Origin of the sequence: Burkholderia anthina, assembly GCF_902498995.1 — a bacterium.
Taxonomy (GTDB): Bacteria; Pseudomonadota; Gammaproteobacteria; order Burkholderiales; family Burkholderiaceae; genus Burkholderia; species Burkholderia anthina.
Map to the genome: position 1 here is coordinate 112587 of NZ_CABVLY010000006.1, position 113899 is coordinate 226485.

A 113899-nucleotide genomic window follows, 5' to 3' on the forward strand; every position below is an offset into this window, starting at 1 on the left:
ACCAGCAGCAGCGCCGGCGCCAGCGCGCCGATCTGCGCATAGGTCGGCAGCACCGCGATCACGAGCGAACCGCCGCACATCATCAGCACCGAGATCATCATCGCCGCGCGGCGCCCGTGCCGGTCGGCGATGCGGCCGAACAGCCAGCCGCCGATCGGACGCATCAGGAAGCCCGCCGCGAACACGCCGGCCGTGTTCAGCAGCTGCGTCGTCGTATTGCCGCTCGGGAAGAATGCCGGTGCGAAATACAGCGCGCAGAACGAGTAGATATAGAAGTCGAACCACTCGACGAGGTTGCCCGATGAGGCGCCGACGATGGCGAACACGCGCCGCCGGGTGTCGTGCGCGGACAGCGCAGCTTGGTCGGTCTGGACGTCCATGGATGGGTCTGTTCCTTTTAGTGCTTTCTGGGCGAGACGGCTGGGGGCCGCCGCGTGCGGTCACACGTGGCACCGGTTCCGGCGCACGGCGCTACGGGATTTTAGCGAAATGTAAAGTAACAGGCTCTCCGGGTTCGTCCGGATGTAGAAAATTTTTCTCTTGTCGCGCGCTCGTCATATGAAAACGCCAGCCCTCAGGCTGGCGTTTCATGCAAACAATCCGTATCGATGCTCAGACGTGCACCTCCGGCGGCACGTAGCGGCACTCGTAGCGCTTGCGCACGGTACCGGCCTCGTCGACGCTTTCCAGGAACACGTCGAACTGCCAGAGCCGCGCCATGTGCTTGAGCACTTCGTCGCTGTCGTTCGACAGATGGCGGTTGTCGGTCATGAAGTGACGCAGCGTGAGACTGCGGTCGCCGCGTGTGTTCACCGCCCACACCTGGATGTTCGGTTCGCGATGATGGATGTCGTACTGCCGCGACAGTGCCTGCCGCACATACTGATAGCCGGATTCGTCGTGGATCGCCGACACCTCGAGCGAATCGCGCATGTCGTCGTCGAGCACCGAGAAGAGCCGCATCTCGCGAATCAGGTTCGGCGACAGATACTGCGCGATGAAGCTCTCGTCCTTGAAGTTGCGCATCGCGTAGTGCATCGCCGGCAGCCACGGCGTGCCCGCGATCTCCGGAAACCACTTGTAGTCCTCTTCCGTCGGCGACTCGCAGATCCGCCGGATGTCGCTCATCATCGAGAAACCGAGCGCATACGGATTGATCCCGCTGTAGTACGGCTTCGTGACGGGCGGCTGGTAGACCACGTTGCTGTGCGAATGGAGGAACTCCATCATGAAGCCGTCTTCCAGCTTGCCCTGGTTGTAGAGCGTGTTCAGCAGCGTGTAGTGCCAGAACGTCGCCCAGCCTTCGTTCATCACCTGCGTCTGCCGCTGCGGATAGAAGTACTGGCCGATCTTGCGCACGATGCGGATCACTTCCCGCTCCCACGGCTCGAGCAGCGGCGCGTTCTTCTCCGCGAAATACAGCAGGTTCTCCTGCGGCTCCGGCGGGTAGCGCTCTTCCTGCTCCTCCATCTGCTCGGGCTTCTTGCCCGGCAGCGTGCGCCACAGCTCGTTGACCTGCGACTGCAGATACGCCTCGCGTTCGCGCCGCAGCGCGGCTTCCTTCGACAGCGACGGTTTCTGCGGCCGCTTGTAGCGGTCGACGCCATAGTTCATCAGCGCATGGCACGAATCGAGCAGTTCCTCGACGCGATCGAGCCCGTAGCGCTCCTCGCATTCGGCGACGTAGTTCTTCGCGTACACGAGATAGTCGATGATCGCGTGCGCGTCGGTCCACAGCCGGAACAGGTAGTTGCCCTTGAAGAACGAGTTGTGTCCGTACGCCGCGTGCGCGATGACGAGCGCCTGCATCGTCATCGTGTTTTCTTCCATCAGATACGCGATGCACGGATTCGAATTGATGACGATTTCGTACGCGAGGCCCATCTGGCCGCGGCGATAGCTCTTCTCGGTCGCGAGGAAGTGCTTGCCGAACGACCAGTGCCGGTAGTTGACCGGCATCCCGACCGACGCATAGGCATCCATCATCTGCTCGGCGCTGATCAGTTCGAGCTGGATCGGATAGATGTCGAGCTCGTATTGCTCGGCGACCTGCGCGATGTGCGTGTCGTATTCCTCGAGCAGTTCGAACGTCCAGTCGGACGGGCACGGCAGCGGCTTGCGTTCGGCAACGTTCATACGCGCTTCCTTTTGCCCGGCTCCGGGCAAGTCGGCGGCCGGCGCCGACGCGTCGGTCCGGCCGCTTTGCTGCGATGCGGCAGGGCCGGCCGTGTCGTCGCCGGAAGGGCGCGGCGCATAGCCGCGCGACTCGTTGTGCAGGTGGCGGGTCGTCATGACATTTCCACCTGTTTTTCGAACAATTCGCGAAACACCGGGTAAATGTCGGCAGCCGATTCGACCTTTTTCATCGCGAGATGCGGTTGCGACAGCGCCAGTTGCGCGTACTCCAGCCACAGGTTCTGCTCTTCCGGTGCGACCTGGATATACGCGAAGTAGCGCGTCTTGGTGAGGATATCCTCTTCCAGCATTTTGCGACACTTCGGCGAATCGTCGGTCCAGTTGTCGCCGTCCGACGCCTGCGCACCGTAGATGTTCCACTCCGTCGGCGAGTAGCGCTCGTTCATCACCTTGCGCATCAGCTCGAGCGCGCTCGACACCACCGTGCCGCCGCTTTCGGTCGAATGGAAGAAGGTGTCCTCGTCGACTTCCTCGGCACGCGTATGGTGGCGGATGAACACGACCTCGATGCGCTCGTAGTTGCGCTTCAGGAACAGGTACAGCAGGATGAAGAAGCGCTTCGCGAGATCCTTGCGCTGCTCGTCCATCGAACCCGACACATCCATCAGGCAGAACATCACGGCCTGGCTCGACGGCTGCGGCTGCTTCACGCGATTGATGTAGCGCAGGTCGAACGGATCGATGAACGGAATTCGCCAGATGCGCCCTTTCAGGTGATGGATCTCGGCTTCGAGCGCGGCGATTTCCGTGCGACGGTCCTCGGTGTCGTTCTTCAGCGCCTCGAGCTGCGCCTCGAGTTCGCGCAGCTCGTTGACGAGCGGCGAGCCGAGCGCGATGCGCCGGCCGAGCGCGCTCCTGAGCGAACGCACGACGTCGATGTTGTTCGGCGTGCCTTCCGCCGACCAGCCCGCGCGCACGTTCTTCCAGCTCGGCACCGTCAACAGGTGCGTCTTCACGAGGCGCGGCAGTTCGAGATCGTCGAAGAAATACTGCATGAATTCGTCGCGGGACAGCTCGAACACGAAGTCGTCCTGACCTTCGCCCTCGTTGCTCGCCTGACTGCCGCCGCCGCCCGAGCCGCCTTGCGGGCGCGGAATCTTGTCGCCGCGGATGTAGTCCTCGTTGCCCGGGTGCACGTACTCGCGGCGCCCGCCCGGCCCGTGCCGGAAATTCGGCTCGGCGATGTCCTTGCGCGGGATCGTGATGCTCTGCGTGCTCTGGATATCCTTGATGCTACGGTCGCGCACCGCGTCGGACACGGCACGACGAATGTAGTTCTTGACGCGACGCAGAAAGCGTTCGCGATTGGCGATGCTCTTGTTCTTGCCGGCCAGCCTGCGGTCGATGATTTGATGAAGCACTCCCGGTCTCCCGCTCGAAAGTCGATCTGCCGGGGCACTCGCCGCGCATGCCGTCTGCCGTCATGCGGGCGGCGCCTCTGAAGGCGCCCGCGCGGACGAACCGCACGGGCGCGGTACCGCGCGCGTCATGACGACTTGCGCACGCGCAGGTACCAGTCGCAAAGCAGCCTCACCTGCTTCGGCGTATAGCCCTTCGCGACCATCCGGTTCACAAAGTCCTCATGCTTGCGCTGCTCCTCCGCCGACCCCTTCGCGTTGAACGAAATGACCGGCAACAGTTCCTCGGTATTCGAGAACATCTTCTTCTCGATCACGACACGCAACTTCTCGTAGCTCGTCCATACGGGGTTCTTGCCGGCGTTGGCCGCCCGTGCGCGCAACACGAAGTTCACGATCTCGTTGCGGTAATCCTTCGGATTGCTGATCCCGGCCGGCTTCTCGATCTTCTCCAGCTCCGCGTTCAGCGCGGCGCGGTCGAAGCTCTCGCCCGTGTCGTGATCGCGGAATTCCTGGTCCTGAATCCAGAAGTCCGCATACGTGACGTAGCGATCGAAGATGTTCTGCCCGTACTCCGAATACGATTCGAGGTAAGCCGTCTGGATCTCCTTGCCGATGAACTCCGCATAGCGCGACGCGAGCACGTCCTTCACGAACGACAGGTATTTCTGCTCCGTTTCCGGCGGGAACTGCTCGCGTTCGATCTGCTGTTCGAGCACGTACATCAGGTGCACCGGGTTGGCCGCGACCTCGCTCGAATCGAAGTTGAACACGCGCGACAGGATCTTGAACGCGAAGCGTGTCGACACGCCCGTCATCCCTTCGTCCACGCCCGCGTAGTCGCGGTACTCCTGGTACGACTTCGCTTTCGGATCGGTGTCCTTCAGGTTTTCGCCGTCGTACACCTGCATCTTCGAGAACAGGCTCGAATTCTCCGGTTCGTGCAGGCGCGACAGCACCGAGAACTGCGACATCATCTTCAGCGTGCCCGGCGCGCACACGGCCTCGGCCAGCGACGAATTGCGGATCAGCTTCTCGTAGATCTTCGTCTCTTCCGACACGCGCAGGCAGTACGGCACCTTCACGACGAAGATCCGGTCGAGCAGTGCCTCGTTGTTGCGGTTGTTGCGGAAGGCCTTCCATTCCGACTCGTTCGAGTGCGCGAGAATCACGCCGTCGAACGGAATCGCGCCGAAACCTTCGGTACCCTTGAAGTTGCCTTCCTGCGTGGCGGTCAGCAGCGGGTGCAGCACCTTGATCGGCGCCTTGAACATTTCGACGAATTCGAGCAAGCCCTGGTTCGCCAGGCACAGGCCGCCGGAGTAGCTGTATGCGTCGGCATCGTCCTGTGCGTACTGTTCGAGCTTGCGGATGTCGACCTTGCCGACGAGCGACGAGATGTCCTGATTGTTCTCGTCACCAGGCTCAGTCTTCGCGATGCCGACCTGCCGCAGGATCGACGGATAGCGGCGCACCACGCGGAACTGGCGGATGTCGCCGTTGTATTCATGCAGGCGCTTGACGGCCCACGGACTCAGGATGCTCTTCAGGTAGCGGCGCGGAATGCCGTATTGCTCTTCGAGGATCGGGCCGTCCTCGTCGTAGTCGAACAGCCCGAGCGGCGATTCGTTGACGGGCGAACCCTTCAGCGAATAGAACGGCACGCGCTCCATCAGTTGCTTCAGGCGCTCGGCGATCGACGACTTGCCGCCGCCCACCGGGCCGAGCAGGTAGAGGATCTGCTTCTTCTCTTCGAGCCCTTGCGCGGCGTGCCGGAAGTAAGCGACGACCTGCTCGATCACTTCCTCCATTCCGTAGAACTCACGGAACGCGGGATAGACCTTGATAACCTTGTTCGCAAAGATCCGCGACAGGCGCGGGTCGTTGCGGGTATCGATTTGTTCTGGTTCCCCGATTGCAGCCAGCATGCGTTCGCCGGCCGTGGCGTACGCTGACGGATCGTTCTTGCAGAGCGCGAGATACTCCTCCAGCGAGAGCTCTTCCTCTCGCGTTTTTTCGAAGCGGTTCGCGAAGCTGCTGTAAATATCCATGCTACCTCCCTCGCCTGAGTCTGAAGACGTGCTTGCCTTCGTATGACTGCGCAGAAGCAAGCGCGTTCGAATTCATCCTAAACCCTTTCTGTTTTTTTTTCACGAACTCTTCGTATGAAGTTCGTCATTCTCGACAACACCGGTTGGACAATGCATTTCCACGCTTTACAATCGATCTCCCGAGCCGCAGAAACTGCATCCGCGATGTCTCGTCGAGCATCGGAACGTCTCGTGCGTTGGACGCTTCGGTCGTCGTCGCTGCTCCTCCACTTCTTCGTTCACACACCCCTTCATCCCTATACGTTCGAGCGATCGTGCGCGACGACACGCCACGTGCGCCGTTACAAATTTTTTTCGCATTCTTCGGAGATACCCGTACGTAGCACGGATGCCAAAACACGACGCGCGACGATGCACGATCGTTCATGTGCGCTGTCACATTCTGTCGATCGCCGAAACGACGACGCCCGCATGCCGCGGGCGTCGTGCGCTACCAAATGGGGATAGATGCGCGATGCACGCGAATCAGAACGTCTCCCAGTCGTCGCCGCCGGCAGTGGCTGCAACCGGCGCGGGCACCGTGGACGCGGCCACGGGTTGGCGAGCCGACGTAGCAATTGCCGTGCGCTTCGCCGGTGCATCGTGACCATCGCGTGCCGTCGCCGGTGCGGGCGTCGCAGCCGACACGGCTGCCGGCGCGGCAGGCATCGCGCGCGGCGCTTGACGCGCGGCAGCGACAACCGCTGCCGGCCGTGCCGCTTCGTCGTCGATCCGGAACACCGAAACCGTCTGGCGCAGACGCGCGGCCTGTTCGTCGAGCGATTGCGCCGCCGCAGCGGCCTCCTCGACGAGCGCCGCGTTCTGTTGCGTCACCTCGTCCATCTGCGCGACCGCGCGCGCGACCTGGTCGATGCCGCCGCTCTGCTCCTCGGATGCTGCCGCGATCTCGCCCATGATGTCCGTCACACGCTGCACCGCACCGATCACGTCGCTCATCGTGCGCCCCGCTTCGTCGACCAGCGTCGAACCGGTGCGGATGCGGTCCACCGATGCATCGATCAGCGCCTTGATCTCCCTGGCCGCGCTCGACGACCGCTGCGCGAGGCTGCGCACTTCGCCGGCGACCACCGCGAAACCGCGCCCTTCCTCGCCGGCGCGGGCGGCTTCGACGGCCGCGTTCAGCGCGAGAATGTTGGTCTGGAACGCGATCCCCTCGATGATCGCGATGATGTCCGCGATCTTCGCCGAGCTGTCGTTGATCTCGACCATCGTGCCGACCACCTGGCCGACGACGGTATTACCCTTGTTTGCAATTTCGGATGCGTTGGCGGCCAGCGAGCTTGCCTGCCGTGCATTGTCCGCGTTCTGCTTCACGGTGCCGGTCAGCTGCTCCATGCTCGATGCGGTTTCCTGCAACGCCGCGGCCTGCTCTTCCGTGCGCGACGACAGGTCGATGTTGCCGGCGGCGATCTGCCGCGCCGCGGTCGCGATCGACTCGCTGCCGCCGCGTACGGTGCGCACCGTATCGACGAGCGCGTGCTGCATCTTCGCGAGGCCGTCGAGCAGCTGGCCCATTTCGTCGCGGCGGCGCACGACGATCGCGCGTCGCAGGTCGCCCGCGGCGATCGCGTCGAACTGCGCGAGCGCGTCCGCGAGCGGACGGCCGATCGCGCGGCTGAGCGTCAGCCACGACAACACCGCGGCGCCGAAACCGGCGACGAGCACGACGATCGACAGCACGCGCAGCAGCTCGTACACCGATTCCGCGTGATTGAAGCTCGCCTGCGCGTCGCGGAACTGGAAGCCGCGCAGCGCTTCGCTCGCGACCGCGAGTTCGTTGTAGCGCACCTGCAACTGTTTCGCGCCGTCGCCGATCCGGTCGTGCCGGTCCGAGCCGACGATGCCCGCGAACGCGTCGCACGCGCTCTGCAGCGCCTGTCGCTTGGCGGCAACGTCCTGCGCAAGCCCGTCCTCTTCCGGCCCGCGCGGCAGCGCGAGATATTTCCGCCACCATGCGTCGGACTGCGTACGCATGCTGCGGCTGCGCTCGACCGCCGCCGCCGCGTCGGGCGTGCCGGCCAGCATCACCGCGCGGTCGAGCGCCAGCCGCTCGCGCGCCGCGTACATTTCCGCGACGGCAACATCCACCGCGCTCGGCATCTGGTTCGTGAAAATTTCGCGCGTCGAGTCGTTCGAGCGCGCCATCCCGTACAGGCCGAGCACGCCGACCACCCCCAGCAGCACGGCGAGAAACGCCATCGTCAAACCGATGCGCGCACGAATCGTCAGGTTTGTGAACACCATCATCCTTCCTGTTTTGCGTCGTCATGGACGGGCCGTGCCCGTTTTCGAAACAGTGTTTCGCCCGATGCATTTACGACCGCGCGCCGCCCAACTTGATGGTATTGACCGCTCTTTTTCACCAATCAGTTCATTAATTACAGATTGATGAATAATGGGGGTGAACCACTGCCGGTTCGCGAAAGCAGGAAGGCGATGGCAACGCGGCTTGCGCGACGACGCCAGAAAAGAAACGGCCGGCCGCCTGCTGCTGCAGGCGCCGGCCGCGATGGGGGCAATCCGGTTCTATTCGCCCAGTTCGGCGAGGGTAGGAATCGATGGCTGCGCACCCGCGCGGGTCACCGACAGCGCCGCCGCGCGCTGCGCGAAGCGAATCGCGGTATCGACGTCCTCGCCGGCCGCGAGCCGCGCGGCGAAACCGCCGATGAAGGTATCGCCGGCCGCGGTCGTGTCGACCGCTTGCACGACCGGCGCCGGGTAATGCCGCGCCGCGCCGTCGGCTGTCAACGCCAGCACGCCGCGCGCGCCGAGCGTGATCAGCACGTTACGCGCACCGGCCGCCTGCAGCGCGCGCGCCGCGGCTTGCGCGTCGTCCGGATCGCGCACCGGCAATCCGGTCAAGGCGGCGGCCTCGACTTCGTTCGGGATCAGGTAGTCGACGAGCGGCAGCCAGCCGGCCGGCAGCGGCGCGACGGCCGGGGCCGGATTGAGCACCACCGTGCGGCCGAGCCGCCGCCCGGCCGACAGCGCCGCGAATACGGCGTCCGGCGGCGTCTCGAGCTGGCAGATCAGCACGTCGGTCGCAGCCAGTGCGGCTTCGTGCCGTGCGACCGTGTCGGGCGTGACTTCGCCGTTGCCGCCCGCGACGATCACGATCGTATTCTGGCTCGCGTCGTCGACGACGATCAGCGCGACGCCGGTCGACGCCGTCGCACTGGTCGCGAGCCGCGTGCAGTCGATGCCCTCCGCTTCGAGGCCGGCCCGCAACGCCGTGCCGTGCGCATCCGCGCCGACGCAGCCGATCATCGCGACCGTTGCGCCGAGCCGCGCGGCCGCGACGGCCTGGTTGCCGCCCTTACCGCCCGCCGCCTGCGCATACGCATGACCGGCCAGCGTTTCGCCCGGCAGCGGCAGCCGCGGCGCGCGCACGACGAGATCCATGTTCAGGCTGCCGACCACCGTCACGCGGCCGGCCGCCGCCGCGCGCGCCGTCATGCGGGAGTGCCGGGCACGACCGGCTCGCGGTAGACCGACGTGGATTCGCGCAGCACGAGGCGCGGCGACACGACGCGACGACGGCTCGGCGCGGACGTCGAGCCGCCGCCGATCCGCTCGATCAGCGTCTGCGCGGCCATTTCGCCGAGCGCGCGCACCGACTGGCCGACCGTCGACAGCGCCGGATACGTGTAACGCGAGAATTCGATGTCGTCGAAGCCGATGATCGAGCAATCGTCCGGCACGCGCATGCCGCGCTCGGCCGCCGCACGCAGCGCGCCGACGCCCATCAGGTCGTTGCCCGCGAAAATCGCGCTCGGATGCACCGACTCGAACAGCCGCGACGCCGCGTGATAGCCGCCGAGACACGAGAAATCGCTTTCCGCGATCGCGCCCGGCACGATGTCGATCCCGCGCTCGGCCATCGCGCGGATGAAGCCGTGCACGCGCATTGCGCTGACGGCCGTGTCCGTCGGCCCCGTGATGCAGCCGATCTTCGCGTGCCCGAGTTCGAGCAGGTGGCGGGTCGCCAGGTACGCGCCGCGTTCGTGGTCGATCTGCACGAGATCGGCCGCGAGCCCCTCGATGTTGCGGTCGACGACGACGAGCGGCGCATGCGCGTCCGCGAGCGTCTGCGCCAGCACCGCGTCCTCGCCCGCCGACGCGACGATCAGCCCGTCGATGCGCTTTTCCTGCAGCACGCGCAGATAGTTGCGCTGCTTGACGGGATCGTCGTCCGAATTGCAGAAGAACACGCAATAGCCGTTGGCCGCGCACTGATCCTCGATGCCGCGCGCAAGCTCCGCAAAATACGGATTCGTGCTGTTCGGCACGACGAGGCCGATGGTCGCCGTCGAGCGCGCCTTCAGCGAGCGCGCCACCGCCGATGGCACGTAGTTCAGCTCGCGGATTGCGCCCTCGACCTTCGCACGCACATCCGCGGACACCGGCCGCGAATTGTTCACCACGTGCGAGACGGTCGTAAACGACACGCCCGCCATGGCCGCCACATCCTTGATCGTCGCCATTTCCCGTTTCTCTCTGGTCTGCCTTCTGTGTAGTTCTACCGCGCGCGCGTGCGCCGGCTGCGATACGTATCGAGCACGACCGCCACCACGATCACCGCCCCGGTGATGATGCGTTTGGTCGGCTCGTTCGCGCCGATCTGCGCCAGCCCGGCGGCCAGCACGGAGATGATCAACACGCCGAAAAACGTGCTGATCACCGAGCCGCGCCCGCCCATCAGGCTCGTGCCGCCGATCACGACGGCCGCGATCACCTGCAGCTCGAGGCCGACGCCCGCATTCGGGTCGGCGGCCTCGAGCCGCGAAATCTGGAACAGCGACGCGAGTCCCGCGAGCGCGCCCATCAATGCGAATACGAGGATTTTATACGGCCGCGGGTTAACCCCGGCAAGTCTTACCGCTTCCTCGTTCGTGCCGATCCCGACCAGGTAACGCCCGAACACCGTACGTGCAAGCACGAACTGTGCCGCGATCATCACCGCGACGGCGATCAGGAACGCCGGCGAGATGCCGAGCGCGATCGGATTCGACAGGAAATCGAACGCGTCGCCGATGTACGCGGTGCGCGAATTCGTCAGCTGGTATGCGACGCCACGCGCTGCCTCCAGCACGCCGAGCGACACGATGAACGACGGAATCCGCCAGCCGACCGTGATCGCGCCCGTCAGCGCGCCGGTGACGGTCGCGATCGCGATCCCGGCCAGCGCCGCCGGCAGCGGCCCCCATTGCCACTTCAATGCCGCCACGCTGACCATCGACGCGGCCAGCGCGAGCACCGAGCCGACCGACAGGTCGATCCCGGCGATGATCAGCACGAAGGTCATCCCGACCGACATCACGACAAGATCGGGAATCTGGTTCGCGATCGTACTGAACGTATCGTAGGTCAGGAAATGCGAGCTCAGCGTCGAGAACAGCACGATCATCGCGGCGAGCGCGCCGGCGAGCCCGAGATAGTTCGACAAACCGAGCCGCGTGCCGGACAGCGCGCGGGCACGACGCCCCGTCACGGTCTGCCGGGCGCCTGCGTCGGTCGGGGATACGGGAGGCTGGGTCATTGATGTCGTCCTGTCGTCGAAGTGCCGCTCGGTGTGCCGGAAGCCGCGCGCGGCGCGGCCTGCGCATCCGGCTGCCGCGCGCCGTCCGGCAGCGCTTCGCGGCCGAAGCCGGCGAACGCCGCGGCCAGCAGCGCATCCTGGGTCCAGTTGCCGCGCTCGAACACGGCGGTCATGCGGCCGGCCGACATCACGCCGATCCGGTCGCAGATCAGCATCAGCTCGCGCAGGTCGCTCGAGACGACCACCAGCGCGCGGCCCTCGCGCGCGAGCGCGCCCATCAGCGTATAGATCTCGAATTTGGCGCCGACGTCGATGCCGCGCGTGGGTTCGTCGAACAGCAGCACGCCCATGTCGCGCGCGAGCCAGCGGCCGATCACGACTTTCTGCTGGTTGCCGCCCGACAGCTCGCCGACCGCCTGCGCGGCGCCGTGCGTGCGGATCCGCAGTGCGTCGATCTGCTGCTCGGCGAGCGCCGTCTCGCGCGCCGTATCGACGATGCCGCCGCGCGCGAGCCGGTCGAGCTGCCCCAGCGACACGTTCGACGTGACCGACTGCGACAGCAGCAATCCTTCGCCCTTGCGGTCCTCGGTGATCAGCGCGATGCCGTGCTTCACCGCGTCGACCGGCGAGCCGATGCGCGCGGGCTTCAGCGGATCGCCGACCGCGATCATCCCGGCGTCCGGCGTATCCGCGCCGTAGATCAGCCGCAGCAATTCGGTGCGCCCCGCGCCGATCAGCCCGGAGATCCCGAAGATTTCGCCCGAACGCACCTCGAGCGATACGTCCTGCACGGCCGTGCCGCGCGTCATGCCCGACACGACGAGTCGCGGCGCGCCGATATGGCGTGCGCCGAGATCGATGTGTTCGCCGATCTCGCGCCCGACCATCAGCGTGACGAGCCCGTCGGATGTCGTCGCGGCCATGTCGCCGACGTGCACGAGCCGACCGTCGCGCAACACCGCGACGCGCTCGGCCACGCGCGCGAGCTCCTCGAGGCGGTGCGAGATGTAGACGATCGCCACGCCGCGCGCCTTGAGCCGGTCGATCTGCTCGAACAGCAGTTCGACCTCGCGCGCGGTCAGCATCGCGGTCGGCTCGTCGAGGATCAGCACGCGACAGTCGCCGATCAGGTTGCGCGCGATCTCGACCATCTGCTGGTGGCCGATGCCGAGCGCGCCCACCGGCGTATCGGGGTCGACCGCGTCGAGACCGACCTGCGCCATCGCGGCGCGCGCGTCCTCGCGCAGCCGCGCGCGGTCGATGATGCCGAAGCGGCACGGCAAACGGTTCAGGAACAGGTTTTCGGCGACCGTCAGCGTCGGCAGCAGGTTCAGCTCCTGCATCACCATGCGCACGCCGAGCGCCTCGGCCTGCGTGCGGCTCGCCGGCGCATAGGCCTGGCCGCCGAGCTGCATCGTGCCGCCCGTCGGATCGACGAGGCCGCCGATGATCTTCGACAGCGTGCTCTTGCCGGCGCCGTTCTCGCCCGTCAGCGCGAGCGCTTCGCCCGACGCGAGCGTCAGCGTGACGTCGGCGAGCACGGGTTCGGCGTAGGTTTTGCCCACACCGGAGACGGACAGCACGGGAACGGCTGAACGGGAGGGTTGGAAGGTCGGTTCCATCGCGATCCTGGTTGCGGCCGCGCGCACGCGGCGCGCGGGTATGACGCTCACAAGTGCATGTGCATGCAGTGGCCGTGATCGCGCTCACTCCGGATAACGGCCGCCGGCCCGGATTCTTGAGGGCGGCGGCCGCGACCGGCAGCGGCGTTACTTCGTCACGAGATCCACCGGCGTCTCGACCACGCCGGACAAGTCGGCCTGCTTGCGATGCTCGGCGATCGCCTTGAGCGCCGTATCGATGCCGAACACCGCCTGCTTCGCCGCATACTGGTCGGCGGTCGCGAGCACGCGGCCGTCCTTCAGCATCGGCTTGATCGCGTTGATGTTGTCGTAGCCGACCACGAACACCTTGCCCTGCTTGCCTGCCGCGCGCACGGCCGACACGGCGCCGATCGCCATGTTGTCGTTGCCGCACAGCAGCGCGCGCAGGTTCGGGTATTCGTTGAGCATCGCGGACGCAACCGCGTTGCCCTTGTCGATTTCCCATTCGCCCGACTGCACCGACACGACCTTCATCCCGCCCGCCTTCATCGCGTCCTGGAAGCCGGCCGTGCGCTGCTGCGCGTTGGTCGTCGTCGACACGCCCTCGACGATGCCGACCTGGTCGCCCGCCTTCAGCCGCTTCGCGAGGTAGTCGCCGATCTTGCGCGCGCCCTTGCGGTTGTCCGGGCCGACGAACGGCACGTTCAGGTTCTTCGACTTCAGCACGTCCGGATCGAGCCGGTTGTCGATGTTCACGACGATGATGCCCGCGTCGACCGCCTTCTTCACGACCGGCACGAGCGCCTTCGAATCGGCCGGCGCGAGCACGATCGCGTCGACCTTCGACACGATCATCTGCTCGACGATGCGGATCTGGTTCGCGGTGTCGGTCTCGTCCTTGATGCCGTTCGTGATCAGGTCGAACTGGCTGGCGTTGTGCTTCTGGTATTCCTTCGCGCCGTTTTCCATCGTGAGGAAGAACTCGTTGGCGAGCGACTTCATCACGAGCGCGACCTTCGGCTTGGCCGCAGACTGCGCGTGAACGGCCGGTGCGGCAGCGACCGCGACGGCGGCAAGCGCGGCGGTCAGGAAGCGACGGCGAAAGAGGACATTCATACACATCTCCTGGCGACTGGCCCGACGGGCCGGATGGTTGTTTGGCTGTTGTTTTAATGTGAGCAAACGTTTGCGCCACACTTCCCGGACATTGGCCATCGATGCTGCTTGTCGGTACCACGGAATGGAAGCAAGGCAGACGGCCGACTGCCTGACGCGTGCTGTCATTGACGCGCCACCGCCGGCGGGACGCCGGCGGAGTGAGGGCTATGCTGTACCGTTTCGGTTCGGCGCGCAACCCGTCTGATCAATATTTAAGGGTTTATTCTGAGCGCCCCACGGGGTATGTCGCGGGGCGGCGGCAACGCATACGCCGGTTGCCGTGCGCCACGCCGCACCCTGCACGACAGGCGCAACCGATGGTTCGGCGCGCCCGTGCAATGCATCCGGCGAGCGCATGCCGCGCCGCCGAACGATCGCCCGCGCGATCAGACCGCTTCGCGCAGCAGCCCCGCGATTTCCGCTTCGTTCAGATGCGGCGCGAACATCTCGATCAGCCGGTACGCATACGCACGCAGGAACGCACCCTTGCGCAACCCGACGCGCGTCGTGCTCGCCTCGAACAGATGCTGCGTGTCGAGCGCGACGAGGCCCGTGTCGCGCTGCGGATCGAACGCCATGGCCGCGACGACGCCGATCCCCATCCCGAGCTCGACGTAGGTCTTGATCACGTCCGCGTCGATCGCGGTCAGCACCACATCCGGCACCGCGCCGGCCTGCGTGAACGCCTGGTCGATGTGCGAGCGGCCCGTGAAATCCTGGTCGTACGTGATGATCGGATACTCGGCGATTTCCTCGAGCGTCAGGTTCTCGCGGCCGACGAGCGGATGCCCCTTCGGCACGACGACCGTGTGATGCCACGAATAGCACGGGAACGTGACGATGTCCGGATAGCGGTCGAGCGCCTCGGTCGAGATGCCGAGATCGGCCTCGCCGTTCAGGATCATCTGCGCGATCTGCTGCGGGCTGCCCTGGCGCAGCGCGAGATGCACCTTCGGGAATACGTCGGTGAACTGCCGGATCACCTTCGGCAATGCGTAGCGTGCCTGCGTGTGCGTCGTCGCGACGACGAGGTGGCCGCTGTCCTGATCCGCGAACTGACGCGCGACGCGGCGCAGGTTCTCGGCGTCGAGCAGCATCCGCTCGATCAGCTGGTGCACGGCCTTGCCGGGCTCCGTGAGCCCGGTGAGGCGCTTGCCGCGCCGAATGAAGATGTCGACGCCCAGTTCGTCCTCGAGATCCTTGATCTGCTTCGACACGCCCGACTGCGACGTATACAGCACGTTCGCGACTTCCGTCAGGTTCATGTTCTGACGCACGGCTTCGCGCACGAAACGCAATTGCTGAAAATTCATGGGTATGCCTCTTAGGCTGTCGTTGTTCGAATGTCGATTCGGAGCGGTGTCCGCTCTCTTCTCTTTACCGGGTTCGGGCGTCAGTGTGCGGGAAATACGCGCACCGCGCGCGGTACCGCCGTCGCGCCGTCGCCGACCTGCAACGCGAGCGCACGCCACGCGTCGCGATCGAGTTCGGCTTCGAGCGCGCCCCCCGCGCGCGCCTCGAGTTCGATCCGCACCGAGCCGCCGAGCGGGATCACGCGGCGCACGTCCACCGCGATGCCGTCGCGATGCCCGTCGCCGGCCGGCCAGAGCTGCAGGTCGTGCGGCCGCACGTAGGCGTTCGCGGGGCCCGCGAAATCCGCGTCGACCGCGATCGGCGCCGCCGCGCCTTCGGCGACGAAGCCGCTCCCGGCGACCGTGCCCGGCAGCCGGTTCGCCGCGCCGAGGAACTCGTAGACGAACGCGCTTTGCGGATGATCGTAGACGTCCTGCGGGCTGCCGACCTGCTCCACGTGACCGCGGTTCAGCACGACGATCCGGTCGGCCACTTCGAGCGCTTCCTCCTGGTCGTGCGTGACGAAGATCGTCGAGATGTGCAGGTCGTCGTGCAGGCGCCGCAGCCAGCTGCGCAATTCCTTGCGCACCTTCGCGTCGAGCGCGCCGAACGGCTCGTCGAGCAGCAGCACCTTCGGCTCGACCGCGAGCGCGCGCGCCAGCGCGATCCGCTGGCGCTGGCCGCCCGACAGTTCGGACGGATAGCGCTGCGCGAGCCAGTCGAGCTGCACGAGCTTCAGCAGTTCATGCACCTTGTCGCGGATCACGGCTTCCGACGGCCGCTCGCGACGCGGCTTCACGCGCAGCCCGAATGCGACGTTCTCGAATACCGTCATGTGGCGGAACAGCGCGTAGTGCTGGAACACGAAGCCGACCTGGCGATCGCGCGCGCCGACCGACGCGACGTCAAGCCCCTGCAGCACCACCTGGCCGGCGTCCGCATGCTCGAGGCCCGCGATCACGCGCAGCAGCGTGGTCTTGCCGCAGCCGGACGGCCCGAGCAGGGCGACGAGCTCGCCCGGCGGAAAGTCGAGCGACACGTTGTCGAGTGCGGTGAAATCGCCGAAGCGCTTTTGAAGGTGACGGACGGTGATACCCATTCTGGTTGCCTCTTTACGATTTCGACGAAATGGCGGCGACGGGGCCGGCATGAGCGGGAACGTCATCGCGTGCGCTGGCCAGTTCGGCGGCGAGGTGACGTTCGGCGAGCAGCTTCAGCGCGAGCGTGACGAGCGCGAGCAGCGCCAGCACCGACGCCACCGCGAACGCCGCCGCGAAGTTGTATTCGTTGTACAGGATCTCGACGTGCAGCGGCATCGTGTCGGTCACGCCGCGGATGTGGCCGGACACGACCGACACCGCGCCGAACTCGCCCATGGCGCGCGCGTTGCACAGGATCACGCCGTACAGCAGGCCCCACTTCACGTTCGGCAGCGTCACGCGGCGAAAGATCTGCCAGCCCGACGCACCGAGCACGCGCGCGGCCTCTTCCTCGTCGGTGCCCTGCGCCTGCATCAGCGGAATCAGCTCGCGCGCGACGAACGGGAACGTGACGAAGATCGTCGCGAGCACGATGCCCGGCACCGCGAAGATGATCTGTACGTCGTGATCCTGCAGCCACGGGCCGAGCCAGCCCTGCGCGCCGAACAGCAGCACGTACACGAGGCCCGAGATCACCGGCGACACCGAGAACGGCAGGTCGATCAGCGTGGTGAGCAGCGCCTTGCCGCGGAATTCGAATTTCGCGATCGCCCACGATGCGCATACGCCGAACACGAGGTTCAGCGGCACCGCGATCACGGCGACGGTCAGCGTCAGCTTGATCGCCGACCACGCATCCGGATCGGCGAGCGATTCGAAATAGAAGCCGACGCCCTTGCGCAGCGCCTCGAAGAACACCGCGGCGAGCGGCACGACGAGGAAGAACGCGAGGAACGCCAGCGCGACGCCGATCAGCAGCCAGCGCACGGCGCGCGACTCGCCGACGGGATCGAGCTGTTTCGCGGCGCGCGCGCGCGCGGTGGACGGATTGTTCAGCACGGCGGTGGACTCCTGGCTCATTGCTGGCCTCCTGCTGCGGCAACGGCGACGGTCGCCGGTGCGGGGCCGCTCGCCCCCTTGCTCGTCCTGCGCTGCAGATACCACTGCAGCGTGTTGATCAACAACAGCATCAGGAACGACACGACCAGCATCACGACCGCCAGCGCGGTGGCGCCCGCGTAGTCGTACTGCTCGAGCTTCGTGATGATGAGCAGCGACGTGATCTCGGATTTCATCGGCACGTTGCCGGCGATGAAGATCACCGATCCGTATTCGCCGAGCGCGCGCGCGAACGCGAGCGCGAAGCCGGTGAGCAGCGCGGGCAGCACGGCCGGCAGCACGACGCGACGGAACGTGAGCCAGCGCGATGCGCCGAGGCATGCGGCGGCCTCTTCCTGCTCACGCTCGAAATCCTCGAGCACCGGCTGCACGGTGCGCACGACGAACGGCAGCCCGATGAAGGTCAGCGCGACCAGCACGCCGACCGGCGTGAACGCGATCTTGATGCCGAACGGCGCGAGATACTGGCCGACCCAGCCGTTGGTCGCATAGACGGCCGCGAGCGAGATGCCGGCGACCGACGTCGGCAGCGCGAACGGCAGGTCGACGATCGCGTCGACGAGGCGCTTGAACGGGAACGTGTAGCGCACCAGCACCCACGCGACGAGAAACCCGAACACGGCGTTGATCACGGCGCCACCCAGGGCGGAGGTGAACGTCAGCCGGTACGACGCGAGCACGCGCGGCGACGTGACGGCGGTGACGAACTGGTCCCACGACAGCGTCGCGGTCTTCAGGAACGTGGCGGCGAGCGGGATCAGCACCACGAGGCTCAAATAGGCCACCGTGATGCCGAGCGTCACGCCGAAACCGGGCAGCGCGCTCGGCTTGCGAAAGGTGTACGTCGTCATCGGATGCTCTTGCTGGGTCGATGCTGCTCACGGGCCCGACGGCCTGCCGGCGCGGGGAGTCGCGCCGGCAGGCCGTCGGAGATGCGGCGCGCTGTCGTGGCGCGCCGCTGTCGTTATGGTTCGCTACGTGGCGTTACTGCGGCTTGTAGATCGAATCGAACACGCCGCCATCCGCGAAATGCGTCTTCTGCGCATTCGTCCAGCCGCCGAACGTGTCGTCGACCGTGTACAGCTTCAGCTTCGGGAACTGCTTGGTCAGCTCCGCCGGCACGCTCTTCGAGCGCGGACGGTAGTAGTTGCGTGCCGCGATCTCCTGGCCCTGCGGGCTGTACAGGAAGTTCAGGTAGGCCTCGGCCAGCTTGCGCGTACCCTTCTTGTCGACCACCTTGTCCACCACCGCGACGGGCGGCTCGGCCAGGATGCTCACCGACGGCACGACGATCTCGAACTTGTCGGTGCCGAATTCCTTGATCGACAGGAACGCCTCGTTCTCCCACGCGATCAGCACGTCGCCGATCCCGCGCTGCACGAAGCTCGTCGTCGCGCCCCGCGCGCCCGAATCGAGCACGCCGGCGTTCTTGTACAGCTTCGTCACGAATTCCTTCGCCGTCTGCTCGTTGCCGCCCGGCTTGTGCACGGCATACGCCCACGCGGCGAGGTAGTTCCAGCGTGCGCCGCCCGACGTCTTCGGGTTCGGCGTGACGATCGAGATGCCCGGCTTGGTCAGGTCGTCCCAGTCCTTGATCCCCTTCGGATTGCCCTTGCGCACCAGGAACACGATCGTCGACGTGTACGGCGACGCGTTGTCCGGCAGGCGCTTTTGCCAGTCCTTGTTGATGAGCCCCTTGTTCGCGAGCGCGTCGATGTCGTACGCGAGCGCCAGCGTGACGACGTCGGCCTGCAGGCCGTCGAGCACCGAGCGCGCCTGCGCGCCCGAGCCGCCGTGCGACTGCTTGAAGTTGACCGTCTCGCCCGTCTTCGCCTTCCACTCCTTGCCGAACGCCTGGTTGAAGTCCTGATACAGCTCGCGCGTCGGGTCGTACGACACGTTCAGGAACGTCGTATCGGCCTGGGCATGCGTCGCGACGCCCAGCGCCGCCGCCGCGCCCAGCGCGAGTGTTGCGATCAGGCGGCCCACTCCGCCCACCAGCCCCGTATTGCGCTTCGCCATCCTTGGTTCTCCAGTGTTGTCGGTATTGCGATGTCGAGCCAGTCTAGCGAACGGGTTACATGATTAAAAATAATCGTTCTTCATTTTTTAATACTCAAAAGTGCTAACGCATACTGGACGGACGGTTGCGGCAGACGAACCGGCGTCTGGACGTCGCGACATCGCGCCGGAATCGGCGTGATCGCGTCGAACCTCAAGTAACACTTGAAATTCGCGAAGTACTGTATAAAAATACAGCTCACTGTCTATCCATACAGTTCAGCCATGACCAAACTCACTGCCCGTCAGCAGCAAGTGTTCGACTTGATCCGCCGCGCGATCGAGCGCTCCGGATTCCCGCCCACGCGCGCCGAGATCGCGGCCGAGCTGGGTTTCAGCTCGCCGAATGCGGCCGAGGAACACCTGCGTGCGCTGGCGCGCAAGGGCGTGATCGAGCTGGCCGCCGGCGCCTCGCGCGGCATCCGCCTGCTCGGCCTCGACGATTCCCCGCACCAGTTCACGCTGCCGCATGCCGGCCTGATGCAACTGTCGCTGCCGCTCGTCGGCCGCGTCGCGGCCGGTAGCCCGATCCTCGCGCAGGAACATATCTCGCAGCATTACGCGTGCGATCCCGCGCTGTTCACCAGCAAGCCGGACTACCTGCTGAAGGTGCGCGGCCTGTCGATGCGCGACGCCGGCATTCTCGACGGCGATTTGCTCGCGGTGCAGAAGCGCACCGAGGCGAAGGACGGCCAGATCATCGTTGCGCGTCTGGGCGACGACGTCACGGTCAAGCGTCTGATGCGCCGGCCCGGCGGCCTCGAGCTGATCGCGGAGAACCCGGATTACGAAAACATCTTCGTCAAGGCCGGCAGCGCGGAGTTTGCGCTGGAAGGCATCGCCGTCGGGCTGATCCGCTCGGGCGAACTCTGACAATCGGTCTCGCTGAGGAGAACATCATGGAACGCCTTGCCCGTCTGCTGCCTTTCCGTCAATTCGGTCGCCTGCGTCACCTGCGCGGCCGCACGCCTTGTGCGCCGCTGTCCGCTGCAGCGCCCGTGGCGAGCCAAGAAGTCGCAGTTGAACGGCAGGCGTCGCTGCTGCCGTCAGCGCTGCCCGCGTTCGCGCGGGTATCGCTGAACGCCGGCCTGAATCACGCCGAGCCGGCGCGCCGCGCACCCGTGCGCGTGTATCACGGCCGGTCGCGGCTGATCATGGTCGGCACGATCGACGCCGTGTGCCGGATGATCGATCGCTGCATCGCAGAGGAACGATCGGCCCAGCAAGGCGGTCTCTGATTGCGGAACCTGTCCGCACCGGAGGCATCGTGACTGAATCGTCGGGCCACACGTCGCGGCTCAAACCCCTGCTGATCGTCGCGCTGGCCGTTGTCGTCATTGCGGCGATCGGCTACGCGTACGCATCGCCGTACGTCGCGCTCGGTCGCCTGAAATCGGCGATCGACGCGCGCGATGCGCAGGCGGTCAGTGAGTATGTCGATTTCCCGTCGCTGCGCATCAGCCTGAAGCAGCAGGTCACGGAAGAGTTGATGCGCCGGATCGACTCGGTCAAGAAGAACAATCCGTTCGCGGTGATCGGCGCATTGATCGGGTCCGCATTGATCGGCCCGCTGGTCGATGCGTATGCGACACCTGAAGGCGTGGCGGCGTTGATGAGCGGCATACCCCCGCGCGGCAATCCGGGCGAACGCCCGCCTGAATGGTCTGGTCCGCCTCCGGGCACGACTGCAGGTAATGAACCCGCCGCGCCGGCGAGCGCGCCCGCATCCGGCAGCAACGCCGCTCCCCCCGCTGCACCAGCACCAGCACCGGCGCCGTCGCCCGCACCGGCCAGCGCGAGCGATGCAGGCCATCCGCAGCAAACGCGCGCCGGCTACCGGAATATCGATGAATTTGTCGTGACCTATCAGCGCAGCGGCGATGGCACGCGCTATGCGGCGATCTTTCACCGCTTCGGTCTGTTCTCGTGGAAGCTGTCCGCGATCGACCTGCACGCGTAATCGATCGCAATCGATGTGCATGCCGACGATACGGCACAGCGCGTGACCGACGTGAATCGCAGGGCGAGTCAGCCGGTCACGCCGTCATTGCGTCACTTGCCGTTCGTGGTCGCCGCTTCGCGCTCGCGCGCAATCTCGGCCTTTTGCTCTTCGGCCGACGAACACGCCACCAGAATGCTGCAGTTCACGCGATCGAGCAGTTGCGTGTTGCCCGACCCCATCCACCATCTCGACAACCCGCTGCGGCACCGGTGGCCGACAACGACGAGGTCCGCCTGCAATTCCGTTGCGAGATTCGCGATTTCGTCGATCGGATAACCGAACGCGAAATGGCCTTCGGCCTGAACGCCGCGCTCGCGCAGCCAGTTCACGCCTTCCTGCAGAATCTCGCGTGCCGTTTCCTCGAAACGGCCGCATGCGACGTCGGTCAGCAGACCCGCGCTCTGGGCGATGCTCGAGCGCATGTCGACGACCGACAGCAAATGCGTTTCCGCCTTCAGGTCCAGCGCGAGATTGGCGCCGCATCGCAATGCCTTGCGCCCTTCGAGCGTGCCGTCGTAGCACAGCAGAATCTTGTTGTAGCAAGCCATGAAGCCCCCCTATCGCGAATACGTACCGATGCATTCATCATGGTGCGCCGCAATTCCGGACGCAAGGGATGGAAAACGCTGATTCGCCCCGCATGGCGGGTCGGCGATGATGCAGCGCAAGATCCGTGCGTGCAATCGCCGTGCCGCGCGCGGCATGCCCTGAAGAGACGCAGCCGATGCACTAGAATGGCCCGTTCGTGCCGCCGGCACGCGTTCGCTTCGGTCATGCTCGTGTGACACGCATTCGCCCGGTCCGTTCGCCGGCCGGCACGCGCACCGGCCGGCAGCGACACGCACCGCAGCCGCTTACAACGACAAAATTGCCCATGTCCGTTGCACCGATCGATTTCCGGAACGTCGAAAAACGCTATGGCGACAAGCTCGTCGTCAACGACCTGTCCTTTCACGTCGAGGCTGGCGAGTGCTACGGCCTGCTCGGGCCGAACGGCGCCGGCAAGACCACGACGCTGAAGATGCTGCTCGGCCTCGCCTATCCCGATGCAGGCACCATTTCGCTGTGCGGCGAACCGGTTCCGTCGCGGGCGCGGCATGCGCGCCACCGCGTCGGAGTCGTCCCGCAGTTCGACAATCTCGACCCCGACTTCACGGTTCGCGAAAACCTGCTCGTGTTCAGCCGCTATTTCGGGATGTCGGCACAGGCCGCGCGCGCGCTCGTACAGCCGCTGCTCGAATTCGCGAAGCTGGAAAACAAGGCCGATGCAAAGGTCGGCGAACTGTCGGGCGGGATGAAACGCCGCCTGACGCTCGCCCGCGCGCTCGTCAACGATCCCGACGTGCTGGTGCTCGACGAGCCGACCACCGGCCTCGATCCGCAGGCGCGGCACCTGATGTGGGAGCGGCTGCGCTCGCTGCTTGCGCGCGGCAAGACGATCCTGATCACCACGCACTTCATGGAAGAAGCCGAGCGCCTGTGCGACCGGCTGTGCGTGATCGAGGAAGGCCGCAAGATCGCCGAAGGCGCGCCGCACGCGCTGATCGAATCGGAAATCGGCTGCGACGTGATCGAGATCTACGGGCCGGATCCGGTCGCGCTGCGCGACGAGCTGGCGCCGTTCGCGAAGCACACCGAGATCAGCGGCGAGACGCTGTTCTGCTACGTGACCGACCCGGAACCGCTCAGCGCGCGACTCAAGGGTCGCCCGGGGTTGCGCTATCTGCATCGTCCGGCCAATCTGGAAGACGTGTTCCTGCGGCTCACGGGCCGCGAAATGCAGGACTGATCGATCATGGACGTACGCAACTATTCCGCCGCCGCGCCGTCCGCACCACCGCGCGAGTCGCGCTTCGCGATCGCGCTGCCCGCGAACGCGACCAACTGGATCGCCGTGTGGCGGCGCAACTATCTCGTGTGGCGCAAGCTGGCGCTGGCGTCGATGTTCGGCAATCTCGCCGATCCGATGATCTACCTGTTCGGGCTGGGGTTCGGGCTCGGCCTGATGCTCGGCCATGTCGACGGCGTGTCGTATATCGCGTTCCTCGCGGCCGGCACGGTCGGGTCGAGCGTGATGATGTCGGCGAGCTTCGAGTCGATGTATTCGGGCTTCTCGCGGATGCACGTGCAGCGCACATGGGAAGCGATCATGCACACGCCGCTCGCGCTGGGCGACATCGTGCTCGGCGAAATCGTCTGGGGCGCGAGCAAGGCGATGCTGTCGGGCGTCGCGATCATGATCGTCGCGGGGCTGCTCGGTTATGCGCAGTTTCCGTCGATGCTCGCGGCGCTGCCCGTGATCGTGCTCGCCGGCCTCGCTTTCGCGAGCACCGCGATGATCGTCACGGCGCTCGCGCCGTCCTACGATTTCTTCATGTTCTATCAGACGCTCGTACTGACGCCGATGCTGCTGCTGTCGGGCGTGTTCTTCCCGATCACGCAGTTGCCGCCGGTCGCGCAGCACGCGGCGCATGCGCTGCCGCTCGCAAACGCGGTCGAGCTGATCCGGCCCGCGATGCTCGGCCGGCCGGCGACCGACATCGGCCTGCACGTCGCGGTGCTCGCCGGCTACGCGGTGGGCGGATTCGTGGTCTCCGCGTGGCTGTTCCGGCGGCGGATGATGCGCTGACGGCCGGCGCGCATGACGCCGGCTCGGTACGACGTGGCGACGACCTTACTCGTCGTCGTCGCTCCACGGAATTTCGACGTCGGTCAGGAATGCGACGGTCGCGAGCGGGCCGCCTTCCTGGCGACCGAGCTTGCCGTCCGCGCGATGCCATTCGACGCGAAACTGCGTGCCCGGATCGTCGGCAACCAGATAGACCGCACGCAGCTCTTCCGCGTCGGCTTCGTCGACCGGACCGTCGAACGACACCAGCATCTTCTGCGGCCACAGGCCGTTGGCCGGATCGTAAATGCGGTCGCCCTGCGGAATGTCGATGCTCGCCTCGACGCCGATCGTGGCAGAGGCTTCGATGATCATCGTGCCGAGCGCGTTCAGCACGGCAGTCGCCCGCGCGGAATTGGCCTGGCGGATCGCGAGATCGCCGCGCGTCAGCGCCTTTTCGAGTCGAGGATGAATCTTCGGTTGGGTCATGCGTTTTCCTGTTTGCTTCTTGTAAAGGGCGCCGCACGCATGAAGCGGCGGCGCCGGATGAATACGACCGGTGCGTGACGGGCGCGGCCTGCGCGTCCGGCGGTGCGCAATCACACGCGCCCTTCGGTGCCGGCAGCCGGGCATCTCGCCCGCAGCCGCCTACGCAAGCCGGCTGGCCGGGGTGACGCGCCGGATGACCGGCCCGTCCGCGCGCCCGTCAGAACCCGAACGCGATCGCGAGCAGCCCGCTCGCGATCCCGAACACGATGACGAGGCCCGTGACGATCGCCAGCATGTAAGGCTTGAACGAACGCGCGAGCATCGCGAGCGACGGCACGCTGATCGGCGGGAGCGTCATCAGCAGCGCGGCGGCCGGGCCGACGCCCATACCGAGCGACAGCATCGCCTGGATGATCGGCACCTCGCCAGCCGTCGGAATCACGAACAACGTGCCCGCCACCGCGAACGCGACGATCCAGCCGAGATGGTTGCCGATGTCCGGGCCGATATGCGGGAACAGCCACGCGCGCGCCGCGCCGAGCAGCAGCACGAGCACGATGTATTCGGGGATGAGCCGCACGGCCATGCGTGCGAGCAGCTTCATCCAGCGCACGAACGGATTGCCCGCCGCGGCCTGCTCGGCCACCAGTGCGGCCAGTTGCGCGTCGTCGATGCTGCGGTCTTCCGGACGTGCGATCCGGTTCAGCAGGTAGCCGATCCCGAACACCATCGCGACACCGAGCACCAGCCGCAGCGCGCTCCAGTGCCAGCCGAGCACGAAACCCATGAACACCAGCGCAGCCGGATTCAGCACCGTGTTGCCGAGCCAGAACGCGACCGCGCCGCCCGGCGACGCGTGCCGCGCGCGCAGGCCCGCGACGACCGGCGCCGCGCAGCACGTGCACATCATGCCGGGCAGCGACAGCAGGCCACCCGCGGCAACGCTGCCGAAGCCGGTGCGGCCGAGCACGCGCGCGACCCAGTGCGCGGGCAGCAGCGCCTGCACGGCCGAACCGAGCAGCAGGCCGAGCACCATCGCCTGCCAGATCGCCTTGCCGTACGCCCATGCATAGTCGAGCGCCGCCTTCAGCGACGGCTCGGGCGCCGTTGCCGACGTGCCCATCAGGATCGACTGGCCGATCGAATGATGCTCGGCGGCGACGAACGCCTTGTTGTAGTACGGAAACCATTTCACGTAGAACAGCCCCGCGATCGCGATCAGCAGGAAGGTCATCCAGCCGAGCGCCGGACTGGGTTGGGTGCGTGTGGTCGTCATCGTGTGGTAATCGATTGGTCTTGATCGGTTGTGGATGCCACGCCTGCCGCCAACGCGGCCGACGCAGGCAGACCCGCTTGCGCGAGCCGGCCCAGCAGCGCGCGCGCCTGGTCGCGCACGTCGGCCGCGTTCGGCTGGAACGTGAACGTCAGCGCCCGGTTTGGCTTGTTGTACGTTGCACGGTAGGTGCGCGCATAGGCGGGATCGTAATGCTTGTCGATCAGTTCGGTGAACAGGTCGGCACGCGCGTCGGCATCGATCAGCGCATTCCAGTGCGCCACCTGGTCACGGCTGTGCAGGCCGATCAGCCGATCGAGCTGCGCCTTGAACGCGGCCGGTGCGTCGAACAGATGGGCGTAATCCTCAAGCAGGAACGCGATGCGCTCGTCGTGTGCCGCGTCGACCTGCACCCACGGCCCGGCGTGAAACGCGTCGATCAGCGCGATCGGCAGATGCACGAGCCCGATCCGGCGGCTTTCCGACTCGACGAACACCGGCCATTCGGGGTCGAAATGCCCGAGCGCCTCGACGAGCCCCGAATCGAACCCCTTCTGCGACGGCTGCGGTTTGCCCGGCAGCGCGCCGAGCAGCGAGCCGCGATGACATGCGAGCGCTTCGAGATCGAGCGTCTGCGCGCCCGCATCGCGCAGCGCGTTCAGCAGCCGGGTCTTGCCACAGCCCGTATGGCCGACGAGCGTGATGTAGCGAAATCGCGTCGGCAGCGTGTCGAGCGTCGCGCACACCGAGTGGCGGTACGTCTTGTAGCCGCCGTCGAGCTGGCGCGCCTGCCAGCCGATCAGGTTGAACCAGGCCGTCATCGAGCCCGAGCGCTTGCCGCCGCGCCAGCAGTAGATCAGCGGCCGCCAGTTGCGCGGCCGGTCGGCGAACGTGGTGTCGAGGTGACGCGCGATGTTGCGTGCGACCATCGCCGCGCCGACACGCGTCGCCTCGTACGGCGATACCTGCCGGTACATCGTACCGACGATCACGCGCTCATCGTTGCTGAGCACGGGCGCGTTCAGCGCGCCGGGAATATGGTCCTCGGCGAACTCGAGCGGCGTACGCACGTCGATGATCTCGTCGAACTCGCCGGCGCGATCGAGGGTGACAATCAGGTTCTTCAATTTGGCGTCGAACAGGGGCGATGCGGCTCGGCGAGCCGCACGGGCACGGAAGGCGGATTCGCGATTATCTCACGCCCGGGCGTCCCGGGCCGCGCGCGGCAACCGGCGGCGCCGATGCGGCGCTCATCACGTCGACCAGATGGTCGCGAAACGCGCGCACGGATGCGGGCAGATCGCGCCCCGCCATGGTCTGCACCTGGATGCTGCGCTCGCGCAGCTGCGGGTTCGAAACAGGCACGATAACGAAGCCGTCCGCGTCGAAACGGTCCCGCACCGACAGCAGGCCCGTGAACATCACGGCCCCGGTGCGCTGCACGTAGCGATACATCACCGCGGTGTTGTTGCTGGTCAGTTCGGGCTCGAGCATCAACCCGTCGAGCACGCACGCGATGTCGATCAGCTGGCGCACCGTCGTGCCGGCCTCGGGCAGCACGTGCGGGTGCCGCGCGACATCGGCGAGCGACACCGACTCGCGCGCCGCGAGCGGATGGTCGTGCCGCACGAGCGCGAAGACCGGCGCACGTTCGGTATGTTCGACGCGCACGCCCTGCTCCGGCGCGAGACTGAACGTCAGCCCGATATCGGCGTCACCGTCGCGCACGCGCCGCGTCGCGTCCGCCGGCGACACGACCCACACCGAGAAATCGACTCCCGGATGGCGCGCCTTGAAGCTCGCGAGCGCGCCCGGCAGGAAATCGATCGCGAACCCTTCCGAACAGGCGATCTTCAGCAGGCTGCCGTGCAGCGCCTCGAGTCCGCCGATTTCCTTCATCACGTGCTCGGCTTCCAGCAGGCTGCGCTGCGCGAAGCCGAGCAGCCGCTCGCCCGCCTCCGACAGCGCCATCCCGCGCGGCCGGCGCTCGAACAGCGGCGCACCGAGCTCGCTCTCGAGCTTCGCGATCTGGCGGCTGATCGCCGACACGGCGACGTGCAGTCGCGCGGACGCGTCGCTGATCGACCCGGTGCGCGCCACTTCGACGAAGTACCTCAATGCAAGACCATGCAGGAAAGCCGTCATCGTTCTGTCCCCGTGCCGCTGCGGGCCGCCGAGCTTTGCCTTTTCGGCAAAGAAATGTTCGAAATTCGATCATTGTGACAAAAAAAACGGCTTTCTAGAATCGATCGCACTCCCGGTTGCGCGCACCGTGCGCGCGCCGGCAATACGACAGAGGAGACACGTCTTGAGCCGTACCGCCGCCATCCAGCACGCGCTGAACCAGTTCGAATCGGGCGCTTTCTTCACGACCCTCGGCCGCCGCGTCGGCCTGCGCACCGAAAGCCAGGAAAGCGGCACGGGCGCCGCCCTGCGCGCCTACCTGACCGACGAGATCGCGCCCGAAACCGCCCGCCTCGGCTTCACATCGCGGATCGTCGACAACCCCGTCGACGGCGGCGGCCCGTTCCTGCTGGCATCGCGCCACGAAGACGACGCCCTGCCGACCGTGCTGATCTACGGTCACGGCGATGTCGTGCGCGGCTACGACGCGCAATGGCGCGCGCCGCTGTCGCCATGGACGCTGACCGCCGAAGGCGATCGCTGGTACGGCCGCGGCAGCGCCGACAACAAGGGGCAGCACACGATCAATCTCGCCGCGCTGGCGAGCGTGCTCGACGCGCGCGGCGGCCGGCTCGGCTTCAACGCGAAGTTGCTGATCGAGATGGGCGAGGAAACCGGTTCGCCGGGCCTCGACGCGCTGTGCCGCCGCGAGCGCGACGCGCTCGCGGCCGACGTGCTGATCGCATCCGACGGGCCGCGCATCGCCGCCGAACGTCCGACCGTCTTCCTCGGCTCGCGTGGCGCGGTCAATTTCAGGCTGAGCCTGCGCGCGCGCGATGGCGGCCATCACTCCGGCAACTGGGGCGGGCTGCTGCGCAATCCGGCGACCGTGCTCGCCAACGCCCTCGCATGCCTCGTCGACGCGCGCGGCGCGATCCGCGTCGCGGGGCTGCGCCCGCCGCCGATTCCGGCGGCCGTGCGCACGGCGCTCGCCGACCTGTCGGTGGGCGGCGGTCCCGGCGATCCGGCGCTCGATGCCGACTGGGGCGAGCCCGGCCTGTCCGCCGCGGAGCGCGTGTTCGGCTGGAACACGTTCGAGATCCTCGCGTTCAAGGCCGGCAATCCCGACCATCCGGTCAATGCGATTCCGCCCGTCGCGTATGCGCACTGCCAGCTGCGTTTCGTGGTCGGCACCGACTGGGAAGCGTTGCACACGCATCTGCGCGCGCATCTCGATGCGCACGGCTTCGCCGACATCGGGATCGACGTCGAGCGCGGCGCACCGGCAACGCGCCTGTCGCCGGACGACCCGTGGGTACGCTGGGCCGTCGCGTCGCTCGCGCACACGACCGGCAAGAAGCCCGCGATCCTGCCCAATCTCGGCGGCACGCTGCCGAACGAAGTGTTCGCCGACACGCTCGGGTTGCCGACGCTATGGGTTCCGCATTCGTACCCGGCATGTTCCCAGCATGCGCCCGACGAGCATCTGCTCGCGAGCGTCGTGCGCGAGGGGCTGCAGATGATGGCCGGCCTCTTCTGGGATCTCGGCGATGCCGCGCCGCCCGTTCGCCGCGCGGCGCCCGCCGCAGCCGGCGCCGCCCTGTAACGCGCTTCGCCCTTTTTCGGGACATGCTCACACGATGAATACGACCACCCTGACCTCGCAGGACGCCGCCAGCCCCAGCGCCGCGAAGATCCGGCGCATCATCTTCGCCGCGTCGATCGGCAACGCGCTCGAATGGTTCGACCTGATCGTCTACGGCTTTTTCGCGGTGACGATCGCCAAGCTGTTCTTTCCCGCGACAAGCGAGGCGACGTCGCTGCTGCTCACGCTCGGCACGTTCGGGCTGTCGTACCTGATCCGGCCGATCGGCGGTTTCGTGCTCGGCGCCTATGCGGACCGCGCGGGCCGCAAGGCGTCGCTGCTGCTGTCGATCGGGATGATGATGGTCGGCACGCTGCTGATCGCGCTGATGCCGACCTACGCGTCGATCGGCATCCTCGCGCCGCTCGGGATCATGCTGTCGCGGCTGATGCAGGGCTTTTCCGCCGGCGGCGAATTTGCAAGCTCGACCGCCTTCCTCGTCGAACATGCCCCGCAGCGGCGCGGTTTCATGTCGAGCTGGCAGTTCGCGAGCCAGGGCCTCGCGACGCTGCTCGCGTCCGGGTTCGGTGCATTGCTGACGTCGACGCTCACGACCGCCCAGCTCGAAAGCTGGGGCTGGCGCGTACCGTTCCTGTTCGGCCTCGCGATCGGCCCGATCGGGCTCTACATTCGCCGCTACGTCGACGAAGGCGTCGAGTTCAAGACGCAAGCACGCTCCGAAGCGCCGGTGCGCGAGCTGTTCGCGGACCAGAAGATGCGCGTGCTGCTGTCGATCGGCGTGCTCGTGATCTCTACCGCGATCAACTACATGGTGCTGTACATGCCGACGTATGCGATCAAGCAGCTCGGGCTGCCGGCGTCGACCGGCTTCGCGGCGACGCTCGCGACCGGTTTCGTGCTGACGCTCGTCACGCCGCTCGTCGGTCACCTGTCCGATCGCACCGGGCGCATTCGCGTGATGGCGGCCGCGGCCGTGCTGATGCTCGTCACCGTGTGGCCGACGTTCGTGTGGCTCACGCATCATGCGTCGTTCGCGACGATGCTCGCCGCGCTGATCTGGATCGGCCTGCTGAAAGCAACCTACTGCGGCGCGCTGCCGGCGCTGATGGCCGAGCTGTTCCCGTCGCAGACCCGTGCGACCGGCCTCGCGGTCAGCTACAACACGGGCGTCACGCTGTTCGGCGGCTTCGCGCCGTTCATGATCACATGGCTGATCAGCGCGACCGGCAACCGGTTGTCGCCGGCGCTGTATCTGATGGGTTGCGCGGTGTTGAGTCTCGTCGCGCTGCTGGTCGCGCGCACCCGGCTCGGGATGCGCTGACGACGCAAACGACCGCATCCGCGTGTCCAACGCGGCCCGTCGCGGCATCGCTGCCGCGCGGGCCGCGCGCCGTTTACGGCGCCGGGTTCGGCTGCCGTTCGTGCAGCGCGTCGATCTCGGCAAGGATCTCGTCGGACAGCGTCACGTCGATGCTGCCGATGTTCTCCTTCAGTTGCTCGAGCGACGTCGCGCCGACCAGGTTGCTGCGCACGAACGGCCGGCTGTTGACGAACGCCAGCGCGAGCTGCGCGGGCGACAGCCCGTGGCGTTTCGCGAGTTCGACGTAGCGCGACGTCGCCTCGACCGCCTGCGGCTTGCTGTAGCGCTGGAAGCGCTCGAACAGCGTGATGCGCGCACCGGCCGGGCGTGCGCCGTTCTCGTACTTGCCGGACAGCCAGCCGAACGCGAGCGGCGAATAGGCGAGCAAGCCGACCCCGTCGCGATGCGTGAATTCCGACAGGCCGTTCTCGAATGTGCGGTTCAGCAGGCTGTACGGGTTCTGGATGCTCGCGATACGCGGCAGCCCGAGCTTCTCGGCCGCACGCAGGAATTGCGCGACGCCCCACGGCGTTTCGTTCGACACGCCGATCGCGCGGACCTTGCCGGCCTTCACGAATTCCGCGAGCACGCCCAGCGTTTCCTCGATCGGCACCGTGTACGCATCGTCGACCCACGGATACGCGGGGCGGCCGAACGTCGTCGTGCTGCGATCGGGCCAGTGCAGCTGGTACAGGTCGACGTAGTCGGTCTGCAAGCGTTTCAGGCTGCCGTCCAGCGCTTCGGTCAGGTTCTTGCGGTCGAACTGGTTGCCTTCACCGCGAATATGACGCGGATTGTGCGGCTGCCGCGCCGGGCCCGCGATCTTCGTGGCGAGCACGATCCGGTCGCGCTGCGCGCGATGCTGCGCGAGCCAGGTGCCGATGTATTGCTCCGTGCGGCCCTGGGTATCGGGCTTCGGCGGCACCGGGTACATTTCCGCGGCGTCGATCAGCGTGACGCCCTGCGCGAGCGCGTAATCGATCTGCTCGTGTGCGTCGCGCTCCGAATTCTGCTCGCCCCACGTCATCGTGCCGAGACCGATCAGGCTGACCTCGATGCCTGAATCGCCGAGTGTGCGGTATTCCATGCTGTTCCTTCGCGGGGGGTGGAAAGCAGGAACGCTATCACATTGAAGCGAACGCTTCAGATGGCGGACGCGGACGCTTACAGGCTGCCTTCGACCGGCGCGCGCCCGGCATGCGGCTGGCACGCGCCGGCCCGCGCGTGCCGCGCTCGCATTGCGTCGAACGGCGAAGCCGGCCCGCCGCCCGCCGGCCTCGTCATTTCGGCCGCTGGATGAAGCACGTCGCCGATGCGTGCGCAACGATCTTGTCGTCCGGCGTCTTCAGCGTGCCTTCCGCGACGCCGAGCGAACGCGACAGGTGAATCACGCGCCCTTCCGCGATCAGGTCGACGTCGCGCGGCACCGGACGCAGCATCTTCACGTGCAGGTCGACCGTGCCGTAGCCGACGCCCGCGTCGAGCATCGAATGGACCGCGCAGCCGGTGACCGAATCGAGGACCGTCGCGGCGAACCCGCCGTGCACGCCGCCAAGCGGATTCAGGTGCCGGCCGTCCGCGCGCGCGGACATCTTCACGTAGCCGAGCTCGACGCCCAGCGGTCGCATCGGAATCGTCTCGGAAATCGACGCAAGCGGCACGTCGCCGGACACGGCCGCACGCAGCAGTTCGATACCGGACAGGGAAAGCGGATTCATCGGGTGGTCTCCTGATTGAAAGCGCGTCGCCGCGCGAGTAAGTTCCAAATTGGAACTCATTATTGACAACCGCGCCGGGCTTGTCAACGCAACAGGTGCCCGCCGCAATCGAAGGCGGGTTCTATAATCGGTCCCGCTCCTTTGCTGAACCGCCGCACGAGACTCGATCATGAAATGGGATGACATCGGTACGTTGAACTGTTCGGTCGCGCGCACGCTCGCCGTGCTCGGCGACCGCTGGACCATGCTGATCCTGCGCAACGCCTTTCTGGGCTGCCGCCGCTTCGACGCATTCCAGACACAGCTGGGCCTCACGCGCCACGTGCTGGCCGAACGGCTCGCGCGCCTCGTCGACGAAGGCGTGCTGGTCAAGCACGCGTATCAGGAGCGCCCACCGCGGTTCGAATACCGGTTGACGGAAAAGGGCCTCGACCTCTACCCGGCCCTGCTCGCGCTGATGACGTGGGGCGATCGCTGGAAGGACGACGGCCAGGGGCCGCCGATGCAGTTGCGCCATCGGACCTGTGGCCAGCTGATGCATGCGGTCGCGGTGTGTTCGGCGTGCGGCGAACCGCTCGATGCACACGACGTACAGCCGGAACCCGGGCCCGGGTGGATCCCGCGCGAAGACGCCGGGCCACTCGATGCGTGACGCCTGGCGCATGGCGCCTGCTGCGCGCATATCGCAAGGGATCCGTCGCGTATAGCGTCTATGTCGGCAGCGTAGCGTCTCGCCTGACCGGCATTCGCGTTGCGGCACCCTGCTGCTCCATTCGCCCATCGCGCTGAAGCTGCCGATCGCATTCGCGCCTATCCGCATTGCGTCACGCGTGGAGCGTACGCAATCCACGTGCATGTGCACGCGTACCACATCGCCATCAATCGATCGGCGCGATCATCGATCCCGCGCAGATACCGCTCGACGTCCGAACATCGTCGCATCGACGCATGACGCGGCACGCCGCAGCGCAACGCGACTATTCGCATTCCGGCGTGGCCGCGCCGCCACGTCTGCGTTACACTCACGGCCCGCTGTCTCGAAATTATTCGCTGTCCAAGATGTTGTCGCGCAATCGCCTCGCCGCCACCTGCCTCGCCGCCTCCCTGCTCGCCACACCGTTCGCCGCCTTCGGCAAGACGCATAGCGAATCGCTGTTGCAGCAGGCGATCGACTACATCGCGCAACTGCTGCCGGCCCCCACCCATGAAGCACCGGCCACGCAAGTCGTCGAATCGGCGTTCTCGCCCGATGGCGGCGCCGAAGCGCTCGTGCTGAAGGCGATCGGTGCCGCACGCAGCTCGATTCGCGTGGCCGCCTACTCGTTCACGTCGCCGCCCGTCACGCGCGCACTGCTCGCGGCCAAGCGACGCGGCGTGAATGTCGCGGTCGTCGTGGACGACAAGGGCAATCGCGCGAAGAGCAGCAAGCAGGCGCTGAACCTGCTCGTCAACGCGGGCATTCCGACGCGCACGATCGATGTCTATGCAATCCACCACGACAAGTACCTCGTGATCGATGCCGAACACGTCGAGACCGGTTCGTTCAACTACAGCGCGTCGGCGGCAAGCCGAAACTCCGAGAACGTCATCGTCGTCTGGAACAATCCGCAGCTCGCATCGCGCTACCTCACGCATTGGCAAAGCCGCTTCGACCAGGGCACGCCGTACCGCTCCTCCTACTGACGCATCCCGCGCACGCGCCACCGCAAACGCGGCTCGCGTACAGCGCGCCGACGCGCCGTCGTCATTCAACATTCATTCGCGATGTCGTCAATGATCGGCGTCCATCGCGCACCAATCAACCTGGCCGAATGGCCGGTACACCCATGCTCGGGTCGCGACGATCCGCGAAGTCAATGGATGCCGGGCGATCGCGCCACAAGTTGCGTATCCGCGGCACACCGGCTGCCCTGCGTCGACGCACCGCTTGCCGTACGCTGCGGCATGTCGCGATCGCCGCCCGGCAGCGCGCTCAGCATGCAATCCATGCTGAAGTTCAACGTGTTGTGGATCATCGGGTAAAGCAGGTACAGCGCAAATGCGAGATACCCCGCGTACAGAATTCGAGCCATGGTTCGACAGGATGAGTCATTGATCTCGCCCTGTTTACGGCATCGCCCCGCATGGCTTGAGGTGCGGCCCCCTCCGATCGCACCACCCGATGCAGCGCGCGACGCATGAAGGCCGACGACGAACGTGCCGACATTCGCCGCCACGCCCGCTCGCCGTTCAGCACGATTTATCCGGCTCGATCAGCCCGCGCACGGCGGTGCGCTCGCCATCGCGTCCGAGATCTGTTCGGGCGTCAGGTCGCGCTGGTGCGTGGCGATCGACCAGCGGTGGCCGAACGGATCCTCGATCTGCCCATAGCGATCGCCCCAGAACATGTCGGCCGCCGGCATCGTGACTGTCGCGCCGGCCGCGACAGCCTGCGCGATCGCCGCGTCGGCGTCCGGCACGAACAGGTGCAGGCACACCGGTGTGCCTTTCAGCGTCTTCGGTCCGAGTGCGCCGTGCTCGGGCATTTCATCCACCAGCATCAGCGTCGAATCGCCGATCGCGAGGCAGGCGTGCGCGAGCCGGCCATCGGGCGTCGGCAGGCGGAACCGCTCGCTCGCGTCGAACGCACGTTTGTAGAAGTCGATTGCTGCTGCGGCGCCGGCACAGATCAGGTGCGGCGTCAGCGTACGCATCCCTTCGGGGATCGGGTTGACGGACGTGGCCATGGGTGTCGCTCCTTCAGTCGGTTTGTCGTGTCGGAAAGCGGGACGGACGCACGATGCGTACGCCTCCGATCCTACGACGGACGAGCCCGACGGAAATCGACATGCCCGCCGACATTTTTTGTTCCATTTTTTATTCCAATCGCAGACGGGCCGACCGGGTTGCGTGCGCGCCCCGGAATCAGTCCACTCGACCGGCGCGATCTTCCGGCATCCCGAACTGCCGGCGGCACGCCTCCAGCAACGCGGCAACCGAGTCGAGCGGAAGATCGGCAAACCGGTTGATCGGCAGCATCACGCCGCCCGGTACCCTGGTGCGCGGCGAATGCGCGGAGAACTGGTAGCCGATGTAACGGTTTCCCGCGACGCTGACGATTCCGAATTCGGTGACGTCGCGCCACGGCGTGGCCGGCTTGTCGCGCATCGAGCCCACCAGCCTGAAGCCGGTTTCGTCGATATGCAGTGCCATCTTGCGGCGCGATATCAGGAAGAAGCCGCCGCTCAGAAGCGCCAGCAGTACGGCCAGCGCCGCCACCGGCCACAGCGCCACGTTGGCCGCGTACCCGCACGCGCTCAATACGGCGAGCACCGCACAGACGAGCGCCTTTCGCCTGAAACTGCGGCTGTCGACCGGCAGCACCACCGGCAACGCGCCCGTCACCGTTCCCGCGACCGGGTCGACATGCCAGACGGCATCGTTCGTTTCGCTTGCGTCGCTCATCGTGCCGGTCGCTCGATCAATTGCACACCTTGACGGCGCCGTCGGACGTGCACTCGTGGACGGCCCAGTGGCTCTGGCCGGCAAGATGCGGCGCCTGGCCCATGCCATGAATCGGCGTGGCCGGCGACGATACCGGAACCGCTGTCGATGCGGTCTCGGGCGACGGCGATACGGTTTCGGTCTGACAGGCCGCGAGCACCAGGCAGGATGCGACGGCCAACGCGGCGATGGAGTGTCTGGGCATGGTCTCGTGCGCGGTTGCGTTATTCGCTCGTTATCGGCACGACGGAACGCGCGTCGGCCTTCCCGTCGACCCGCTCGGCACGGCCGGCAACGATGCGGGACGGTTGCGGGATACGACTCCTCGCGCTCGGCGTGCGGCGAATGCGCAAGTGTTTGCGTGCGTCGGCATCGCCCGCGCCCGCGTCTGCCACGATCCGGTGCTCGCCGTTCAGATTTGCGGAAGATCCCGCAACGTACGCGACTCGTTCGTCACATCGACGTCGAGCTCGATGCCTTCGGACGCGTCTCGATACAGCACGCGCTTCAGTTTCGGTCCGACCGCCGTTCCGTCGACTTCGTCGAACACCGCGTGAACGTCGTTGCCGGACGCAAGCGCGTGCGCCACCTCCGCCACCGCTGCTTCGCTCGGCGTCGCGGCCCACGACCGGTCGGCCGGATTGACGGCTGCCCAGCGCACGTGCGTCACCCGCGCGCTGCGCGGATCGATTCGGACACCATTCACAGCAAACGTCGACATCGCAGTCTCCTTCCAAATTGTTCTTGCGCAATGTGCGCGCGTGCCGAACCACGGAACGCGCTCGCCGTGCGCCAGTGCCCGAATTCGATCGGCCTCGGGATGCCCCGGCTCACCATCAAGCGCGCATCTTCGGCCAATGCGATTTTCGATGATACATTGGGACGCTTTGCAACCGTCAACAGACAATCGTGCACGGGAGAAACACATGACCGACGCCTGGGGAACCTTCCCTGCCAGAATGGGCGACCATCAGGCCTTCATCAGCTTCAATAACAGCTATGCGGAAATCGCCGAAAGCGATCCGCGCACGGCGCTGCTCAGCGTGCGCGTCACGCTTGCACATCCGACGCCCGACGGCCTGCCGAGCAGCGACGAGTTTGCCGATCTCACCAGGATCGAGGATCTGCTCGATGCCGCCGTGATCGCGAAAGACGGGGTGCAGGTTGGCCGCATCACCGTCGACGGCAATCAGGATTTCATGTTCTACGTACCGTTCGACGAAGCAGCCGCGACAGAGATCGTCGACTCGCTGGCCGAACAGACGACCTACGCGCTTCAGTACGCGTACCAGGACGATCCGGACAAGGAGACGTACTGGCGCACGCTCTACCCGACCGACGACGACTGGCAGTTGATGCGCGACATGCGCGTGCTCGAAGCGCTGCGGCAGCAAGGCGACGCGAGCGACGTGAACCGGCGCGTGATGCACTGGGCGTACTTCCCGGAGCCGAGCGACGCGCACCAGTTCGCCGACTGGGCCGAAGCGAAAGGCTATCCGGTCGAATCGGTCGCGCCGACCGAGGACGGCAAATCGGCCGTGCGGTTTGCGCACGAAGGCGCGACGACGCTGGCCGACATCACGCGCCATACGCTCGCGATCAATCGCGAAGTGCGCTCGCTCGGCGGCAAATACGACGGGTGGGAAACCAGCGTCGAGCAGGCCGGCTGAGCGGGCAGCAACACGCGATGCGTTGCACGTAACCGGGTCTCGACAGGCTCGGGGCAAAAAACATCCCGGCGGCGCGGTGACACGCCGCCGGGATCAAGGCATCACCGGCCCAGACCGGCAATGGGCCCAAGCGATCGCTTGAGCACGAGGAAAGCGATTCATGCGGAGCAGGCGAACGGATGCCGGGGCGCGAAACGCAGCCAGCCGAACGCCTGTCCGGTTGCTCCGACGCGGCCTGCATGCGTCGGACGGCCAAAAAGCCCCGCTCCTGCGCGAGCGAGCGGGGAAACGGTTGACCGGGCCGGGGTAGATCGGTCAACCGGTCAGATTGTGAATCTCCGCCCGTGCAATCGTCTGTGCGGCAACTCACCCTTTCAACCGGAAAGCCCGTGTGCTGTGCGAATCGCGTGGCGCGCCCGAAGCAATAGCGGTGGCCGGTGCGAACACTGCCGCCGAGATGCGCGGGCAGGTAGACGATGTCGTGCATTTCTGGCGTTCCAGCTGACGCGCGGCCCATCGATGGTCTTGTCGTATCTGCCGCCTTCGAACCGCATCGCGACATGTTTCGAGTCCGGCTTTTTTGATCGCGTGCCAGGCTCGGCCAAGTCGCGCGCATGATCGCGACGACGCTATCTCAATGTCGTTGTTCCGGATTCTCGTGAACCGATGTTTGCGACTTCCGGAATCGCCTTCAGGATTTACGGACCCGTCGCTACGCTGGGCCGTCTGTCAACCGGCCGGCAATCATATCGATCCAGTCCAGATTGCTCTCGATTTCGACGACGACCTCGCTGACGAGCGCTCAGCGGCCGGCTCATCGCCGGGGACAGCACCGGCCGTAGCGGCATTCGCCGCGGTGATTTCGACGCGCGGTACGGGATGCGGGCCGACCTGTTGCTCCAGCCCGTCGACAATATTTGCGCGCGCGGCCTCTTCGTCGGCAAAATCGTTCCGTGTGAGGAAACGGTCGCACATGATCCACTCGACCGTCTTGCCTCGCGAAATCAAATCCAGTTGCCAGTCGGTCACATCGACACGGCCGGTTTCCCGGGTGTCGAGCATCGCGGTGAAGCGGCAATCGAGATACTCAATCTCAAGTGCCGGCGACATGATTTTCTCCGGCCACGCCGCCCGTTGGTGCGGGTGATGCCCCATGCCTGTCCGGTTTCACGCGCTGTGTGAATCTTGTGTGACTTTCATCGCGCGTGTCATTCGAACCGGGGTATCGCGATATTCTCGTAAGATGTCGATGTCGGCTGAAAACGCATGACCGGGTCGCGCCAACAACTGCTCCGTGACCGGTTCCTTGCGCCGTTCGGTCATACATGATTCGCCGTTCGTATTCCGGGCATCCGCCTGCTACGCGGCCGTGGCCGTGATCGCGCTGCTACACCCCCACAAAAAATCGCATGCGCCATCAGAGGCAATAATGACACTCGCTCGGGCACAACAAGACGGCGTGGAGGTCTGGATCATCCAGCTTCCCGGACACGCCGCCTATACCTATACGCATCTGAAGCGGGTATTCGCCTCCGACGACTCGCGACATCGTGTCGTGACGGTCGACCTGAGGAAACTGCTGGCCTGCGCCGACCGCGACACGACCGATTATGTGCTGCCGTCGGTGCAGTACTGGGCGCCGGGCAAGGCTGCCGGCATTCGCGAATTCCTCGACCCGGACGCGGCGAGGATTCCGGACATGCCGTTCATCACGTTTCGCGAGACGAGAACGCGGACGCTGCTCGGCATCCCGGGCCTGTCGAAAATCGGTGTCGCGTCGTTCCGCAACGGTCAGCATCGTGCGCGCTATCTCGCGTATGCGGGCGCGACGAGCCTGCCCGTCGAAGTACATGAAACAGAGGCGGATTTGCTCGTACGTTATTGCGGCGAGTAACAGCCTACATCCGGCGGTTGTCCGCGACGGACATCTCGCGAGCAGCCGTTCTGTTCACTGCCTGCCACTCTCCGCCTTTACGCCTCGATTACGTAGACCCGGTCAGTCACTTCCGTTAGGCCGATATGGCTCGTTTCGACAGTGAGCAATTGCCAGCCATTGTGTTCGTAGAAACCGATCGCGCGAACATTGTCGTCGAGCACGGACAAATGAACCTTGCCCGAGCCGATATTTCTGGCCCACGCGCGAACGGCTTCGATCATGCGCTTTCCCGTACCGCTTCCGTGATGGTCGGGATGTACGTGAAGACAATCGAGCAGAACGCCACGCGCCGAATCGACCGGCTTTTCAGCGCTCACGAAACCAACCGGAACGCCATCCGATTCCGCAATCAGCACGAGCCCCCACTCGGCTTCGTTGCGATCGAAATAATTTCGCCAGCGGGTTGCGTGTTCCGTCGGCACCTCATCGGACAGATAGGCCGCCGGAAGGATATGGCTATACGCGCTCTGCCAGCTCAGTGTGTGCAAGCGAGCGATGCGTTCGGCATCGTGTGGTGTCGCGCTGCGCAGAATGACGGTTCGGTTTTCCGGCATGCGTGGTGACTCCCGTTGAGTGATCGTGGCCGGGAAAGTGTAGCAATCGCGATATTTCAACGGCGCGTTGAATCGCGAATCGCGCGAAATGGCGTAGCCCAAAAAAATGTCCCGACGCCTTCCGGGGCGTCGGGACCGAACGGCCCTGCAAAGCTGCGGGCACGAGGAATTTGATAGATTACACGAATGCAAGACTGTGAAGTGTTGGCGGTTTGCGCCACATCACGGTTCTATTCCGCCAATTTGCATGTCGATGATCGTTTTAAGACCGCCGCTTTACGTCGCGGATTCATAAGCGAATTCATCGAGCAGCCTTTCGTACTGTGCTCGATATCCAGGTAATCGCAGTCGACCATCGGGCGTGAAAGACTTCAGCTTAGTGGCGCTTCCGGGCCATGCATCCCCACCCGTCATAATGCAGCCCGTAGCGCAAGCTGACGCACGCCATGAAACCGGAGACGAACAAGATGTTGTGCTGTTTTATGCGTGGCCGAATGAGCTGCGCCCATCAGCACGCAGTCGCTGCCGGGTCTCGACTGCCATATCCCGATCGAATGAACTGGGCAAGAATGATCGTCGCGCCATTGACTCTGTCCAGCACGGCTCGTATATCAGTTTCTCGATGCACGCCACAGCTGGATGCCGTCATCGAAAGAACGAGCGAAGTGCGACAGCGCAAGGTCGACAGCCTGCTTTCCCCCTCACCGCGACGGACAAACGTATTCGAAGAGTGAAACGTGCGCGCGGCAAGACGTCTTGTACAGCCAGATCGATCGTACGGCGCCGCGAACACGACGCGGTCCATGAATCGAGATGCCAATGCCTACGACTTCGCGGCACTCGCGAATCCGGACAATAAACATCGGCACGACGATCGACGGAAGGGTAAAACCACAGGCGCGACGACGTGAATTCCGAAATGACGTTTTCCGTTCCGAATTCACACCGCGGAAAGCAAAACAGGCGCCGAAGCGCCTGTTTTGTTTGAGAATTTTGGGGTGGCTGATGGGACTCGAACCCACGACGACAGGAATCACAATCCTGGACTCTACCAACTGAGCTACAGCCACCACTGATACTGCCTTGTTTCTTCGCTGTTTCGTTTCGTGTTCAGCAGCGAAGAACAAGATTATACGAAGACTTTTCCGTCTTGCAAAGCATTTTTTTCAAAATTTTCGATGGCGTCGTTCAGATGCGTGCGTGCCTCGTCGAACACGGCCAGATCGCCACGCGCGAGCTTCTTGTTGTCGGACAGCACGCGACGCCAGCCACGCGCCCCCGCGACGCCACGATAGAGCCCGAGCGCATGCCGGACGATCGCGCCGAGATACGTGCCGCGCTTCAGCTCCGCCGCGCAGTATTCGATCAACTGCGCCTCGGCCTCTTCACGCGTCGGCACCGCAGCGGTCGATCCGTAGAAGCGCGCATCGACTTCCGCGAGCACATACGGATTGTGATACGCCTCGCGTCCGAGCATCACGCCGTCGACGTGCTCGAGATGCAGCGCGACTTCGTCGAGCGTCTTGATCCCGCCGTTGATCACGATCTCCAGCGACGGGAAATCGCGCTTCAGCTGATACGCATAATCGTACTTGAGCGGCGGGATCTCGCGGTTCTCCTTCGGCGACAGCCCCTTCAGGATCGCATTGCGCGCGTGCACGACGAACGTCTCGCAACCCGCTTCCGCAACCGTGCCCACGAAGTCGCGCACGAACGCGTAATCCTCGACCGCGTCGACGCCGATCCGGTGCTTGACCGTCACCGGTACCGACACCGCATCGCGCATCGCCTTCACGCAGTCGGCCACCAGTTGCGGCTCGTTCATCAGGCACGCGCCGAACGCACCACGCTGCACGCGCTCGGACGGGCATCCGCAATTCAGGTTGATCTCGTCATAACCCCACTGCTCGCCGAGCTTCGCCGCGCGTGCGAGGTCGTCCCGCTCGCTGCCGCCAAGTTGCAGCGCGACCGGCGATTCGTTCGGCGTGAATGCGAGGTGCCGCTGGGCATCGCCGAACAGCAGCGCGCCCGTCGTGATCATTTCCGTATACAGCCACGTGTCGCGCGTCAGCGTGCGATGGAACGACCGGCAATGACGGTCGGTCCAGTCGAGCATGGGCGCCACGGATACGCGGCGGGGAGGAAGCGAGGACGGTGCGGACATGGAATTCGGGGCAGCAAGCGGCGCGGGAGACAACCCGATATTTTACCGCAACGCGGCCGAGCCGACCCGCCAGCCGGAATCGACTAGGCCTGGCCGCCCTCGCCCAGTTCGGTATCGACGGCTCGCCGCGCCTCGTCGAGCACGCGTTCGATCACGCGCCGTTCGGTCAGCAGCACGCCGTCGACCTTCACGAGCCGCCAGTCGATCCGCACGGCGCCGCCTTGCAGCACGCGGTAGTGGGCATGCTCGCCGTCCCAGACCTGCTCGGTCTTCACCTCGATCTCGAAGCCGCGGTACGGCTCGCTGAAATCGCCGAGATCGCTGCCTCTCGGTTCCATCGCTCGCTCCGTGGCGACGCAGCGCCGAACCGCGCCCTGCGGCCGGCGCCGTGCGCTCAATCGTATTCGTTAGACAAAACGGATTTACCGTCGTCGGTGAGGTCGACACGGTTGGCGGCCGCCTGATAGATCAGCCCTTCGTTCAGCAACGCATAGACGACGTCGTCGAACGCGGCGGGAACCGGCCGGCTGTCGCCGAACTGATCGATCCACTTCAGCGCCTCGATGGCTTCGGGAGAAAGGATGGGGGTCATGCGTTGGCCTCCGGCATCAGTGTCGTTCCATCCTAGCACTTCATATCGACATCGAATACCGCGACAAACGCGCGACGGAACAACCACCCGCCGTGGCCGAGCGGCCAGGCGCGCGGACGAGCGGTCGGCCCGTCCGCGCCGCACGGCGGCGGCACGCACTCAGAGGCGTGCGATCGAGACTTCGGTCGACTTCACGAGCGCGACGACTTCCGCGCCGACCTTCAGTTCGAGTTCGTCGACCGAACGGGTCGTGATCACCGACGTGACAATGCCGAACGGCGTCTCGACGTCGACCTCGGACACCACGGGCCCGCGAATGATCTCCTTCACCTTGCCTTTGAACTGGTTACGCACGTTGATTGCAGTGATGCTCATCGGGTTGATCGCTCCGAAGAAAAAGTCTGAGAACGGGCGGCGGGTGCCGCCCGGATTTAAACGGCCCAGCGGATCTGCCCGACCGGTCGTACGTTATCGACGTCAAGCGCCGCGCGCTGATCGGCTGCCCCGGACCCGCCGGCCAGCACGCGTTGCAGCACGTGATCTTCCAGCGCCGCGAACGCGGCCGATGCACGAGCGCGCGGCCGTTCGAGCGGCACGGGCTGATCGAGGGCGACGCGGCCCTGCTCAATGAGCAGGATCCGGTCGCCGAGCGCGACGGCTTCCTGCACGTCGTGCGTGACGAGCAGCGCGGTAAACCGGTGCTCGCGCCACAACCGCTCGATCAGCGCATGCATCTCGATGCGGGTCAGCGCGTCGAGCGCGCCGAGCGGCTCGTCGAGCAACAGCAACTGCGGCCGGTGCACGAGCGCACGCGCGAGCGCGACACGCTGCCGCTGGCCGCCCGACAACTGCGCAGGCCAGTCGTTCGCGCGCTCGAGCAAGCCGACTTCGTCGAGCACCGCGCGCGCCTGATCGCGCGCGCCGCGCCCGAGGCCCAGCATCACGTTCTGCAGCACGGTTTTCCACGGCAAGAGCCGCGCGTCCTGGTACATGATCCGCGTATCGAGCGCGCCGCCGCCCTCGCCACGCGTCACGAGCGCGCCGCTGCTCGGCTGCTCGAGCCCCGCGACGAGACGCAGCAGCGTGGACTTGCCGCAGCCGCTGCGCCCGACGATCGCGACGAAACTGCCGCGCGCGATGCCGAGTTCGACGTTGTCGAGCACCGTGCGCTCGCCGAAGCGCTTGCTCACGCCGGACAGCGTCACCGCATCGTCCGGTGCCGGGCTGCCCGTGCGCCGCCGCGCGAGCGGCACGACGGATGCGCTGCCGTCCCGGTCGACGATCGCCGCGTCTCGCGCGTCGTCGTCGGTCACGCGCGCCTGCGCCAGTTCGGCCTCGAGATCTGCGCCGGCAAGCGGGCCGTAGACGGCCGCCGAAGTCGTCGCATTCATGCCTTTGCTCCTGATTGATAAGCGGGGTGCCAGCGCAGCGTCACGCGCTCGATCCATTTCGCCAGCACGTCGGCCAGCTTGCCGAGCACCGCATACAGCAGGATCCCGACCACCACCACGTCGGTTTGCAGGAATTCACGCGCGTTCATCGTCATGTAGCCGATGCCCGACTGCGCGGAAATCGTTTCCGCGACGATCAGCATCACCCACATCAGCCCGAGCGCGAAACGCACGCCGACGAGAATCGACGGCAACGCACCGGGCAGAATCACGTCGCGGTACAGCGCAAAGCCGCGCACGCCGTAGCTCTTCGCCATCTCGATCAGGTTCGCGTCGACCGAGCGGATCCCGTGATACGTGTTGATGTACACCGGGAAGAACACGCCGAGCGCGACGAGGAACAGCTTCGCCTTCTCGTCGATACCGAACCACAGGATCACGAGCGGGATCATCGCGAGCGCCGGGATGTTGCGAATCATCTGGATCGTCGAATCGAGCGCGACCTCCGCCGCTTTCGACAGACCGGTTGCGAGCCCCAGCGCCAGGCCGACGCCGCCGCCGATCGCAAAGCCGAACAGCGCACGCCACGTGCTGACCTTCACGTTCGCCCACATCTCGCCCGACGTCACGAGCGACCATGCCGCGCGCACGACCGCGACGGGTTCGGGCAGCACGCGGGTCGACAGCCAGCCGACGCGCGCGCCGACTTCCCATGCGGCCAGCAACGCGAGCGGCACGAGCCACGGCGCGATGGCGCGCCATGCACGGGCGGCCAGCACGGCGCCCGTCGTCGACGTTTTCGTTGTCATCGCAGGCCTCCTTCGTTCAGCTCTGGCCGGCCTTCGGCAGGTAGTTGTTGCCGACGATCTCGCCGAACGGGCCCGACAGCGGGCCGGTCGCCTTTTCCGCGCCCTTGCCCTTGATCAGCGGAAACACGAGTTCGGCGAAACGGTACGACTCCTCGAGATGCGGATAGCCGGACAGGATGAACGTCTCGATGCCGAGATCCGCGTATTCGCGCATGCGCGCCGCAACCTGCTCGGGGTTGCCGACGAGCGCGGTGCCCGCGCCGCCGCGCACGAGACCGACGCCGGCCCACAGGTTCGGATACACCTCGAGCGCTTCGCGGCCCCCGCGCTTGCCGCCGTGCAGCGCGGCCATGCGGCGCTGGCCTTCCGAATCCATGTTCGCGAACGCCGTCTGCGCGCGGGCGATCGTGTCGTCGTCGAGACGGCTGATCAGGCGCTCGGCATCGCGCCATGCTTCGTCCTCGGTTTCGCGCACGATCACGTGCATGCGAATGCCGAACTTGATCTTGCGGCCGCGTGCTTCCGCACGTGCGCGAATATCCGCGATCTTCTTCGCGACGGCCTCGGGCGGCTCGCCCCAGGTCAGATAAGTGTCGATGTGATCCGCGGCGATCGTGTGCGCGGCCGGCGACGACCCGCCGAACCACAGCGGCGGATGCGGGTGCTGCACGGGCGGATAAAGCGCCTTGCCGCCTTTCGACTGAAGATGCTTGCCGATGTAGTCGAAGCCGCCGTTCTCGTGCGACGCGGACAGCAGCCCGCGCCAGATGTGCAGGAAATCGTCGGTGATCTCGTAGCGCGTATCGTGATCGGCGAACAGGCCGTCGCCTTCGAGTTCGGCCGAATCGCCGCCCGTCACGACGTTGATCAGCAGGCGGCCGCCCGACAGACGGTCGAACGTCGCGGCCATCCGCGCCGCCAGCCCGGGCGAGGCGATACCCGGACGCACGGCGACCAGGAACTTCAGGCGCTGCGTTGCCGGAATCAGGCTCGACGCGACGACCCACGCATCCTCGCAGGAACGACCGGTCGGCAGCAGCACGCCGTCGTAACCGAGCGTGTCGGCCGCAACGGCGACCTGCTTGAAATAATCGTAATCCGCGGCGCGCGCGCCTTCGGCGGTGCCGAGGTAACGGCTGTCGCCGTGCGTGGGGATAAACCAGAAAACATTCATCTGCTGCTCCTGCTTGACTGTCCTTGCCGGAATCGGGATAAAGCGAGGCCCTGCTCGCGTCGCGGATGAGCGGCGCATGCATGGTGTGCGTTCGAGTCGGGATGGCTCGCCGGTCAGGCCGTGCAGCGGGCGAGTACGCGATTGCACGGCTGTTTCTGGGAAATCAGTCTAGGGATCGGTGCAGGGCTTTGGAACGATTTTTTTGAGCTTAGGTTTTCCGCTTTCGTGATTAGCACGACGCTCCAGCGAATATCGCGGCAGCCGGGCCCTATAATGTCGCACCTATCCGAATAACTCCGCGCGGACGGCCCCGGCCAGCCGCGCCTGCAATGCACTCATCGATGCAGAAAGTCATCCTGCCGTTCCTGTCCGGCTTCCTGGCCGCCCTCTTCTTTCGCGAAGCCACGCTCGCGCTGCTGCACACGGCCGATCTGATTGCCGCAGCCGGGTTCTCCACACAACCGTTCGCGCCGCTCGGCATTCCTGAATTTGTCGCGAACGCGTTGATCAGCGCGTGCTGCGCGGTTCCGATGGCGTGGCTGTTGCGCGTGTCGCCGGAGCGCGAAGCACCGTGGATCGGCGCGCTGGTGTTCGGCGGCATCGTGCTGACGGCCGCGCGCGTGTTCGCGATCGATCCGCTGCGCGGAATCTGGCCGTCGGGCAACATGATGCCGGTGCTCGCGGCCGGTTTCGCGGCGAACGCGGTCTGGGGCTTCGGTGCGCTCGTGTTCATGCGCGCCTTCATGTCGGACGACGCCGGCGACGAGTAAGACGTACGGCTTCGGTTCGGCCCCTGCGCCCCTGCCCGTCGCAGCCGAATCGAATCGGCATCCGCAAATGAAAAGGCCGCCTGCATGTGTGCAGGCGGCCTTTTTGCTTCGTCGCAGGATACCGCGCCGCGTCAGTCCTTCAGGCTGCGCAGCGGATGCGTGCCGGACGTCCACGGGCTGTCGAACATCGCGAGCACATCGGCCCGGTCGACATCGGCCGTCGTCTTGAAACGCCAGGCCGGCTGGTGATCCTTGTCGACGATCAGCGCGCGCACGCCTTCGATCACGTCGCCCCGCGCAAAAGTCGAACGCGTGAGGTCGAGATCGCGCCGCAGGCAATCGGCCATCGTCGCACCACGGGCCCGCTCGACGACTTCGAGCGACACGGCCATCGACAGCGGCGACAACTGGCCGCGCATCGCGTGCGTCGCCTTCTCGACCCACCCGTCCACCGCCGCACAATCCTGCTCGGCATCGAGCGACGCGAGGATCGCACCGATCTCGGGTTGCGCGAAATGCCGATCGATCCCCGCGCGCGCGTCGGCCAGCGCCGACGTGTCGGGCGTCGGCACGACCTTGTGCGCGACGGCCGCCTCGGCCACGCACGCGACGGCCTGCGCACCGCTGTCGATGCGCGCGCTGCGCAACGTGTCGAGCAGCGCCGGCAGCGCGGCGTCCGGGAGATAAACGTCGGCGAGCTGCGCATACAGCGCACCGGCCGCGTCGAGCGTCGCGCCGGTCACCGCGAGATAGCGGCCGAGCGCGCCCGGCGTGCGCGCGAGAAACCAGCTCATCCCGACGTCCGGAAACAGGCCGATGCGCGTTTCGGGCATCGCCATCTTCGTCGAATCGGTGACGACGCGCAGGCCGCCCGTATGCCGCGCCGCCTGCGAAATGCCCATGCCGCCCCCCATCACGACGCCGTGCATCAGCGCGATGTACGGCTTCGGATAGGCGAAGATCGTATGGTTGAGCGTGTATTCCTCGATGAAGAACGTGTCGACCGCGTCGCGATCGCCGCGCTGCCACGCGTCGTGGAAGAAGCGCACGTCGCCGCCCGCGCAGAACGCGCGCGGATGCGGGCTGTGCACGACGACGGCGACCACCTCGGGATCGTCGCGCCATGCGTCGAGCGCCTGCTGCATCAGGCGGATCATGCCGACCGACAGCGCATTCAGCGCCTTCGGCCGGTTCAGTTCGAGAAACCCGATACGGTTCGCGACATGCGTGCGCACGTCGGGCTGCGCGGATTCAGCGGAAGTGGAATCGGTCATGTGAGCCATCCGGCGTATCGCGGACGCACGCTCAGTGCGCCTGCATCTTCGAGAACAGGTTCAGCACCACGACACCTGCGACGATCAGTCCGAGGCCGATCACCGCCGGCACGTCCGGCACCTGACGATAGAGGAGCATCGCGACGAGCGTGATCAGCACGATGCCGGCGCCCGACCACACCGCATAGATGATGCCGACCGGCATCGTGCGCAGCGTGAGCGACAGACAGTAGAACGCGACGCCGTAACCGGCCACGACGAGCGCCGAAGGCCAGAAGCGCGTGAAGCCGTCGGCCGCGCGCAGCGCGGACGTGCCGATCACTTCCGCGACGATCGCGATCGCGAGCCATGCGTAACCTGGCAGTTGCATCGTTCAGCTCCTTGCGAGCGCCAGCACGGCGTAGTCCTGCCCGAGCTCGGCGCAGAGCACTTCGACGACGAACTCGTGATCCGCGCGCTGCGGCAGCCCCGATGCGGTGATCGAGCCGATCACGCCCGCCCCCGCCACGGTCAGCGGAAACGAGCCGCCGTGCGGCGAGTATTCGGAGAGCGGCAGCCCGTGCTTGTCCGCGAGCGTGGCGCCGGCCTGCTGCATGCGCAGGCCGATCGCATACGAGCTGCGGCGGAAATGCGCGACGACGTTGCGCTTGCGGCGCACCCAGTCGGCGTTGTCGGGCGTCGCACCCGCGAGCGCCGCATAGAACAGCGGCTGCCCGAACGTGACGATGTCGATCGCGACCGCGTGGCCGCGCGACGTCGCGAGCGCATGCATGCGGTTGCCGAGCGCCCACGCGCGTGCCGGGTCGAAATGGGGAAACACGAGCGCCTGTTCCTGCGCGCCGATCGATTGCAGATCGTGAGCGATGTCCATGAATCCGTCGATGCAGTAGAGAGGGTTGCAACGGCGCCGATGCAATCGCGCACGGCACCGCTACAGGAATGACGACACAAGCAAACCGCTCGATTCTAGCGCACGCGCCTGCCGTACCGGCCCCACAAGTGATGTACAAGGGATTGCAACGTGATTGTCAGAAAGTGCTTGCATGCACTAGGGTTAGCCCATATAATTCAATTCTTCGACGGACGCGGGGTGGAGCAGTCTGGCAGCTCGTCGGGCTCATAACCCGAAGGTCGTAGGTTCAAATCCTACCCCCGCAACCAACGTCCCGATTCGATACGAAAAGCCCGGCCCAGCGCCGGGCTTTTCGTTTTCCGCGCACGATCCTGCGCACTGCCCGCTGCGCTTCGCACAGCATGCGGCACACATGCGCGGCCGTTCGAGAATGCCCCGCCCCGGTGATACACTCGCATCACCTCGTCCCTTCCACTCGACATGAAATTCTGCTCCGTCTGCGGTCACGAAGTCATCGCGCGCATTCCTCCGGGCGACAACCGCGAGCGCTTCGTTTGCGATCACTGCGGCACGATCCATTACCAGAATCCCCGTAACGTGGTCGGCACGGTGCCGGTCTGGGGCGATCAGGTTCTGCTGTGCCGCCGCGCGATCGAACCGCGCTACGGATTCTGGACGCTGCCGGCAGGCTTCATGGAAATGGGCGAGACGACGGCCGAAGCCGCCGCGCGCGAAACGCTCGAGGAAGCCGGCGCGCGCGTCGAGGTGCAGAACCTGTTCACGCTGCTCAACGTACCGCACGTGCACCAGGTCCATCTGTTCTACCTGGCGCGGCTCGTCGATCCGGCCTACGAGGCCGGCGAGGAAAGCCTCGAAGTCAAACTGTTCGACGAAGCCGACATCCCGTGGGACGAGATCGCGTTCCCGACCGTCAGCCAGACCCTGCGCTTCTTCTTCGCCGATCGTGCCACCGGCGACTACGGCGTGCATACCGGCGATATCTTCCGCTCGCTGCGCAACGGCTGAGCCCGCGACCCATGGTCCCCTGGCTCGGTCCGGACGACCCGTTCCCGCCCATCGAGCGCGCGCTCGGCCCCGAAACCGGCGCGCCGGGGCTGCTCGCCGCGAGCGCCGACCTGCTGCCTTCGCGCCTCATCGACGCGTACCAGCGCGGCATCTTCCCGTGGTATTCGGACGGCCAGCCGGTGCTGTGGTGGAGCCCCGACCCGCGGATGATCCTCGCGCCGGATGAATTCAAGGTGGCGCCGTCGCTGCGCAAGACGCTCAGGCGCGTGCTGCGCGAGCCGGCGTGGGAAGTGCGCGTCGATTACGACTTTCCGGGCGTGATGCGCGCGTGCGCGCAGGCGCCGAGGCGCGGACAGCGCGGCACGTGGATCACGGCCGAAATCATCGACGCCTATACGTCGCTCTATCGCTCCGGCAACGCGCACAGCATCGAGACATGGCATGACGGACGCCGTGTCGGCGGCCTGTACGGCGTCTCGTTCGGGCGGATGTTTTTCGGCGAATCGATGTATGCGGACGCCACCGACGCGTCGAAGATCGCGCTGGCCGCGCTCGTCGCCCACCTTCGCGACCAGGGGCTGGAGATGATAGACTGCCAGCAGAATACGTCGCATCTAGCGTCGCTCGGTGGCCGCGAGATCGCACGCAAGGCCTTTGTCGCTCACGTGCGCCGCGCGGTAGCCGAACCGCCGATTCCGTGGCAGTTCGACAAGCGCGTGCTCGCCGCGCTGACGGGCCCCGCCGAACCGGCGGCGCCCTCCGGGATCGAGCGCTAGCGCGGCACTCCTTCCCTGCATCGAGAGCTGCCCATGACTCACCCGACTGAGCTGCCGCTTTCACCGCTTTCGGCGTTGCAATTCTATGCAACGGCGCCCTATCCGTGCAGCTATCTGGACGGCCGCATCGCGCGCTCGCAAGTCGCGACGCCGAGCCATCTGATCAACTCCGACATCTATACCGAGCTCGTGAAGGCCGGCTTCCGTCGCTCAGGCGTGTTCACCTATCGCCCGTACTGCGACGGCTGCCGCGCATGCGTCCCCGTGCGCGTGCCCGTCGGCGCGTTCACGCCATCGCGCACGCAGCGCCGGATGTGGAAGCGGCACCGCTCGCTCGTCGCGACGGTCTCGCCGCTGCACTACGACGAGGAACACTACGCGCTCTACATGCGCTACCAGTCGGCACGTCATGCGGGCGGTGGAATGGATCGCGACAGTCGCGACCAGTACGAGCAGTTCCTGCTGCAAAGCCGGATCAATTCGCGCCTCGTCGAATTCCGCGACCTCGACGCACCGGGCGGCGAGCCCGGCAAGCTGCGCATGGTCAGCATGATCGACATCCTCGGCGACGGGCTGTCGTCGGTCTATACGTTCTTCGAGCCCGACGACCAGCACACGAGCTACGGCACCTACAACATCCTGTGGCAGATCGAGCAGGCGAAGAGCCTCGGCCTGCCGTACGTGTATCTCGGCTACTGGATCCGCGAAAGCCCGAAGATGGCCTACAAGGCGAACTTCCATCCGCTCGAAGGATTGCTCGACGGCCGCTGGAAGATACTCGATCCGGATCGCGTCGATCTGCCGCCGGTGGACGCCGCGCTCGCCCGCGCGCCGCTGCCCGGCGGGCATTCCGGGTCGAACTGACGCGCGCGCCGGCGACGCGGCACGGCTCCGGCAACGGGCACCGTTTGGGCTCGATGCGAGGGCTGCCGCGCCGCGCGAGAGGCACGCCACAGGCGCCAGCGAACCGAACCCCGCCCTTGCCGCGCAACTCCCGGTAAAATAGCGGGTTGTCATTCATTCCGGCCGTCCGCCCAATTCCCGTGTTCAGTTCCCTCTATCCGCTGGCCCGCGCATCCCTGTTCAAGATGGATGCGGAAGACGCTCACCACCTCACGCTGCGCGCGCTCGGCGCCGCCGGCCGCACGGGCCTCGCCTGCGCGCTGTCGGCCCGCGTGCCCGACGCGCCGCGCACCGTGATGGGGCTCACGTTCCGCAACCCGGTCGGCCTCGCCGCCGGCCTCGACAAGGACGGCGCGGCCATCGACGGCCTCGCGTCGCTCGGTTTCGGCTTCATCGAAGTCGGCACGGTCACGCCGCGCCCGCAGCCGGGCAACCCGCGCCCGCGGATGTTCCGCCTGCCGCAGGCCGAGGCGCTGATCAACCGGATGGGCTTCAACAACCACGGCGTCGACCAGTTCGTGAAGAACGTCCAGGCGGCCCGCTATCGCGGCATCCTCGGCCTGAACATCGGCAAGAACGCCGACACGCCGATCGAGCGCGCGGCGGAGGATTATCTCTACTGCCTCGAGCGCGTCTACCCGTTCGCGAGCTACGTGACGATCAACATCTCGTCGCCGAACACGAAGAACCTGCGCCAGTTGCAGGGCGCGGGCGAACTCGACGCGCTGCTCGCCGCGCTGAAGGACAAGCAGCGGCGCCTCGCCGACCTGCACGGCAAGCTCGTGCCGCTCGCGCTGAAGATCGCCCCCGATCTCGACGACGAACAGGTCAAGGAAATCGGCGACACGCTGCTGCGCCACAAGATCGAAGCGGTCATCGCCACCAACACCACGCTGTCGCGTGCAGCCGTGCAGGGCCTGCCGCACGCGGACGAAGCCGGCGGCCTGTCGGGCCGCCCGGTGTTCGACGCGTCGAACGAAGTGATCCGCAAGCTGCATGCGCAAGTCGGCAGCGACGTGCCGATCATTGGCGTCGGCGGCATTTTCTCCGGCGACGACGCGCGCGCGAAACTCGCGGCCGGCGCATCGCTCGTCCAGCTGTACACGGGCTTCATCTATCGCGGCCCGGCGCTGGTCGCCGAGTGCGTGAAGGCCATCGCGCGCGAACGCACCGCGTAATATAGCCATAAACAAACGATATTTAGTGGTCGATTGCATTTTTGCTATCATCAACCGCACAGTCAGGATCATGAGCCCCACTGGGGCAAGGAAGCTCACACGATGAAAATTTCGCTGCTGAAGAAGCTGCTGGTTGCCGGCCTGGTCGGCACGTCGTTCGCCGCGGCCACCGCGCACGCGGCCGACCTCCTCGATCAGGTGAAGCAGCGCGGCACGCTGCGTGTCGGCCTCGAAGGCACGTTCCCGCCGTTCAACTCGAAGAACCCGCAAGGCGAACTCGTCGGCTTCGACGTCGACATCGCGAAGGCGGTGGCCGCGAAGCTCGGCGTGAAGACCGAATTCGTCACGACCGAATGGAGTGGCATCATCGCGGGCCTGCAGGCCGGCAAGTTCGACGTGATCGCCAACCAGGTCGGCATTACCGACCCGCGTAAGGAAACGCTCGACTTCTCGCCCGCGTACACGTATTCGTCCGCGCAACTGATCCAGCGCAAGGACGATCCGCGCCAGTTCAAGTCGCTGGAAGACCTGAAGGGCAAGAAGCTCGGCGTTGCGCTCGGCACCAACTACATGGACATGGCGAAGTCGGTGCCCGGCATCGACGTGAAGACGTATCCGGGCGCGCCCGAGTACCTGCGCGACCTCGCGGCCGGCCGTCTCGACGCGGCACTGAACGATCGCCTGATGCTCGCGTATCTGACGAAGAATTCGCAACTGCCGCTGCGCCCGGGCGCCAACGTCGGTTCGGCGAATCCGTCGGGCATCCCGTTCAAGAAGGGCAACCCGAAATTCCAGAAGGCGATCGACGACGCGATGGCGCAGCTCGAAGCCGACGGCACGTTCACGAAGATCTCGGACAAGTGGTTCGGCATCGACGTAACGAAACCGATCAAGTAAGCACGCCTTTGTTTCCCGCCCGACGGCGGGCCGGAAAGGGCGGCATCCGCAACGATGCCGCCCTTTGTTTTATTGGTCCGGTTTATGATTGCGCTTTCGCGCACGCATTCGATTCGTATTCCATGTCGACAACGTCCCTGCTCGTCCAATCGCTGCCCGTGCTCGCACAAGGTGCCGTCCTGACCGTCAAGTTCGCCGTGCTGTCGATGGTGTTCGGCCTGCTCGGCGCCGTCGTGCTCGCGATGATGGGCATCCGGCAAAGCGAACCGCTCGAAGGCTTCGAGCGCATCTGGGTGAACGCGCTCGCGTGGCTCGCGCGCGGCTACGTGAGCCTGATGCGCGGCACGCCGCTGCTCGTGCAGATCTTCGTGATCTATTACGGGCTGCCGAGCCTCGGCATCTCGCTCGATCCGACGCCGGCCGGCGTCATCGCCCTGTCCGCGAACGTCGCCGCTTACATGTCCGAAAGCATGCGCGGCGCGATCAACGGGATCGCGCGCGGCCAATGGCTCGCCGCATACAGCCTCGGGCTGTCGTGGAGCCAGACGCTGCGTTACGTGATCGGCCCGCAAGCGCTGCGCATCGCGGTGCCGAGCCTGTCGAACAGCCTGATCAGCCTGATCAAGGACACGTCGCTCGTGTCGGTGATCACCGTGACCGAACTGCTGCGCAGCGCACAGGAAGTGATCGCGGCGACCTATCAGCCGCTGCCGCTGTACCTGGCCGCCGCGGCCGTGTACTGGGTGCTGTGCCAGATCCTCGAATGGGTCCAGCGCTGGTACGAAAAGCGTCTGTCGCTGCCCGCGCGACACTGAACGCACGTCACGTCATCGTGCCGGGTCGCGCTTGCGCGCCCCGGCATCTGCTTTCCCCGCCCTGCTTCCCGCCCGCGGTGCTTCCCGCTTACTCGCCCGAATAACGCACGCCGAGCGCCGCACGCGCCGCGTCGGTCATCGCGATCATCTGTCGCGAATGGTCGTGCGTCATGATCGGGCTCTCGAGTTTGCCCGCACGCAGCAGGTCGCAGAAATGTTCGGTCTCGTAGTTCAGACCGCCGCCGTCGACCGGCGCGTCGAGCTCGACGGTGCGGCCGTCGGCATAGCGGATCGTCGCGCGCGCGGGGTTCCACCATTTCTCGTGAATCGTCACGTGCCCGCCCGCTGCGGCGATCAGCGCGTCGCCGCGTCCCGTCACGTCGAGCCCGCAAAAGAGCTGAGCGATCCCGCCGTTCGCGTGCTGGCTGTTCAGGCTCGCGAACACGTCGACGCCCGTCGCGCCGATACGACCGAGCGTCTGCACGTCGCGCGCCGCACCGAGCCAGTCGACCGCCAGAAATGCTTCGTAGATCCCGATGTCGAGCAGCGCGCCGCCGGCGCGATCGAGACGATAGACGGAATGATCGTCCGGCATCGACGACGATGCGCAGCCTGCCCGTACAAGCCGGATCTCGCCGATCGGGTCGTCCTGCAGGTGCGCACGCAACTGCCGGTACAGCGGAAAGAACGGCGGCTTCATCGCTTCCATGAAGAGCTGCCGGGCGTCGCGCGCCGCATCGAGCACGGTGTCGAGCTGCGCGGCGTTCAGCGTCGCGGGCTTTTCGCACAGCACGGCCTTGCCGGCCGCGAGCGCGGCCAGCGCGTACTGTGCATGACTGTCGTGGAGCGTGGCGATGTAGATTGCATCGACGTCGCTCGCGAGGAGCGCATCCAGGCTGGCGGCAGGCGTTGCGCCGCTACCGTCGCAAAAGGCGATTGCCGCGTCGGGCCGGCGTGCCCACACGCCGGAGAGCACGGCACCCGGCACGTAAGCGAGGCTTTGTACGAAACGGCGTGCGATGCTGCCTGCGCCGATGATACCGAAGCGCACCGGGCGCTTGTCGAGGTCGTTCATCCGGATCTTCCGTGTCGGTCGTATAACGGCGGCCGGCAGGTTGCCGGCCGGCCGTCATGATAAACGGCTCGACGACTCACGGATGAAACACGGATGACGATGCGCGCCGATATCAAGCGCGCACGGGCACGTCGACGGAGAAATCGCGCGAGATCTCGTCGGCGCTGAAATCGATCAATGCGAGCGACGCCGCTTCGGCTTCGCGCGGATCGCGCCGTTCGATCGCGTCGACGACGCGCGCATGCGCCTTCACCGCGATGTCGTGCGCACCGTCCTTCTGCACGACGCGCGGATTCACGAGACGCACTGCACCGCGCACGATCGCCGCCATCTGCTGGAAGAACTGGTTGCCGCTCGCCTGGACGATCCGCGTGTGCAGCAGCTCGTCCGCCGTGTCGTAACCGGGGTCGCCCGGCTGCAACACCTTGAATGCTTCGAACGCTTCCCGAATGCCCGCGATATCGACGGCCGTCGCACGTACCGCCGCCTGCGCAGTCGCGCGCGGTTCGATCAGCATCCGGAATTCGATGACGTCGCGCATGAACTGGGGATCGGGTTTCGCGCGAAACCGCCAGCTCACCACATCCTCATCGATCATGCGCCAGTCGCGCATCGGTCGAACGCGCGTACCGACTTTCGGACGCACGTCCAGCATGTCGCGCGCAAGCAACATCGACAATGCTTCCCGCATCACCGTACGGCTCACATCGAACTCTTTCGACAGCACGTCCTGCGGCGGCAGAATGCCGCCGTACTTGTCTTCGACGATACCCGCGACAAGCCCATCCATCACTTTGGCGACCAGTGACCGGTCTTTGCCCTGCTCCATGACACCTCCCCGTGCGTCGATTTGCGAACACCTGCTCCGCAGTTCCGCCGGCCCTGGTTACGACTGTTCTTATGATCTATAAGTTGGCGAGTTCGAGGATATTTCGCTATCTGGTAAACACCTGACAGGGTTATCCCTCTTCATGAAGCGGTGATTTATAAGGCCACAAAAAAAGCCCGGGAAGCGCTCTGCGCTTGCCGGGCCGAGATTTCGACACGATTTGAACATGCAAGCCGTTACGGACGATTACGTCCCGCCATGGCGTGCCATTCAACCTGCCAATTTCATTTCAATTCTTTCAATTAGCCGAATAAACAATCGTTTCAACACCGGCTTCCGTACCGAGCAGGCATAGATTCGCGCCGCGCTGGGCGAACAGGCCGACCGTCACCACGCCCGGCCATGCGTTTACCTGCGCTTCGAAACCGCGCGGGTCGGCGATCTGCAGGCCCTTCACGTCGATGATTTCGTTGCCGTTGTCGGTGATGTACGGCGCGCCGTCCTTCGTCACGCGCAGTACCGGCACGCCGCCGAGCGCGGTCACGCGCCGGCCGATCGCCGTGCGCGCCATCGGCACGACCTCGATCGGCAACGGGAACGCGCCGAGCACCGGCACGCGCTTGCTGGCATCCGCGATGCACACGAACGTATCGGCCACCGACGCGACGATCTTCTCGCGCGTCAGCGCACCGCCGCCGCCCTTGATCATCGCGCCGCTCGCGTCGATCTCGTCGGCGCCGTCTACATACACCTGCAGCGACTCGATCTCGTTCAGGTCGAACACCTTGATGCCGTGCGACTTCAGACGCTCGGTGGTCGCGATGGAGCTCGACACGGCGCCGCGATAGCGCGACTTGACGACGGCGAGCGCGTCGATGAAGCAGTTGGCGGTCGAGCCGGTGCCGACGCCGATCACCGCGCCTTCCGGCACGTTGTTGATCACATAATCGGCGGCCGCCTGGCCGACCAGGCGTTTGAGTTCGTCTTGAGTCATGGGAAGGAAATGCTGCGGGATTGCGGAAAACCGCCAGTTTACCGGACTCGGCTGACGGGCCGCGCTTTTTCGGCGGCTGCGGCTGCGTCGTCGGCCGGCGCCGCGCCGGGGAAATACTTGTCGAGCAATGCCTGCGCGATTGCGTCGGTTTCGGCATCCGGATTGCCCGCATAGTCGGACGGCCGAAAATGCATCTGGAATGCCGCGAATACGCGCCGCGTGCGCGCATCGAGCACCCCGTCGGCCGGCACGTCGTAGCCGTAGCGCGCGAGCTTGAGCTGCAACTCGCGCACGTCGACGAGCGCGTGCGGATCCCGACCCGCGAGCCGTGCGGCGACGGTCGCGTCGTCCGGCCACGCGCCGACGCCGGCCTGCGCGAGCGCATGCCACGGGAACAGCGGGCCCGGATCGATCTTGCGTTGCGGCGCGATGTCGCTGTGCCCGACCACGCGCGTCGGCGGAATCGCGTAGCGCGTGACGATGTCCTTCGACAGCCGGATCAGCGCATCGACCTGGGCAGGCGGATACGGCTGCCACGTGCGATTCTCCGGATCGAGCGGGCCGCGGTTCACGTTCTCGATGCCGATCGACGCCGCGTTCAGTTCGGTCGTGCCCTGCCACTCGCTGACGCCGGCATGCCACGCGCGCTTCGCTTCCGGAACGAGCTGGTAGACGACCGGCATCCCGTGTTCGATGCGCGGCTGCGGCGGGATGACGTAATGCACGCTGACCGAATCGCCCGTCAGCGTGCGCAGCGATTTCGCTTCGTCGCTTTCGGTGTAATGCATCACGAGAAAGCGGATGCGCGAATCGGCGCCGCGCGCGTGCAGGCTCGTGTCGGCGTAGTAGGTGCCGCGCTCGACCAGCGACGGCGACGTGCAGGCGGCCAGCAGGCCGAGAACGGCGCACGATGCGCCGAGACGGAACAGGGTCATGGTTCGCGTGTTCGGGAGAGCCGTGTGCCGCGCGCGATCGCAGCACACGTCGTTCGGGTCATGGCGGCCCGCGCATCGCGCCGGGCCGCGTGCATCAGCCCTTCACGCGTCGCTGCCGCACCGCTTCGTACAGGCACACGCCGCTGGCAACCGACACGTTCAGGCTTTCCACGCTGCCGGCCATCGGGATGCTCATCACTTCGTCGCAGGTGTCGCGCGTGAGCCGGCGCATGCCTTCGCCTTCCGCACCCATCACGAGCGCGACCGGGCCGTCGAGCTTCGTTTCGTACAGCGTCGCCGACGCTTCGTCCGACGTGCCGATGATCCACACGCCCGCTTCCTTCAACTCGCGCAGCGCGCGGGCGAGGTTCGTCACCGTGATGTACGGCACCGTGTCGGCCGCGCCGCTCGCGACCTTCGCAGCCGTCGCGTTCAGGCCGACCGCGCGATCGCGCGGCGCGATCACCGCGTGCGCGCCGGCCGAATCGGCGACCCGCAGGCATGCGCCCAGGTTGTGCGGATCGGTGACACCGTCGAGCACCAGCAGCAGCGCCGGGCCCTGGATGCCGTCGAGCAGCTCGGACAGGTTCTGCGCGAGCGGAACGTCCTCGACGCGCGCGACGACGCCCTGATGGCGCTCGGTATGCGCGAGACCCCACAGGCGCGTTTCGTCGGCCGCGATCAGCCGCACGCCCGCTTCCTTCGCGGCGTGCAGGAAGTCCTGCATGCGGCGGTCGCGGCGCGTCTGGTCGTACAGCACCTCCGCAACCGTCGATGCATCGTGCCGCAAGCGTGCGGTCACCGCATGAAAACCGTAAAGAACCTTCAGACGTGACATGACTGGAACAACCTTCGATCAAACGTGCGGCCGCGCAACGCGCGCAGCCGCGGTTCATGGAAAAGGAAAGCGCCGCGTTGCCGGCCGGTGACCGGTAGAACGCGGCGTCTCTCGATACTGCAAGGGCGTACCTGCAAGGGCGCGCGCTTCGCGCCGCCCCGAACGCTCAATACTTCTTGCGCGCGTGCGGCTTCTTCGCGGCCGTCTTCGCCACCGTGCCGCCCTTCTTCTTCACTGCACGCGCGGCACGCGCTTCCTTCACCGCGACGGTCGGCGCGCTTGCCGCCTTCTTGCGACGCGGCGCGGCGTCCTCCGCCGGCGGCAACGCGCGCACGCGCGGACCGCCACGATCGTTGCCGGCGACAGCCGGCGCCGGTGTCGGGCGCGGCGCCTTCACCGGCGTGTCGCGCACGAGGCGGAAGTCGATCTTGCGCGCGTCGAGGTCGACGCGGCTCACCTGCACGCGCACGCGATCCGACAGGCGATAACGGATGCCCGTACGCTCGCCGCGCAGCTCGTTCTTGATCTCGTCGTACTGGAAGTAGTCCGAGCCGAGTTCCGTGACGTGCACGAGGCCTTCGATGAAGAGCGTGTCGAGCTGCACGAAGATGCCGAACGACGTGACGCCGTTCACCATCCCGCCGTACTCCTCGCCGAGCTTGTCGCGCATGAAGTAGCACTTGAGCCACGCTTCGACGTCGCGCGACGCCTCATCGGCACGCCGCTCGTTCGCCGAGCAATGCAGCCCGAGCTCTTCCCAGATCGCCGTGTTCGAGCGCGACCGGCCGCGCGATTCGTCGTCGGCCTGCTGCATCGCGCGGGCGCGCGGCGACAGCGCGGTGTTCAGCTCGAAGCCGTCCGGCGCCTTCGGCGTGTATTTCCTGCCCGACAGGATCGCGTAGATCGCGCGGTGCGTGAGCAGGTCGGGATAACGGCGGATCGGGCTCGTGAAGTGCGCGTACGCCTCGTAGGCGAGACCGAAGTGGCCGATGTTGTCCGGGCTGTAGACGGCCTGCTGCATCGAGCGCAGCAGCATCGGCTGCAGCATCTGTGCATCGGGCCGGTCGCGAATCTGCGCCATCAGCGCCGCGTAGTCGCTCGCATGCGGCTTGTCGCCGCCGCCGAGCGACAGACCCATGCCGCGCAGGAACGCGCGCAGGTTCTCGAGCTTCTCCGGCGTCGGCCCCGCGTGCACGCGGTACAGGCCCGGATGCTTGTTGCGCTTGAGGAAGTCGGCCGCGCAGACGTTCGCGGCCAGCATGCACTCCTCGATCAGCTTGTGTGCGTCGTTGCGCTGACGCGGGACGATCTGCTCGATCTTGCCCTGCGAGTTGCAGACGATGTACGTCTCGGTCGTGTCGAAGTCGATCGCGCCGCGCTTCTGCCGCGCGGCGAACAGTGCCTTGTAGACGCCGTACAGGTCCTGCAGCTGCGGCAGCAGGTCCGCGCGACGCGCGGCCTCCGGCCCCTTCGTGTTCGACAGCACGGCCGCGACTTCGGTGTACGTCAGACGCGCGGCCGAGTGGATCACCGCCGGATAGAACTGGTAAGCCTTGATCTCGCCGCGCGCCGTAATCACCATGTCGCACGCGAGCACGCAACGGTCGACCTGCGGATTCAGCGAACAGAGGCCGTTCGACAGTTTCTCCGGCAGCATCGGGATCACGCGGCGCGGGAAGTAGACCGACGTGCTGCGTTCGAGCGCGTCGGCGTCGAGGCCGCTGCCCGGTTGCACGTAGTGCGAAACGTCGGCGATCGCGACGATCAGGCGGAAACCGTCGCCACGACCGACCTTGACGGGCTCGCAGTAGACGGCGTCGTCGAAGTCGCGCGCGTCCTCGCCGTCGATCGTCACGAGCGGCACGTCGCGCAGGTCGACGCGGAAACGCAGATCGGCCGGGCGTACCTTGTCCGGCAGCGCGGCGGCTTCGTCGAGCGCCGGCTGGCTGAATTCGTGCGGCACGCCGTACTTGCGCACCGCGATCTCGATTTCCATGCCCGGATCATCGATGTCGCCCAGCACCTCGACGACGCGGCCGAGCGGCTGCGAATGGCGGCTCGGGAAATCGGTCAGCTCGACGACGACGACCTGCCCGACCTTCGCCTTCTTCACGTTCTGCGTGATCAGGATGTCGTGGCCGATGCGCTTGTCTTCGGGGGCGACGATCAGCGCGCCGTTTTCATTGAGCAGGCGACCGATCACGCGCTTGTTCGCGCGTTCGGTGACTTCGACGACGTGCCCTTCGGGACGGCCGCGGCGATCGTAGCCGACGATCCGCGCGAGCACGCGATCGCCATGCATGACCTTCTGCATTTCGCCATTCGGCAAAAACAGATCGTCCTGGCCGTCGTCGCGGATCACGAACCCGTAGCCGTCGCGGTGCCCCTGCACGCGACCGGCAACGAAGTTCGACGGATGGGTGAGCTGGTAGTGACCACGCTTGTCGAGGCGAATCTGGCCGTCGCGTTCCATCGCGGCGACACGCCGGAAGAACCCCTCGCGCTCCTGACGCTTGATCGACAGCGCTTCGGCGATATCGTTGGCGGCCAGCGGCGCGTCGCTCGTACGCAGCACGCCGAGAATTTCTTCACGGCTCGGAATGGGGTACGGATATTTGCTCAAGGGTTTGTCGATGATTGTTCTCGTTGCGTTGACTGATGGTGCACGGCATCAACATAGAAGTGTCCGTCAGACAGTTCTATAGTGACGGCGGCGGATCATTCTATCACCCGCCTGTGTTGCCAAATGACGCGAATGCCGCGTGCAGGCGCCTCGGCGGCCCGTTTGCGGTCCATCGCAAAAAAGTGTTGACACGCATAATTGGGGCGCTATAATTTCGCTTCTTTGCAGCAAGCAGCTACTGCAAAACGTGCCCAGGTGGCGGAATTGGTAGACGCACTAGGTTCAGGTCCTAGCGGTGGCAACATCGTGGAGGTTCGAGTCCTCTCCTGGGCACCATCTGTTTTTAAAAAGGCCGGCTTTCAGCCGGCCTTTTTCATTTCGAGTCGCACATCGCGTGCACCGGCTTCCCTTATGCCGGCCATTCCGATCGATAGCAGAATTAATCGTTTATCGATCGCCCTCCCCGTTGGTACGTTAGCCGCCTTGTTTGCAACGAACCCAACGAGGAGCACCATCCATGACGTCGATGAACCGCCGTGCATTCGCGCGCGCGATATTGGCCGCAGGCCTGAGCGCCGCAGGCATCCGGGCGCACGCCGAGAGCACGCCTTCCGCGCTGCGCATCGGATACCAGAAATCGTCGACGCTCATCACGCTGCTCAAGACGCGCGGCACGCTCGAGCAATCGCTGGCGCCGCTCGGGCTGCGCGTGTCATGGCATGAATTCGCGAGCGGCTTGCCGCTGACCGAAGCACTCAACGTCGGCGCCGTCGATTTCAGCGCCGACGTGGCCGACACGGTACCCGTATTCGCCCAGGCCGCGCATGCACGTTTCGTGTACGTGGCTCAGGAAGCGCCGTCGCCGAAGGCACAGGCCATCATCGTCAAGAAAGACAGCACGCTGCAGACGCTCGCCGATCTGAAGGGCAAGCGCATCGCCGTCACGAAGGCCGCCGGCAGCCACTACCTGCTGCTCGCCGCACTCGCACGCACGAAGCTCGCCCCCGCCGACACGGCGATCCACTACCTGACGCCGGCCGATGGCCGTGCGGCGTTCGAGCGCGGCAGCGTCGATGCGTGGATCACGTGGGATCCCTATGTCGCGTCGGTCGACTCGAATCCGGACGTGCGGATTCTGGCCGACGGCAGCGGGCTCGCTTCATACCAGCGCTATTACCTCGCATCGAGCAGCTTTGCAGCCGCCCGCCCCGACGTCATTCAGATCGCGTTCGACCAGTTGTCGCAGGCCGGCGCATGGCTGCGCGCGCACCCGCAGGAAGCGGCCAATACGCTCGCGCCGATCTGGGGGCTCGACGCAACGACGATCGAGCGTGCCAACGCACGACGCAGCTATCTCGTCCGCGCCGTGGTCGCACAAAACTTCGGGGAGCAGCAGAAGATCGCCGATACGTTCCTCGCAGCCGGCCTCCTGCCTGTCCGCGTCGATACGCGCGAAGCGCTGCGCTGGAATTTCACGTCGAAGCGCGCGGATCCGATCGGCGCCTGAGGCCGGGAACACGCAATGCGCGATATTTTTATCGCCATCGAAGAAATTGTGTTGACAGCCTCTTCAGACACGCTAGAATAGCGGTCTTCGCATCGCAGCAAGCGAAACGTGCCCAGGTGGCGGAATTGGTAGACGCACTAGGTTCAGGTCCTAGCGGTGGCAACATCGTGGAGGTTCGAGTCCTCTCCTGGGCACCATAAAGCTGTTTAGAGCAGTACAACGCAGTCCAGCAAAACCCCGCAAAGCCTTGTCTCCGCGGGGTTTTTTGCTTTTTGCGTCCCATCGTCATCCAGCTGAAGCGCGTGTCAAAGGCAGTACACCGGGCAGCACGTCGAAAGTTCGAGCCGACGGGATGTACTCCATGTTTCCGGCTGCCCGACAGGTTCAACTGGCCAAGCCGGCCAGCCGTGCCTACACGCTCAAAGACGGCAGCGGCCCGTTCCTCTTTGCGCCGCCGACGGCCCCACAGCCTGGCATTTCCGGTACAGCTTCGCCGGGAAACAGCGGCGGATCTCGTTCGATACCTGGCCCCGCGCTTTCCCTTCAGGATGCCCGCGAGCTGACGTCTACGGCGCGGACCCGACTGCCCCACGGCCCGGACCCCGGTCACCATCGGCGCACCGCCAAAAAGCGCTCGAAGGAAACTGGGGAGAAGCTCTTTCGTTCAGCCGCCGAGCGATACAAGCGGAAGCAAGTCGCCGGCGCTCCAGGCCCACGGACATCCATACGGTGCCCGGCGTTCGTTGCCCCGATGCTGGCCAGACAGCACGCGATCAACAAGATGCTGCCCATCCAGCAAGTCACCGTGGCTATCCATGTCCTTCCGGCCCGCAAACCGACATGTCCCCGCTGGCACGACTCGTGCGTTTCACCTTGATGGAAAAGATCGCAGGCCGATCGGATTTCCCCACTTCCATCACTGAAGGGTAAGCGCATGACATCACAGACCCCGCCCGAACACCTGTCGCTCTCCCACGGGACCGACTATGAACGCCTGGCCGCGAAATTCCGGCCCATCTTCGATCGCATCGCGGAAGGTGCGGTAGAGCGCGAACGCAACCGGGCACTCCCCTACGAGCAGATCTCATGGCTGAAGGAAGCGGGATTCGGCGCGGTCCGCGTACCTGTCGAGCACGGAGGCGCCGGCGCCTCGCTCCCACAGTTGGTCCGGCTGCTGATTGAACTGGCGGAAGCCGACTCCAGCCTGCCCCAGGCATTGCGCGGTCACTTCGCTTTCGTCGAGGACAGGATCAACGCAGTACCGGACGCCGCGCGCGACAAGTGGCTGAAGCGATTCGTGGCAGGCGAGATCGTCGGAAACGCATGGACCGAAATCGGCGCCGTCAAGCTCGGCGAAGTCATCACGCGCGTGTCGCGCCAGAACGATGCGTGGGTCCTGAACGGCACGAAGTACTACAGCACCGGCAGCATCTTTGCCGACTGGATCGACGTCTACGCGCAGCGCGACGACGACGGCGCCGACGTCATCGCGGCGGTCAGCACTCGCCAGCCCGGCGTCAGGCAGAGCGACGACTGGGACGGTTTCGGCCAGCGCACCACGGGCAGCGGCACATCGATATTCGAAAACGCGCGCCTGGACGAAGAAAACATCATCGACTTTTCGACGCGCTTCAAATATCAGACCGCGTTCTATCAGCTCGTCCTGATCGCCGTCATCGCGGGAACCGGACGCGCCGCGCTGCGCGACATCTCGCATGAGGTACGCCGACGAACGCGGGTATACAGCCACGGCAACGCGCCGCAGGTCAGTCAAGATGCGCAGGTCCAGCAGGTAGTGGGCAAGATCGCCGCGCGCGTCTATGCGGCCGAAGCGACCGCGGTGCGCGCCGCCGAACCGTCGCAACGGGCGTACGAAACCCGCTTCGGCAACGACCCCATCGCCGAAAATGCAGCCAACGTCGCGGCGGAAATCGAGTCGGCAAAGGCGCAGATCGTCGTGGCGGACCTGATCCTGCAGGCCACCACCGACCTGTTCAACGCCCTCGGCGCATCGGGAATCAGCGAAAGCAAGTTGCTTGATCGCCACTGGCGCAATGCGCGGACCGCCGCGTCGCACAATCCGTTGATCTATAAGGAGCGAATCGTAGGCGATTGGGAAATCAACGGGACCGAACCTCCCTACGTCTGGCAGATCGGCAACGGCGCCAAGGCCGGTTGAGCCGGGAAGCCATGCGGGCCATCGATCACGCGATGGCCCGCTGCCCTCCTATTTCTGGGCCGAAATCTGTTTTGCCCTGATCAACCGCGCGCGCAGCACATTCCGGCTAATGCCCAGCAATCGTGCGGCCTGTATCTGATTGCGATGGCAAAAGTTGAAAGCCACTCGCATTGCAGCGTCCTCGATCTGCTCGAAGAGGTTGCCGTCCCCCTTGTCGAACAGATTGCGCAGTGCGTTTTCGAGTCCTTCGAGCGGCGTGGCATGCATCAGCTCAGCGCTGGAACGGGGAGCGCACTGAATGCCGAACGACGACATCTGCAAATCGTTCTCGCTAAGCGATTCGCTGCGGCATACCAGCAACGCGTAGTGAATCACGTTCTCCAGTTCGCGAATGTTGCCGGGCCAGCTGTGCTCAAGCAGTTTTCGCTCCGCGCGCGGCTCGATATCGACCGGCCCGTAGCCGAGCCGGCTTCTGTACTCCTCGATGAAGTACCTCGCCAACGGCAGAATATCGCCGGGTCGATCGCGCAATGTCGGTACGACGAGATGCACGACGTTCAGGCGGTAGAACAGATCCTCGCGAAAATGCCCTGCCACCACTGCGTCCTGTAAATGCACGTTCGTCGCGGCCAGTACACGGACATCGATGGAGATGCTCCTGCGTGCCCCGAGCCGGACGATCTCGCGCTCCTGCAATACACGCAACAGCTTGACCTGCATCGAGAGCGGCAAGTCGCCGATCTCGTCAAGAAACAGCGTGCCGCCGTTGGCGGCCTCGAACCATCCCGGCTTCGTCGAGAACGCACCGGTGAACGCCCCCTTCTCATGGCCGAACAACTCGCTCTCGACCAGCGACTCCGAAAACGCACCGCAATTGACCGCCACGAATGGCCCTTTCTTACGGTTGCTGAGATTGTGCACGTGGCGTGCAACCAGTTCCTTGCCCGTCCCCGTCTCACCGATCACGAGTACGTTGGCATCGCTTGGCGCCACCATGCGGATGCGGTCGAGGAGTGCCTGCGAGCGCGGGTCCGTAAAAACCTGCGCGCTGGCGCGAATGGACGTCGTTAGCGAGCGCTTGTCGGGTAGCGTCAGCAACGGCGGCGATGCCGCGGACGCTGCGTCTGCGCGCTCGGACAACACATCATCGAGAGGAGGATTCATGAGTAAAAGCCTGGCGTCGGATATCGTTGCTTGAGCGCCCACTCGCCGATTTCCCGGAGCTTGTAGGCGAGCGGGTCGTGCAGCGTGTGCGTGCGCAAGTTCCGCCAATGCCGGTCGAGCCGCAGCGCGCCATGGGTCGCACGTGCCCCGGCGACGTCGAACATGCGCGTACAGATGTTGAGCCCCGCCTCGGCGGCGGCCACTCTGGCCGTCGCCGCCGCGAGTGCGGCCTCACCGCGCCCGGCCTCGGTGAGCGCCTCGCCGCACGCCCAGGCCGCGTCAAGATGGTCTGCCGCACGATCGGTCAACACGCGCGCCGACTCCAAACCCACCCAGAATTCACCGTATTGCCCAAGTACATAGGGATCCTCATCGGTTGCCCCGACTTTCGCGGCATGCCAGGGACGCGATTCATGCAGCGTGTAATGGCGTGCATCGTTGAACGCACTCTCGCCGATGCCCAGATAGATGTTGGCCAGAATCAGTTGCGCGAGCACCGGTCGCAGACACGCGAACGGGGTCGATAGCGGACCGGGTTCGGTCAGGACTTCATGATTCTCCACGCGGACTCTTTTGAACGTCACCGTCCCGCTGTCCGTCTGGCGCTGGCCGAAATTGTCCCAGTCCTGGGCCACGGAAACGCCCGAGCGTCCGGTGGGAATCGCGGCAACGAGCAGCGTGCCGTTCGCGGCGTCACGCGCCGACGCGATCAGCATCTCGGAATCGAGTGCGCCTGAGCAAAAGCTTTTCTGCCCGCTGAATTCCCGCCAGTCGCCACGCGAGCGGCTCACCGCGCGCTCATCGAGCGGGTTCAGCGCATTGCCCCAAAACCACTGCCGGCGGGCGGTTTGCTCATACCATGCTTCCCACTGCAGCGGCGAACCGAACAGGCGGACCGTGGCCAGCATCAGATGGTGAAAGCCGAACACGTGCCCCAACGAACTGTCCGCTCGCCCGATGGTGCGCACGATATCGAGCGTCTCCCGCCAGTTGGAGCCGAGGCCGCCATACTCCGCCGGAATACTCAGCGCGAGCAGGCCGCTTGTGCGGAAGGCGTCCCGCTCCGCCTTTGGCGTGCCGCCCTGGGCGTCCCGTTCGGCCGCACTGAGAGCGAAGATCGATGCCAGCCGGCGTGCGACCTGCTGCGGCGATACGGCCGTCGGCGCCGCGATCTGCGGTTCCAGCAAGGACGCGGAAACATCTGGCAGGACAGTCATTGGAGTCATGGAAGGCAAGGACGCTCGCTGCGCGAAACGTGATGTGCGGCCACCGGCCGTTCCCGGCGCACAGCCACGCGTTCGATGTTGATCAGGATCAAACCTGCTCGCTCAGAGCCATATTCTGACCATGTCCGCGCATTTCCGATTGATTTTCTTGTGATAACCAAAGTCGGACTGCTTCTTTGGCAGCAACGCCCGTGTCGATGCTGCCCAGACAGCAACGCACTGCTTGAGCACTGCTGCTCAATCAGCAGACGCGGTGCCGTGCGGACCGCCTCCGCGCCCCTCTGGGCTTCGATACCGTCGCGCCACAGGCCTGACTCGCGCCCGAGAAGTTGTGTCTGGCACAGCCTGTGCGTAAGTGTGGGCCCGTCGACCATCTCGTGCACTGCCCATGCAACTCTTCTGGTTTCTTCCCACTCATGGCGATAGCCGCTATCTAGGCACCGCTCGCGGCGCTCGCACCGTCAATCACCACTATCTTCGACAGATCGCTCAGGCAACCGACGAACTTGGCTTTGAAGGCGTTCTGATTCCCACCGGCCGCTCGTGCGAGGACGCCTGGATCGTCGCTTCCTCGCTGATGCCCTTCACGGAACGCCTGAAATTCCTGGTGGCGATCCGGCCCGGCGTGATTTCCCCGACCGTTTCTGCTCGCCAGGCAGCAACCCTCGACCGGTTCTCCAACGGACGCCTGCTCATCAACGTCGTGACGGGCGGCGATCCGGATGAGCAGCATGGCGACGGCAGCTTTCTCTCGCATACCGAGCGTTACGAACTCACCGACGAATTCCTGCGCATCTGGCGTGGCGTCGCCTCGGGCGAAACGGTCAATCGGAGCGGCAAACATCTGCGCGTCGAGAATGCGAAGTCGCTCTATCTGCCGGTGCAGAAGCCCTACCCGCCGCTCTGGTTCGGCGGATCGTCGGATCCGGCCATCGAACTGGCCGGCGAACAGGTCGACGTCTATCTCACGTGGGGCGAACCGCCAGCCGACGTCGCCGACAAGATCGCAAAGGCGCGCGCCGCTGCGGCGAAACACGGGCGGACCCTGCGCTTCGGCATCCGCCTGCACGTGATCGTGCGCGAGACGAGCGAAGCCGCCTGGCAGGCGGCGGACGAACTGATTTCGTTTGTCACTGACGACACGATTGCCGCTGCGCAAAAGGCCTTCTCCCGTTTCGACTCGGTGGGCCAGCAGCGCATGGCGGCCTTGCACGGTGGACGGCGCGACCAGCTGGAGGTGTCGCCGAATCTTTGGGCCGGCGTCGGGCTCGTGCGCGGCGGTGCCGGTACCGCGCTGGTCGGCAACCCGGAAGAAGTCGCCGCACGCATCAAGGAATACGCGGCGTTAGGAATCGAAACCTTTATTTTCTCGGGCTATCCGCATCTCGAAGAGGCCTATCGCGTCGCCGAATTGCTGTTCCCGTTGCTGCCCCTGGAGAAGACACGACCGTCCGGACAGATCAATCTGACGGGTCCATTCGGCGAGGTGATCGCAAACGACATCGTGCCGCCCCAACACGATGTCGAACACGAGAAGGCGAAAGCATGACACTTCACTCGAATGAAAAAGACGTTGGACCGTGGGACGAACCGGTGGAAACGGTCGTCCGCGCGCTGGCGCAGACGGCAATCGCGCGGGATCAGGCCGGCGGCACCGCCATCGAAGAGCGCAGGCTGTTACGCGCAAGCGGGTTGCTGAAACTCAGCGTTCCGAAGGATCTGGGCGGCTGGGGCGCGGACTGGCAATCGACACTCGACGTGGTTCGTCGCCTGGCACAGATCGACAGCTCGATGGCCCACCTCTTCGCGTTCCATCACCTTCTGCTGGCGACCACGCGCCTTTTCGGCAAGCCCGCACAGTGGCAGCCCTGGCTCGAACAGACCGTCGAGCAACGCTGGTTCTGGGGCAACGCGCTCAATCCCCTCGACAAGGGATCGGTAGCAACGCCCGCCGCGCTCGCGCCGGCCGGAAGCTACACGTTCTCCGGACGCAAGAGCTTTTGCTCCGGCGCAAGCGACTCCGACATCCTGCTCGCCTCCGCCTTCGAGACTAACGGCCGTCTCCTGATCGGCGTGATTCCGACGTCCCGCGAAGGCATCACGGTGCTGGGCGACTGGGACAATATGGGGCAACGCCAGACTGACAGTGGCACCGTGATCTTCGACAACGTCGCGGTTTCGGCCGATGAATTGCTGACCGATCCGGGTCCGCTGTCGACGCCGTTCGCCTGCCTCCGCCCCCTGCTCGCCCAGTTGATTCTGGCCAGCATCTATCTCGGACTCGGCGAAGGCGCGTTGCGCGAAGCACGCGAATTCACGATCAAAAGCGCTCGCCCGTGGATCGCCTCGCCCGCGGCAAGCGCTAACGAAGACCTCTACGTGCTCGGCCACTACGGCGACTTCTGGCTGGCGCTGGAAGGTGCACGCGCGTTGATGGAGCGGGCTGCCGTCGCCTTTGACGACGCGTGGCGTCGCGGCACGTCGCTGACGGAAAACGAACGCGGACGGGTCGCCATCGCGGTAGCGGCGGCGAAGGTCGCCACGGCGCGCGCGAGCCTCGACGTGACCAGCCGCATGTTCGAAGTCACCGGCGCTCGCGCGACCACCGCTGCCTTACGGCTCGATCGCTACTGGCGCAATCTCAGGGTTCACACCCTGCATGATCCGGTCGACTACAAGGTCCGTGAACTAGGCGACTGGGCGCTGAATGAACGCATCCCGGTTCCAACCTTCTACTCGTAAGCGAACGCGATACCCGCCGCAAGCCATTTTTTGGCGAGCAGCAGCGCTGCCTTTACGGCAGCAACGCCGAGGCAGCTTTGCTGCCTCAGCAACATCTCGAAAGCGCATATGGTTCCAGCCGTCGACGATATGAGCCGGAAAGGGGCGCTGTAAATCGATAGATCAACGGCTCGAAGCGGTTATGCAGAAACCGGGCTCCGTTTTCGCGGAAAGGAATAAGCCGATTGACGCGATGGCACGGTATTCGCTTGATAGGTTGCATTGCAGATTAATTTTCAATCCCGGGAAAAGGTCGTTCCAAATGAGCCACCGATTAAACGTAGTCGCCGTCTCCGGCGGACTGCAACGTCCTTCGCGCACCTTGGTCCTCGTCGAACAATTGCTGGCGACGCTAGGCGATGCCGTGCCGATCGACACACATCTCGTCGAACTCGGCGAAATTGGTCCGCGCCTCGCAGGTGCGCTGCACCGTGGCCAGTTGCCCGCGGACGTCGAGGCGCACGTCAAGGCGATCGAAGCCGCGGATCTGCTGGTCGTGGCGAGCCCGGTCTACCGTGCATCGTTCACCGGGCTCTTCAAGCATCTCTTCGATCTCGTCCACCACGAAGCCCTGATCGACGTTCCCGTTCTGCTTGCCGCGACGGGCGGCAGCGAGCGCCATGCGCTGGTGATCGACCATCAGTTGCGCCCGCTCTTCAGTTTCTTCCAGGCACGCACGCTGCCCATCGGCGTATATGCATCGGAATCCGACTTCGACGGCTATGCCATCTCGAATCCGGCACTCTCGGAACGCATCGCCCTTGCCGTCGCGCGTGCGGTTCCATGGGTACAGGCCGGACGCACCGGCAGTACTTTCCCGCACGCTGCGGGCCTCGCCGCATAGATCGATCAACGACCTCTTCAGGAATACCAAATGAGCCAACCTTCCTCGCACGACGACGCAGTCAAATTCGCCTACTGGGTCCCTAACGTCAGCGGCGGCCTGGTCGTCAGCACGATCGAGCAACGCACCGACTGGAGTCTGGAATACAACCAGAAGCTCGCGCAAGCTGCCGAGCAGGCCGGCTTCGAATACGCGCTGAGCCAGATCCGCTTCACGGCGGGCTATGGCGCGGAATATCAGCACGAGTCGGTGTCGTTCAGTCAGGCCCTCCTGCACGCGACCACCCGGCTCAAGGTGCTGGCCGCGATCCTGCCGGGCCCCTGGCATCCGGCCGTCGTCGCCAAGCAGTTGGCCACCATCGACCACATTTCGAACGGCCGCATCGCCATCAATGTGGTCAGCGGCTGGTTCAAGGGCGAATTCACCGCGATCGGGGAACCGTGGCTGGAGCACGACGAGCGGTATCGTCGTTCGAACGAATTCATTCAGGCGCTGAAAGGCATCTGGACGCAGGACAACTTCACCTTCAAGGGTGACTTCTATCGCTTCAACGACTACACCCTAAGTCCCAAGCCGGTACAGAAACCGCATCCCGAGATTTTCCAGGGTGGCAGCTCGCGCGCCGCGCGCGACAATGCCGCAAGCGTGTCCGACTGGTATTTCACCAACGGCAACACGCCCGAGAACCTGAAGGCTCAGATCGACGACATCCAGGCGAAGGCGGCAAAGAATGATCACAAGGTTCGCATCGGCGTGAATGCCTTCGTGATCGCCCGCGATACCGAGGAAGAAGCGAAGGCGGTCCTCGACGACATCATCAAACATGCTCACGTTGAAGCCGTGCATGCCTTCGGCGACGCGGTCAAGCAGGCCGGCAAGGCTTCGCCCGAAGGTGAAGGCAACTGGGCAAAATCGACGTTCGAAGATCTTGTGCAATACAACGACGGCTTCCGCACCAACCTGATCGGCACACCGCAGCAGATCGCGGAACGGATCGTCGAGCTGAAATCCGTCGGCGTCGATCTCGTGCTCACCGGCTTTCTTCACTTCATCGAGGAAGTGGAGTACTTCGGCAAGCGCGTGCTGCCGCTCGTGCGAGAACTCGAACGCAAGCAGCAGGCAAAGGCTGCCTGAGCATGGCGAGCGTCGAGCAGTTGACCCTGCCGGCCTGGTTGCGCCACCAGGCGCAGCACCGCCCGCATGCTCTGGCGTTGCGCCACAAGAGGCTCGGCGCGTGGCACGCGTCGTCGTGGCAGGCACTCGCCACGACGGTCGAGCGCCTGGCAGCAGGCCTGACGGAGCGGAACTTCGCAGCCGGCGACGGGTTGCTGCTCGTCAGTCAGCCGCGTGAGCAGGCGTTGCTGCTGTCGCTCGCTGCGCAATGGAGCGGTGGTGTCGCGATACCGCTCGATCCACAACTCGACGACGAAGTACTGCGCGCCGCAGTGCTTCATCTGAAGCCGCGTTTCGTGTTCGCCGAGGACGACCGCCAGGTCGATCGCCTGCTCGCGCTTTCGCAGCATGTGATCGACGCCAATCTGCGCGACCTGCCGGCGCATCCGCATCCTTCCGTGATCGACTACCGGACACTCGCGTCACGACGCAATGACGCGTTTGCGCCTGTCGCGCACGAGCATGGCGATGCCTTCGGGTTTCTTCGCGTCGATGAGGACGGACGACTCGTGGAACAGCGCTTCACCCACGCAGCGCTGGTCCACGAAGCACGGCATCTCGCGCTCGCCGAAAAGCTGCACGCCGGCGACGAAGCCTTCGCTGCCCGCGGATTCGCCGCGGCGGCGCAGGCCCGGTATCTGATCGCGCCGTGGATAGTCAGCGGTTTCCGGCTGAACTTTCCGGAATCGCTGGAAACCCGCGACAACGACCGGCGCGAACTCGCGCCGACGCTCGTCGCGGGCACGCGCGAAACGTACGCGCGGGTCGCGCAGCTCGTCGACGACCGGTTGCCGGGCCGACGCTCATGGCGGCGCAAGCTGATCGGTCGCGCACTGCGCAAGCAGGCCGGCTTTCCCGAGCGCACATTCACGTGGTGGTTCGTCGCCCGACCGTTGCGCGAGGTAATCGGCTTTTCGCGTACTCATGCGGCGCTCGTGGTCGGAGCCGCACTCGATGACAAGACCGCCGCATTGTTCGACGCGTTGCGTGTGGACGTTCATCCGTGGCCCGATGCGGGCAACTGGCAGCGCGTCACGTCGGCAAGCGCCGATGCGCCGCAACCACGCCACCCGGACGACGCCTCGCCGGCCCAACCGGCCTATTGATCAAGGACTCCTCGCTCGATGACCTCGTCCTATCCCACCCTGCTGTCACTCGACCATATCTCGCTGTCGTTCAAAGGCGTGAAAGCGATCACCGACATCAGCTTCGACGTGACGGCGGGAGAAATCTGCGCGCTGATCGGCCCGAACGGCGCGGGAAAAAGCTCGCTGCTGAACGTCATCAATGGCGTGTATCAACCGCAGCAGGGCAATGTCCGTTTCGATGGCCACGTCTATCGACGGATGAATCCGTATCACGCGGCGCACAAGGGTATTGCACGCACGTTCCAGAACATCGCGCTGTTTCGCCGGATGAGCGTGCTCGATAACGTGCTCACTGGCCGCAATCTGCATCGCCGCAGTACGTGGTTCGAGCAAACGCTGCGCATCGGCCGCGCCCGCTCCGATGAAGCCGTACAGCGTCACCGCGCCGAGATCGTCATCGAAGCGCTCGATCTGCAGCGCTACCGGAATAGCACGGTCGGCACCTTGTCTTACGGTGTTCAAAAGCGCGTCGAACTGGCCCGCGCGCTCGCCGCCGAGCCGCGCCTGCTCCTGCTGGACGAACCGATGGCCGGCATGAACGCTGACGAGAAACACGCGATGGCGGGCTATGTCCTCGATGCCAACAGGCAGTTCGGCGTGACGGTCGTGCTGATCGAGCACGACATCGGCGTGGTGATGGATCTGTCGAATCACGTGGTCGTGCTCGATTACGGAAAAAAGATCGCCGACGGTGCCCCTGCCGAGGTTCGGACCCATCCCGACGTGCTGGCCGCCTATCTCGGCACCCGTCACTGAGAGACCGTAAAACATGGGATTTTTTCTTGAAGTGCTGGTCGGCGGCCTGCTGGCCGGCGTGATGTACTCGATGGTCGCCATCGGCTTCGTGCTGATATACAAGGCATCGGGCGTGTTCAACTTCGCGCAGGGCTCGCTCGTGCTGTTCGGTGCGCTGACGTTCGTCAGCCTCGTCGAGCGGCACCTTAGCCCATGGCTCGCGTTCGGGCTCACGCTCGTCGCCCTCGTCGCGATCGCGCTCGCGATCGGCCGTCTCGTACTGCGACCGCTCGTCAACCGGCCGCCGATCGTTCTGTTCATGGCGACGCTCGGTCTGAGCTTCATCATCGAAGGCGCCGCGCAGTTGTTCTGGGGCGCGCAGGTTCACGGGCTCGATCTCGGCATCGACGATAAACCTCTCGAACTCGGCGGCGTGATGATCAGCCAGTTCGACCTGTTTGCCGCCGCCACCGCCGCCGTGCTCGTCGCCGGCCTGTCGCTGCTCACGAACCGCACCCGGTTCGGACTGACGCTGCGCGCGGTCGCCGACGACCCGCTCGCGGCCCTGGCCGTCGGCGTGCGCCTGCCGCGCGTCTGGGCGATCGTCTGGGCCCTCGCGGGTTTCGTCAGTCTGGTTGCGGGGCTTTTGTGGGGCGCGCGACTCGGCGTGCAATTCTCGCTATCGCTCGTGGTGCTGAAGGCATTGCCCGTGCTGATCATTGGCGGCTTTTCCTCCATCGAGGGCGCGATAGTCGGCGGCCTGCTGATCGGCGCGTCGGAGAAGCTGGCCGAGGTCTATGTCGGCCCCCTGCTCGGCGGCGGGATCGAAAACTGGTTTCCCTATGTGCTCGCGATGCTGTTTCTCCTCGCGCGTCCCTTTGGCCTGTTCGGCGAACCTGCCGTAGAACGCGTGTGAGCTCCATCATGGCTTCGATTCCCACCACTGCGCAGCTCACGGGCAAACCAGGCTTGCGCCGTCTGCCGTCGAGACTGGGCCTGCTGCTGGCCGCCGTCACGCTGTTCGTCGCCATCCCGGCATGGGGCAATGACTATTGGCTCAACGCGATTCTGATTCCGTTCCTCGTGCTGTCGCTGGCCGGGCTAGGCCTGAATCTCGTCACCGGCTTCGCGGGGCAGTTGTCGCTTGGGACTGCCGCATTCATGTCAGTCGGGGCCTATGCAACCTACAACCTGATCGTGCGCGTGCCCGGCTTGCCGCTTCCCGTGGATCTGCTTCTCGGCGGACTGATCACGGCCGCCGTGGGCGCACTGTTCGGCTTGCCCAGCATCCGGATCAAGGGGTTTTATCTGATCGTTTCGACGCTGGCCGCGCAGTTCTTCGTCGAATGGATCTTCACGCGGGTCGGCTGGTTTTCGAACAACGATAGCTCCGGCGTACTCAGCGCACCGAAACTGGCCATGTTCGGCTGGAAAATAGACACGCCCGCGTCACGCTATCTGCTGGTGCTCGGGGTCGTCGTCGTGCTGTTCGTCGGCGCCGCGAGCCTCGTGCGCAGCGAGCTCGGCCGCCGCTGGATGGCGGTGCGCGATATGGACACGGCCGCACGCGTCATCGGCATCCCGATCGCGCGCACCAAGCTGCTCGCCTTCGCGCTCAGTTCGTTCGTCATCGGCATCGCGGGCGCCCTGTGGGCATTCGCCTATCTCGGCACGGTCGAACCGCACGGTTTCGATCTGAACCTGTCGTTCGAAGTGCTGTTCATCATCATCATCGGCGGCATGGGCAGTATTGGCGGGAATTTTCTGGGGGCGGCGTTCATCGTGCTGTTGCCGGTGCTGCTGTCCAACGCTGCAGGCGCGCTCGCGAGCGTCGGTATCGCTGCCGACCAGTTGCAGAACCTGCAAAAGATCCTGTTTGGCACGCTGATCATCGTCTTTCTCGTCAAGGAGCCGGACGGGCTCGCGCGACTGGCCCAGATCGCGCAGCTACGTCTGCGCGACTGGCCGCTGCGCGCCTGAATGCTGCTTCATCCATTCCAGCTTCAACACGGCTTTCTATCCATCGACAGGTGCATAACGTATGAAATTCATCGTATCCTCCGCAAACCGCCTCGCCTTGTCGCGCGTTGCCATTGCCGCGAGCCTGACACTCGCGCTCGTGTCCGGCGGCATGACATCTTCGGCCCACGCGGCCGGCGAAGAATACTTCCCATTGCAGAGCTATCGCGTCGGGCCCTACGCGGCGGGCGGCAGCGGCTTCTTCGGCGGCTTCATCGACTATCTCAATCTCGTCAACAAGCGCGACGGCGGCGTCAACGGCGTCAAGCTGACGTGGAGTGAATGCGAGACCGAATATGTCGTCGAAAAAGGCGTGGAATGCTACGAGCGACTCAAGCGCGGCCTCAACGGCGCCCCGGCGGCGGCAACGAACCCGCTATCGGTAGGTATCGCCTATGCCACCATCGATCGCTCGACGGCCGACAAGATTCCGCTCATCACGATCAACCACGGCCGCACCGACTCGACGGACGGCGCGGTCTTCCCGTATGTGTTTCCGCTGCAGCTCAACCCGTACAGCGAAGTCTCGGCGATCGTGAACTACATCGGCCAGCAGTCGGGCGGCGCGGACAAGCTCAAGGGCAAGAAGATCGTCGTGCTCTATCACGGCTCGCCGTATGGCCGCGAGACGATTCCGGTGCTGAATGTCCTGGCGAAGAAATATGGCTTCGAACTCACCCAGATCGAAGTGCCCCATCCGGGCAACGAACAGGGCTCGCAATGGCTCACGATCCATCGTATCAATCCGGACTGGGTGATTCTGCGCGGCTGGGGCGTGATGAACCCCGTGGCGCTCAAGTCCGCGCAGAAGGTCGGCTTCCCCGCCAACCACATCATCGGCAACATCTGGAGCAACTCGGAAGAGGACGCGCGCCCGGCAGGCGACGCCGCGAAAGGCTTTATCTCGATCACGACACATCCGTCCGGCACCGACTTTCCCGTGCTGCAGGCCATTAACCAGTATGTGGTGAAGCCCGGCAACGGCAACCTGAAGGATCCGGCGCGCTTCGGCACGGTCTACTACAACCTTGGCGTGGTAAACGGCATTCTGAACGTCGAGGCGTTACGCGTCGCACAGGCAAAATTCGGCGACAAGCCGCTGACCGGCGAGCAGGTGCGCTGGGGGTTCGAGCATCTGAATCTCGACGACGCGCGCCTCAAGCAACTGGGCGCCTACGGCCTCGTTCAACCGCTGAAGCTGTCCTGCTCCGACCACGAAGGCGGCGGGGCGGTGCGCTTCCAGCAATGGGACGGTGAAAAATGGAAGGTCATCAGCGGCTGGGTGCAGGCAGACCGCGCACTGCTGCGTCCGATCATCGAAAAATCGGCAAACGCGTACGCCAAGGAAAAAGGCATTACGCCGCGCGATTGCAGCAAGGACATCTGAGCATGAGCGCCGCCCCGATCCTGCAGGTCGACGAGATTGCCGTGACGTACAACCAGATCATCCCTGCGTTGCGCGACGTTTCACTCGTGGTGCCGGCGGGCTCCATCGTCGCGCTGCTGGGCGGCAACGGCGCCGGCAAGACCACCACCCTCAAGGCGATATCGAGTCTGATTCGCGCCGAACGGGGCGCACTGACGGCCGGCCGCATCGCTTATCGCGGCGACACGATCACCGATGCTGACCCGTGGACGCTCGCCGACCGTGGACTCGTGCAGGTACTGGAGGGGCGGCGCTGCTTTGCGCATTTGTCGGTCGAACAGAATCTGCGCCTCGGCGCGTTTGTCCGGCGGCCGAGGTCTCGCGACCTCGAAGCGGACCTCGAACGCGTCTACACGATCTTTCCGCGTCTGAAGGAGCGTCGCCAAGCGCTGGCGGGCTATACATCGGGCGGCGAGCAGCAAATGGTGGCGATCGGCCGCGCGCTCATGGCGCGACCATCGCTCGTGTTGCTCGACGAGCCGTCCATGGGGCTCGCCCCCCTGGTGGTCGAAGAAATCTTCGAAACGGTCGCCCGGCTCAATCACGACGAAGGAGTCAGCTTCCTGCTGGCGGAGCAGAACGCTACGGTCGCGTTGCGCTATGCCCGGTCGGGTTATGTCATCGAGGGGGGACGCGTGGTCGCGCACGGCACTGCCGAAGCGCTGCAACAACTCGATGCGTTGCATGACGCTTATCTGGGTCGGGTCCAGCGAGGAGAAGATGCCGGGGGCGAGCGCTATCGAAGCTCCCGATACAAGGTTGCGGGGCCGCGTCCGGCGCTGTGAGGTCAATGGCCGCACTGGGAGTTGCGACAAAGCCGCGCGAGCATTGTCATGCTTGATACGTTCATGATGCTGATAGCAGCCGTATTTGTTCGGAGCCGGTTGGCCTCGATCGACATCACGGAAGTCTTTGGCAGTTTCTCGTCATGGGGCGGGATCCTTCCCGTCCCGGATAGATTCGAGCAAGTCCACTTTTATGCCAGCGCTGTCTCACTTTCACTTGCAAAAATCGGGCTGACCCTAGATTTTCATTTCCGGCGCCGAATCGACACACGCGCATGCCCTGGCCCACATCCACGGGAATCATGCCGCGTCGTCGATGCACCGCCATCTCCTCGACGCCCCTCACCCGGCGCAGCAAGCAAACAAGAACAGGCACACCGCAAAATTATTTGCGTTCGCGACCTCAAATTGTATTGACAGATCCCTCGAACCCGCTAGAATAGCGGTCTTCGCATCGCAGCAAGCGAAACGTGCCCAGGTGGCGGAATTGGTAGACGCACTAGGTTCAGGTCCTAGCGGTGGCAACATCGTGGAGGTTCGAGTCCTCTCCTGGGCACCATCTGTTTTCTAAAAAGGCCGGCTTTTAGCCGGCCTTTTTTCATTTCTGCACACGAAAGCCAATACAACGGCACGCTTCATATCGCTCCGACAACACGCACGGCGCGCCCCCTCTCTCCTGCCATCTTCGCGTCCGGACAAATCGCCGCCATCCGCGCTGATGCCTGACAGGCCAGCCTCCACATCGAGCGCCACCGCAAATCGCCGGTCCACGGGATCGGGCCGAAGCGCTGCACTGACAGACATCCCCCTCTTCGCGCCACCTCACTGACCGATGCGCGTGACACGCCCTCCTTCCCGCCTCGATTGCCCCAGGACGAAAACCAACCGCTCTCCCGCACCCCTGAACGCAACCGGGATTTCCCTAGGCTGACATGCTTGCGCGCACACGGTTAAATAAATCAACGTGATTTATTTAATTCGCCATCGAAAGGCGAGACATCGAAGGAGACGCGATGAGAAGCCCGCACATCGGCCAGGGAAGCAACTCGGCCAACGTGCGCCGTTATAACGAGCGCCTGCTGCTGAAGACGCTGCGCCGTGCGGGCAGCGCGTCGAAGGCCGACCTCGCCCGCCTCGCGAACATGACGGGCACGGCAGTCGGCAGCATCATCGCGTCGCTCGCCGATGCGAAGCTGATCGAATTCGCCGGCCGCACCGAAGGCCAGCGCGGCCAGCCGGCGTCGCTGATCCGTCTCGACCCGCGCGGCGCGTTCGGCATCGGCGTCCATCTGGACCGGATGCGCATCGAGACGGCGCTCGTCAATTTCGCCGGCGACGTGCTCGGCCGCCGCTCGCACGACACGCTGCTCCCCCCGCCCGCCGACGTGCTCGACATCGTTCGGCGCGACATCGACGCGATGCAGGACCTGCTGCCCGACCATGAGCGCGCACGCCTGACGGGCGTCGGCGTCGCCCAGCCTTACAACCTCGGCGCATGGATGCGCGAGCTCGGCCTCGCGCCCGACACGTTCCGTGCATGGGAAGACGTCGACTTCGCGAGCGACCTCGGGCGCACGCTGTCGCTGCCCGTGTTCGGCGAAAACGACGGCAACGCAGCCGCGATCGCCGAACTGTTCTACGGATACGGCCGGCAGTGCGACGACTTCGTCTACCTGTTCATCGGGCCCGCGATCGGCGGCGGCATCGCGATCGACGGCGACTGCCTGCGCGGCGTGACCGGCAACGCCGGCGACATCGCCGTGATTCCCGTGCCGCCGAGCCGGCTCGTGTCGGCGCCGCCGCCGCGCGGCCCGTGGGACATCCTGCTCGCGCGCGCGTCGCTGCATGCGCTCGTGCGCCACCTGCGCCATCACGGCGAGACGGTCGAGAACCGCGCCGATCTCGAGGCCTGCATCGCACGCGGCCTGCCGGCAGTCGACGAATGGATAGACGACTGTGTCGACGCGCTCGCGCCGGCCTTGCGCGCGGTGCTGTGCGTCGTCGATGCGCCGGTGGTCGTGCTCGACGCCGATACCGATGCGGGCCTGCTCGATGCGGTGACGAGCCGCCTGCGTGCCGCGCTCGTCGCCACCGCCCCGGAAGCGCGCGGCACGCCGACGCTCGTGCGCGGCACGTTCGGCGCCGACGCCGGCGCGATCGGCGCCGCAACGCTGCCGATGTACTTCAACTTCTCCCCGCGGGCCGGCATCCTCAAGGGCGCCCGCACCGAATCGCAGGAGGTCAACCATGTCGCGATCTGAGTCGCCCCGACCGCTGCTCGAGATGCGCGGAATCAGCAAGACGTTCCCGGCCGTGCGCGCGCTCGACAACGTCAGCCTGACCGTCTATCCGGGCGAGATTCACTCGCTGATGGGCGAGAACGGCGCGGGCAAATCGACGCTGATGAAGATCCTGTCGGGCGCGTATCGCGCCGACGCCGGCGGCGAGATCCTGATCGACGGCGAGCGCATCGACATCGACGGCCCGCTCGCCGCGCGCGACGCCGGTGTCGCGGTGATCTACCAGGAGCTGTGCCTCGCGCCGAACCTGAGCGTCGCGGAAAACATCTACGTCGGCCGCGAGCTGCGCCGCGGCAACCGGCGCTGGGGCACCATCGACCGCGCGGCGATGGCGCGCGGCTGCCAGGACGTGCTCGAGCGTCTCGGTGCGCCGTTCGGCCCCGATACGCTCGTCGGCACGCTGTCGATCGCCGAGCAGCAGCTCGTCGAGATCGCGCGCGCCGTGCACACCCGTGCGCGCATCCTCGTGATGGACGAACCGACGACGCCGCTGTCGTCGCGTGAAACCGAACATCTGTTCGGCCTGATTCGCCAGTTGCGCGAGGAAGGCCTTGCGATCATCTACATCAGCCACCGGATGGCGGAGATCTACGAACTGTCCGACCGCGTGTCGGTGTTGCGCGACGGGTCGTACGTCGGCACGCTCGAGCGCGACGCGCTGTCGGCCGAACGGCTCGTCGCGATGATGGTGGGCCGCGACATCTCCGGCTTCTACAAGAAGGAACATGCGCCGTACGATCCCGGCCACCTGCTGCTGTCGGTCCGCGACATCGCCGACGGCGAGCGCGTGCGCGGCTGCAGCCTCGATCTCCATGCCGGCGAGGTGCTCGGCATCGCGGGGCTCGTCGGCGCGGGCCGCACCGAGCTCGCACGGCTGATCTTCGGCGCGGAGCCGCGCACGCGCGGCGACGTGAAGCTGGGCGATCGCACGTTCGGCGCGCATTCGCCGCGCGACGCAATCGACGCGGGCCTCGTCTACCTGACGGAAGACCGCAAGCGCCAGGGCCTGTTCCTCGACATGAGCGTGCGCGACAACATCAACATCTCCGTGTGCAGCCGCGATGCACGCCTCGGCGCGCTCGATCTCGCACGCGGCGCCGAACGCGCGCGCGATGCGATCGCATCGCTGTCGATCCGCGTACCGAACGCGAACGTGAACGTCGGCGCGCTGTCGGGCGGCAACCAGCAGAAAGTGCTGCTGTCGCGCCTGCTGGAAACGAAGCCGCGCGTGCTGATCCTCGACGAACCGACCCGCGGTGTCGACATCGGCGCGAAATCCGAGATCTACCGGATCATCAACGAGCTGGCCCGCGCGGGCGTCGGCGTGATCGTGATCTCGAGCGAACTGCCGGAAATCATCGGCGTCGCCGATCGCGTGCTCGTGATGCGCGAAGGCGAGATCGCCGGCGAACTCGGCGGCCACACGCATACCCCCATCACGCAGGAAGCGATCATCGCGCTCGCGACCGGCTCGCAGCCCGAACTCGCCGACGCGCACTGACCACGGCCCCTTCATTTCCCTCTTCATTCAAGGTACCGAAATGATCAACCCGACCAAGCAGCGGAACCTCGCTTCCGCGACGGCCCATCCGGTCGCCAACCGTACGCCCCTGATGCGCGGCGCCGATCATCGCGCGCGCATGCAGTCGTTGATGCGCACCGCCGGCATGCTGCCGGTGCTGCTGGTCCTGTGCATCGGCTTCGGGTTCATGACCGACGGCTTCTTCACGCTGCAGAACCTGTCGATCGTCACGCAGCAGGCCTCGATCAACATCGTGCTCGCCGCCGGCATGACCTTCGTGATCCTGACGGGCGGGATCGACCTGTCGGTCGGCTCGGTGCTCGCCGCGTCGGCCGTCGCCGCGCTGCTCGCGTCGACCATCCCCGGCTGGGGCTGGCTCGGCGTGCCGTTCGCGCTCGCCGTCGGCCTCGTGTTCGGCGCGATCAACGGCGGCCTGATCTCGTTCCTGCGCCTGCCCCCGTTCATCGTCACGCTCGGCGCAATGACGGCCGTGCGCGGCATCGCCCGCCTGATCGGCAACGACACGACCATCTTCAATCCGCAACTGCCGTTCGCGTTCATCGGCAACGGCACGATCCTCGGCGTGCCGTGGCTCGTCGTCATCGCCTGTGCGGTGATCGCGCTGTCGTGGTTCATCCTGCGCCGCACGGTGCTCGGGATGCGGATCTACTCGGTCGGCGGCAATCCGGAAGCGGCGCGGCTGTCGGGCATCAACGTGCGCGCGATCCAGCTGTTCGTGTATGCGGCGTCGGGCCTGCTCGCCGGTCTCGGCGCGGTAATGTCCGCTGCACGGCTCTATGCGGCCAACGGCCTGCAGCTCGGCCAGTCGTACGAACTCGACGCGATCGCCGCGGTGATCCTCGGCGGCACGAGCTTCGTCGGCGGCGTCGGCTCGATCGTCGGCACGCTGATCGGCGCACTGATCATCGCGGTGCTGACGAACGGCCTGGTGCTGCTCGGCGTATCCGATATCTGGCAGTACATCATCAAGGGCCTCGTGATCATCGGCGCCGTTGCGCTCGACCGCTATCGCCAGCGCGACTCCGCCCGCACCTGACATCGTTTCCTCATCGCTCAACCCCGGGGCGCAGGCCGATCCTCCCGCGCCCGTCCGCCAAAGAACCCTTCGGAGACACAACGACATGTTCAAGCACAAAGCCGCCCTGACCGCCGTCGCCTGCGCACTCGCTTTCGGCACTGCCGCCGCCCATGCAGCCGACAAGCCGCTGAAATCGATCGGCGTCACGGTCGGATCGCTCGGCAATCCGTACTTCGTCACGATCGTCAAAGGCGCCGAAGCGCGCGCGAAGCAGATCAATCCGAACGCGAAGATCACCGCGGTGTCGGCCGACTACGACCTGAACAAGCAGTTCACGCAGATCGACAACTTCATCTCCGCGCACGTCGACATGATCCTGCTCAACGCGACCGACCCGAAGGCGATCGAGCCGGCGGTGAAGAAGGCGCAGGCGGCCGGCATCACGGTCGTCGCGGTCGACGTCGCGGCCGCCGGCGCGAACGCGACCGTGCAGACCAATAACGTGAAGGCCGGCGAACTCGCGTGCGACTACCTCGCGAAGAAGCTCAACGGCAAGGGCAACGTCATTATCGAGAACGGCCCGCAGGTGTCGGCCGTGATCGATCGCGTGAACGGCTGCAAGGCCATGCTCGCGAAGAACCCCGGCATCAAGCTGCTGTCGAGCGACCAGGACGGCAAGGGCTCGCGCGAAGGCGGGATGAACGCGATGCAGGGCTACCTGACGCGCTTTCCGAAGCTCGACGGCGTGTTCACGATCAACGATCCGCAGGCGATCGGCAGCGATCTCGCGGCGAAACAGCTGAACCGCCCGGGCATCGTCATCACGTCGGTCGACGGCGCGCCCGACATCGAGGTGGCGCTGAAGTCCAATACGCTCGTGCAGGCGTCGGCGAGCCAGGATCCGTGGGCAATGGCGCAGCAGGCCGTGAACGTCGGCTACGGGATCATGAACGGCCAGAAGCCGGCCAATCCGATGATCCTGATCGAGCCGACGCTCATCACGCGCGACAACGTGAAGAACTACAAGGGCTGGAGCAGCCCGCGCTGATCGCGCCGCGCACCCGCCGTGCCGGGCGGCGCCACACGTCGCCCGCGCGCAACGTCGAACGCCGCCCGCCCGCTGCCGCGCCGCGCGCCCCGCCTCGGCGCGAGGTTTCGATCTGCGCTACGCGCCGCCCTTCGCGCCGTTGCCGCGCGCCTGCAGCACCTGCAGGCTCTCGTCGACACTCAGTTCGGACATCGCATCATCGCGCAGCGTATCGTCGGCCGCGCGACGCAATGCATGCAGCGCGTGCTCCTTGAGCCGCACGATCGCGAACTGCAGCCCGCGTGCCGCGCATTCGGCCGCGAACGTACGCAACGACTCGATCGTCGTGCCGTCGACGTCCGGCGTTTCCTCGAGGCTCAGCATCACGGTACGCGTATCGGGTGCGGCCTTCATCAGCGCACGCACGCGATTGAGCATCCGGTCCGCGTTCGCGAAGAACAGTTGCGCCTCGGGCCGCACGATCAGCACGCCCGGCACGGGCTTCGCATCCGCATGATTCGCGACGTCGACGAAGTCGTGACCGTCGCGCAACCGGCCGAGCACGCTGACGCTCGGCTCGGACAACTTGCGCAGCGTCAGCAGCAGGCTCACGCCGATTGCCGCAAGCAGCCCGTGCAGCACGCCGAGCACGAGCACCGCGAGCAGCGCGGCGATCACGACGAGCCGGTCGCGATGCCACATCCAGTACGGCCGGAACACCGCAGGATGCAGCGAATGGCTGACCGCGAAGATCACGATCGCCGCGAGCACCGGCTCCGGCGTGCGTGCGAGTTGCGGCAGCAGCAGCCACACGATCAGCGCGACCACGCCGGCGGCCCATAGCCCCGCGAAACGCGATTGCGCGCCGGCTGCCTCGTTCGCGGACGTCGCCGAATAGCCGGCGCCGACCGGCATTCCGTGCAGCAATCCCGACACGAGGTTCGCGCACCCGATCGCGACGAGATCGCGGTTCGGCGACACGCTGTCGCCGTGCTTCAGCGCGAAGTTGCGAATCGATCCGTACGACTCCGCATACAGGATCAGCATCAACGCGAACGCGAGCTCGATCGTCTGCATCCACGCATTGCGGTCCAGATGCGGCAACCCGAATTCGAGATGCCGGAAGTCGATGTGCCCGACGATCGCGATCCCGTAGTGCTGCCAGTCGAACACGTAGCCGGCCGCGATCGACAGCACGATCACGACGAGCGTCGCCGGCACGCGCGAGCGGCGCCCGAGCACGAACAGCAGCGCGAGCGCGGCCGCGCCGAGCGCGACGCTCGCGAGGTTCGCATGCGGCGCGCCGGTGACGAGATCGAGCGCGACATGCGGCGCATCGCTGTGCTGCACGGAGATCGCGAGAATCTTCGGCAACTGCTTGATGACGATCGTCAGCGCCAGCCCGAACGTGAAGCCGCGCAGGACCGGACGTGCAACGAAGTCCGACATGCCGCCGAGCCGCGCGACGCCCGCGAGGATGAACAGCACGCCCGTCATCGCGACGAGCGCGGCCGCCAGCGCGAGTTGCGCGGCAAGCGCCATCCCGGATTCGGCCAGCACCGTCGCCGCGAGCACGGCGGCCGACGACGACGTCGACGACACGATCGCAAAACGGCTGCTGCCCGTCAGCGCATAGACGACGAGCCCCGACAGCAGCGCGATGAGACCGGCCTGCGGCGGCAGGTTGGCAAGGCCCGCATACGCGACGGCCTCGGGAATCAGCAGGCCCGCGATCGACAGGCCGGCCAGCGCATCGAGGCCGATGCGCTGCGTCGGAGGTGGCGGCGCCGCATCGACTGCAGCGAAATGGTCGGCATGCTGCGGGCCGGCATCCGGGCGGATCGGGACAGTCGTCATGGGGCGATGGGCGCCGTGCGCGTGTCAGGGTTTGACGGCGATGACGCCCGACCAACCGGGCAGATAGCGCGCGTCCTGGTCGTGTGCACGATGCAGCGCGGCGTCGAGCGCCTTCGCGAAATTCTTGCGGATCTGGTCGAGCGTGACGTGCTGGCGCAGGTAGTCGGCCCACAGGAATTCGCTGAACGGCGTCGCGTCCTTCGCGTAACCGCCCGCCGTGCGCAGTTCGCCCGCGAGGCTGCGATACGGATCGTCCTCGAGCCCCGTGAGCGCCTTCGGCAGATGCGCGTAGTCGCGACGCGATCCGTCCGCGCCGAACGGATGTACCCACTGGTTGTGTTCCATCATCCGCCAGAAGATCGTGTCGTCGAGCCAGGACAGATCCTTCAGCAGCATCGCGTTGACGCGCGACTCCCCTTCCTCGATCAGCGCGAGGCCGAGATGATGGTGATCGGTGATGTAATGCAGGCCGTCCGGGCCGAGGACGGCCGGGAACCAGTGCGATTCGATCGCGGCCTTGCGCGCGCGCTTGTCGAGCGCCTTCCAGTGCTTGCGCTTCGCTTTCACTTCGCGATAGCCGACCGTCATCTGCGTCGGACGCAACGCGTCGAGCCTGACGGGAATGAGATGAACGTCGTTGCCGAGTGCCATGGTCGTACCCCATGTTGCTGATTTCCGGCAACGATACTCCTGATCCTGTGAGCCGTTAATACGTCGCGACCTCGATGCGCGCGTGATTGACCCTCTCTGACAACCGGCCGGGCCGGCACACGGTTACGCGCGCAGATCGTCGCGTTCGAGACGGTGGCGAACGTAGGGAATCCCGTCGTGCACGACGCTCACGCGACGCATGCCGAGCTTGCGCGCGACGTTCAGCGAACCCGTGTTCGCCTCGGCGATATCGGCGATCACGCGCGGCAGCCGCACGGTGTCGAACGCGTGACGCACGACGGCCGCCGCGGCTTCACACGCGATGCCGCGCCCCCACGCCGCGCGCACGAGCCGCCAGCCGATCTCGACGTCGCGTGCGCCGTTCGCATAGTCGGGAATCAGCAGGATCCAGCCGATGAACACGTCGGGTGCGTGCTTCTCGAAGATCGACCAGTAGCCGAGGCCCGGCGGATAGTCGCGCGTGATCCGGTGCGTGACGAAACGGCGATGCTCGACCGGATCGAGCCACGGACCCGCGATATGCCGCGTGACTTCGGGATCGCGATCCATCGCGATGCTCGCGTCGAGATCGGCCAGCACGCGCGGACGCAGCCACAGCCTTTCGGTCTCGAACACGGGCAACGCGGTAGCGCAACGTTCAGTCATCCGGACTCCTGATTCGATGGCGATGTGCGCCGGACACATTACATAACTGATACAAAAAGCCTTCCGGAATGATACAGCCGCCTGTCACTTTGCTCGCCGGACCCCGTTTTCGCTTTCGCAATAGTTCATTTCGTAGGGATTATTCCCGATTCGACGTTATCGCGCCCCACATCGCACGACGCCTCGGCCTACACTCGATCCATGCCCCCGCGCCGCGCGCAGCCGGGCCGGCATCCGTCGACACATCGTAAGCGCGCTAGCCAATCAGGAGACTTCGGACATGAGCTGGACCCGCGAACAACGCAACGTCACGATCGCCGCCTATCTGGGCTGGACGCTCGATGCGTTCGATTTTTTCCTGATGGTTTTCGTGCTGAAGGACATCGCCTCCGAGTTCGCGTCGACGATCCCCGCCGTCGCCTTCGCGCTCACGCTGACCCTCGCGATGCGCCCGCTCGGTGCACTGATCTTCGGCCGGCTCGCCGATCGTTTCGGTCGCCGTCCGACGCTGATGGTCAACATCGCGTGCTATTCCGTGCTCGAACTCGCGTCCGGCTTCGCGCCGAGCCTGGCCGCCCTGCTGGTGCTGCGCGCGCTGTTCGGCATCGCGATGGGCGGCGAATGGGGCGTCGGCTCCGCACTGACGATGGAAACCGTGCCGACCCATGCACGCGGCATCGTGTCGGGCCTGCTGCAGGCCGGCTATCCGAGCGGATACCTGCTCGCGTCCATCGTGTTCGGCCTGTTCTACCAGTACATCGGCTGGCGCGGCATGTTCATGATCGGCGTGCTGCCCGCGCTGCTCGTGCTGTACGTGCGTGCGCACGTGCCGGAATCGCCGGCCTGGAAGCAGATGGAAAAGCGGCCGCGGCCGAGCCTGTGGGCCACGATGCAGCAGAACTGGAAGCTCGCGATCTACGCGATCGTGCTGATGACCGCGTTCAACTTCTTCTCGCACGGCACGCAGGATCTCTATCCGACTTTCCTGCGCGAACAACACCATTTCGATCCGCACACCGTGTCGTGGATCACGATCGTGCTGAACATCGGCGCCATCGTCGGCGGCCTGTCGTTCGGTGCGATCTCGGAGCGCATCGGCCGTCGCCGCGCGATCTTCATCGCGGCGCTGATCGCGTTGCCGGTGCTGCCGCTGTGGGCATTCTCGAGCGGCCCGGTCGCGCTCGCCGCCGGTGCGTTCCTGATGCAGATTTCCGTCCAGGGCGCATGGGGCGTGATCCCGGTCCACCTGAACGAGATTTCTCCCGACGAGATCCGCGCAACCTTCCCCGGCGTCGTCTATCAGCTCGGCAACCTGCTCGCGTCGGGTAACGCGACGATGCAGGCATCGTTCGCGGTTTCGCAAGGCAACAACTACGGTTACGCGCTCGCGCTCGTCGCCGGCATCGTGGCCGTCGTGATCGCGGTGCTGATCCTGTTCAGCCGCGAGCGGCGCGGCATCGACATGACGCAATCGGTCAATACGCGTACCACCGCGAGCTGATCGCACGCATTGCCGCATCGCATCATCGCGCGTGCCCCGTCCCGCCGGGGCCGCGCGCATGACTTTCCGCACCTGCACATCGAACTAGAGGAATTTGTCCAGATTCCCCGCTTGCCCGCTCCGCCCGCGTTTTTTTATCTTAATAAAAACGGCTGTTTGAATCAGATAATCAAATCACCAGTTCGCGGCCGGGAAACCGGCGTGGGAGGCGGAACATGGCAGTAAGTCAGGAGGGGCGACCGTCGGCGGGACGGCCGTCCGGCGGGCGATCATCCGGCACTCGGCAGGCCGGCGGGACGAAGGCGCGCATTCTCGATGCGGCCGAGGATCTGTTCATCGAACATGGCTTCGAGGCGATGTCGATGCGGCAGATCACGTCGCGCGCGGCGGTGAACCTCGCAGCGGTCAACTATCACTTCGGCAGCAAGGAAGCGCTGATCCACGCGATGCTGTCGCGGCGGCTCGATCAGCTCAACCAGGAGCGTCTCGGCATCCTCGATCGCTTCGATGCGCAGCTCGCCGAGCACATCACCTGCGAGCACGTGCTCGGCGCGATGTTCATTCCCGCATTGAAGGCATCGCGCGACCCCGAACGCGGCGGCCCCGCGTTCCTCCGGCTGATCGGCCGCGCGTACACCGACCCGTCGCCGTTCGTGCGCAACTTCCTGACCGCCCACTACGCAAGCGTTGCGGGCCGTTTCTTCGACGCGTTCCAGCGTGCGCTGCCGCATCTGCCGCGCACGGAGCTCGGCTGGCGGCTGCACTTCGCGATCGGCGCGCTGTCCGGCGCGCTCGCCGGTGCCGAGACCGAAAGCCTGATCGACGAATTCTCGCAAGGCCGCACGATGAACGACGTGCAGATGATCGCGCGGCTGTCTTCGCTGATCGTCGCCGCGCTGAAGGCCCCGATGCCCGACAGCGCGCAATTGTCGATCTTCGCCGCAGTGCTCGACGATGCGGGCGCGGGCGAGGTGTTCGGGCTGACACCGAGTACGGCAAGCGCCGATACGGCCACGCTGCACCCGGCGAACTGATCGCGCCGAAGGCCGCGCAGGCGGCATTTCATTGATGACTTGCGGGTGCGGGATCGCGCGGACGTGCAAGCGTTCGCGCCGGTTTGGCGCCCATGTATGCGGCCCGGGCCTGCGTTCACGCGCGGATCCGGGCCGAACGAATGTCATGCGGCGCAGTGCTGGCACGCGGGCTTTCGTCGACTGCACAACATCGGGCAGGAACAAGCGCCGACGCGCTCGCTCTCGCCGAGACACCGGAGACCCATCATGTCCTCATCCGCAGCCACCGCAGCGGCCCAGCTCCCGCCGAACACCGACGGCATCTGGTACGCGTCGTACCCGCCCGGCGTCCCGCACGAGATCGACGTCACGCAATACGCATCGCTCGTGCAGTTCTTCGACGAATGCACGACCCGCTTTGCCGAGCGCGTCGCCTACGTCAGCGCGGGCGCATCGATGACCTACCGCACGCTCGCGCAAAAAGTCGATGCGTTCGCATCGTACCTGCAAGACACGGGCGTGAAGCCCGGCGACCGCGTCGCGATCATGCTGCCGAACTCGTTCCAGTACCCGGTCGCACTGTTCGGCACGCTGAAGGCCGGCGCGATCGTCGTCAACGTCAATCCGCTCTACACCGCGCGCGAACTCGCGCACCAGTTGAAGGACAGCGGTGCGCAGACGATCGTCGTGTTCGAGAATTTCGCGCGCACGCTGCAGGACGCGCTGCCGGAAACGCAAGTGAAGAACATCGTCGTCACCGCGCTCGGCGACCTGCTCGCCGACGGCCTCAATGCGAAAGGACACCTGATCAATTTCGTGCTGAAGCACGTGAAGAAGCTCGTGCCGGCCTACCAGCTGCCGCAGGCGATCCGGCTGCGCGCCGCACTCGCGCTCGGCGCGCGCGGCGAGCCGCAGCCGGTGCCGATGACGCGCGACGACCTCGCGTTCCTGCAATACACCGGCGGCACGACCGGCGTCGCGAAAGGCGCGATGCTCACGCACGGCAACCTGATCGCCAACCTGCTGCAGGCGAAGGCCTGGATCGCCGACCAGGTCACCGGCGACGTCGAGACGGTGCTCACGCCGCTGCCGCTCTATCACATCTATTCGCTGACCGTGAACGCCTTCATCTTCATGGGGCTCGGCGGCCGCAACATCCTGATTGCGAACCCGCGCGACACGAACATGGTGATGAAGATCATCCGCAACGAGACCTTCACCGGGATCACCGGCATCAACACGCTGTACAACGCCTTCCTCGACAACGAGGAATTCCGCAAGCGCGACTTCTCGAAGCTCAAGCTCGCGATGGCGGGCGGGATGGCGATGCAGCGCGCGGTCGCGGAGCGCTTCCAGCAAGTCACGGGCCGGCCGGTCGTCGAAGGCTACGGGCTCACCGAATGCTCGCCGATCGTCACGATGAATCCGGTGGATCTGACCGACATGGCCGCGTTCAGCGGCTCGATCGGTCTGCCCGCGCCGTCGACCATCGTGCGCTTTCGACACGAGGACGGCACCTGGGCCGGCATCGGCGAGGCGGGCGAGCTCTGCGTGCACGGTCCGCAAGTGATGCGCGGTTACTGGCAGCGGCCGGACGAAACCGCGAAGGTGATCGACGCCGACGGGTGGCTCGGCACCGGCGATATCGGCGTGATGGACGAGCGCGGCTTCATCCGTCTCATCGACCGCAAGAAGGACATGATCCTCGTCTCGGGCTTCAACGTGTATCCGAACGAGATCGAGGAAGTACTCGTGATGCATCCCGGCATCAGTGAAGCCGCGGCGATCGGCATCCCTGACGAAGTACAGGGCGAGCGGATCAAGGTATTCGTCGTGCGCCGCGATCCCGCGCTGACCGTCGACGACGTGCTCGCGCATTGCCGCAAGAATCTCACCGGCTACAAGATGCCGAAGTTCGTCGAATTCCGCGACGCGCTGCCGCAGACGAACGTCGGCAAGATCCTGCGCCGCGCGCTGCGCGACGAGGAAATGGCCAGGATCAAGGCCGGGAAGCCGGGTTGAGCAAGCCGGGCGGGACGCGGCCGGACGATCCCGGCCGCGCTCCGGCGGCGCGCGCAGCCGGCTCAGTCGTCGTCATCGTCGCCGTGATGCTCGCGCCAGTGCCGCTCATGGTGCCTGCGCCATTTCCGGTAGCGATCGTCGCCATCGTCGCCGTAGTAGCCGTATCCGCCATCCGGATACGCGACCATCGCCGGCTGCGGCGCCACATAGACCGGTGCCGGCTCGGCATAGACCGGTGCGACCGGCACGCCGATGCCGACCGACAGGTCGACGTGCGCTGCCATCGCACTGCCGGAAGCGAGCAACGCTGCGCTTCCGAGCCATCCCGCGACTGTCCTCTTCTTCATGTTCCGTATCCCTGATCTGCCGGCCTGCCCGACATGCGCGACGACTTTAATCGCGACACGCATCGCCAGGTGCTACGCCGCTGCGAGATTCGTAACGCGCCGTAACGAACGGGCATTAGCCGTTCGACCGAATCGCGAAAATGCGCGGGAACGTCTATAGTGGGTTACGGTTCGACACAATCACGACCGCGCGCTGGCGGAACGAACAGGGTAAAATCCCGCCAAACACTTGGTGGGCGAACACGCCACACACACGCACAACATATTCTCTGACGCAGGCTCCTGCCGCACCTCAATGGCCAATCCCGCAGAATCCCATCCGCAAAACGACTTCATCAATGCGGCGCGCAAGGAACGTAAGCGCGTTGAAATCTATCTCGTCAACGGCATTCGTCTGACGGGCTGCATCGAGTCGTTCGACCAGTATCTGGTGATGCTGCGCACCCCCGTGGGTCTGCAAGGCATCTACAAACGTGCCATTTCTACGATCCAGCTCGACACCGGCGGCTCGCGCCCCGGTGGCGGCGGCCCGCGCGGCCCGCGCCCCGGCGGCCGGCCGGGTGGCCGCGAAGGCGGCGGCCACAGCCCGTACGGCTCGCACGGCGGCTCCCGCGAGTCGCGCGGCGACGGCGGCGGCTATGGCTCGCGTGAACCGCGCGAAGGCTACGGCTCCCGCGAACCGCGCGAAGGTTATGGCGCGCCGCGCGAACCCCGTGAAGGCTATGCCCCGCGCGAACCGCGCGAAAGCTACGGCGCACCGCGCGACGCCGGCGACGCATCGAGCAACACGTCACCGTCCGACGCACGCGGCGGCAGCGGGCCGGTCATCGTCACGCGCCGCCGGCGAATCGTGCCGGACGGCCAGTAAAACAAAAGGGCAAGCCAATCGGCTTGCCCTTTTTCTTCGTCGGTCGGCGCGGCATGTCGCCGCACCTGCCCCATCCTGCTTCTGCTCAGCGTGCCGTCGTCGGCAAGCCCGCGTCGGCCTCGCGCTGCAGCGCATGCACCTGCTGCTGCAATGCGCGCAACTGCGACTGCAGTTCCGCCTGCTGCGCCTGCAATGCCGCCGTTTCGTTACGCACCGTCTTCTGACGATCCGCGACCACTGCCTGCTGCTCGCGCGCGATCGAGATGTCAGCCTGCAGACGTCGTGCGCGCTCCTGCGTGACTTCGATCTGCTTGTCCGTTTGCGCCTTCTGCGATTCCAGCTTCGCCGCACGCAACTCGTTGACGGCCAGCCGTTCGGCCTGACGCGAGAAATCGCGATAGATCGCTTCCGCCCGCGTTTCGTCGTAAGTCTTGATCACGCGCCAGAACGCCTTCTGCTGGAACAGTGCGACGAAATACGAACCGTCCTTGACGCTGAACAGCTGGCTCGCACCATAGCTGCCGTTATAGCTCGTGCGCATTTCCGTCAGCGAATGCGCCTGGATCTGGCGCTGCAGCTCGTCAACCGTGCTCTGCCCGGTCGTCTCGCCTGCCTGCGGCTGCACCGACGCCTGACCCTGCTGATCGATCACCGGAATCGCCGCCACCGGCGCGGACGCCTGCTGTACTGCCGGCGTCCCGTTGCCTGCCAACCCCTGCGCGAACGCGCCCTGCATGCCCCCTACCACGGCGAGCAACGCACACGCCCGCCCCAACCCCGTCATATGGCTCATCAATTTTGATTCCCCGCCCGTGTCGTTGTAATTCAGCGCGATTTTATCTCATTAATTACTCGCTTTCGCGCGTCTCGGGCTCCTCGTCGAAGATCTGATATTTACGCATCTTTTCCCACAGGACCTTGCGGCTGATACCGAGTTGCTGCGCCGTGTCCTGACGCCGCCAACCGTTTGCGTCGAGGGCCGCGATCACGCGGCTGCGCTCGTTCATGTCCCATTTGCTGCGATCGACGAAGACTTCCGCCGCGCTCTCCACCGGCACCGGCTGTGCCGAGCTGCGCGCATGCGCGACCAGCCGCTGCAATCGCGCCGCATCCCAGCCCCCCGTCTGCCGCACCGTCACGCCGACGCGCTCGGCCAGGTTGCGCAACTCGCGCACGTTGCCGGGGAAATAGCTGTCCGCCACCGCGTCCGCGAGCCAGTAAGGCAGGTCCGACAGTTGTCCGAGCCGTTCCTCGCCCACCACCTCCGCGACGAACGACTTGAACAGCGCGATCTTGTCGACCGCGCCTCGCTCTTCCAGCGACGGAATGCTCAGCTCGATCACCGCGAGCCGATAGTAAAGATCCGCGCGGAACAGGCCTTCCTTCACGAGTTGCGGCAGTTTCTTGTTGCTGGCCGCGACCAGACGGAAATCGACCTTGATCGACGTCGTCGCACCGACGCGCAGCACGGCGCCGTCCTCGAGCACGCGCAACAGCTTGACCTGCTGGTACAACGGCAGGTCGCCGACTTCGTCGAGGAACAGCGTGCCGCCCGCCGCCTGCTCGAAATAGCCTTTATGCGCAACAACCGCGCCGGTAAACGAGCCTTTCGCGTGCCCGAAGAACAGCGATTCGAACAGGCCGTCCGGAATCGCACCGCAGTTGACCGGCACGAACTCGCCCTGCCGGTAACGCGAGTGTTTTTCGTGGAGCAGTTGCGCGATGCGCTCCTTGCCGACACCGGTTTCGCCGTGCAGCAGCACGTTGGTATCGCAGTCGGCGAACGTGTCGACTTCGTGCAGCAGCGCCTGCATCGACTCGGAGTGCGCGACGAGTTCGGACGGCTGCAGCGTTTCGGCCGCGTGTGCGCGCAACTGCGTGACGAGCTTGCCGACCATGCCGCGCAGTTCGGCGCACGTAAAGTCGAGCGGCAGGATATGCGAATAGTCGGGCGGATACTGCGACGCGTCGTGGTCGCGCGCCGCGCCGACCCAGACGACCGGCATGCCGATGTTGGCCTGCCAGTCGCGCAGGAACGCCGCGCCGGTTTCGATCATCGTCACGCTGATGATCGCGAGCGACGGCCGCAATGCGGCGCGCTCGGGCGAGATCTCGGCGTTGTCCGCACGGATCACTTCGACGTCGAAGCTCGCCATGCACCGGGCAACGCGGTCGACGATGTCCGCCTTGCCTTCCCAGACGTAGAGGTCGAGTTCTGCGATTGCGGGGGTGGGTCTCATTCTTTGGGTACGGCTTCAATAATTGAAGAGTAACGCGGCATTGCCGATCAGCGATTGGTTGCGGACGGTGGCGAAACCGCCCTCCGTCGATAACGGAATGCTCGGAGATTTATTGAACGAGCATGGGCGTGCCGCACTTGATCGAATCCGGTGTATTCGTGACATAGGCATTTCCCAGGCTCAGGCCGAGCAGGCTCGTGACGGAGGCCAGAAGAGAATCGACCGGTTGCAGCAGCAGCGGAACGAGCGTATTCCCCAGTGCAGTCAAAATCGGCCCCGTCAGGGCACTCAACAACGGATTCAATACGCCAGCCAGGATCGACACCAAGCCGCCGCTCGCAGATAACGTCAACGTCAAGCCACCGTTCACGATGCCCTGAACCGCAGGCGCCAGGAACTGATCCGTGCCGACGTTCAGCGTGTACGGCGACGCGGGGCTCGGAGAAGCGGAGGATTGCGGCCCGGGATACGCGAACGACAACGGCGTCGGCGTTTGATTGGCGACTGGAACTGTCAATTGGCCAGGCTTCAAGCTGATGCTGATCGAGATGTCGTTCAGGTTGAGGAGGCCCAGCGTCAGCACGTTAAGCAGCGATGTCAGCGTGGAGGTCAAGCCGCCGAGGTTCAGCAGATTCAGCAGGCTCTGCAGGTTGACGGACACGAGCGGAATCGGGTTTGCGCTGCCGCTCGGTGTGTAACCGCTGGCGGCATTGAGATTGATCGGGGTATTCGCCGACCCGCCGAGGTAGACGGCAAGCACACCTGTCTGGACATTCACCTGTGCGCTTTTCGTACCGTCCGGCGTACAGGTGACGGACGCCAGACCCGCCGTCGCCGGCGACACGTAGGCGGTAACCGGCAATTGAACGGCGGCGAGCGGAGTCGCCTTGCCTTTCGAACAAGCGGCTCCCGGGTAGGCCAGAGACCCGTCCGAGCACGTCGACAGGAGCGACAGCGACGTATTCAGGAAGATATTGCCCTGCGCAGTCGACGTATTGGTCGTGCAATTGGTCGTCCCGCAATTAGACGGCCCGGGCGGACCGCTTGCCGTGGATGGCGGCGTTCCGGCGAGCGATACGGAGCCCGACACGGTCGTGTTCAGCAGCGGCGCGAGCGCGGTCGGCGTCTGCACTGTTATGCTGGGAATGGTGACCGGGCTCGTTCCGTTCGCGATTTGCAACGCCGTCGATAGCAATCCGAGTGCATTCACGCTCGCATTGACCGCTGAGCTGCCACCGGCAACCGCAGCGGAAACCAGTTGACCGAGCGCGATCTGAGGGCCGCCGCAGGTGTTGTTGATGCACAGTGCCGCAGCGATCGCATTCAGAACGTTCAGATTCGCGCTCGCCAGATTCTGCTGCGTCGCTGCCTGCAATTCCGCATTGACCAGTTGGCCGAGCGACACGGTTCCGTTCAGCACGGCCGTGCTCGTACCGACCGGCAAATTGGCCAGAATGCCCGCCATGTTCAGGTTGACTTGCGCCAGCCCCTGATAATCGACGGCCTGGAGATTCAGTGGGTTGGGCGAACCGGTCAGCGTACCGAGCAACTGGTTGATCAACCCGCCATTCAACGACGCGAGCGCCGTGCCGAGTGTAAAGGTGTCGTACGGCGTGATCTTGGCGATGGCTGACGCACTGATCGTCGTTCCATTACGAAAAATGCCGGATACCGGCTCGGAAACGGTCACGCATACGGCATTGGCCGGCTGGCCACTTGCCGCGCCGGCCGACAACCCCGCGCATTGACCATTGGTCGCCGTTCCCGCGGTCGGCGAGAACAACGCGCTGCCGCTGGCTTGGGGCGCAGTCCAGATCCCGCACGTCACGGAAACGGTCACGCTGGGCGGTAGCGGTTTTTTTGTCGGATTCGCGATTTGATTCGCCGCGGTCGTCGCCGCCGCGCAGGCTGTATCGGCGGAAACTTGAGAAACCGCTGACAGTGCAGCCGAATCGGCCGCTGCCTGCATCAGGCGTCGCTCGGAATAGAAGTGGCCGATGTCGATCCCGGCCAGCATGATGAATGCGATCGACATCCATATCACCGCGAGCACCGCCACGGAGCCACGCTGGCAACGCCCCGCCGGCCGGCCCGCGCCGCGCCGTCGTGCCGCGCATGCTTGATCTGCCCGCATTGTCGTCTCGCTTATTGAGTCGATTGCCCGCCGCCCGCTCCGCTGCCGGAGCCTATCTGCGAACTCATCGAATTCGGAATCTTGTTCTTGAACGAATCAAGGTAACGCTGGTAGATGAGGGACGCGACGTCGCCCAACACCGGCTGCGTCGGTGCCGCCGCGCGATTGTCGCGCTGTAGCGCGAGCCACTCCCTTGTCGAACGATCGACATCGGACGCAGACGACGTTACCTGCCCGTATGCGGACGCGGAACCCGCCACCATGCAGGCGAGCGCACCGAGCACCGCGATTCGGCCCGCCCGCGCGTTTCGATATTGCTTGCTATTGTTCATGTCAATCCCCCGATGTCTGTTCATTGTGCAAATCGTTGCAGCAGCGGCATGGTCTGGTCGTAGCCAGAATTGTTCGCCATCGGCGTATTCGGCGCGAGCAGGCTGCGTCGCGCGAACACCGCCGACGGCGCAGCGATAGCGCGCTGCTGAGCCTGCACTGCAACCGCAATCTTCGCGGCATCGCCGTTGATGTCCTTGCGAATATCCGCCGGCAGGTGCTGCTGATTCATCAACCGTTGCGCATCCTGCGTGCGACCCGCCGCGAGCAGGTAGAGCGCGAGGTTGCTGACGATCTTCGGATTGTGCGGGTCCAGTTCGGCGGCTTTCAGAAGCGGCACCCGCGCGCCAGCGACATCGCCGCTGCGCAGCTTCGCGTAAGCCAGATCGGACAGCAACGACGCATCGGTCGGCGCAAGCTCGGACGCTTGCGCAAGCGCCTGCACCGCACGACCGAAGTCGCCTGCCGCACCGGCAAGCAGCCCAAGCCCACGATAGCCGCGCGCGGCAAGCGGCGTTTTGAGCAGTTGCGTGTACACGGCCGCACTCGCGGCCGACTGATCGGTCATCCGCAGTGCATCTGCCCGCAACAGGGTGGAGTCCGGCGTTACGCCGTAAGTTTTCTCATATGCGTCGATATGTGCGAGCGACGCATAATAGAGTCCCTGCGCCTGCATCCGCTGAATCAGGCCCAGATACATTCCCGGCGTATCGGGCACCGCACGCTTCTGATCGGCAGCCTGCATCAACGCCGCCCGCTCGGTTTGCGCATTGACACCATACCCACTGTCCTTGGTCGCGCACGCACCGAGCAGCAGCGCCACTGCTATCACGCCTGCCCGCGTCACCACTCCACTGATCTGCTTCATCTTCGTTCCTTCCGTCCGTCAGTGGTGCGACGATAGCGCGTGCATGACCGCCAGCATCCCCGGCCCGGCCGTGACAATCAGCAAAGCAGGCAATAACGTCAGCACCATCACGCCAGTCATCTTCACCGTCAACCGGCCGATCCGCTCGCGAAGCATCGCACGACGTGTCTCGCGCAACCGGTCGCCGAATTGCTTGAGCGGCTCCTGCACCGCACCGCCGTGCTTGTCGACCTGGATCATCAACCGCACGATCGCGCGCAAGTCCTCGTTATCGAAGCCGCCGGACAACCGCTGCAGCGACTGTTCGCGCGTGCGGCCCGCCGCGAACTGGCGCTGTGCAATCCCCACCTCCGATGACAACACCGGCAACATCCCGCGAAAATCGTTCGTTACAACCTGCAGACTCTGGTCGAGCGATAGTCCGACGCCCTGCAGCAGACGCAGCATATCGACGAGCAGCGGTAATTCGTCGATGACGCTCTGTCGCCGCGCAGCTGCGCGGCGCTGGATGTAGAGCTTCGGCAACATGAAGCCGACGCCGAACGCGACAAACAGGCCGATCATCCAGTAGCTGCCCTTCATCCGGCCGCTCGCGAAGATCACGAACAACAGCGGCAAGCCGATCCCGCACGCGATTCGCGCGCTCAGGAACAACCCCCGCGTGCGCGCGTCGACATAGCCGCACTGCTCGAGCAGGCGACGATCCTCTTCGGCGACGAGCTGCTTGCCGAGCCCGGTGTTGAGCCAGCGCATGCCCACCGCCGACAACTGTTCGAGGAACTGCGCGACGCGCCTTCCGCCGCCTGCGTCGGGTTGCGCCGCCGCGTCGCGCCCGCTGTCCGACGTCCGCGCCTTCGCCGCCTCGAGCGCGACCATGCGTCGGTCCAGCGCGTCGACGAGTGCTCGTTCGGCACGCGTCGCGGCATGCGCCCGCAGCAGCGCGACCATTCCGAGCAACAGCACGCCGAGCGCGCCGACCGCAAGGGCAATCGCTCCAATCTGAGTCGATGTCATTGCGTCACCTTAGCCGGGCCATTCGGTACAACCACACGCTGCCGGCCAGTTGCAGCATGAACGCGACCACGAGCAGCGAGCGCCCGCTCGGATCGTTCCACATCCCGTGCAGATACTTCGGATTGGTCACGATGACAAAACCGCCGATGGCGATCGGCAGCATCACGAGTACGAACGCCGACAGCCGCGTCTCCGACGACATCGCAGTCAACTCGCGTTCCGCCTGTTCGAGGTCGCGCATAAACACGGCCATGCGCTCGAGCATTACATCCGCGCGGCCGCCATACTTGACCGACAGCCTCAACACCGAGCCGACGAGTTCGAACTCCTCGGTTCGGTAGATCTTCGCGATATGCATCATCGCTCGGTCGATCTCCACGCCGCCGCGGAGCATGCGCGACACATGGTCGAGGCAACCGCGAAGCGGCTCCTCGGTCGTCTGAAGCGCGGACTGGAATGCGGCCGGCACGCTGTTGCCGAGTGTCACGAGACGCACGATCCCGTCGAGGAATGAAGGAATCTGCCGGACGATCTTCAGCCGCCGCCGTTGAATCCGCGACGAAAGCCAGACGCCAAACATCGCGCTTCCGCATGCGATAGCTGCGACGCACGCGAGCGCGCCGCCGCGGCTGCCCGCAAATGCCGCCACGCCAACGAGCCCGCCAAACGCGACCATCACCTTGCCGCGCGCGCCCTCGATCCCCGCGCGACTCGCGAGGTTCGTCAGATATTCGGCCACAGCCGCATACCAGCGCGCACGGAATACGTCGGACGACGCGTTTCGCGTGGCGCCGGGCGGCGATGCAGTCCGCAGTACACCCGGTGTCGGCCGGGGTGCCTGCGCGGCAGCCGCGACACGCACGCCCGGTTCGAGCCGGCTATCGATGAAACGCTTCGCGTCGGTCCGCACGCGCCGCGTCTCCGCGTGCCGCCACAGCATCATTGCCGTGGCGACGCACAGCATCGCGAACGCAAGTACCCAGACCATTGCGCTATACATTGAAGCCTCCGCCGCCGCGACCGAACCCGCCACCACCGAAGCCTCCACCGAACCCGCCGTCGTTGAACCCGCTGCTCGTCAACGCTTGACGAAAACGTGCGAGCTTCGGCGAATGCGGATGAATGCCGAGTGACTCCCAATGATCGATCTCCTCGCCCTCCGGCGTCACGCGCGCCTCATACCGGTAAAGCTCCTGCGTCGCGATGATGTTGTCCGATAGCCCGGTCACTTCGGTGATCGACAGGATTCTGCGCCGCCCGTTCGACAGGCGGCCGATCTGCACGATGAAATCGATCGCATTCGCAATCTGCCGGCGCAGGCTCGATTCGGTACCCTGGAAGCCCGCGAAGCCCGCAAGCATCTCGAGGCGATACAGACACTCACGCGGCGAGCTCGCATGCACGGTGCCCATCGATCCGTCGTGGCCGGTATTCATCGCTTGCAACATCTCGAGCACCTCGCCGCCGCGGACTTCGCCGACGATGATTCGGTCCGGGCGCATCCGCAACGTATTGCGAAGCAAGTCGCGAATCGACACCACCCCGGTGCCGTCGAAACCGCCCGGCCGACTCTCGAGCCTTACGACGTGCGGGTGGTTCAACGACAGTTCGGCCGTATCCTCGATCGTCACGACGCGTTCGATCTCGGGAATATGGAAAGCGAGCGCATTCAGCAGCGACGTCTTGCCCGAACTCGTCCCGCCCGACACGAGAATGTTGCAGCGAGCTTCGACAGCCGCCTCGAGCAACGTGCCGATTTCATCGTTATACGTACCATTGCCGAGCAGGTCGGACGGCTTCAGCGGATCCTTGCGAAATTTCCGGATCGACACGACCGGTCCGTCAATCGACAGCGGCTCGATCACGACGTTGACGCGCCCACCATCGGGCAGCCGCGCGTCGACCATCGGGTTCGACTCGTCGAGGCGACGCCCGATCGGTGCGAGAATGCGGCGCACGATACGCAGCAAATGCGCGTTGTCGGTGAAACGTACCGGCAGTTTCGCAAGGATCCCGTGACGCGACACATACACATCGTTGTATCCGTTGATCAGGATATCCTCGACCGCGGGATCGCCGAGCAAGTCCTCGATCGGCCCGAAGCCGGCGAGTTCCTTGGTCAACGCCTCCGCAATCGCGCGCACCTCGTTCTCGTTCAACGGAATGCGGCGCAGGCGCACGAAGCTGTCGATCTCGAGATCGACGAACTGATTGATCGCCTGACGGGACCATCGGCCGAACTCGGCGCCCAGTTCCTCGATACGCGTCAGCAAATGCTCGTGAGCGGCATTCTTAATGTCGTGGAATTGCTGCGTCTGGGAGAACGGCGCTGCGCCGTCGGCAAATTGAATGTCGTGTGCCATCGCTTACGACCGCTTGGACGAAGGTTGAATAAAGCGCTTCAGTACCGACAGGCCCGCCGCCGGCCGCGACGAGGTCGCCACCCCCGGCAGGCGTGCGGCGAGCGATTCGAGCGCGCGCACATACGGATCACGCTCCGCTGCATCGACGATGAGTCGCCCTTGATTCGCAGCATGGCCGATTGCGACGCGACGCGAAGGCAGCGTGCCGACCAGCGACAGTCCGAGACGCTCCGCGATCTGTGCGGGCGTCAAATCGAGTGCGGGATCGTATTGGTTAACGACCAGCCGCACGCGGTCGACATCAACACCCGTATCGCGCAACCCGGTGAGCAGATCGGCCGCCGATACGATCGATGCAACGCCCTGATCGCAGACCAGCCACGCCTCGTCGGCAGAGGCCGCGATCTGCGCGACGAACTCGTGGTTCGAGAAACCGCCGAGATCGACAACCTGCTGATCGAAGAATGCGCGAAACCGGTTCAGCAGCCCGACGCATGCCGCATACGATACGTCGCGCAGGCCGCCGAGATCGGCCGGCAGCGTCGTCAGTGCGACACCGCTCGAGTGACGGGTCAAGGCGGTGTTCACGAAAGTCCGGTCGATACGGCGCAGGTTGTGCACCGCGTCGACGAAATGAAATTCGCAACGCGTGTTCAGGAACAGCGCACCATCGCCCGCCGGCAGCCCCAGATCGACGAGCGCGGTTTGACGGCCGACCGCCGCGCCGCCAGCCGGCACGGCGTCCGTCCCGGTAACGGCGGCATGCTTCTGCAACCAGACGGCGAGGTTCGCGGCGAGCGTACTCACGCCCATGCCGGCGCGTGCACCGAGCAACGTAACGAGCTTGCCGTGGCGACTGACCGGTTCGCCGACGTGCGCAAGCAACCCGCGCGTCGTATGCAGCGCATCTTCGGCGGATGCGGATACATCGATAAAGTCGCGTACACCGGCGCGCAACGCGGCGAGCGTGCTCTCCGGCTGCGCGAGCGAACCGAGCGCAACGACCGGCAGCCCTGGATACGACGCGCGCACCGCAGCGGCGGCGGCGCTCGCCGCCGCACTTCCTTCCGAAAAATCGATGAATACGAGCGCCGGATTGAGGCCCGTGATGCGCTGAGCAAGCGCACCGGGCTCAAGCGACGCAGCCTCCACCGCGCCGGCCGACACGAGCGTATCTGCCAGCCAGCGGACGTGCCTGTCCTGCGACGACGCGCAAACGAAATAGTCGGTCACGGCGGGTTCACACAATGATTCGGTTCGCGCGTTCATGTCGAACACCCCCGATTACGCAAGGCGTGACGATGCGCCGCAACGCGCAACGCTTCGCCTTCACTTCGAAAACCCCGGAGCAGCATCCGGCGACGCCACGCCACCTAGATACGATCTCCAGACCGGCCCATCGTGCTGCTCGGACAGTTCGCCCGGCGTCGACGGCAACACGGCGCCCTTCGCGATCGGCGCGACGAGATGCGGCGTCACGATGATCAGCAATTCCTTGTCGTTCTGCTGATAGTTCAGATTCTTGAAGAACGCGCCGATGATCGGCAAGTCGCCGAGCAGCGGCACCTTGCTTACGTTCGACATCGTTTGACGGTCGATCAGGCCGCCGATCACGAAGCTCTCGCCATCGCCGAGTTCGACCGTCGTGTCCGCGCGGCGCGTCGTGATGCCCGGCACCGCGACACCGCTGATCGTCACGCTGTTCACGAAATCGAGCTGGCTCGACTCCGGCGCGACCTTCAGCGCGATGCGATTCGGATTCAGCACCGTCGGGGTCAGCGTGAGCCCGACGCCGTACTGCTTCCACTGAATCGCGGTCGAGCCGAGCCCTTGAGGCGATGGCACCGGAATCTCGCCGCCCGCGAGGAAGCTCGCGCTCTGGCCGGACAGCGCGACGAGGGTCGGCTCCGCGAGCACGCGCGCAAGATTGTTCGCTTCGAGCAGCGACAGATCGGCGAAGATGCCGCGCCCGCCGGCGTTCACGATCAGATTGAATGCTGACGCCACGGGCGCGCCGAGCGTTGGCAAATATGACGATGAACCTGGGCTCGATGACGAGCCCGAACTCGCACCGGAACCCGATCCACCGCTGTACGACTGCACGCCGCCCGGCGCAAACGAACCGAACGAAAAGCCGTTGCTCTGCTTGAAGAAGTTGAATCCGACCTGCTTGAGCACCGAGCGACTGAATTCGACGACGCGCACGTCGACCTGCACGACGTTCTTGCCGGTGACCGTCGAGCGATCGATCACCGCGCCCTTCGCACTCGTGTTCTTGCCGACGTCGACCGCGCGCTGATGGGCGTCGAGCGATGTCGAAGTTCCTCGCAGCACCGACGTCCCGCCATAGACATTCACGCGCGGCGTGCCGCCATCGAGTACCGCTTGCGCAGCCGCGTCGACGACTTCGACGTTCCAGATCTCGGGCTCATCGCGACCGCGCACCCACAGCATCACGTTGGTCGCACCCGCCGCCTTCGCAGTCAGGAGCACGGAGCCGGAACGGCTTCCTTTCATGAGCAGCACGTCGGCGATGGCCGGATCGCCGACTGCAACCCGCTGCAACGCACGGCCGGCCGAAATCTGGCGTTGTGCACCAACCGCGAGTTCGATCGTGCCGGCAGCCGAGGCAAACGATGCGAACGTCATGGTCCAGATAGCCATCGCGAATGCAATCAGTGTGTTTTTCATCGTTTGGAAGGCCGTTGCGCGACCCTTTTAATCTGTTTTTGCTGAATATCGATGACCGTCGATACCGCTCAATACGCGACCGTTTCCGACCGGCCGCCACGGATAATCTCGATGCCTCCTCCACCGTTCGGCCGCCCCCCCGGAGGCAAACGAGACGGCAGCGGCGGCACGTTCACGTTGGCCGTCTGACTTCTCTGCGTGCCGGAAAGCTGTTGCAGTGACACGCCGGCTGCGGCGAGCGCCGACGGCGACAGCTTGTTATCCGTGCGCACCGCGACGGTCTGCGCCGCGAGTTCATCGTCGCGCGGATTGCGCAATGCAAGCGTGAGCCGACCGCTCGCCTCGCCGAGCGTCAACGCGTCGACCTGCGCGGTCGGCACCGACAGCACCGCGATGCGTACATTGGTCGGTTGTCCGTTGCTGCCGTTTGCGTTGCTGCCGCTATCGTGATCGGGTGTCGCGTCGCCGAATGACAGCAGGCGCACCTTCGACAGCAAAAGCCGCGCTTGCGTCTGCGATACCTCACCGTCGAACATCGCCCCGCCGCCTTCGCGCTTCAGGTTGAGAAACACGTCGACATAATTGCCAGGACGCAGCCGATTGCCGACCGCATTGGTTTCGTCGACACGGATCGCAACCGCGCGTTCGCCCGGCTGCACGTCCTCGGCGAGCCCCGATACCAGCCCTCCCGCGACAACCGGCGCCGACGCCGGAATGTCCTTGTTCGGGATGCGGCCGACGAGCAACGACGGATCGCTGAACGCCCCGATCGGTACCGGCGACGCAGGCTGCATCTTCAGCGCATCGGCGGCAATCGGCTGGCCGGCAGGCAATGTTCGCGCCGCAATCACGACGGGCACCGGGTTGGCGGCAATGGTCGGCTGCGCCGGTGCCGCGCTCGGCGTGCTGCGCCCGAGCATCCACGCGTAGATACCGAGCAAAACAGCGATCGCAATCAGCAGCCCGGCGATGATCTTCGTTAAGTTGTTGGCCATGTTGTTGTATGGATGCCGGAATGAAAGTCCGAGTCAATCTCTCTGGTCACGTGCTTCTGGTGTCGGCGTGTCCGTCGCACCACGATGCGCCTCTCACAAAATGGACTGCGGAATTTGTACGATCGCGGTGCTCGTCAACGGCTGATTCACCACGCTCCCTAGGAGCGGGATATACGTCATCCACGATTCCGGCGAGTAACTCACCGTGACCGAGAGGCAATACAGCGACGGCGGATTCGGCGGCTGCGACGGATCGTAACTGCAACGCGGTGCCACCACCTGCGGCGGGCTGATATTCAGCCAGCCCAGGACGTTTTGCGTGGTAGTCGTCGCGTTCGCAATGCGGGCAGTCATCGTAGGGGCGTAGCTCAATCCAGCCCTGGCCCCCTCGCTGGCAGCCAGCGTCAGGCTCTGCTGAATCACGAAAATCATCCCGAAACTGATGATCGAATAGGCAATCACGAAGAACAGCGGAAACACCATTGCAAACTCGACCGCCGTCGCACCACGCTGCCACCTGTACCCGCGCCGTTGTTTCTGTCGTTTCATCGCGCGCCCCCCGTGGCGACGAGATAGAAAAGCCATACCGCAGCCGGTATCGCAAGACATGCCGCATAAGGTGTCGCCCGATATCCGCCCAACGTCATCGCAGGCGCGCCCTGCCGCCACAGCGCGCCAAGCGACGTGCGCGACAACAGCATCACCGCGAGCGCGTGAATACCAGCAGCCAGACTCGCGACGATCCACAGCCAGAGCAGCGCATGCATTCCGCACCAGGCGCCGAGCACGGCAAAAACCTTGACGTCCGCTGCACCCATGGCCCGCAGCAGGAAAAACGGAAACAGCCCGATCACTCCAACCAGCATACCGATCGTTGCCTGAAGCGGAAAAACACCAAATGGATTCGCGTCAAGAAACGCGCCCCCGAGCGCACCGGCCAATCCTGCCAGGACGAGCGAATTCTGAATTCGACGAAAGCGAATATCGCTGACCGCGACGAATGCCGCCCAGACCAGGAATATTCCACTGAAAATAAGATGTGCCATCGCGCCACAGCCAGCCGCAAGCATCGGGACAGGCGGATTGCAAAAGCAATCCGCCCGCTACCGCATCGAGACGACGCTTTACAAAGTAATAAGTCGTCCTCGTTATTTAGGCGCGGCCCAGATGGCGGTCGTTGAGCAAGCGTCAGCCGTGCGCGTACTCACGCAGGTGCCCAGGTTGGTGAACATATTGCCGAGGCTGCCGCCGATCGACGTAACCCCTGCAACGATCGCAACAGCGATCAGACCCGCGATCAACCCATACTCGATCGCGGTAACCCCGTTGTTTTCCTTAAGAAAACGCTTGATGATTGCTTTCATTTTCTAATTCCTCGTGCCTGTATGTACGTTCTCTGGCCTTTATACGTTCTACATCCCCGCATATCTGGCCACTTGCCCCGAATCGTTCGCTGCAACTGCTATAACGACGACTGGGTGCACTTTCTTTATAGGTCGCCCCGAAGAGCACTTCACGTTACTTGATGCAAGTTAACATTCGCGATAGGGATCCTCCTCGAACGTTGTGTACTGACCCGTACATTTCCTTACACCTGCCCCGAATCTTATATCTGATCCTCTTTAATTTCCAACCCCTTTCAACGATCCGGATCGAAATTTTTTCCCGGATGCACAACGTATTTGTACGGCTTTTCGGTACGTTTTTCACATAGGACTTACGATAGGTTAGATGTACACATCTAGTCCACCAGTAAAATACCGTATCCCCCGTGAACCGGGCCATCGGGCTTGATGCGCCCAGCGTTACGTTGCAAGCGTAACGCCAATGTTGTGACGTTACGTTACAGCGCACCTGAAATCGCTCTCTTCTGAGCAGACTTAAAAAGATTCAACAATCTTTCAATTTCCATAATTGCCTTTTCCGACAAGGCATTGCCTCGTTTAAAACGTTTGCGGCGCCATCGGCTATCGAAATGGCACGACAGTTGCAGAGTAGACCTCGCATTACTCAACACAACACAGCTTCAATGCGAGGACGAAATGGACACTCTGGTTATCCCTCATGGCACGTTCCGGGCGACGATGATCGCGGCCACCGTGGCAGCCATGCTTTCCCTCTCCGCGTGCGGCGGTTCCGGTTCAATCAGCCAGGGGCTCGGCGGCGGCTCGAGCTCGGGCGGCGGCGATTCCATCTCGACCTCCGACGGCGGCACGTCAGGCAGCACGTCCGGTTCGACGAGTGGCAGCACGTCGGGTAGCACCAGCGGCTCGACGAGCGGCAGCACGAGTGGCTCGACGAGCGGCACCACCAGCGGAACGACGAGCGGAACGACCAGCGGTACGAGCGGCACGTCGGGTGTGTCGGCGAACCCGGTAGGAAATGTCCTCGCAAGCGGCAGCAATATCGTCACCAGTCTCGGTGGAACCGTATCGGGCCTCGGCAGCGTCGTCGCCAGCCAGTCGCTACCGGGCGTCAACCCGGCCACGACGCAAGCGGCGGGCGGCATCGTGCAGAACGTCGGCGGCGCGGTCACCGCGCTGGGCAATGGCCTCGGCAACGGCCTCGGGCAACTCGGCGCGGTGAAAGACCCTGTCGGCATCACGGTCGCCAGCACGGGCGGCGTCGTGAACCAGCTCGGCGGTGCGGTCACGCAAACCGGCACTCTGCTTTCAAGTCTCGGCAGCGGCCCGCTGTCGCCGCTCGCCCCGGTCACGGGCGCCGTCGGCGGCCTCGTGACGACGGTCGGAAACGCCGTGTCGGGCGGCGGCACCACGCTGACCAACGCGCTGTCGACGGGCCCGATCCAGCAGGTCACGCAAACGGTCAGCTCGGCCATCACGCCGATCACGACGATGATCGGCCAGACGACACAGACGGTCGGCACGGCCACGGGCCTCGGCGCCCCCGTCAACACGCTGCTCGGCACGATCGGCAACGGCCTGAACCAGGCAGGCGCGATGATCGCATCGACGGGCGGCAACCCAGTCACGACCGGCCTCGGCAACACCGTCTCGTCGACAGGCAACACCGTGAAGGCGGTCGGCGGCCTCCTCACGGGCGGCACCGGCGGCGTAACCAACCCGCTCGCTCCGCTCACGGGTCTCCTCACGACGGTCTCCGGCACGCTCGGCGGCGCGACAGGCGGCACCAGCGGTGGCCCGCTCGCGCCCGTCACCGGCCTCGTCTCCACCGTCACCGGCGCACTCGGCGGCGCAACAGGCGGCACCAGCGGTGGTCCGCTCGCGCCCGTCACCGGCCTCGTCTCCACCGTCACCGGCGCGCTCGGCGGCGTAGCAGGCGGCACCAGCGGTGGTCCGCTCGCGCCCGTCACCGGCCTCGTCTCTACCGTCACCGGCGCACTCGGCGGCGCAGCAGGTGGCGGCAGCGGCCCGCTCGCGCCCGTCACGGGCCTGGTGTCGACAGTCACCGGCGCACTCGGCGGCGCGACGAACGGCAGCAGCGCACTCGCCCCCGTGACTGGCGCGGTTTCCGCGGTCACCAGCACGGTCGGCGTCCCGGCACTCAGCGGCAGCACCGGCACCGGCACGAATGCGGGCTCGGGCTCGAATCTGCTCTCGCCTGTCACATCGCTGATCGGCGGTCTGCTCGGCGGCACGCACGGCAAGTAATCCGACATCCATTCATCGAAAAGACAGCGAGGAGTCCATCATGTCCCAGCAACGTTCCATCACGACCGTCGCCCTGCGCCAATGGCGCGTGCCCCTCACCGCCTTCGCCGCAGCCTGCCTGCTGGCCGCCTGCGGCGGCGGCGGCGTCAGCTCGCCGCCGACGAGCAGCAACGGCGGCAGCTCCAGCGGCACGAGTGGCACCAGCGGAACGAGCGGCACCAGCGGCTCGTCGACGGGTACCAAAGGTGTCATCAGCACGGTCGGCCAGACTGCTACGGACCTCGGCAGCACGGTCGGCAACATCAGCCTGCCGGGCCTGGGCGACGGTGTGACGAAGGGTGTCGGCAGCACCGTTTCCAGTACCGGCACGATCGTCGGCACGGCAGCCGATGCCGTAAGCAATGGCCTGGGACAAATCGGCACGACGAAGGACCCGGTCGGCACGACGGTCGCCGGCCTCGGCAATGTGGTCGGCGCGACGAGCAACACCGTGTCCGGGCTGAGCCAGACGGTCAAGGCGCTGGGCACGGGGCAGCTCTCGCCGCTAGCCCCCGTCACGACGCCGGTCGGCACCGTGCTCGACACGGTCGCCAACGGCCTGACGGCCGCCGGCACGACGATCGGCTCGACGTTGTCGTCGGGCGCCGTGCAGCAAGTCACGCAACCGCTCAGCTCGGCCATCACGCCGCTGGTGATCACCGCCGGTCAGCTCACGCAGCAGGTCGGCACGACCACGGGCCTCGGACAGCCGGTGTCGGGTCTGCTCGGCCAGGTCGGCGGCGCCATCAGTTCGGCAGGCAAGCAGGTCGCCGGCACGTCGAATCAGCCGCTCGTCGGCGACGTCGGCCAGCTCGTCACCGCAGTGGGCAATACGGTGACCAACGCCGGCGGCCTCGTGAACCCGAACGGCCCGAACGGCGCAGCACCGATCCCCGGCCTGATCACGAGCCTCGTCGGCGGCTCGACGGCAACCGTCCAGAGCGGCACGGCGTCGGGTTCCAGCTCGACGAACCCGCTCGGCGGTCTGCTGTCCGGGCTCGGGTCGACGCCGCTCGGTTCGCTCACGGGTGCGGTCGGCGGCGCAACGGGCGGCTCGGGCAGCAGCCCGCTCGCACCGGTCACGGGCCTCGTGTCGACTGTCACCGGCGCACTGGGCAGCGTCGGCGGCTCGGGCGGCAGCAGCCCGCTCGCGCCGGTGACGGGCCTCGTGTCGACTGTCACCGGCACACTGGGCAGCGTCGGCGGCTCGGGCGGCAGCAGCCCGCTCGCGCCGGTGACGAACCTCGTGTCGACCGTCACGGGAACCCTCGGCGGCGCAACGGGCGGCACAGGCGGGGCAAACCCTCTCGCGCCCGTCACCGGTTTGCTGAATACTGTCACCGGAGCAGCAGGCAGCGTGACGGGGTCGGCATCGTCGGGCGGTTCGGCGGGCCTCCTGGCACCGGTAACGGGGTTGCTGGGCACGCTGGGTAGCGTTGGCAAGTAAAGGAGGACGGTCGCGCCCTTGCAGCCGGAGCAGAAGGCGCGGCCGTACAAACACAACCGGCGACGCGGCACGTGGCGCGCGGCACCCAGATGTCGCGCGCCCGCATTACAAAGAAGACGCCAAGCAAGGCCTACGAGGAAGAACAATGAAATCCAGACTGGACAGATGGATGATGCTGCTCGCCATTGCGGCGGCAGGCACGGCACATGCGCAGACGCGCGCGGCAGGCAACCCGCTCGACTCCCTGCCCCAGATCAACGCACCGAAGCAAGGCCCGAGCGTCACCGTCCAGGTCGCGCCGCAGGCACCACAGCTTCAGGAATTGCTGTCGCGCCATCTGACGCCCAAGACGTTCCAGGTCGAAGGCGTGAAGTCGATACCGTTCGACGAAATCTCGCGCCGCTTCACGCCGCTCGTCGGCAAGGACATCACGATCGGCGAGCTGATCGAAACCGCCAACGGCGTGACCAAGCTGTACCAGGAGCGCGGCTATGCGTTGTCGTTCGCGTTCATTCCCGCGCAGACGTTCGAGAACGGCGTCGTGCGCGTGACGGTCGTGGAAGGCTACGTGTCGGACGTCAAGGTCACCGGCAAGCCCGGCGCGATGGAGTCGAAGATTCGCGCGATCGCCGCGCACATTACGGCCGATCGGCCACTGCGCCGTGCAACGTTCGAACGCTACGTGAACACGTTCGGCCTGCTGCCCGGCGTCACGGTGAAGGCCAACGTGCCGCCGCCGCAAACAACCGATGGCGCGACGACGCTCGAGCTCGCGGTCGACCGCAAGGCATTCAACGTCAGCACCGGCATCGATTTCAATCACCCCGGGGTCCAGGGCCTCATCACCGCAACCGAAAACGGCCTGACTTCGTTCGGCGAGCAGTTGAGCATTTCCGCGCTGGCGCCGCCCGGACGCGACAAGCAGACCTACTTCGCGTTCAGCGGCTCGGTGCCGGTGGGCAGCAACGGTCTCGTCACGCGCCTCGATGCAAGCACGTACCGCGGCAAGCCGACCGACAACCCGGGCCTGCCGTCGACCGTTCAGCGAACCGTCAAGAGCGAGAAACTCGGTCTTTCGGCTTCCTATCCGATACTGCTGAACAACCAGCGCAGCCTGCTCGGCACCGTGTCGGGCTATGCAGCGCACAACGAAGACCGCTACCAGAACCAGGTCAACGGCAACGTGCTCGACAATCGCTCGCAGGTTCGCGTGATGCAGTTGCAGCTCGACTACACGAGTGTCGAACCGAAGCAGGTACGCAAGCTGAGCGTCAACGTCGCCAAGGCATTCAACATTCTCGGCGCATCGAAATCGCAGACCGGCCTGGTTGACGGCGTACCGGTGACATACGCAGATCCGACTTCGCTGACCTTCGTCCGTACCGGCGCGACCTTCACGCAGACCAACGAATGGCCGTTCAAGATCGGCACGTCGGTCTCGGTGACCGGCCAGTACAGCGCCGACTCGCTGCCGACGTCGGAACAGATCTCGTTCGGCTCGACGCGCTACGCGCTCGGCTATCAGCCCGGTGAAACGTCGGGCGACTCGGGCTGGGGGATGTCGCTGGAGGTCAACCGCGGATTCACGCCGGGCTGGACGTACCTGAAATCCGTCACGCCGTACATCGCGTACGACATGGCGCGCGTGTATCTGCATACCGGCACACCGTCGCCGAGCCGCCTGTCGTCGGTCGGCATCGGCGTGCGGTTGACCGACAGCCGGTACTACAGCCTCGACCTGAACATCGCGAAGCCGGTCGGCGATGCGCCTGTCGAAAGCGCATCGCGCAGCCCCCGCGTGAATGCCGCGTTCTCGTACCAGCTCAACTGATCGGGCACCGAACAGTCCGCATCCCGCGGACTGTTTGGAATAGAGTCCCCTCTATCAAACGCAGCGCACGGTTTCACGTATTCTGGCAAAGCTCGCAACATGCCACCGCCCCATGCAGACGGTCGTGCGGGCGAATCGAATACGACGTGAAACAAGGAGGAAGACAATGATTCAAGTGACCCGCCCGCTGCGCGCATTGGCCATTACGGGCGCACTGCTCGCCTGTGCCGCGCCGTCGTTCGCGCAAGCCGACAGTCCGATCGGCATGTGGCAGACGATCGACGACAACACCCATCA

The 113899-nt window shown here is 65.3% G+C and carries 108 protein-coding genes and 5 tRNA genes (2 of these 113 only partly in view); 47 read left to right on the forward strand and 66 right to left on the reverse strand.

Going from position 1 to position 113899, the window contains the following annotated elements; genetic code table 11:
* From BME24068_RS10335 to BME24068_RS10355, 5 genes are all read right to left on the reverse strand, one after another.
* Positions 1-380, reverse strand: the start of a protein-coding gene (locus BME24068_RS10335; RefSeq protein ID WP_096505396.1) for an MFS family transporter. 925 nt of this gene lie to the left of the window's left edge; 380 of the gene's 1305 nt are visible here — the first part of the coding sequence; it begins with the start codon at positions 378-380; the stop codon falls past the left edge of the window.
* 232 nt (positions 381-612) lie between these two features.
* Positions 613-2292 (reverse strand): SpoVR family protein, encoded by a 1680-nt coding sequence (locus tag BME24068_RS10340; protein WP_174926011.1) that lies wholly within the window; start codon positions 2290-2292, stop codon positions 613-615.
* The gene (locus BME24068_RS10345; protein WP_096505400.1) at positions 2289-3557 is read right to left on the reverse strand and encodes a YeaH/YhbH family protein; all 1269 of its coding nucleotides are present in this window, start codon (positions 3555-3557) and stop codon (positions 2289-2291) included. Before BME24068_RS10345 ends, BME24068_RS10340 begins: the two co-directional genes overlap by 4 nt.
* Positions 3558-3682: 125 nt before the next feature.
* The gene (locus tag BME24068_RS10350) at positions 3683-5605 is read right to left on the reverse strand and encodes a PrkA family serine protein kinase (RefSeq protein ID WP_096505402.1); all 1923 of its coding nucleotides are present in this window, start codon (positions 5603-5605) and stop codon (positions 3683-3685) included.
* A 525-nt stretch (positions 5606-6130) separates the two neighbouring features.
* Positions 6131-7909, reverse strand: coding sequence for a methyl-accepting chemotaxis protein (locus BME24068_RS10355; protein WP_174926012.1), 1779 nt, complete (start codon positions 7907-7909; stop codon positions 6131-6133).
* Between BME24068_RS10355 and BME24068_RS10360 the strand changes: the two genes are divergently transcribed.
* The gene (locus BME24068_RS10360) at positions 7899-8054 is read left to right on the forward strand and encodes a hypothetical protein (protein ID WP_162826235.1); all 156 of its coding nucleotides are present in this window, start codon (positions 7899-7901) and stop codon (positions 8052-8054) included. The genes BME24068_RS10355 and BME24068_RS10360 overlap by 11 nt on opposite strands.
* 137 nt (positions 8055-8191) lie before the next feature.
* Here BME24068_RS10360 and rbsK read toward each other — a convergent pair whose 3' ends face one another.
* The 10 genes from rbsK to BME24068_RS10410 form a co-directional block, all read right to left on the reverse strand.
* Positions 8192-9121 carry a ribokinase gene (rbsK, locus tag BME24068_RS10365; protein WP_174926013.1) on the reverse strand — a complete coding sequence of 310 codons (930 nt, stop codon included), beginning with the start codon at positions 9119-9121 and terminating at the stop codon, positions 8192-8194.
* Entirely contained in the window at positions 9118-10149 is a 1032-nt protein-coding gene (locus BME24068_RS10370; protein WP_096505408.1) for a LacI family DNA-binding transcriptional regulator, read from the reverse strand. Before BME24068_RS10370 ends, rbsK begins: the two co-directional genes overlap by 4 nt.
* 35 nt (positions 10150-10184) lie before the next feature.
* The gene (locus BME24068_RS10375; protein ID WP_174926014.1) at positions 10185-11204 is read right to left on the reverse strand and encodes an ABC transporter permease; all 1020 of its coding nucleotides are present in this window, start codon (positions 11202-11204) and stop codon (positions 10185-10187) included.
* A complete protein-coding gene (locus BME24068_RS10380; RefSeq protein WP_174926015.1) occupies positions 11201-12826 on the reverse strand; it encodes a sugar ABC transporter ATP-binding protein in 1626 nt (541 codons plus the stop codon). The genes BME24068_RS10375 and BME24068_RS10380 overlap by 4 nt, the downstream gene beginning before the upstream one ends.
* A 147-nt stretch (positions 12827-12973) precedes the next feature.
* A complete protein-coding gene (locus BME24068_RS10385; RefSeq protein WP_096505414.1) occupies positions 12974-13924 on the reverse strand; it encodes a sugar ABC transporter substrate-binding protein in 951 nt (316 codons plus the stop codon).
* 428 nt (positions 13925-14352) lie between these two features.
* The gene (locus BME24068_RS10390) at positions 14353-15279 is read right to left on the reverse strand and encodes a CysB family HTH-type transcriptional regulator (RefSeq protein WP_096505416.1); all 927 of its coding nucleotides are present in this window, start codon (positions 15277-15279) and stop codon (positions 14353-14355) included.
* Between the two features lie 80 nt (positions 15280-15359).
* Complete coding sequence (locus tag BME24068_RS10395; RefSeq protein ID WP_174926016.1) at positions 15360-16418, reverse strand: sulfate/molybdate ABC transporter ATP-binding protein; 1059 nt, start codon at positions 16416-16418, stop codon at positions 15360-15362.
* A 13-nt stretch (positions 16419-16431) separates the two neighbouring features.
* Positions 16432-17379 carry a sulfate ABC transporter permease subunit CysW gene (gene cysW / locus BME24068_RS10400; protein ID WP_096505420.1) on the reverse strand — a complete coding sequence of 316 codons (948 nt, stop codon included), beginning with the start codon at positions 17377-17379 and terminating at the stop codon, positions 16432-16434.
* A complete protein-coding gene (gene cysT / locus BME24068_RS10405) occupies positions 17376-18269 on the reverse strand; it encodes a sulfate ABC transporter permease subunit CysT (protein WP_096505422.1) in 894 nt (297 codons plus the stop codon). The genes cysW and cysT overlap by 4 nt, the downstream gene beginning before the upstream one ends.
* Positions 18270-18402: 133 nt before the next feature.
* Entirely contained in the window at positions 18403-19440 is a 1038-nt protein-coding gene (locus tag BME24068_RS10410) for a sulfate ABC transporter substrate-binding protein (protein WP_096505424.1), read from the reverse strand.
* 264 nt (positions 19441-19704) lie between these two features.
* Here BME24068_RS10410 and lexA point away from each other — a divergent pair, with 264 nt between their 5' ends.
* From lexA to BME24068_RS10425, 3 genes are read left to right on the forward strand one after another with little or no spacing between them, the layout of a single operon-like run.
* Positions 19705-20352 carry a transcriptional repressor LexA gene (gene lexA / locus BME24068_RS10415; RefSeq protein WP_096505428.1) on the forward strand — a complete coding sequence of 216 codons (648 nt, stop codon included), beginning with the start codon at positions 19705-19707 and terminating at the stop codon, positions 20350-20352.
* A 26-nt stretch (positions 20353-20378) separates the two neighbouring features.
* Positions 20379-20717 carry a hypothetical protein gene (locus tag BME24068_RS10420; RefSeq protein WP_096505430.1) on the forward strand — a complete coding sequence of 113 codons (339 nt, stop codon included), beginning with the start codon at positions 20379-20381 and terminating at the stop codon, positions 20715-20717.
* Between the two features lie 29 nt (positions 20718-20746).
* Positions 20747-21439 carry a DUF2939 domain-containing protein gene (locus BME24068_RS10425; protein WP_174926082.1) on the forward strand — a complete coding sequence of 231 codons (693 nt, stop codon included), beginning with the start codon at positions 20747-20749 and terminating at the stop codon, positions 21437-21439.
* Between the two features lie 92 nt (positions 21440-21531).
* On the opposite strand, the gene BME24068_RS10430 is transcribed toward BME24068_RS10425, so the two are convergent.
* The gene (locus BME24068_RS10430) at positions 21532-22029 is read right to left on the reverse strand and encodes a universal stress protein (RefSeq protein ID WP_096505434.1); all 498 of its coding nucleotides are present in this window, start codon (positions 22027-22029) and stop codon (positions 21532-21534) included.
* Between the two features lie 326 nt (positions 22030-22355).
* Between BME24068_RS10430 and nodI the strand changes: the two genes are divergently transcribed.
* Together nodI and BME24068_RS10440 are read left to right on the forward strand one after the other, a co-directional pair.
* Positions 22356-23270, forward strand: a complete 915-nt coding sequence (gene nodI, locus BME24068_RS10435; protein WP_174926017.1) for a nodulation factor ABC transporter ATP-binding protein NodI — start codon at positions 22356-22358, stop codon at positions 23268-23270.
* A gap of 6 nt (positions 23271-23276) precedes the next feature.
* Positions 23277-24110 carry an ABC transporter permease gene (locus BME24068_RS10440; RefSeq protein WP_096505440.1) on the forward strand — a complete coding sequence of 278 codons (834 nt, stop codon included), beginning with the start codon at positions 23277-23279 and terminating at the stop codon, positions 24108-24110.
* A 45-nt stretch (positions 24111-24155) separates the two neighbouring features.
* On the opposite strand, the gene BME24068_RS10445 is transcribed toward BME24068_RS10440, so the two are convergent.
* The 4 genes from BME24068_RS10445 to BME24068_RS10460 form a co-directional block, all read right to left on the reverse strand.
* A complete protein-coding gene (locus BME24068_RS10445) occupies positions 24156-24578 on the reverse strand; it encodes a hypothetical protein (protein ID WP_174926018.1) in 423 nt (140 codons plus the stop codon).
* 217 nt (positions 24579-24795) lie between these two features.
* A complete protein-coding gene (locus tag BME24068_RS10450) occupies positions 24796-25854 on the reverse strand; it encodes a permease (RefSeq protein WP_096508356.1) in 1059 nt (352 codons plus the stop codon).
* Positions 25851-26978, reverse strand: coding sequence for a tRNA 2-selenouridine(34) synthase MnmH (gene mnmH, locus BME24068_RS10455; RefSeq protein ID WP_174926019.1), 1128 nt, complete (start codon positions 26976-26978; stop codon positions 25851-25853). The genes BME24068_RS10450 and mnmH overlap by 4 nt, the downstream gene beginning before the upstream one ends.
* A gap of 64 nt (positions 26979-27042) precedes the next feature.
* Positions 27043-27996 (reverse strand): LysR family transcriptional regulator, encoded by a 954-nt coding sequence (locus tag BME24068_RS10460; RefSeq protein ID WP_174926020.1) that lies wholly within the window; start codon positions 27994-27996, stop codon positions 27043-27045.
* A gap of 163 nt (positions 27997-28159) precedes the next feature.
* Between BME24068_RS10460 and BME24068_RS10465 the strand changes: the two genes are divergently transcribed.
* Together BME24068_RS10465 and BME24068_RS10470 are read left to right on the forward strand one after the other, a co-directional pair.
* Positions 28160-29581, forward strand: coding sequence for a M20 family metallopeptidase (locus tag BME24068_RS10465; protein WP_174926021.1), 1422 nt, complete (start codon positions 28160-28162; stop codon positions 29579-29581).
* A gap of 34 nt (positions 29582-29615) precedes the next feature.
* Positions 29616-30902 (forward strand): MFS transporter, encoded by a 1287-nt coding sequence (locus BME24068_RS10470; protein WP_174926022.1) that lies wholly within the window; start codon positions 29616-29618, stop codon positions 30900-30902.
* Between the two features lie 73 nt (positions 30903-30975).
* On the opposite strand, the gene BME24068_RS10475 is transcribed toward BME24068_RS10470, so the two are convergent.
* Both BME24068_RS10475 and BME24068_RS10480 read right to left on the reverse strand, forming a co-directional pair.
* A complete protein-coding gene (locus BME24068_RS10475; protein WP_096508352.1) occupies positions 30976-32028 on the reverse strand; it encodes an NADP(H)-dependent aldo-keto reductase in 1053 nt (350 codons plus the stop codon).
* Positions 32029-32221: 193 nt separating this feature from the next.
* Positions 32222-32659: a PaaI family thioesterase gene (locus tag BME24068_RS10480; protein WP_096508351.1), complete on the reverse strand. Its 438-nt coding sequence runs from the start codon at positions 32657-32659 to the stop codon at positions 32222-32224.
* Positions 32660-32828: 169 nt separating this feature from the next.
* Between BME24068_RS10480 and BME24068_RS10485 the strand changes: the two genes are divergently transcribed.
* Entirely contained in the window at positions 32829-33311 is a 483-nt protein-coding gene (locus tag BME24068_RS10485) for a winged helix-turn-helix transcriptional regulator (protein WP_174926023.1), read from the forward strand.
* Between the two features lie 407 nt (positions 33312-33718).
* On the forward strand, positions 33719-34342 hold the full coding sequence (locus BME24068_RS10490; protein ID WP_174926024.1) for a phospholipase D family nuclease: 624 nt from the start codon (positions 33719-33721) through the stop codon (positions 34340-34342).
* 170 nt (positions 34343-34512) lie between these two features.
* Here BME24068_RS10490 and BME24068_RS35505 read toward each other — a convergent pair whose 3' ends face one another.
* From BME24068_RS35505 to BME24068_RS10515, 5 genes are all read right to left on the reverse strand, one after another.
* Positions 34513-34875, reverse strand: a complete 363-nt coding sequence (locus BME24068_RS35505) for a hypothetical protein (RefSeq protein WP_420887554.1) — start codon at positions 34873-34875, stop codon at positions 34513-34515.
* Positions 34876-34911: 36 nt separating this feature from the next.
* Positions 34912-35385: a VOC family protein gene (locus BME24068_RS10500; RefSeq protein WP_096508347.1), complete on the reverse strand. Its 474-nt coding sequence runs from the start codon at positions 35383-35385 to the stop codon at positions 34912-34914.
* Positions 35386-35563: 178 nt separating this feature from the next.
* Positions 35564-36103: an aspartyl-tRNA synthetase gene (locus tag BME24068_RS10505; RefSeq protein ID WP_096508346.1), complete on the reverse strand. Its 540-nt coding sequence runs from the start codon at positions 36101-36103 to the stop codon at positions 35564-35566.
* A gap of 16 nt (positions 36104-36119) precedes the next feature.
* Positions 36120-36347: a hypothetical protein gene (locus BME24068_RS10510; protein WP_096508345.1), complete on the reverse strand. Its 228-nt coding sequence runs from the start codon at positions 36345-36347 to the stop codon at positions 36120-36122.
* A gap of 207 nt (positions 36348-36554) precedes the next feature.
* A complete protein-coding gene (locus BME24068_RS10515) occupies positions 36555-36863 on the reverse strand; it encodes a phosphatidylserine/phosphatidylglycerophosphate/cardiolipin synthase (RefSeq protein ID WP_096508344.1) in 309 nt (102 codons plus the stop codon).
* A 205-nt stretch (positions 36864-37068) separates the two neighbouring features.
* Between BME24068_RS10515 and BME24068_RS10520 the strand changes: the two genes are divergently transcribed.
* Positions 37069-37812 carry a DUF695 domain-containing protein gene (locus tag BME24068_RS10520; protein WP_174926025.1) on the forward strand — a complete coding sequence of 248 codons (744 nt, stop codon included), beginning with the start codon at positions 37069-37071 and terminating at the stop codon, positions 37810-37812.
* Positions 37813-38556: 744 nt separating this feature from the next.
* On the opposite strand, the gene BME24068_RS10525 is transcribed toward BME24068_RS10520, so the two are convergent.
* The gene (locus tag BME24068_RS10525) at positions 38557-38922 is read right to left on the reverse strand and encodes a hypothetical protein (protein WP_239007907.1); all 366 of its coding nucleotides are present in this window, start codon (positions 38920-38922) and stop codon (positions 38557-38559) included.
* 319 nt (positions 38923-39241) lie between these two features.
* Between BME24068_RS10525 and BME24068_RS10530 the strand changes: the two genes are divergently transcribed.
* Entirely contained in the window at positions 39242-39706 is a 465-nt protein-coding gene (locus BME24068_RS10530; protein ID WP_096508342.1) for a plasmid fertility inhibition factor family protein, read from the forward strand.
* A 77-nt stretch (positions 39707-39783) separates the two neighbouring features.
* On the opposite strand, the gene BME24068_RS10535 is transcribed toward BME24068_RS10530, so the two are convergent.
* The 9 genes from BME24068_RS10535 to ssuD (BME24068_RS10575) form a co-directional block, all read right to left on the reverse strand.
* On the reverse strand, positions 39784-40302 hold the full coding sequence (locus BME24068_RS10535; RefSeq protein WP_174926083.1) for a GNAT family N-acetyltransferase: 519 nt from the start codon (positions 40300-40302) through the stop codon (positions 39784-39786).
* Positions 40303-41296: 994 nt separating this feature from the next.
* Positions 41297-41372 (reverse strand) — tRNA-His (locus BME24068_RS10540).
* A gap of 59 nt (positions 41373-41431) precedes the next feature.
* Positions 41432-42418, reverse strand: a complete 987-nt coding sequence (dusA, locus tag BME24068_RS10545) for a tRNA dihydrouridine(20/20a) synthase DusA (RefSeq protein WP_239007908.1) — start codon at positions 42416-42418, stop codon at positions 41432-41434.
* A 131-nt stretch (positions 42419-42549) separates the two neighbouring features.
* Positions 42550-42804 carry a hypothetical protein gene (locus BME24068_RS10550; RefSeq protein ID WP_096508339.1) on the reverse strand — a complete coding sequence of 85 codons (255 nt, stop codon included), beginning with the start codon at positions 42802-42804 and terminating at the stop codon, positions 42550-42552.
* A 56-nt stretch (positions 42805-42860) separates the two neighbouring features.
* Positions 42861-43058: a hypothetical protein gene (locus tag BME24068_RS10555; protein ID WP_174926026.1), complete on the reverse strand. Its 198-nt coding sequence runs from the start codon at positions 43056-43058 to the stop codon at positions 42861-42863.
* Between the two features lie 159 nt (positions 43059-43217).
* Positions 43218-43433 carry a TOBE domain-containing protein gene (locus BME24068_RS10560; RefSeq protein ID WP_006400187.1) on the reverse strand — a complete coding sequence of 72 codons (216 nt, stop codon included), beginning with the start codon at positions 43431-43433 and terminating at the stop codon, positions 43218-43220.
* A 56-nt stretch (positions 43434-43489) separates the two neighbouring features.
* On the reverse strand, positions 43490-44449 hold the full coding sequence (locus tag BME24068_RS10565) for an ATP-binding cassette domain-containing protein (RefSeq protein ID WP_096508337.1): 960 nt from the start codon (positions 44447-44449) through the stop codon (positions 43490-43492).
* On the reverse strand, positions 44446-45258 hold the full coding sequence (ssuC, locus tag BME24068_RS10570; protein ID WP_096508336.1) for an aliphatic sulfonate ABC transporter permease SsuC: 813 nt from the start codon (positions 45256-45258) through the stop codon (positions 44446-44448). Before ssuC ends, BME24068_RS10565 begins: the two co-directional genes overlap by 4 nt.
* A 16-nt stretch (positions 45259-45274) precedes the next feature.
* Positions 45275-46432, reverse strand: coding sequence for an FMNH2-dependent alkanesulfonate monooxygenase (gene ssuD, locus BME24068_RS10575; protein ID WP_174926027.1), 1158 nt, complete (start codon positions 46430-46432; stop codon positions 45275-45277).
* 341 nt (positions 46433-46773) lie between these two features.
* On the opposite strand from ssuD (BME24068_RS10575), the gene BME24068_RS10580 reads away from it, so the two are divergent.
* Positions 46774-47202 (forward strand): hypothetical protein, encoded by a 429-nt coding sequence (locus tag BME24068_RS10580; protein ID WP_096508334.1) that lies wholly within the window; start codon positions 46774-46776, stop codon positions 47200-47202.
* 131 nt (positions 47203-47333) lie between these two features.
* On the opposite strand, the gene BME24068_RS10585 is transcribed toward BME24068_RS10580, so the two are convergent.
* From BME24068_RS10585 to BME24068_RS10595, 3 genes are read right to left on the reverse strand one after another with little or no spacing between them, the layout of a single operon-like run.
* Complete coding sequence (locus BME24068_RS10585; RefSeq protein WP_174926028.1) at positions 47334-48476, reverse strand: enoyl-CoA hydratase/isomerase family protein; 1143 nt, start codon at positions 48474-48476, stop codon at positions 47334-47336.
* A gap of 31 nt (positions 48477-48507) precedes the next feature.
* A complete protein-coding gene (locus BME24068_RS10590; protein ID WP_390678929.1) occupies positions 48508-48840 on the reverse strand; it encodes a DMT family transporter in 333 nt (110 codons plus the stop codon).
* 9 nt (positions 48841-48849) lie between these two features.
* Complete coding sequence (locus BME24068_RS10595) at positions 48850-49347, reverse strand: heme-degrading domain-containing protein (protein WP_096508331.1); 498 nt, start codon at positions 49345-49347, stop codon at positions 48850-48852.
* A 213-nt stretch (positions 49348-49560) separates the two neighbouring features.
* Between BME24068_RS10595 and BME24068_RS10600 the strand changes: the two genes are divergently transcribed.
* From BME24068_RS10600 to BME24068_RS10630, 7 genes are all read left to right on the forward strand, one after another.
* Positions 49561-49637: transfer RNA gene (locus tag BME24068_RS10600), tRNA-Met, on the forward strand.
* A 172-nt stretch (positions 49638-49809) separates the two neighbouring features.
* On the forward strand, positions 49810-50355 hold the full coding sequence (locus BME24068_RS10605; RefSeq protein WP_096508330.1) for an NUDIX hydrolase: 546 nt from the start codon (positions 49810-49812) through the stop codon (positions 50353-50355).
* Between the two features lie 11 nt (positions 50356-50366).
* On the forward strand, positions 50367-51131 hold the full coding sequence (gene aat, locus BME24068_RS10610; protein ID WP_174926029.1) for a leucyl/phenylalanyl-tRNA--protein transferase: 765 nt from the start codon (positions 50367-50369) through the stop codon (positions 51129-51131).
* 33 nt (positions 51132-51164) lie between these two features.
* Positions 51165-51995 carry an arginyltransferase gene (locus BME24068_RS10615; protein WP_096508328.1) on the forward strand — a complete coding sequence of 277 codons (831 nt, stop codon included), beginning with the start codon at positions 51165-51167 and terminating at the stop codon, positions 51993-51995.
* A gap of 179 nt (positions 51996-52174) precedes the next feature.
* Positions 52175-53212, forward strand: a complete 1038-nt coding sequence (locus BME24068_RS10620) for a quinone-dependent dihydroorotate dehydrogenase (protein ID WP_096508327.1) — start codon at positions 52175-52177, stop codon at positions 53210-53212.
* A 102-nt stretch (positions 53213-53314) separates the two neighbouring features.
* Positions 53315-54109, forward strand: a complete 795-nt coding sequence (locus BME24068_RS10625) for a cystine ABC transporter substrate-binding protein (RefSeq protein WP_096508326.1) — start codon at positions 53315-53317, stop codon at positions 54107-54109.
* Between the two features lie 122 nt (positions 54110-54231).
* A complete protein-coding gene (locus BME24068_RS10630) occupies positions 54232-54924 on the forward strand; it encodes an amino acid ABC transporter permease (RefSeq protein WP_096508325.1) in 693 nt (230 codons plus the stop codon).
* An 88-nt stretch (positions 54925-55012) separates the two neighbouring features.
* Here BME24068_RS10630 and BME24068_RS10635 read toward each other — a convergent pair whose 3' ends face one another.
* From BME24068_RS10635 to rnr, 6 genes are all read right to left on the reverse strand, one after another.
* Positions 55013-55999 carry a Gfo/Idh/MocA family protein gene (locus BME24068_RS10635; RefSeq protein ID WP_174926030.1) on the reverse strand — a complete coding sequence of 329 codons (987 nt, stop codon included), beginning with the start codon at positions 55997-55999 and terminating at the stop codon, positions 55013-55015.
* A gap of 112 nt (positions 56000-56111) precedes the next feature.
* Positions 56112-56828, reverse strand: coding sequence for a FadR/GntR family transcriptional regulator (locus tag BME24068_RS10640; protein WP_096508323.1), 717 nt, complete (start codon positions 56826-56828; stop codon positions 56112-56114).
* 298 nt (positions 56829-57126) lie between these two features.
* Complete coding sequence (gene rpiA / locus BME24068_RS10645) at positions 57127-57822, reverse strand: ribose-5-phosphate isomerase RpiA (protein ID WP_096508322.1); 696 nt, start codon at positions 57820-57822, stop codon at positions 57127-57129.
* Between the two features lie 38 nt (positions 57823-57860).
* Entirely contained in the window at positions 57861-58757 is an 897-nt protein-coding gene (locus BME24068_RS10650) for an N-acetylmuramoyl-L-alanine amidase (protein ID WP_174926031.1), read from the reverse strand.
* A 94-nt stretch (positions 58758-58851) separates the two neighbouring features.
* Positions 58852-59595 (reverse strand): 23S rRNA (guanosine(2251)-2'-O)-methyltransferase RlmB, encoded by a 744-nt coding sequence (rlmB, locus tag BME24068_RS10655; protein WP_096508320.1) that lies wholly within the window; start codon positions 59593-59595, stop codon positions 58852-58854.
* Between the two features lie 166 nt (positions 59596-59761).
* The gene (gene rnr, locus BME24068_RS10660) at positions 59762-62218 is read right to left on the reverse strand and encodes a ribonuclease R (protein ID WP_174926032.1); all 2457 of its coding nucleotides are present in this window, start codon (positions 62216-62218) and stop codon (positions 59762-59764) included.
* Between the two features lie 249 nt (positions 62219-62467).
* Here rnr and BME24068_RS10665 point away from each other — a divergent pair.
* The 4 genes from BME24068_RS10665 (at position 62468) to BME24068_RS10680 (ending at position 65904) form a co-directional block, all read left to right on the forward strand.
* Positions 62468-62554 (forward strand) — tRNA-Leu (locus BME24068_RS10665).
* A 181-nt stretch (positions 62555-62735) separates the two neighbouring features.
* Positions 62736-63725, forward strand: coding sequence for an aliphatic sulfonate ABC transporter substrate-binding protein (locus BME24068_RS10670; protein ID WP_174926033.1), 990 nt, complete (start codon positions 62736-62738; stop codon positions 63723-63725).
* Positions 63726-63835: 110 nt separating this feature from the next.
* Positions 63836-63922 (forward strand) — tRNA-Leu (locus BME24068_RS10675).
* A gap of 737 nt (positions 63923-64659) precedes the next feature.
* On the forward strand, positions 64660-65904 hold the full coding sequence (locus tag BME24068_RS10680; RefSeq protein ID WP_174926034.1) for an acyl-CoA dehydrogenase family protein: 1245 nt from the start codon (positions 64660-64662) through the stop codon (positions 65902-65904).
* Positions 65905-65952: 48 nt separating this feature from the next.
* Here the strand turns inward: BME24068_RS10680 and BME24068_RS10685 are convergent, their stop codons facing one another.
* Together BME24068_RS10685 and BME24068_RS10690 are read right to left on the reverse strand one after the other, a co-directional pair.
* Positions 65953-67068, reverse strand: a complete 1116-nt coding sequence (locus BME24068_RS10685; protein ID WP_174926035.1) for a sigma-54 interaction domain-containing protein — start codon at positions 67066-67068, stop codon at positions 65953-65955.
* Positions 67065-68285: an acyl-CoA dehydrogenase family protein gene (locus BME24068_RS10690; RefSeq protein WP_096508315.1), complete on the reverse strand. Its 1221-nt coding sequence runs from the start codon at positions 68283-68285 to the stop codon at positions 67065-67067. The genes BME24068_RS10685 and BME24068_RS10690 overlap by 4 nt, the downstream gene beginning before the upstream one ends.
* Positions 68286-68682: 397 nt before the next feature.
* Between BME24068_RS10690 and ssuD (BME24068_RS10695) the strand changes: the two genes are divergently transcribed.
* The 15 genes from ssuD (BME24068_RS10695) to BME24068_RS10765 all read left to right on the forward strand — a co-directional run bounded on the left by ssuD (BME24068_RS10695) (position 68683) and on the right by BME24068_RS10765 (position 85114).
* Positions 68683-69843: an FMNH2-dependent alkanesulfonate monooxygenase gene (ssuD, locus tag BME24068_RS10695; protein WP_174926036.1), complete on the forward strand. Its 1161-nt coding sequence runs from the start codon at positions 68683-68685 to the stop codon at positions 69841-69843.
* Positions 69840-71036, forward strand: a complete 1197-nt coding sequence (locus tag BME24068_RS10700; RefSeq protein ID WP_174926037.1) for an acyl-CoA dehydrogenase family protein — start codon at positions 69840-69842, stop codon at positions 71034-71036. The genes ssuD (BME24068_RS10695) and BME24068_RS10700 overlap by 4 nt, the downstream gene beginning before the upstream one ends.
* 301 nt (positions 71037-71337) lie before the next feature.
* Entirely contained in the window at positions 71338-71919 is a 582-nt protein-coding gene (gene msuE / locus BME24068_RS10705) for an FMN reductase (RefSeq protein ID WP_174926038.1), read from the forward strand.
* A gap of 30 nt (positions 71920-71949) precedes the next feature.
* On the forward strand, positions 71950-73053 hold the full coding sequence (gene sfnG, locus BME24068_RS10710) for a dimethylsulfone monooxygenase SfnG (protein WP_096508311.1): 1104 nt from the start codon (positions 71950-71952) through the stop codon (positions 73051-73053).
* Between the two features lie 2 nt (positions 73054-73055).
* Positions 73056-74198 (forward strand): AMP-binding protein, encoded by a 1143-nt coding sequence (locus BME24068_RS10715; RefSeq protein ID WP_096508310.1) that lies wholly within the window; start codon positions 73056-73058, stop codon positions 74196-74198.
* A gap of 18 nt (positions 74199-74216) precedes the next feature.
* Complete coding sequence (locus tag BME24068_RS10720) at positions 74217-74996, forward strand: ABC transporter ATP-binding protein (RefSeq protein ID WP_174926039.1); 780 nt, start codon at positions 74217-74219, stop codon at positions 74994-74996.
* Positions 74997-75009: 13 nt separating this feature from the next.
* On the forward strand, positions 75010-75891 hold the full coding sequence (locus tag BME24068_RS10725; protein ID WP_174926040.1) for a branched-chain amino acid ABC transporter permease: 882 nt from the start codon (positions 75010-75012) through the stop codon (positions 75889-75891).
* 8 nt (positions 75892-75899) lie between these two features.
* Positions 75900-76955 (forward strand): branched-chain amino acid ABC transporter permease, encoded by a 1056-nt coding sequence (locus BME24068_RS10730; RefSeq protein WP_174926041.1) that lies wholly within the window; start codon positions 75900-75902, stop codon positions 76953-76955.
* 61 nt (positions 76956-77016) lie between these two features.
* Positions 77017-78381 (forward strand): ABC transporter substrate-binding protein, encoded by a 1365-nt coding sequence (locus tag BME24068_RS10735; RefSeq protein WP_096508306.1) that lies wholly within the window; start codon positions 77017-77019, stop codon positions 78379-78381.
* Between the two features lie 2 nt (positions 78382-78383).
* Positions 78384-79205, forward strand: a complete 822-nt coding sequence (locus tag BME24068_RS10740) for an ABC transporter ATP-binding protein (protein ID WP_174926042.1) — start codon at positions 78384-78386, stop codon at positions 79203-79205.
* Between the two features lie 472 nt (positions 79206-79677).
* Positions 79678-79764 (forward strand) — tRNA-Leu (locus tag BME24068_RS10745).
* Positions 79765-80218: 454 nt separating this feature from the next.
* Positions 80219-81466 carry an ROK family protein gene (locus BME24068_RS10750; protein ID WP_096508304.1) on the forward strand — a complete coding sequence of 416 codons (1248 nt, stop codon included), beginning with the start codon at positions 80219-80221 and terminating at the stop codon, positions 81464-81466.
* Complete coding sequence (locus BME24068_RS10755; protein WP_174926043.1) at positions 81453-83006, forward strand: sugar ABC transporter ATP-binding protein; 1554 nt, start codon at positions 81453-81455, stop codon at positions 83004-83006. Before BME24068_RS10750 ends, BME24068_RS10755 begins: the two co-directional genes overlap by 14 nt.
* Positions 83007-83046: 40 nt before the next feature.
* Positions 83047-84084, forward strand: a complete 1038-nt coding sequence (locus BME24068_RS10760; RefSeq protein ID WP_174926044.1) for an ABC transporter permease subunit — start codon at positions 83047-83049, stop codon at positions 84082-84084.
* Positions 84085-84169: 85 nt separating this feature from the next.
* Entirely contained in the window at positions 84170-85114 is a 945-nt protein-coding gene (locus BME24068_RS10765) for an ABC transporter substrate-binding protein (RefSeq protein ID WP_096508301.1), read from the forward strand.
* A gap of 117 nt (positions 85115-85231) precedes the next feature.
* Here the strand turns inward: BME24068_RS10765 and BME24068_RS10770 are convergent, their stop codons facing one another.
* The 3 genes from BME24068_RS10770 to BME24068_RS10780 all read right to left on the reverse strand — a co-directional run bounded on the left by BME24068_RS10770 (position 85232) and on the right by BME24068_RS10780 (position 88267).
* Positions 85232-86950, reverse strand: a complete 1719-nt coding sequence (locus BME24068_RS10770) for a SulP family inorganic anion transporter (protein ID WP_174926045.1) — start codon at positions 86948-86950, stop codon at positions 85232-85234.
* A gap of 24 nt (positions 86951-86974) precedes the next feature.
* Complete coding sequence (locus tag BME24068_RS10775; protein WP_096508299.1) at positions 86975-87601, reverse strand: ParB-like protein; 627 nt, start codon at positions 87599-87601, stop codon at positions 86975-86977.
* 123 nt (positions 87602-87724) lie between these two features.
* Positions 87725-88267, reverse strand: a complete 543-nt coding sequence (locus BME24068_RS10780; RefSeq protein WP_174926046.1) for a GNAT family N-acetyltransferase — start codon at positions 88265-88267, stop codon at positions 87725-87727.
* 280 nt (positions 88268-88547) lie between these two features.
* Here BME24068_RS10780 and BME24068_RS10785 point away from each other — a divergent pair, with 280 nt between their 5' ends.
* From BME24068_RS10785 to BME24068_RS10795, 3 genes are all read left to right on the forward strand, one after another.
* Positions 88548-89768, forward strand: coding sequence for an MFS transporter (locus tag BME24068_RS10785; protein ID WP_096508297.1), 1221 nt, complete (start codon positions 88548-88550; stop codon positions 89766-89768).
* A 215-nt stretch (positions 89769-89983) separates the two neighbouring features.
* Positions 89984-90802 carry a TetR/AcrR family transcriptional regulator gene (locus BME24068_RS10790; protein ID WP_174926047.1) on the forward strand — a complete coding sequence of 273 codons (819 nt, stop codon included), beginning with the start codon at positions 89984-89986 and terminating at the stop codon, positions 90800-90802.
* A 246-nt stretch (positions 90803-91048) separates the two neighbouring features.
* Positions 91049-92803, forward strand: coding sequence for an AMP-binding protein (locus BME24068_RS10795; protein ID WP_174926048.1), 1755 nt, complete (start codon positions 91049-91051; stop codon positions 92801-92803).
* Between the two features lie 62 nt (positions 92804-92865).
* Here BME24068_RS10795 and BME24068_RS10800 read toward each other — a convergent pair whose 3' ends face one another.
* A complete protein-coding gene (locus BME24068_RS10800; protein ID WP_174926049.1) occupies positions 92866-93150 on the reverse strand; it encodes a hypothetical protein in 285 nt (94 codons plus the stop codon).
* A gap of 295 nt (positions 93151-93445) precedes the next feature.
* Between BME24068_RS10800 and hfq the strand changes: the two genes are divergently transcribed.
* A complete protein-coding gene (gene hfq, locus BME24068_RS10805; RefSeq protein ID WP_174926084.1) occupies positions 93446-94018 on the forward strand; it encodes an RNA chaperone Hfq in 573 nt (190 codons plus the stop codon).
* An 85-nt stretch (positions 94019-94103) separates the two neighbouring features.
* On the opposite strand, the gene BME24068_RS10810 is transcribed toward hfq, so the two are convergent.
* From BME24068_RS10810 to BME24068_RS10875, 14 genes are all read right to left on the reverse strand, one after another.
* On the reverse strand, positions 94104-94811 hold the full coding sequence (locus tag BME24068_RS10810; RefSeq protein ID WP_174926050.1) for a DUF2968 domain-containing protein: 708 nt from the start codon (positions 94809-94811) through the stop codon (positions 94104-94106).
* A 55-nt stretch (positions 94812-94866) separates the two neighbouring features.
* On the reverse strand, positions 94867-96258 hold the full coding sequence (locus BME24068_RS10815; protein WP_096506797.1) for a sigma 54-interacting transcriptional regulator: 1392 nt from the start codon (positions 96256-96258) through the stop codon (positions 94867-94869).
* 109 nt (positions 96259-96367) lie between these two features.
* Positions 96368-98392 (reverse strand): pilus assembly protein TadG-related protein, encoded by a 2025-nt coding sequence (locus BME24068_RS10820; RefSeq protein WP_096506798.1) that lies wholly within the window; start codon positions 98390-98392, stop codon positions 96368-96370.
* A gap of 11 nt (positions 98393-98403) precedes the next feature.
* Positions 98404-98724, reverse strand: a complete 321-nt coding sequence (locus BME24068_RS10825; protein WP_096506799.1) for a DUF3613 domain-containing protein — start codon at positions 98722-98724, stop codon at positions 98404-98406.
* A gap of 20 nt (positions 98725-98744) precedes the next feature.
* Complete coding sequence (locus BME24068_RS10830) at positions 98745-99590, reverse strand: tetratricopeptide repeat protein (protein ID WP_174926051.1); 846 nt, start codon at positions 99588-99590, stop codon at positions 98745-98747.
* Positions 99591-99608: 18 nt separating this feature from the next.
* On the reverse strand, positions 99609-100604 hold the full coding sequence (locus BME24068_RS10835) for a type II secretion system F family protein (protein ID WP_174926052.1): 996 nt from the start codon (positions 100602-100604) through the stop codon (positions 99609-99611).
* A 4-nt stretch (positions 100605-100608) separates the two neighbouring features.
* Positions 100609-101604 (reverse strand): type II secretion system F family protein, encoded by a 996-nt coding sequence (locus BME24068_RS10840; protein ID WP_174926053.1) that lies wholly within the window; start codon positions 101602-101604, stop codon positions 100609-100611.
* Positions 101597-102967 (reverse strand): TadA family conjugal transfer-associated ATPase, encoded by a 1371-nt coding sequence (locus BME24068_RS10845; protein ID WP_174926054.1) that lies wholly within the window; start codon positions 102965-102967, stop codon positions 101597-101599. The genes BME24068_RS10840 and BME24068_RS10845 overlap by 8 nt, the downstream gene beginning before the upstream one ends.
* A gap of 3 nt (positions 102968-102970) precedes the next feature.
* The gene (locus BME24068_RS10850; RefSeq protein WP_174926055.1) at positions 102971-104236 is read right to left on the reverse strand and encodes a fimbrial protein; all 1266 of its coding nucleotides are present in this window, start codon (positions 104234-104236) and stop codon (positions 102971-102973) included.
* A gap of 60 nt (positions 104237-104296) precedes the next feature.
* Complete coding sequence (locus BME24068_RS10855; RefSeq protein ID WP_096506804.1) at positions 104297-105658, reverse strand: type II and III secretion system protein family protein; 1362 nt, start codon at positions 105656-105658, stop codon at positions 104297-104299.
* 68 nt (positions 105659-105726) lie between these two features.
* Entirely contained in the window at positions 105727-106653 is a 927-nt protein-coding gene (gene cpaB / locus BME24068_RS10860; protein ID WP_174926056.1) for a Flp pilus assembly protein CpaB, read from the reverse strand.
* A 93-nt stretch (positions 106654-106746) separates the two neighbouring features.
* Complete coding sequence (locus BME24068_RS10865; RefSeq protein WP_174926057.1) at positions 106747-107202, reverse strand: TadE/TadG family type IV pilus assembly protein; 456 nt, start codon at positions 107200-107202, stop codon at positions 106747-106749.
* Positions 107199-107699, reverse strand: coding sequence for an A24 family peptidase (locus BME24068_RS10870; protein ID WP_174926058.1), 501 nt, complete (start codon positions 107697-107699; stop codon positions 107199-107201). Before BME24068_RS10870 ends, BME24068_RS10865 begins: the two co-directional genes overlap by 4 nt.
* A gap of 102 nt (positions 107700-107801) precedes the next feature.
* Entirely contained in the window at positions 107802-108017 is a 216-nt protein-coding gene (locus BME24068_RS10875; protein ID WP_174926059.1) for a Flp family type IVb pilin, read from the reverse strand.
* Between the two features lie 678 nt (positions 108018-108695).
* On the opposite strand from BME24068_RS10875, the gene BME24068_RS10880 reads away from it, so the two are divergent.
* The 4 genes from BME24068_RS10880 to BME24068_RS10895 form a co-directional block, all read left to right on the forward strand.
* Positions 108696-110285, forward strand: coding sequence for a collagen-like triple helix repeat-containing protein (locus BME24068_RS10880; protein WP_174926060.1), 1590 nt, complete (start codon positions 108696-108698; stop codon positions 110283-110285).
* A gap of 40 nt (positions 110286-110325) precedes the next feature.
* The gene (locus tag BME24068_RS10885; protein WP_174926061.1) at positions 110326-111771 is read left to right on the forward strand and encodes a collagen-like triple helix repeat-containing protein; all 1446 of its coding nucleotides are present in this window, start codon (positions 110326-110328) and stop codon (positions 111769-111771) included.
* 145 nt (positions 111772-111916) lie between these two features.
* A complete protein-coding gene (locus BME24068_RS10890; protein WP_096506810.1) occupies positions 111917-113602 on the forward strand; it encodes a ShlB/FhaC/HecB family hemolysin secretion/activation protein in 1686 nt (561 codons plus the stop codon).
* Positions 113603-113768: 166 nt separating this feature from the next.
* Positions 113769-113899, forward strand: the beginning of a protein-coding gene (locus tag BME24068_RS10895; protein ID WP_174926062.1) for a DUF2147 domain-containing protein. Its footprint extends 331 nt past the window's final position; 131 of the gene's 462 nt are visible here — the first part of the coding sequence; its start codon is at positions 113769-113771; the stop codon falls past the right edge of the window.

Bases quoted from the DNA above. Each gene is read 5' to 3' on its own strand.
- BME24068_RS10875 (WP_174926059.1), bottom strand. From the start codon at position 108,017: ATGAAAGCAATCATCAAGCGTTTTCTTAAGGAAAACAACGGGGTTACC.
- BME24068_RS10820 (WP_096506798.1), bottom strand. From the start codon at position 98,392: ATGCGGGCAGATCAAGCATGCGCGGCACGACGGCGCGGCGCGGGCCGG.
- BME24068_RS10790 (WP_174926047.1), top strand. From the start codon at position 89,984: ATGGCAGTAAGTCAGGAGGGGCGACCGTCGGCGGGACGGCCGTCCGGC.
- BME24068_RS10840 (WP_174926053.1), bottom strand. From the start codon at position 101,604: ATGTATAGCGCAATGGTCTGGGTACTTGCGTTCGCGATGCTGTGCGTC.
- BME24068_RS10685 (WP_174926035.1), bottom strand. From the start codon at position 67,068: ATGAATCCTCCTCTCGATGATGTGTTGTCCGAGCGCGCAGACGCAGCG.
- BME24068_RS10700 (WP_174926037.1), top strand. From the start codon at position 69,840: ATGACACTTCACTCGAATGAAAAAGACGTTGGACCGTGGGACGAACCG.
- BME24068_RS10770 (WP_174926045.1), bottom strand. From the start codon at position 86,950: ATGACGACTGTCCCGATCCGCCCGGATGCCGGCCCGCAGCATGCCGAC.
- BME24068_RS10780 (WP_174926046.1), bottom strand. From the start codon at position 88,267: ATGACTGAACGTTGCGCTACCGCGTTGCCCGTGTTCGAGACCGAAAGG.
- BME24068_RS10505 (WP_096508346.1), bottom strand. From the start codon at position 36,103: ATGAGCGACGCAAGCGAAACGAACGATGCCGTCTGGCATGTCGACCCG.
- BME24068_RS10885 (WP_174926061.1), top strand. From the start codon at position 110,326: ATGTCCCAGCAACGTTCCATCACGACCGTCGCCCTGCGCCAATGGCGC.
- BME24068_RS10825 (WP_096506799.1), bottom strand. From the start codon at position 98,724: ATGAACAATAGCAAGCAATATCGAAACGCGCGGGCGGGCCGAATCGCG.
- BME24068_RS10355 (WP_174926012.1), bottom strand. From the start codon at position 7,909: ATGGTGTTCACAAACCTGACGATTCGTGCGCGCATCGGTTTGACGATG.
- BME24068_RS10785 (WP_096508297.1), top strand. From the start codon at position 88,548: ATGAGCTGGACCCGCGAACAACGCAACGTCACGATCGCCGCCTATCTG.
- BME24068_RS10440 (WP_096505440.1), top strand. From the start codon at position 23,277: ATGGACGTACGCAACTATTCCGCCGCCGCGCCGTCCGCACCACCGCGC.
- ssuD (WP_174926027.1), bottom strand. From the start codon at position 46,432: ATGAATGTTTTCTGGTTTATCCCCACGCACGGCGACAGCCGTTACCTC.
- BME24068_RS10420 (WP_096505430.1), top strand. From the start codon at position 20,379: ATGGAACGCCTTGCCCGTCTGCTGCCTTTCCGTCAATTCGGTCGCCTG.
- aat (WP_174926029.1), top strand. From the start codon at position 50,367: ATGGTCCCCTGGCTCGGTCCGGACGACCCGTTCCCGCCCATCGAGCGC.
- rlmB (WP_096508320.1), bottom strand. From the start codon at position 59,595: ATGTCACGTCTGAAGGTTCTTTACGGTTTTCATGCGGTGACCGCACGC.
- BME24068_RS10450 (WP_096508356.1), bottom strand. From the start codon at position 25,854: ATGACGACCACACGCACCCAACCCAGTCCGGCGCTCGGCTGGATGACC.
- BME24068_RS10725 (WP_174926040.1), top strand. From the start codon at position 75,010: ATGGGATTTTTTCTTGAAGTGCTGGTCGGCGGCCTGCTGGCCGGCGTG.
- BME24068_RS10350 (WP_096505402.1), bottom strand. From the start codon at position 5,605: ATGGATATTTACAGCAGCTTCGCGAACCGCTTCGAAAAAACGCGAGAG.
- BME24068_RS10740 (WP_174926042.1), top strand. From the start codon at position 78,384: ATGAGCGCCGCCCCGATCCTGCAGGTCGACGAGATTGCCGTGACGTAC.
- BME24068_RS10765 (WP_096508301.1), top strand. From the start codon at position 84,170: ATGTTCAAGCACAAAGCCGCCCTGACCGCCGTCGCCTGCGCACTCGCT.
- BME24068_RS10630 (WP_096508325.1), top strand. From the start codon at position 54,232: ATGTCGACAACGTCCCTGCTCGTCCAATCGCTGCCCGTGCTCGCACAA.
- BME24068_RS10760 (WP_174926044.1), top strand. From the start codon at position 83,047: ATGATCAACCCGACCAAGCAGCGGAACCTCGCTTCCGCGACGGCCCAT.
- BME24068_RS10815 (WP_096506797.1), bottom strand. From the start codon at position 96,258: ATGAGACCCACCCCCGCAATCGCAGAACTCGACCTCTACGTCTGGGAA.
- BME24068_RS10595 (WP_096508331.1), bottom strand. From the start codon at position 49,347: ATGGACATCGCTCACGATCTGCAATCGATCGGCGCGCAGGAACAGGCG.
- sfnG (WP_096508311.1), top strand. From the start codon at position 71,950: ATGAGCCAACCTTCCTCGCACGACGACGCAGTCAAATTCGCCTACTGG.
- BME24068_RS10845 (WP_174926054.1), bottom strand. From the start codon at position 102,967: ATGGCACACGACATTCAATTTGCCGACGGCGCAGCGCCGTTCTCCCAG.
- BME24068_RS10370 (WP_096505408.1), bottom strand. From the start codon at position 10,149: ATGGCGACGATCAAGGATGTGGCGGCCATGGCGGGCGTGTCGTTTACG.
- BME24068_RS10565 (WP_096508337.1), bottom strand. From the start codon at position 44,449: ATGAATGCGACGACTTCGGCGGCCGTCTACGGCCCGCTTGCCGGCGCA.
- BME24068_RS10680 (WP_174926034.1), top strand. From the start codon at position 64,660: ATGACATCACAGACCCCGCCCGAACACCTGTCGCTCTCCCACGGGACC.
- BME24068_RS10525 (WP_239007907.1), bottom strand. From the start codon at position 38,922: ATGTCGCCGGCACTTGAGATTGAGTATCTCGATTGCCGCTTCACCGCG.
- BME24068_RS10520 (WP_174926025.1), top strand. From the start codon at position 37,069: ATGACCGACGCCTGGGGAACCTTCCCTGCCAGAATGGGCGACCATCAG.
- BME24068_RS10775 (WP_096508299.1), bottom strand. From the start codon at position 87,601: ATGGCACTCGGCAACGACGTTCATCTCATTCCCGTCAGGCTCGACGCG.
- BME24068_RS10490 (WP_174926024.1), top strand. From the start codon at position 33,719: ATGTTGTCGCGCAATCGCCTCGCCGCCACCTGCCTCGCCGCCTCCCTG.
- BME24068_RS10380 (WP_174926015.1), bottom strand. From the start codon at position 12,826: ATGGAACCGACCTTCCAACCCTCCCGTTCAGCCGTTCCCGTGCTGTCC.
- ssuD (WP_174926036.1), top strand. From the start codon at position 68,683: ATGCAACTCTTCTGGTTTCTTCCCACTCATGGCGATAGCCGCTATCTA.
- BME24068_RS10340 (WP_174926011.1), bottom strand. From the start codon at position 2,292: ATGACGACCCGCCACCTGCACAACGAGTCGCGCGGCTATGCGCCGCGC.
- BME24068_RS10445 (WP_174926018.1), bottom strand. From the start codon at position 24,578: ATGACCCAACCGAAGATTCATCCTCGACTCGAAAAGGCGCTGACGCGC.
- BME24068_RS10870 (WP_174926058.1), bottom strand. From the start codon at position 107,699: ATGGCACATCTTATTTTCAGTGGAATATTCCTGGTCTGGGCGGCATTC.
- BME24068_RS10430 (WP_096505434.1), bottom strand. From the start codon at position 22,029: ATGGCTTGCTACAACAAGATTCTGCTGTGCTACGACGGCACGCTCGAA.
- BME24068_RS10835 (WP_174926052.1), bottom strand. From the start codon at position 100,604: ATGACATCGACTCAGATTGGAGCGATTGCCCTTGCGGTCGGCGCGCTC.
- BME24068_RS10560 (WP_006400187.1), bottom strand. From the start codon at position 43,433: ATGAGCATCACTGCAATCAACGTGCGTAACCAGTTCAAAGGCAAGGTG.
- BME24068_RS10475 (WP_096508352.1), bottom strand. From the start codon at position 32,028: ATGGAATACCGCACACTCGGCGATTCAGGCATCGAGGTCAGCCTGATC.
- BME24068_RS10485 (WP_174926023.1), top strand. From the start codon at position 32,829: ATGAAATGGGATGACATCGGTACGTTGAACTGTTCGGTCGCGCGCACG.
- BME24068_RS10585 (WP_174926028.1), bottom strand. From the start codon at position 48,476: ATGACCGATTCCACTTCCGCTGAATCCGCGCAGCCCGACGTGCGCACG.
- BME24068_RS10755 (WP_174926043.1), top strand. From the start codon at position 81,453: ATGTCGCGATCTGAGTCGCCCCGACCGCTGCTCGAGATGCGCGGAATC.
- msuE (WP_174926038.1), top strand. From the start codon at position 71,338: ATGAGCCACCGATTAAACGTAGTCGCCGTCTCCGGCGGACTGCAACGT.
- rpiA (WP_096508322.1), bottom strand. From the start codon at position 57,822: ATGACTCAAGACGAACTCAAACGCCTGGTCGGCCAGGCGGCCGCCGAT.
- dusA (WP_239007908.1), bottom strand. From the start codon at position 42,418: ATGCTCGACTGGACCGACCGTCATTGCCGGTCGTTCCATCGCACGCTG.
- BME24068_RS10850 (WP_174926055.1), bottom strand. From the start codon at position 104,236: ATGAACGCGCGAACCGAATCATTGTGTGAACCCGCCGTGACCGACTAT.
- BME24068_RS10795 (WP_174926048.1), top strand. From the start codon at position 91,049: ATGTCCTCATCCGCAGCCACCGCAGCGGCCCAGCTCCCGCCGAACACC.
- lexA (WP_096505428.1), top strand. From the start codon at position 19,705: ATGACCAAACTCACTGCCCGTCAGCAGCAAGTGTTCGACTTGATCCGC.
- BME24068_RS10650 (WP_174926031.1), bottom strand. From the start codon at position 58,757: ATGACCCTGTTCCGTCTCGGCGCATCGTGCGCCGTTCTCGGCCTGCTG.
- BME24068_RS10535 (WP_174926083.1), bottom strand. From the start codon at position 40,302: ATGCCGGAAAACCGAACCGTCATTCTGCGCAGCGCGACACCACACGAT.
- BME24068_RS10555 (WP_174926026.1), bottom strand. From the start codon at position 43,058: ATGACCCCCATCCTTTCTCCCGAAGCCATCGAGGCGCTGAAGTGGATC.
- rbsK (WP_174926013.1), bottom strand. From the start codon at position 9,121: ATGACGGCGCGCGCGGCGGCGGCCGGCCGCGTGACGGTGGTCGGCAGC.
- BME24068_RS10810 (WP_174926050.1), bottom strand. From the start codon at position 94,811: ATGAGCCATATGACGGGGTTGGGGCGGGCGTGTGCGTTGCTCGCCGTG.
- BME24068_RS10625 (WP_096508326.1), top strand. From the start codon at position 53,315: ATGAAAATTTCGCTGCTGAAGAAGCTGCTGGTTGCCGGCCTGGTCGGC.
- BME24068_RS10640 (WP_096508323.1), bottom strand. From the start codon at position 56,828: ATGGAGCAGGGCAAAGACCGGTCACTGGTCGCCAAAGTGATGGATGGG.
- BME24068_RS10470 (WP_174926022.1), top strand. From the start codon at position 29,616: ATGAATACGACCACCCTGACCTCGCAGGACGCCGCCAGCCCCAGCGCC.
- BME24068_RS10735 (WP_096508306.1), top strand. From the start codon at position 77,017: ATGAAATTCATCGTATCCTCCGCAAACCGCCTCGCCTTGTCGCGCGTT.
- BME24068_RS10880 (WP_174926060.1), top strand. From the start codon at position 108,696: ATGGACACTCTGGTTATCCCTCATGGCACGTTCCGGGCGACGATGATC.
- BME24068_RS10530 (WP_096508342.1), top strand. From the start codon at position 39,242: ATGACACTCGCTCGGGCACAACAAGACGGCGTGGAGGTCTGGATCATC.
- BME24068_RS10750 (WP_096508304.1), top strand. From the start codon at position 80,219: ATGAGAAGCCCGCACATCGGCCAGGGAAGCAACTCGGCCAACGTGCGC.
- cpaB (WP_174926056.1), bottom strand. From the start codon at position 106,653: ATGGCCAACAACTTAACGAAGATCATCGCCGGGCTGCTGATTGCGATC.
- BME24068_RS10670 (WP_174926033.1), top strand. From the start codon at position 62,736: ATGACGTCGATGAACCGCCGTGCATTCGCGCGCGCGATATTGGCCGCA.
- BME24068_RS10385 (WP_096505414.1), bottom strand. From the start codon at position 13,924: ATGAATGTCCTCTTTCGCCGTCGCTTCCTGACCGCCGCGCTTGCCGCC.
- BME24068_RS10480 (WP_096508351.1), bottom strand. From the start codon at position 32,659: ATGAATCCGCTTTCCCTGTCCGGTATCGAACTGCTGCGTGCGGCCGTG.
- BME24068_RS10890 (WP_096506810.1), top strand. From the start codon at position 111,917: ATGAAATCCAGACTGGACAGATGGATGATGCTGCTCGCCATTGCGGCG.
- BME24068_RS10865 (WP_174926057.1), bottom strand. From the start codon at position 107,202: ATGAAACGACAGAAACAACGGCGCGGGTACAGGTGGCAGCGTGGTGCG.
- BME24068_RS10500 (WP_096508347.1), bottom strand. From the start codon at position 35,385: ATGGCCACGTCCGTCAACCCGATCCCCGAAGGGATGCGTACGCTGACG.
- BME24068_RS10720 (WP_174926039.1), top strand. From the start codon at position 74,217: ATGACCTCGTCCTATCCCACCCTGCTGTCACTCGACCATATCTCGCTG.
- hfq (WP_174926084.1), top strand. From the start codon at position 93,446: ATGGCCAATCCCGCAGAATCCCATCCGCAAAACGACTTCATCAATGCG.
- ssuC (WP_096508336.1), bottom strand. From the start codon at position 45,258: ATGACAACGAAAACGTCGACGACGGGCGCCGTGCTGGCCGCCCGTGCA.
- BME24068_RS10510 (WP_096508345.1), bottom strand. From the start codon at position 36,347: ATGCCCAGACACTCCATCGCCGCGTTGGCCGTCGCATCCTGCCTGGTG.
- BME24068_RS10550 (WP_096508339.1), bottom strand. From the start codon at position 42,804: ATGGAACCGAGAGGCAGCGATCTCGGCGATTTCAGCGAGCCGTACCGC.
- BME24068_RS10730 (WP_174926041.1), top strand. From the start codon at position 75,900: ATGGCTTCGATTCCCACCACTGCGCAGCTCACGGGCAAACCAGGCTTG.
- BME24068_RS10715 (WP_096508310.1), top strand. From the start codon at position 73,056: ATGGCGAGCGTCGAGCAGTTGACCCTGCCGGCCTGGTTGCGCCACCAG.
- cysT (WP_096505422.1), bottom strand. From the start codon at position 18,269: ATGACGACGTACACCTTTCGCAAGCCGAGCGCGCTGCCCGGTTTCGGC.
- BME24068_RS10615 (WP_096508328.1), top strand. From the start codon at position 51,165: ATGACTCACCCGACTGAGCTGCCGCTTTCACCGCTTTCGGCGTTGCAA.
- BME24068_RS10855 (WP_096506804.1), bottom strand. From the start codon at position 105,658: ATGAAAAACACACTGATTGCATTCGCGATGGCTATCTGGACCATGACG.
- cysW (WP_096505420.1), bottom strand. From the start codon at position 17,379: ATGAGCCAGGAGTCCACCGCCGTGCTGAACAATCCGTCCACCGCGCGC.
- BME24068_RS10460 (WP_174926020.1), bottom strand. From the start codon at position 27,996: ATGACGGCTTTCCTGCATGGTCTTGCATTGAGGTACTTCGTCGAAGTG.
- BME24068_RS10800 (WP_174926049.1), bottom strand. From the start codon at position 93,150: ATGAAGAAGAGGACAGTCGCGGGATGGCTCGGAAGCGCAGCGTTGCTC.
- BME24068_RS10390 (WP_096505416.1), bottom strand. From the start codon at position 15,279: ATGAATTTTCAGCAATTGCGTTTCGTGCGCGAAGCCGTGCGTCAGAAC.
- BME24068_RS10605 (WP_096508330.1), top strand. From the start codon at position 49,810: ATGAAATTCTGCTCCGTCTGCGGTCACGAAGTCATCGCGCGCATTCCT.
- BME24068_RS10830 (WP_174926051.1), bottom strand. From the start codon at position 99,590: ATGAAGCAGATCAGTGGAGTGGTGACGCGGGCAGGCGTGATAGCAGTG.
- BME24068_RS10395 (WP_174926016.1), bottom strand. From the start codon at position 16,418: ATGGGTATCACCGTCCGTCACCTTCAAAAGCGCTTCGGCGATTTCACC.
- nodI (WP_174926017.1), top strand. From the start codon at position 22,356: ATGTCCGTTGCACCGATCGATTTCCGGAACGTCGAAAAACGCTATGGC.
- BME24068_RS10375 (WP_174926014.1), bottom strand. From the start codon at position 11,204: ATGACCCAGCCTCCCGTATCCCCGACCGACGCAGGCGCCCGGCAGACC.
- BME24068_RS10515 (WP_096508344.1), bottom strand. From the start codon at position 36,863: ATGTCGACGTTTGCTGTGAATGGTGTCCGAATCGATCCGCGCAGCGCG.
- BME24068_RS10410 (WP_096505424.1), bottom strand. From the start codon at position 19,440: ATGGCGAAGCGCAATACGGGGCTGGTGGGCGGAGTGGGCCGCCTGATC.
- BME24068_RS10635 (WP_174926030.1), bottom strand. From the start codon at position 55,999: ATGAACGACCTCGACAAGCGCCCGGTGCGCTTCGGTATCATCGGCGCA.
- BME24068_RS10690 (WP_096508315.1), bottom strand. From the start codon at position 68,285: ATGACTGTCCTGCCAGATGTTTCCGCGTCCTTGCTGGAACCGCAGATC.
- BME24068_RS10580 (WP_096508334.1), top strand. From the start codon at position 46,774: ATGCAGAAAGTCATCCTGCCGTTCCTGTCCGGCTTCCTGGCCGCCCTC.